This window comes from [Pseudopropionibacterium] massiliense (assembly GCF_900607225.1).
Classification (GTDB): Bacteria; Actinomycetota; Actinomycetes; order Propionibacteriales; family Propionibacteriaceae; genus Arachnia; species Arachnia massiliensis.
Genome location: NZ_LR027842.1, coordinates 1104998 through 1220340, shown reverse-complemented (window position 1 = coordinate 1220340; position 115343 = coordinate 1104998). Strand labels below are relative to the sequence as shown.

The window sequence follows — 115343 nt, the reverse complement described above, 5'->3', positions numbered from 1 at the left end:
CATGCCGTCAGTGGCACACCGATCTCGTTGTTCCGATTTCCCACCGGCGCCACGGTGGCGCCCTTCGCCTCGAGCACCTGTGCGAGCAGATCCTTGGTGGAGGTCTTCCCGGATGATCCCGTCACCCCGATGCTCGCCATTCCCCGAGCACGCTCTTCCCGCACCAGGCCCCGCGCAAGCCACGAGAGCCCCTGCACGGTGTCCTCGACCAGGATGTGGGGAACCTCGGCCTCGGTCACGGAACTGCCGAGCACCGCTGCGGCCCCAGCGGCCACGGCCTGCGGGGCGAAGGCATGACCGTCGACCCGGGCGCCAGGAATGGCGACGAAAAGACTGCCGGGAGTGGCTGCACGATTGTCCAGCACCACATCGGGACCGACCACGGTGTCATCACCCACCACCTCGACGGCCGCTGGCTGCATCAACTCCACCAGCTCGCTGAGCCGCCTCGCCCTCATCGACCACTTCCTTCCATCCGTCGCCAGGTCTCGAGAGCGACCACGGCATCGTCGAAGGCCACGATCCGATCGCCAATCTGCTGGCCCTGTTCGTGTCCCTTCCCGAGAATCGCCACAACACTACCGCGCCCTGCTGTCGTGAGCGCCAGCCCGATCGCCTCACCCCTTCCCCCGACCTCGATGACCCTGGCCCGCGATTCCCCGGTTCCTGCGAGCACAGCGGCCCGGATGTCGGCCGGCTCCTCGGTTCGTGGGTTGTCATCCGTGATGATCAGAACGTCGCTGCGTTCAGCCGCGGCACGTCCCATCAGGGGACGTTTGTCCGGATCCCGGTCCCCACCACAACCGACAACGGTTATCACCTCGCTGAATCCCTGGAGCGCATCCAGGGTTGCCGCCACGGCCTGCGGGGTGTGGGCAAAGTCCACGACCACGGTCGGGGCCGCCTCGGGCAGCGGGAGCACCTGCATCCGCCCGGGGACCTGCGCCCGCGCCAGGCCCGGAAGCGTGGCCTCGACCGGGATCCCCGCGCGTTCGAGCATCGCCGCGGCGATGGCCGCATCCACCATGTTGTGCCAGCCGGGTAGCGCCAGTTCCACCGTCATCCCCCCCGATGCGGTGCGCAATTGCGCACGCCCACCCAGCGGAGCGATCGGTTCGTATCCCGTCAGCCTGTAGTCGGCTTCCTCGCACGTGCCGACCGTGGCCAACGGAAGACCAGTTCCTCGGACCCTGTCGGCGATTCGGCGGCCGTGTTCGTCGTCGATCCAGACCACGGCAGCCCGGGTGTGCTCGGGGGTGAACAGCGAGGCCTTGGCCTCGAAGTACTCCTCCATGTCGCGGTGGAAGTCGAGGTGATCCCGCCCCAGATTGAGGAAGGCCGCCACCTCGAACCTCAGGGCATCCGCACGCGACATGGCCATGGCGTGGCTTGACACCTCGATCGCCACCGCTTCCGCACCCCGCTCCCTCATCAGCGCGAGCAAGGCCTGGAGATCCGGTGAGTCGGGTGTGGTCACTGTGGAGCGACCTGATGGCAGTGCCACACCGCCGAGACGGAAACCGAGCGTCCCGATTGTCCCGACACGCCGTCCCGTGGCGGCAAGCGTGGCCTCCAGCAGGGCGACCGTGGTGGTCTTGCCGTTGGTGCCCGTGACCCCGAAAAGTTCCAGCTCGCTCGCGGGTTTGCCGTAGACGCGGGCACTCACCTCGGCCATCGTGGGACGCAGTCGTTCGCTGACCAGCACCGGAACACCGGCTTCCTCCGCGATCCGGGCCCCATCCGGGTCTGTCAGTACGGCGACGGCTCCCTGTTCCACGGCCTGCATGCTGAACACTGCTCCGTGGGCATGGAACCCCGGCAGGGCAACGTAGATGTCGCCCGGGCGCACCAGGCGCGAGTCGAGACAGACCCCCGTCGTGAAAATGGACCCGGTCTCACCGGACACACCGAGCCCGGCCACCACTTCCCGGATGGCGACGGGGGAAACGAACTCCGGCCTGAGCGTTCTCACTCCCACTCCAGTGGCTCCTTCGGCGCAGGGGTACTCGAAGGAGCCACGTTGTACCTGGGCAGCGCCATCTGGAGAACGTTGTTGACCACGGGTAGGGCCAATTGGCTTCCGAGATTGCCGTTCGTTGGCTGATCGAGCACGACGTAGACCAGCAACTGAGGATTCTCCGCCGGAGCAATCCCGACGAACGACGAGGTGTAGCCGTTGTAACACTTGCAGCTGGAGTCGTAGCGCTGAGCGGTACCGGATTTGCCCGCGGTGCGATATCCGGGAATCGCCCGCTCTGAGCTGACGCTCGTGATGACAGATTCCATCATGTTGACCACCATGCCAGACGCATCCTCCGAGATCACGCGGCGCGATGCCGGGGTTGCCAGCGCGATCGGGGTTCCGTCAGGGTTCGTGGCGGAGTGGATGATCCTCGGCTGATGGTAGGTGCCACCGTTGACGACCGCGGAGAGCGCTGCCCCCATCTGCACGACCGAGACGGACAGTCCCTGCCCGAAGGAGATCTGGTCGCGCGTGTAGTCGGCCATGTCCGCTCCTGGAAGAGAGCCGGCGGTTTCCGCGGGCAATCCCGATCCCGGGGCCGAACCGAGCCCGAACGAAGTCAGGTACTCGTGCAGTTTCGCCTTGTCCATCTGACGGGCGAGCTTGATGGTGCCGATGTTCGAGGACTGCGCGACCACGCCACGGGCGGTCAGTTTGAGCCTCCCGTGTTCGAAGGAATCCGTGACGGTGCCGCTCCCGGATGCAATGCTGGCAGGAACGTCGACCTTCGTGTCAGGAGTCACCAACCCCGAGTCCGTCAGGGCTGCCATGGTCAGTACCTTCTCCGTGGAACCCGGCTCATAGGCCTCGGTCACCGTGCGGTTGCCGAGGTTCCCGGCATCAGTGGCACCGGGGTTGGCAGAGTCGAAGGAGGGCGCCGTCGCCAGAGCCAGAATTTCTCCGTTGTTCGGGTTCATCACGAGAACCGAACCGGTTTTCGCACCGGCCTTCGCAATGCCATCGGCCAGTGCCTGCTCCGCGAACCACTGCAGGTCGGCGTCCAGTGTCAACGAGTAGCTCGCGCCGTTCACCGGCGGGGTGAGAACGCTGGTTCCCAGCGGGATGCGACCGTAGGTCGAACGTTCGTAGACCTCCTGTCCAGGAATCCCGGTCAACTGCGGGTCGAGCAGCCCCTCGAGTCCCGCGGCTCCTTTCCCCTCCCCGTTGACGAAACCGACGACGTTGCTGGCGAGCGTCCGGTTCGGGTAGGTGCGCAGAGGGTCGCTCTCGGCGAAAAGGCCGTACCAGCGGCGCTTGCCGTCCCCGTCAATACCTTTGCGCATGTCATTCTCGATCTCGGTCCAGGTGGCCGCCGGGACGTGCCTGGCGATTTCCGCGTACCTGACTCCCGTGGCCGACAGGATCTCCAGGTACCCGGACTCGTTGCCACCCAGATGCGTGGCGAGGATTTTGGCCACGGCCTTCGGAGCGGCATCGGCCTCCTCCTGTTTCTTCGCGCTCATCGGATAGCGTTTGTCCGCCCCGTTGCTCTGAACCATGTCCGGGTCGGCCGTGATGTGCATGGCCGGCTGGGTGGTGGCGAGCACCACCCCGTTGCGGTCGGTGATGGCACCACGTTCGGGCAACAGTTCCCTGGTGTTCTGCATCTTCTCCGCGGCCTGGGCGGCAAAACTCTGGGCCTCGAGGGCCTGCAGTTGAACGGCGCGTCCGACGCAGACCATCACCAGCAGCAACAGGGCCATCATGAACGCGCGGATACGCATGCTGGAGCGTCCGAGGGGCAGCTTCCAGGAGCGGCGCCTCCTGTGACCGGCCGGGCGGCGGCTCACCGCTCACCTTCCCCTGTTCGCGAAGACGCCTCCCCGGTCGGCGCAGGTGGCGTCTGGGGAGCAGCCGGCTCCGACGCGGCAGGGGCTGGTGTCTGTAGAGGTCCTGGCCGCTCGGTCAGATAAGGCGCCTCATCTCCCTTCACCTGCTGAGGCTGCCCCACAATGGCTCCGTTTGAAAGATCGACAAAAGCAGGGAAGGGGTTCGGTACCATTCCGAGTTCCGCGGCCCGAAGAGCAAGCGATCCGCTGCTGGAGACGCCCTGAAGCTCCGTGCGGCGGGCCGCCACCTCGTAGGACAGCTGTGTTGCTTCTCGTCGAAGGTTTGAAAGATCGCGGGACTGGGCACCGACCTGCGTGGTCACGACCATGACGAAAACCATACCCACCACCACCAGGGCGGCCAGTATCAGGAGGAACCCGAACGTGGAGACACGGGCCTTGACCGGAGGAACGAGCCGCAGCCGGGGACGCGAGGTCTCCCGGGTCGTTTGCTCGATTTCGGCGGCAAGCGCACTCAACTATGCCTCCTTGACTCGGGCTGCGGCACGTAGCCTGGCGGATGCCGCACGCGGGTTCGACTGGACCTCCTGTTCCGAGGGCCGCTCGGCCCCCCGGGTCAGGAGTGTGAAACGGGGCTGCATGTGCTCGGGGACGATGGGCATGTCCCGCGGCGTCCCGTCGGCGGCCAATGCCGCGAGGTGCCGTTTGACGCGCCTGTCCTCCAGTGAGTGATAGGCCAGCACAGCGATCCGCCCCCCCAGCGCAAGAGAATCGGTCGCGGCAGGCAGGAACTTCTCCAGGGCTCCCAGCTCATCGTTGACCTCGATCCGGAGAGCCTGGAAGGTTCGTTTGGCAGGATGCCCCGGGGAGCGCCTGGCCGCGGCCGGGAGGGCACCCGAGATGACGTCCACCAGGCGACCTGACGAGCTGAAGGGTTGCTTCTCCCGTTCTTGAACGATCGCGGCGACGATTCGTTCCGCAAACCTCTCCTCGCCATGGCTTCGGAGAATCCGCACGAGTTCCACCGGGGTGGCGGAATTGAGCAGGTCCGCGGCGCTACGCCCCTCCCCCCTGCTCATGCGCATGTCGAGGGGAGCATCGACCCGATAAGCAAATCCCCGCTCCTCGCGCTCTATCTGCAGGGAGCTGAGCCCGAGATCGGCGAGCACCGCATGCACCTGGCCGACACCGAGATCGGTGAGGACCTCCGGCAGTTCGTCGTAGACGGCCTTGACGAGGGTGACCCGTTCCGCGAACGATGCGAGCCGTTCCCGGGCCACGTCCAGGGCGTCCGGGTCACGGTCGATACCGATGAGCCGCGCTGACGGGGCTGCCGTCAGAATCGCACGGGCGTGACCGCCGAGACCGACGGTGCAGTCGACGTAGACGGCGCCGGGCGGAACGAGGGGCGGAAGCAACAACTCGACCACACGGTCGAGCATGACCGGATCGTGGATGTCATCGCCGGTCGTCATGATTCGCCTCCCTCCTGTTTGTCTCGTCGATTCATCTGCTCACGTCCCCCGAACCAGAGGTTCCCTCACCGGAATCGCACCTGGCCTCGGGGAAGGAAGGCCAGGGTCAACCCCGGTGACGGACCACCACCTCGGGGATCTCACTGCCCCAGCTGGGACAGCAGCTCCGCGTCGAGTTCGGCGAAACCGGATTCCTGCTCCGCCTGGTACTCGGCCCAGTGCTCGGCGTCCCAGATCTCGGCCCTGTTCATGGCGCCGATCACCACGACGTCGCGTTCCAGACCCGCGTAGGCGCGAAGGATCGGGGGGATCGTGATCCGCCCCTGCCGGTCCGGAACCTCGAAGCTGGCTCCTGCGGTCAGCATGCGCTGGTAGTCGCGAACCTGCTTCAGCGTGGAGGGTGCGGCACTCACGGGAGCCATGAGCGCCTCGAACGTGTCCTTGGGATAGATGGCAAGTGCTCGTTCCTGTGCACGCGTCACGACGAGTCCCCCCCCGAGCGCCTCCCGAAACTTCGCGGGAAGGATCAAACGCCCCTTCTCGTCCAATTTCGGCGTGTGCGTGCCAAGGAACAACCGGAAACCCCCTCTCCTCCACAAAGCCCCCACTTCGCTCCATTTGCCCCCACACTACCCCACTTTCCTCCATCACAGCTCCACTCAACGCGTGTCCTCACCCGTTGGGCGTGTTTGGTCGATGCCCTAGGCTTCATCCACGTCAGAAAAGCGTCGCTAGCCCCGAGGAGCCCCATGACCCAGACCGCTGCAACCCCCCTGGCGCTGGCCGAGGTGAGTGCGCTGGCGAACCAGGTGAAACAGTCGATCGGCAGCGTCATAGAGGGCAAGCCACACCAGATACACATGGCGGTTCTGGTGCTGCTCGCACGGGGACATCTCCTGCTCGAGGATGTGCCCGGGGTCGGCAAGACCGTTCTCGCCAAGGCTCTCGGACGTTCCATCTCGGGGGCGGTCAGCCGCATCCAGTTCACCCCCGACCTGCTTCCGAGTGATGTCACCGGAGTGTCGGTCTTCAACCAGCAGAGTCGTGAGTTCGAGTTCAAACCCGGCGGCATCTTCGCCAACATCGTGCTGGGGGACGAGATCAACCGGGCATCACCGAAAACCCAGTCCGCGCTGCTGGAGGCAATGGCCGAGGGACAGGTTTCCGCAGACGGGCAGACCTACCAGCTCAAACAGCCCTTCATGGTGGTGGCGACCCAGAACCCGATCGAGATGGAGGGCACCTATCCACTACCAGAGGCCCAGCGTGACCGTTTCATGGCGAGAATCGAGATGGGCTATCCCGGACACCAGGCAGAAATGGCCATGCTCACGGCCCAGGCAGGAGGAGATCAACTCACCGCAGTCCGCCCCGTCACGGACGTCGCCCATGTGGAAAGGGCCATCGCCGCAATGCAGGGGATCTACGTCGCGCCCGTGATAAACGACTACATCGTGAGGCTCGTGAGCTCCACCCGCGCCGACCCGGAGCTCCGTCTCGGCGCAAGTCCCCGCGCCTGCGTCCACCTGATGCGCGCGGCCCGGGTCGAGGCCGCCCTCCAAGGACGCGACTACGTCATCCCGGAGGATGTCGCGACCCTGGCCGTTCCGCTGCTGGCCCACAGGGTCTTGTTGACCGTGGATGCGCAAATCGCCCGTCAGTCGAACGAGAGCGTCATCACACGCATCGTCAACACCACCCAGCCACCACACCGGAACTGACATGCAGGGGTTCCGATTCGGGCTCACGGGACGCGGCCTGACGATGTTGATGTTCGGTGGCCTCATCGCCGCGGGAGCAACCATGATCGGCGAACCCGATCTGGCGTGGGTGGGGGTGTTCATCCTGTCGCTACCCGTCCTGGGGCTCGTGATCGTGATGGCTCTGCCACCACGCCTCACCTGCGAACGGTCCGTCGTGCCCGATTCCCTGCCCGTCGGGGATGCGGCCCGGGTACGCCTGTTGGTCACGAGCAGCAGGACGGTTTCCTTCTCCGCGCTCGGTTTTCGTGATCGGCTTCCCGACGCGCTGGGGCGCGATGCAACCTTCGACCTCATTCGCGGCCTGGGACGCTGGACCCAGGCAGCCGGGTACGACATCGCCACCCAACAGCGCGGCCACTTCCGGATCGGCCCCCTGCTGGTACGCAATTCCGACGCCTTCGGGGTTGCCTGGCGCAGTTGGCAGGCAACCGAACACACCACGTCGCTGCGCGTGACGCCGAGGCTGTGGCCTCTGGCCCTCCCCAGGGGTGGCCGGGCGTCGGGGGCCAGCGGGGACGCCACCCCGCAGCGCATCGGGAACGCGGGTACCGATGACGTCCTGGTACGCGAACACCGTCACGGCGACGGAATGCGTCGCGTGCACTGGAGGATGAGTGCAAAACGTGGTGAGCTGATGGTCCGCCTGGAGGAGCAGCCCTGGGATCCGGCCATGACGATCATCGTTGACACACGGGCCACTGCGCACATCGGCAGCGGACCCAACTCCACGCTGGAATGGGTGCTGTCGCTGTGCACTTCCCTGGCGGTCGAGCTTCTTCGCGATCGTCTCAGGGTCGGTCTTCTCGGCTCCGACGGAGTGATCTTCCGCCCTGTCAACGGCGAATCAACGGGCGCCGCGTCCCGGCTGCTGGCCACCGTGACCGACGTCGAACCATCCGGACGTTCCTTCCTGGAAGACTGTCTCGCAGACCCGGATGCCCTCGGGACCGCACGAGCCGTGGTCGCCGGACTCGGCCTGCTCCACTCCCGTGACGCAGCAGCACTCGCTGCAGCGACGACCAGGGTCGCCGACATCGATGCCCTGGTCCCGGACGCGCGTGCTTTTCGTCTCCCGGTGGAGGTGGTGGTCGCCCACGAGGAGGCCTGCCGACTGCTCACCACATCCGGGTGGAACGTGGCGACCTTCGGCCCCGACACATCCGTCACACAGGCCTGGAGTCGACTCGTCGCCCAGCGGGAGGCCCGGTGAACAACAGATCCTCAGCTCTCCTGCCCCCGGTGATCTCGGTCGCGGTGACCCTGTCCATGCTCTCCCTCGGCCCCCTGTTCGCCGCCCCCGTGTTCTCGTGGTCCTTGCTCCTGACGATCGGGCTGCCCGGCCTGATCGGCGCCGCGGTCGCGCTGCTCCGCCTGAGACGTTCCTGGTCCGTGACACTGGCTGCCCTGTCCGGAACGGTCCTGCTGATCTGGCTGGGAACGACCGTTGCACCGACTGGTTCCCCAGTGACCGGAATTCCGAACCTGCTCACCAGCGGTTTCCAGTTCCTGCGAGAGTCGCGGCCGCCGATTCCCGATCATCCCGCGCTGGGTTGGCTACTGCTGCTCCTGGCATTCGTGTTGTGGCTGGTTTCCTACGTGCTGGCCGAATCCCTGGAACAACCGGCCTGGGTGATTGCCCCCTTGGCACTGCCGTATGCCCTCACCGCGCTCGTGCATCCCACCGATCTCGGCTTCACGGGTTTCCTGCTGGTTGCGGGCGGTTATGTCGCGATCCTGCTCACAGCCGGTGGACCGGGCATTGCCCGCGGCGGAACAGGATTCCAACTGGCACGTTGGTTCGTCGGTCTGATCGCCGCCACGGCGGCCGCGGCCCTGACCCTGGGTATCACATCCGTCCTGCCCATGGGCCACAAACAACCCTGGTTGAACAGCGGCACCGACAAACCCATCCAGCTCAGCGACCCGACCATCGAGCTGAGTCGCAATCTGCAACGCCCGAACCCCGTCGACGTTCTCACGTATCGCGCCAGCGATCAAAAACCCCACTACCTACGCACCACGGCCCTGACCCATCTGACCACCGACGGCGCACAGCTGGAATCCATGAGGCTGCGCAGCTCAGGCATCCGAGAGGCCTACGACGCCCCTGGGGAAAGGATTGACGTCAACGTCTCGATGCGCTTTCCCTCCCAGTACCTGCCGGCTCCTTTCGCGGTCGACGGTTTCGACGCGTCCGGAAACTGGGGTTTCGATCAGAACACCCTCTCCGTGGTGGCGACGGGTGATCGGGGAGCGGATCAGACAGCGAACCTGGAATATCGGGTCACCTCCGTGATCCCGACCGGAGGAGCATCCCTGGCAACTGCTCGTGCAGGATCGGACCCGGCGGGTGAGGAAACCCTCAGGATTCCCGACGGCATCTCCGACGAGGTTCGGGGCCTGGCCGCCAAGATCACCGGAAACGCGAGTACCGATGGCGCCAAGGCAAAGGCGATCGAGGAATATCTGACCTCCGACAGGTTCACCTACACCCTTCAGGCCCCCGCATCGACCGGAACGGAAACCATCAGCGCCTTCCTGTTGAAGGACCAGGCCGGTTACTGCATCCACTTCGCCACGGCCATGGCGATACTCGCTCGGCTCGAGGGCATTCCGTCGCGCGTCGCGATCGGTTTCACGGGTGGCACACGGGACGGGGAGGGCTACAAGGTGACCACCGACAACATGCACGCCTGGCCCGAGCTGTATTTCGAAGGTCTGGGTTGGTTGCCATTTGAACCGACCAAGTCCATCGGTTCCTCCACCACGGGGGAGAACTCCTCACCGTCTCCGCCGAGTTCCGAACCCATGACGCCTCCGAGCACGCAGGCCGCATCCCCCGAACCCCGGCCCACCGAACCGACGCCATCCTCAGAGCAGACAACCCCGGGAACATCCAGGAGCAGCTCTGCGAACTGGACCTGGCTGATCTGGACGCTTCCCGCGCTTCTGCTGCTGCTCTCCCCCGCCGTGGTACGACTGTCCCTACGCGCCTGGCGCCTGCGCAACGGGCAACCCCCGGCGCCCGCTGCCGCCGCCGCGTGGCGTGAACTGGCAGCTTCCCACCGGGATCTCGGCCGAGTTTTTCTGCCGGGCTCGCCCGTCGAAGCGGCCAAGGCCATGGGGCCCGATCTTCCCGAGGGCACGGCAGCACATCTGCTCGAGGTGGCCGAGGTCGTGCAGCGCACCCAGTTCGCCCGCGAATCCCCACCGACGAATCAGCTTCCTGAGCGCGTGAGGCTCCTGACCCGTGAGCTTCGCAGGGGCGTCCCCACCCTGAAACGTCTGCTGGCGTTCCTGTTTCCCGCATCCCTGTGGCCGTCGAGGAACGCCCGTGGCGGAGAACCGGACCGCGATTCGCGATAGCCTTTTCCCACCCATCCAGCAGGGCACCTACAATGGCAGGGACGGGGTGCCCGAAGAACCAGGACAGGAGACCACGATGGCTTTGTCTGAGCAGGAGCAAAAGCGCTTGGACCAGCTTGAGGCCTCGCTGCTCGCCGATGACCCGAAATTCGCAGACACCCTGAGGGGTGCTCCTCAGTTCCGCGTCCAGCGTCGCCGCGCCGCCTTCGCCGGGGTGGTCTTCGTGGCGGGACTGACCGCTCTGATCCTCGGGGTCCAGTTCCAGCCGGTGATCTCCATCATCGGCTTCGTCATGATGCTCATCGCAGCGATCACCGGGATCAGCGCATGGCCCAGAGTGGAGGGTCAGACGGATACGACACGCCTCTCCAGCAGGTCCACCCGCCCCTCCGTTTCCGGAACGGACTTCATGAACAAGTTGGAAGAACGCTGGCGCAAGCGTCAGCAGGGCGGCGATCTTTGAATCGTGGCCGATACCCGATTTCCCGTATCGTCCGGATTCACCGTTGTCAGATATCGGTTGGGAAATGGACTTGAGCTTGCTCTGCTGCCCGATCCGCACGCTCCCGCCGTGGCCGTCAATCTCAGTTTTCAGGTGGGATCCGTCGACGAAACCCCGGGACGCACGGGTTTCGCCCATCTTTTCGAGCACCTGATGTTCCAGGGCTCCTCCAGGGTGGCCCCGGGGGAGCACATGTCCGTGATCGAGGCCTCGGGCGGCAACGTCAACGCCTTCACATCCACCGATCGCACGGTCTATCACGAGTGCGTACCGGTAGGGGCCCTGGAACTGGTGCTGTGGCTGGAAGCGGATCGTCTTCGCAGCCTCGCGGTGACGCAGGAAAATCTCGACGCCCAACGTGACGTGGTGGCCCAGGAGAAGCGTCAACGCTACGACAACCGGCCCTACGGGGATCTGTTGGCGGGTTTGGTGGGGCAACACTTCGGTTCCGGACATCCTTACGGGCACCTGCCCATAGGTTCCATGGCGGACCTGGCAGCAGCGAGCCTGGCTGAGGTGACGGCCTTCCACTCGAGATGGTATCGCCCCTCACATGCAAAACTGGTAGTCTGTGGGGCACTCGACCCGGATGAGACCATCAACCTGGTCGAGCGATACTTCGGCGATCTCGAGGATCTTTCCCCGCCCCCACGGAAGGCCATCACGGAATCCACGCTGCCGGGTGGGAACATCACCGTCACCGGAGAGGTCCCCCATCCCCTGGTGTACTGCTCGTGGCAGGCTCCGGCGGCCGGCACGCCCGGCCTCATGGCCTTGGAACTGGGGTTGTCCGTGCTCTCGGATGGGCACGCGTCCCGTCTCCATCGTCGGCTCGTCAGAGAACGGGGTATCGCCCACGAAGTGCACGGCACGCTGCTGGGTCATCTCCGTTCCCCTTCCATCGCGTCCTTGAGCGCAAGGCCCGCGGATGGGGTGGATACCCGGGAGCTGGCCGAGGCGATCCTGGAAGAACTGGCTGACATGGAAGCCCCGTCCGAACAGGAGCTGGAGCGGGCCAAGGCCCAGTACGAACGCGGCTGGCTCCTCGAGCTTGCCGCCGTCGAGGACCGCGCGGAAGCCACGGCCGACACATGGACGACCATGGGTGATCCGGCGCTGATCAACAACCGACTGGCCGACCTCGCGGCTGTGACCTCCGACGATGTGTTCCGTGTGCTCACGAATCGCCCCTCGTCCAGCCAGCTTCACTACTTGCCGAAGGGTGCATCGTGATCCGTCCCGCCATAGTGGAACCACGCCCGTGGCATTTCCCGAAACTACTTCGCTCCTCACTCGGCTCAGGGCTGGATGTTGCTTTCATCGATCTGCCAGGCCAGGCCCTCGCCTCCGTGGAGCTGGTGCTTCCCGCCCCTCTCGAAGCCGAGCCTCGCGAATTGGAAGGGGTGGCCACCGTGGTCCTGCACTCCTGCGACGAGGCCACCATCACCCTGCCCGACGTCGTGGAGCGGCTTGAACTGCAAGGAGCCACACTGCTCGGAAAATCCACGTGGGGGTACACCCGTCTGGGTCTGAGCGCACCGGCCCGCCGCTTGCCGAAGGCACTGGAGCTGTTCGCTTCCGTGGTCAGGGAGCCGGCCTTCGATGAGCCCGACCTGGCTCATCACGTCGAGACCCAGATTGCCGCTTGGAGAACCAGGATGGCCTCCCCCACGGCTGTCACCCGGGAAACCCTGCACACCTCCTTGTTCGGCTCGGAACAACGCGAGGGACGTCCCCTCGCAGGCTCCCCCGAGACCTTGGGGGCGATCACCCGTGAAGCAGCCCGGGAGTGGCATGAACGCACATGGGTACCCGATGGCTCGACGTTGATCCTCGCCGGCGATCTGAAGGGCCTGGACCCGGAGGAGCTCGTGGCTCCCCTGGAGACCTGGCAGGGCACCCGCGCCCCTTCGCCGCCTCCTCAAGGAATCCCCGGCCGCCCCGGAATCGTGCTGGTCGATCTCCCGCATGCGGCCCAGACCGTGGTCCAGGCATTCGTCCCAACCCCTGGTCGCCGGGACCCTGCCTGGGCATCCCTCAAACTGGGCGGGCACATCTTGTGCGGGGCATTCGCCAGTCGCCTGAACCTGGAGCTCCGCGAACGTCTCGGGTACACCTACGGCGTTTCGGGTGGGGTGTCGGCACGCCGCACGGGGGGCTCTCTCATGCTGGAGACAGCCCTGAGCAACACCTCAGCAGCAGATGCCACCGCTCGTATCCTGGATGCGCTCCTGTCACCCGACCCCTTCACCGATGACGAGGTCAGGGATGCCGCCCGCTATCTGGTACAGGCCTCTCCTCTGCGGTACGAGACGGCAGCCGACATCACGGTCCAGGCCGCGGCCCTGATCGCTGCGGACCTCGACCCCGACTTCGTGGATCACCACCGCGCTGCCCTGGCCAATGCCACGACAGAACAGGTCAACACCGCTTGGCGAGCGAACATCCGCCCCGAGGACGTCACCATCGTGATCGGCGGCCCGGCCGAGGCGCTCAAGCCCGGCCTGCAGGCCGCCGGAATCCAGACCACGCTCACTGGTTGAGCAGGGCGAGCGCCTTTTCCGTCTTGGCCTTTGCCTCGTTGGTCTTCTGCTGATAGGTGGCGAGGTCACCAGCCTTCAGCGCCTGATCAGCCTCTGCGAACAGGGTCACGCCCTCTTTCAGCAGCGCCTTCGCCTGTTCCTTGGTGTCCTCCTCAGACGTCGGTGGGGGCTGCTGCTGTCCATTCGTGGAACTCTCCACGGGCTTTTCACCCGTCTCGGCTCCTGCGTCGCCCTGGAACACCTGGTCGAGTGCCGCCTTCAGGGTGTCGCCGATGCCCACGTGTTCACCGAAACGCGCCACGACGAACCGCAGTGCGGGATAACCGCCGCTGGTGGCGCTGGTCTGGGTGTAGATCGGCTGCACGTACATCAACCCGCCACCGACCGGGATGGTGAGCAGGTTCCCGTAGATGGCGCTCGTGTTGCCCTGACGGTTGAACGGAAGCAGCCGCTCCGCCACGGCCTCGTTGGTAGAGATCGCGTTGAACGTCTGCCCCGGCCCGGGAATCTGTTTGGCGTCAGAGAGTTTCAACGCTCGCAGCTGACCATAGTTCGGGCTGATCGCGTCCGCATTCACCGCCATGTAGACCGAGAGATTCTCACGTCCCCGCGGGACGAAGACCGTCGTGTTCGAATAGTGGGCCTGTTCCTCCCCGGGCCACTTGATGGTCAGGAAATAAGGGGGTTCCTTTGTCCCGTTCTCACCGCCCTTGACGGGATCGGATGGCACCTCCCAGATGTCCGACTGCTGGAAGAAGGTGTACGGGTTCGTCGTGTGGTAGAGCCCCAGCATCTGGCGCTGCACCTTGAAAAGGTCCTGCGGGTATCGCAGATGCGCCATCAGTTCGGGGCTGATCTCGGACTTGGGAGTGATGATCCCCGGATAGACCTTTGACCAGGTCTGGAGGATGGGATCCGACTCGTCCCAACCGTAGAGGGTGACGGTGCCGTCGTAGGCGTCCACTGTCGCCTTGACCGAGTTGCGGACGTAGTTGACCTGCGTGCCGGAGGCCGTGCGATCACCACTGGTACGGGTGTCCTTGGTGGCCTGGGTCCAGTCGACGCGGGTCGAGTTCGGGTAGTCAGCGGTGGTGGTGTAGGCGTCGATGATCCAGACGATACGCCCGTTGACCACCGTCGGGTAGGGATCGGAGTCGACCGTCAGGAACGGCGCCACCTCCTTGACCCGGTCCACGGGAACCCGGTTGAACAGTAGACGCGAGTTGGGATTGACCCTCTCGGAGAGCAGCAGGTTGATGTCCCCGAAACGCACGGCGAACGCGGTCTTGTTCAGGAGATCGCCGACGGGAACGCCACCGCTGCCCTGGTAGGTGTACTTGGTCTCGGTGTGTTCCTGCCCGCCTCCAGGGGTGTCGAGTTCCACTGGTTCCGCGCCATCGGGGGCACCGGCGATGACCCAGTGTTTGGACTCCTCACCGAAGTAGATGCGGGGCTGTTCCTGCTTGATCAGACCCTCGGTCGGGATACCTCCCGAGAAGTAGGTGGGTTCCCCGTTTGATTCGCGACGGTTGCCGTACGCCGCCACCAGGCCGTAACCATGGGTGTAGACCGTGTGCATGTTGTTCCACGTGTTGCCCGCCTCGACAGCGTTCAGGTCGAGCTCGCGAGCGGCGACGACGGAATCCGTTTCCCGGCCGTCCAGGTTGTAGCGGTCGACGTCGAGGGTCGAGGGGAACCGGTAGTAGCCGCGCACCTGCTGGAGCTGCTCGAAGGTCGGGGCGATGATGGCCGGGTCCATCAACCGGATCGCGGGCAACGCAGCCGCGTCGGCGCGCAGCTGCCCTGCACTGACACTGTCCACGGCCTCGTAATCCGTGATCTGAACCGAATCGATCCCGAAGGCTTTTCGTGTCGCCTCGATGTTGTTCGCTATCCAGGGACGTTCCAGGTCGGGTTCGTTGGGTTTGACCACGAAACTACGAACCGCCCACGGGTAGACGGCGGTGAGGATCATCGCAGAGATCACCAGCAGCCCCAGTGCGATACCGGGCACGCTCCACCGCACCCGCCATGCGTTGTAGAAGCACACCAGCGCACAGATCCCCGCGATCGCGGCAACGATCAGACTGGCCGGGATCCGGGAGGTCGCATCCGTGTAGTTGACGCCCGTGAACAAGTTGTTCTGGGACGTCAGATATCCGTATCGGTCGAGGAAGGACGCAAGTCCGTACAACAGCAACGCGACCCCGAGCAGAATGGACACCTGCCGTTGGGCCGCCTTGCCAGCTCCCTTGAGATTACCCGACCTCCGGAAGGCCGTGGAATTCATGGCTCCGGTGAGGAAATGGACCAGCAGCGACCCGACGAGACAGGCCACCACCATGAAACTCACGTAACTCAGCACGAACCGCCACCAGGGCAGCTGGAACACGTAGAAAGAGGCGTCCAGCCCGAACACGGCGTCGGGGGTGCCGAAGTCGGTGGCGCGAACCCATGCCAGAAAGACCGGAACCTGGCCGGCGGCCACCCCACCGCCCAACAGGCCAGCCACAGCAGCGGGCAGCAACATGAGCATGCGGGAACGCCGATCCAGGTTGTCACGCAACTGGAGCAGCAATTCGGAATCCAGATTCGCGCGCCGAACCGGGGGACGCAGCCGGTAGGCCAGCACCAGGGAACCGAACACCCCACCCCCCATCAACAATCCAAATCCCAGGAACAGCCCCACCCGGGCAGCCAGCTGAGTGGTGAAAACCGTCGATGCGGACACGCTGCTGAACCACAGGTAGTCGGTGTAGAACCGGGCGGCCACCACAGCCAGGAGGACCAGAACACCAACGATCAGAATTGAGATCAACAACGGGTTTCGGCGCTTCTCGGCACCGGCTTGGGCTTCTGCGCTCATGCGTTCTCCTCCTTGAACGTGGCCAGCAGGGCATCGGCCAGGCCGGGAACGAGGTCCTCGGCGCCGAGCAGGTCTTCCGGGTTGCTGAGGACACGGGCCAGACCGTGTCGCGCCCCGTCGCGCAGCGCACCGACCACCACCCGGACGTCGGTGCGGGCCTCGTGGTTGTTCACGAACTCGATGGCTTCATCGGGTTCCACGGGCACCTGGGACTCGAACCCGGGGGGCAGGAAGGCACGTTCCATCGCGATCGCGCATCCGGTAACGGTGGCAGGCCAGGTCAAGCACGCCAGTCGGGCGGCGATGTCACCGCCGAGTTGGAAGTCCTCCTGCTCGACAGCGGTCAACGCGTCCTTCGCGGTCTGGGTGACCCGCCCCCGCAACTGCGGTTCCAGCTCGAGCAGCGTGGCGGTCTCCACCAGCGCGAAGAGCCGCGCGGGTTGATCCCACCCGAGTTCCGAGACGTGACGTTCGATGTCGGCCAGGGCCGCGATCAGGCGGCTCGGATCCACCTCAGCCACAGCTGGGCACCTCCTGTGTGGATTGTCCTTCGTTGACCAGCTGCAGCGCGGCGATCGCGTCCTTGAGGGTACCCACGGGAACCAGCCTGAGGTCGGTGCGCAGATCCCCCAGGTCGGCGCAGTTGCTGGCGGGCATCAGGAACAGCTTCGCCCCGGCGGCCTCCGCTCCCTTGATCTTTTCTCGGATTCCACCGATGCCGTACACCTTTCCGGCGGCATCCACCTGACCGGTGCCGGCAACCACGCGTCCTTCGCGCAGCACCCCGTCGGTGATGCGGTCGTAGATCGCCAGGGCGAACACCAGGCCCGCGGAGGGGCCGACGATGCCGGGGTCGATCCGGTAGGCGACCGAGGGTGCGTAGCGGTAGCCGACCGAGAGCGAGATCCCGAGATACGGGGCCCCGTCCCGCTCCGTAGCGGTTGTCACGGTGATCTCTTCACTGGCACCGCCACGTAGCACCCTGAACACGATGGGATCTCCGACGGCCCTGGTCTGGATGGCGGTTTTCACCTCATCGTTGGTTGTCACCTCACTGCCGTCCACGGCCTCGATGAGGTCGCCGGGACGCAGTTGCCCGTTCGCGGGTCCGGACAGGCTGACCGAGGACACCATCGGCATCTCGGTGACGGGCTGTCCCGCCGCCCTGAGAGCGGCGACGGTCGCGTTGACACGGGAGGAATCCATCATGGCGACCGCTTCGTTCTGCACCTCGGCGTTCGTTTTGCCGGCCGGGTACACGACATCGCGCGGCAAGGCGTCCGAATCAACCGCGACATGGGCCATGAGCGCCGCGGGGAGGCTGATGATGGAGTCCACCTGTGTGGTGGAAACCGTTGTCATCAGCAACTTGCCACCGCTGTTGCTCGTGGGGATGCCGGAGATCTCGATGAGCGGCCCTTCCTCGGTGCTGCCCATCACGTCAACGGTCTTACCGGGCTGCCAGGTCACGAACGGCACCGGGATCAGGATGAGCCCCGCAGCGAGCAGCACGAACAGCGCCGAGGACACGATGGCCACCATGTTTCGCGACAACTCGCCCCTCCTTGCCTGCCGTGTCGGTGGCGACAAGCCTACCAAGTGGACCTCACCGGACCGTCCTTCTCGGTTTTCCTTGATCCCATAGGGTTGAATGGTTTCCGAATCGGTTTCCCGTGCGAAAGGCCTGATGTCCAATGTCAACTCCCGGAGGGTTCGACTTCGAGCAGCTCAAGCGCATGATGGAGCAGCTCGGTCTCAACGCCGATGACCTGGATCTCGACGAGTTGATGAAACAGATGCAACGTCTTCAGGAATCCGGTGGAATCAGGTTCGGCATCACCCCGGCCGATCAGGACCCGGAAGCCGCATGGCGAACCACGATCACCGCGGCACGTCATCTCGCATCGGAGCTGGGGCCCGACCCGTCCCTCACCCCCGGAGAACGACTCGCCATAGTCGACGCGGAACGGTTGGCCCAGTCCTGGCTGGACCCGGTGACACAGTTCACGTCCTCGGGAACACCGCTGGTGACGCAGCGCCGTGAGGAATGGATCGAGGCCACATCCGCAGGATGGCGACGTCTGGTCGAACCGATCATCGACGGACTCGCCGACGCGCTGCAGCGGGGAACAACGGGCCCCGGGGATTCGCAGTTCGCCGATTTCTCGTCGATGCTCGCACCCATGATGCGAACCTCGGCGTCGTTGATCTACCGCGATCGGCTGAGCAAGGTGCTGGCTTCGGTCGCCGGATCCACACTCACCGGCTCGGAGGTGGGAATCTCCCTCACCGAGGGGGCCGCGGTGACGGTACTGCCCGCGAACGTCGCCGAATTCACCCGTGATCTGGATCTGCCCGACAGCGACGTCATGCTCTATCTGCTGCTGCGAGAGGCCGCCCGGCAGAGACTGTTCCAAGGAATCAGTTGGTTGTCCCCCCAACTGGAGGCGCTCCTGGCCCACTACGCCCGCGAGATCCGGATCGACTTCGAGGCGCTGTCGTCACAACTGGACATCGGCGACGAAGAGGTCTCGCTGGAGGAGATCGTCGCGGTTGGGGAAAAAGTGCGTGGCTCTTTCTTCAAGCCCGCCAGCACCGACCTGCAGCTGGAGATCCTGGGGCGCCTCGAGGTGCTGCTGGCACTGATCGAGGGATGGGTGGATCACGTCACGAACCGCGCCGCCTCGAGCTGGATGACCAACTCCACGCAGCTCGACGAGGTGATACGTCGACGCCGCGCCTCCGCGGACCCCACCCGCGAGGTTTTCCGGGACCTGCTCGGGTTGGACCTGCGTCCCCGTCTGATCCGCGACGCGGAGAATCTGTGGGCGGCCATGGAGCATCGTCACGGTGCACTCGAGCGCGATGGCGTGTGGCGACATCCCGACATGCTGCCGACCGCCCGGCATCTGGAGGACCCCCTCTCCTACGTCCACCCGAACCACAGGGATCAGGATGACGGGGACTTCGACGCGGAGCTTCGGAAACTGCTGGGTGAGTGACACTTGACGAAAGTGCCCTCCGCACGGTTGACTTGTACCAAGATCTCCGTTGGATGCGGTTCGCAGGGGAAGGCGAGCCTCCCGACGGAGGTCTTTTTTTTCATTCCTCCACCGAGTTCGGGGGCTTCGCGCCGTGCTCCGCGACGATCCGCAGCACGTCCGCGCCGAACCGGTCCGCCTTCACCGTGCCGATGCCACTGATCCGCAGCAGCTCGGCGCGATCCGCCGGTTCGGCCTCGGCGACGGCCTGCAAAGTGGCGTCGGTGAAGATCACGAAGGCCGGTTGGGATGCAGCGTTGGCGGTCTCCAATCGCCAGGTCTTCAGGGCGGCCAGGAGCTTCTCGTCAAAAGGCGCCTCACAACCGAGGTGACGTCCCAGTTTGCGCTCAGCAGCGTCGGTCAGCTGCTCCCGGCAGACGAAACAGGTCCGGGAACGCACGCTGCCACGCCCGGTCCTGTCGGCCCGGGTGGCGGGAACCTGCCCCTCGGGCACGAGGCCCGTCAGGAACCGGGAGCGCGCACCACGACCACGGGAAGGTTTGCCGGGCCACGAGACCCGGAGCCACCGCCTAGCCCGCGTGACCGCGACGTGCAGGAGCCTCCGCTCCTCCGACAACGCGGGTTCCTCCTGGCTCAGCGCGAAGGGAACCATGCCCTCGCGCACCCCGACCACGGTCACCGCATCCCATTCGAGGCCCTTGGCAGCATGCATGGTTGCCAGCGTGACGGCGCTGGTGGCGGGTGGGGTTTCGAGGCCCGCGTGGTCGTCCAGCCAGGCGGTGAAATCGGGAGCCGTCCAGTCCGGGGTGGTCTCCTGGGCGTCACGGATCATCTGCGCCAGCGAATTGATGGACTCCCAGCGTTCACGCTGGGCGCCCATTCCCGACGGGGCCTCCGGGTTCCATCGCAGCTCGCCAAGCACCTCGTCGAGAAGTGTCCCCGGCCGGGTTCCGGGGCCCCGCTTCGCGGCGCGGTGAAGCCGGTTCACCGCGTCGCGCACCTCGGGACGTTCCCAGAACCGGTCGGTGCCCTTGACCTGGTAGGGAATGCGGGCGGCGTCCAGGGCGGACTCGAAAACGGGTGACTGCGCGTTGATGCGGTAGAGCACCGCGCACTCACCCCACGGGACGCCCTCGGCGTGCCGCTCCCCCAGCCAGGCGACCACGGCCCGGGCCTCGTCCTCCTCCGTGCCGTCGGCGTGGAACTCGGGGGGCGGCCCCTCGGGACGCGTGGGACGCAGGTCCCCCGCGCTGGGACGGCGGCGCACGATGCGGTTCGCGAGCTGGACGATACCCGGGCTGGAGCGGTAGTTGCGAACCAGTCTCACCTGACGGGTTCCGGGATGCTCGGATGCGAAACCCGTCAGGCAGTCGGCCCTGGCGCCGGCGAAACCGTGAATGGCCTGCTGGGGATCACCGACCACGCAGATGTCGGGGCGGCCATCCACCCACAGCGACACCAGGCGGTGCTGGATCGCGGAGACGTCCTGGTACTCGTCCACCACGAAGTGCCGGTAGGCGCCCCGGATCTGCTCGGCGACGGCGGGGTGTTCCACCAGCAGCGCGGCCGCGCACAGGAGGATGTCGTTGAAATCCACCACCCCGGCGCTGGTCTTGTGCTTCTCGTAGGCCTCCATCACCTGGGCCACGCGTTCGGGTTCCACCCCCGCGACCTCACGGCCGCGGGCGAGCCGGGCGTAGCGGCTGGGGGGAACGTTGCTGGACTTGGCCCAGCCGATCTCCCCGATCAGGTCCCGCACCAGGTTCGTGTCGGCGTTGCCGAGCACCCGGTTCGCGGCCCGTCCCACCAGCGGGAAGGGGTTGTCCAGCAGCGCCGGGAACTCGGAACCGTAGGCCGCGGGCCAGAAGTATCGGCACTGGCTGAGCGCGGCGGCGTGGATGGTCCGGGCCGAGACCCTGCGCACCCCGAGCCCGGCCAGCCGCGACTTCAGCTCGCCCGCCGCCCGCGTGGTGAAGGTGACCGCGAGGGTCGCGGTCGGGACGTAGCGCCCCTCCCGGACGGCGTGGGCGACCCGGTGCGTGATCGCCCGCGTCTTGCCCGTTCCCGCCCCCGCCAACACCACCAACGGCCGGTCCAGCAGCGTCGCCACCCGCCGCTGCTCGGGGTCAAGGGCGTCGAGGATCGGATCAGTCACGGGGACCATTCAAACAGGCCGCGCCGACAAAACCCCGGTCGGTGTACACCACCCCTGCGGTTTTGTCGGTGGCGCGCACTAATGTGATCGGTCGCAGGGAAGGAGACAACCATCGCAGTGGACAGGAGATCGGCCGAGCGCTGGGAGGAGTTGATCGAGGCCCTGGCAGCATGGCTGGACGAACTGCGCCCCGGGCCGCTGGAACGGGTGCGGATCATCACGTCCTCGGCCGCCACCGCGCGCCTGGCGGGGCAGGCCCTGGCCGCCCGGATCGGCATCCTCGCGGGGGTGGACCTGATACCGGCCGATCGCTGGGTGGCGCAGCTCCAGGCGGAACTGGGCGACGGGGAGCCCTCCCCGTGGCGAGGCACGGCGCTGGAGCTGGCGATCCGGGAGGTCCTCCAGGACCCGGGGTTCCGGGGTTCGCATCCCGTGGTGGCGGAGCATCTCAGGGCGGGCCCGAGCAGGCTGCGCGGCGCTTCGCAACGCTTGGCGATCCTGCTGCGACGCTACTCGGAGCACCACCCGGAGCTGCTGGCCCGCTGGCTCACCGATCCGGAGGGGGCCGCCGAGGAACTGCCCGGGCACCTGGGCTGGCAGCCGGAGCTCACGGCGCGCGTCACCGAGATCCTCGAATGGGATCCGGTCGAGGAGCTGGCGCGGGTGCGAGCCGCCCTGGCTGAGACACCCGGGCCGGCCACGGCCGTGCTGCACTGCCCCGACCTGCCCGCCGCGACGAAGCTGCTGCTGGAGGCCGTCGGCCAGTTCCGGGACGTCCCCGTCCTGGAACTGCGGAACACCGCGGTGCCGGAGAGGATCACATGGCTGGGTTCCCACGACCCCCTGCGGCAGGCCGAGGTGCTGCGCGACGAACTGTGCCGCATCCTGCAGGAGGATCCCACCCTGGAGCCACGCGACGTCCTGGTGGTCGTTCCCGACCCTGCAGCCTGGTGGCCCGCCCTCGGCCTGGCCTTCGCGCCGCTGGAGGGCAGCCCCCACCCGGGCCGGCGCCTGCGGCTCCAGGCGCCACCCGAGGTCCGCGCCCCCAATCCCGTGCTGCACGCCCTGGCCGAGGCCACCGGGCTGCGGGATTCCCGCGCCACCGCGAGTTCCCTGCTGGACCTGCTGGATCTCGCGCCGGTCTCGTACCGCTGGCGGTTGCCGGAACGCGACGAACTGGCCCGGTTGATCGACGCCGCCGGGATCCGTTGGGGCCTCGACGCCCGGCACCGTGCGGCCCAGGGGCTTCCCGGGATCGTGCAGAACACCTGGGCCCGGGGCCTGGACCGGCTGCTGGCCGGGCTCGCCCTTGCCCCCGGAAGCACCGCCCTGCCCATCTCCGGCGTGGATGCCGTCGGCACATCGGAGCTGGAGCTGATCGGTTCGCTCACGGAGATCTTCACCCGGCTGCGGCGTTACGCGGCCGCCGCCGAACCCGCCACCCTCCCGGAATGGGTCGCCCGGGCCCGGAGGTTGCTCGACGAGCTCGTCGACCTGCCGCCCGGGGACGACTCGTTGCTCCAGGAGGCCACCTCCCGCCTGGCGCGGCTGGCCGCGGAGGGGGCCGCCAGCCCGGTCGAGATGACGGCCTCCGACTTCGCCCGGCTGCTGGAGCAGCTCGCCGCCGAACCCGGCCCCCGCATGGTGGCCGGCAACGGCAATCTCACCGTCGTCGGCCCGGGGGAGCTCAAGGGCGTGGGTTTCCCCGTGGTCGCGTTGCTCGGTTTCGAGGACGGCGGGCTCGATCCCGTTCCCGACGCGATCCCCGGCCTCCTGCCGGATCCCGGGCAGGAGCGCCTGGAGGACCTGCTGGATCACGCCCGGGCCGCCCGGCACCTGGTGGTGGTGCACCAGCACCGTTCCGAGACCACCGGCGCCGTTCTGGAGCACCCGACCACCCTCACCTGGCTGTGGCGTCGGCTGGGGGTCACACCCGAGCTGCGGGAACAGCCCTTGACGGCGCATTCGGAGAGGAACTTCACGGGCCCCGACCCGAGTTTCGACGCCACCGCCCTGGAGATGGCCCGCCGCCTGCGAACCGGACCCGCCGGAACCACACCGGCCAGTGTGGAGCGTCGCCGGGCCGCCCTCCACCTGCCCGTCGGCGACGACACCGGCCCCATGTCCCTGGACGAGGCGGCCCGTTTCCTGCGCGACCCCGCAGCCGCCTTCCTGCGTGAGCGGGCGGGAATCCGGGGAGAATTCTCCCCGGAAATCAGCGACGACCTGCCGCTCGGGGCAACCGGGTTGGGCGCCTGGGGGATCCGTTCCCGGCTGCTGACGGCGGCCCGTGGCGGGTGCCCCCCCGACGAGGCGATCCGCGCCGAGGCCCACAGGGAACTGCTGCCCACCGGCCCCTTGGGGGGAGCGGTTCTCGACGCGGACGTGGAGCTGGTCCGACGACTCTGGCAGCAGGCCCGCCCGGACTGGGACCGCCCGGTCCGCGACGTCCCCGTCGACCTGGAGTGCTCCGGCCTGCGGTTGACGGGCACCGTGCGACTGCGCGGCGATGAACTGGTGGTCCTCTCCCCCAGCGACCTTCCCCGCCCCCTGTTCGAGCCGTGGGCGCAGTTGCTGGCCCTGGCGGCCTCCGGGTTCAGGACGCGGGCCCGCATCCATCACCTGCGACGCCACTACGGCGAGTTCTTCCCGGGATCGGTGACGCTCACCCCACCGAAGGAGGCCGCCGCGCACCTGGAGGTCCTGGTGCGCGGCGCCCGCCTGAGCCGTTCCCGGCTGGTCCCGGTCCCCGCGGAACCGGCCCGGGCGCTGGCGGAATCGGCGCGGGAGAGACGGTTCAACGCCGCAGACTGGGATCTGCCCACCAGCAGCTGGAACTCCCCCTGGGCCTGGCGCCCGGCTCACTGGGAACATTTCTACACCGGCCCCGCCTCGGAGCTGTTCACCGATCCTCCCCAGGACGGCGACCCGGCAGGTCCCGGGCGTTTCGGCGCCTTCGGGGGCTGGGCGCTGGCCCTGCACTCCCCTCTCCTGGAGGCCGCGCAATGATTCCGTTCGAGATCACCGGTCCCCTGCCCGACGGCCCGATGCTGCTGGAGGCCAGCGCCGGGACGGGCAAGACCTGGACCATAGCGGGACTCGCAGCCCGCCACATCGCCGAGGCGGGAGTGGCAATCGGGGAGCTGTTGCTCATCACCTTCAGCAACGCGGCCGCCGCGGAACTGCGGGGCCGGGTCCACTCCCGGCTCGCATCCGTCGCGAATGACCTGGACAACATGCTGGCGGGCGGTCCCGAACCCGTGGACCCGGTCTCGCGGCTGCTCGGGGCCGACCGCCACGCCTCACGCCATCGGCAACGGCTCCGGGCGGCCCTGGACGACTTCGGGACCGCGACGATCACCACCATCCATTCGTTCTGCCAGGGACAACTGGAGAGCCTGGGTGTGCTGGGGGACTGGGACGGCGCCGACGAGGTGACCGCCGACGTCTCCACCCTGGTGCGCGAGTGCGCCACCGACGAGTACCTGGCCAGCTATCTCCACCACCCCGACCCGCCGCTGGACGCGCGCCGCGCGCTTCTGGTCGCCGCCACCGCGGCCCCGTCGCGGCTTCCCCTCGCCTCGGCGGACCAGGAGCTGCTGGACTTCCAGAAACGGGTGCGGGCCCGTTTCGCGGCGCGCCGGCGCGCGCTGGGGCTGGTCAGTTTCGACGACCTGCCGGGCAGGCTGCGGTCCCTGGTCACCGACTCCCCGGTCGCCGAGCAGGTGCGCGCGGAACTCCGGCGCCGCTTTCCCGTGGTGCTGGTCGACGAGTTCCAGGACACCGACCCGGACCAGTGGGCCATCCTGCGGCGCACCTTCGTGGACGCGGGCGCGATGATCACGCTGATCGGCGACCCCAAGCAGTCGATCTACGGCTTCCGCAGCGCGGATCTCGGCTCCTACCTGGAGGCCACGCGAGTGGTCCGGCACCGCGCCACCCTGGAGACCAACCACCGGAGCGAACCCGGGGTGGTCGCGGGAGTGACGGACCTGTTCGGGGACCTCTGCCTGGGTGATTCGGACATCCGGGTCACCCCCGTGCGCTCCGCCCGCTCCCCGGATGAGGAGGTCCTGGTCCTCGACGCCGCCCCCGCGGCCCGCATCTGGCTGCGCGGGCACGGCCCCGGTGCCACCGGCAACCCGGAACGCGCCGTGACGGACGACGTGGTGGCGCACGTGCGGGCGTTGCTGGCCGGGGCACGGTTCCGCAGCGACGCAGGGGAACGGCCCGTCGGCCCCCGGGACATCGCGATCCTCACCCGGACCCGCGGCCGAGGCATGGCCCTGGTCTCCGAGCTGCGCGCGGCGGGGCTGCCCGCCACCTGGCACGGCCCCGGTTCAGCCCTCGACTCCCCGGCCGTGGCCGACTGGCTGGCGGTGCTCGCGGCCATCGCCCAGCCGACCCGCGCCCGCATCCTCCAGGCCGCCCTGGGCGAGCTGCTCGGCCTGCCCGCCACCGACCTGCTGGCAGGGCGCGACGAAACCCCCGCGTCGCAGCGGATCCACGAGCTGGCCCGGTGCTTCGCGGCCGGTGGGGTGACCTCGCTGGTCGGTGAGCTGCTGGCGGGCCTCGGCCCCCACCTGGCCCGGCTCGGGGATGGGGAACGTCTTCTGGCCGACCTGACCCGGGTCGGTGAGCTGCTGCTCGGGTCGGACGCCACCGACCTCGACGGACTCCACGCCTGGCTGGTCGCCCGGGCCGCCACCCCGGGCGACGAACCGGCCACCCGCCTGGCCTCCGACCGGGCCGCGGTGCGGGTGTGCACCATGCACTCGGCGAAGGGCCTGGAGTTCCCGATCGTGCTGCTGCCGCAGGTGAGCGTCACGGAGGTGAACCTGCGCGGCGCCTTCCCCTACCTGGATGCGGACGGCCGGCGGGTGCTGCACGTCGGCGCCCGCCCCGGCAGCCGCGACGAGTTGTCCGCCCTCGCCAGGCGACAGGCGCGCGACGAGGAACTCCGCCTGCTCTACGTGGGTCTCACCCGCGCCGAACACCTGGCGATCGCCTGGCACGTGATGGACCGCAGGGCGTCCTCAGGGCCGTTGACGGCGCTGCTGTGCCGCGACCGCTCGGTCCCGCGGCTTCGCCCCGAATACCCCAGGCTGCCCCCCGCGTTCGGTTTCGACCCGATCCTGGTGCACCTGTCCCCGGTCACCGCACCCCCTTGGGGTTCCGGGCTCCCGGACCCCACCCCCGGGCCGGGCTCCGGGAAGCTCCGGATCGCCCGTTTCACCCGCGACATCGACCAGGAGTGGCGCCGCACCTCCTACTCCGGACTGACCGCGAACCTCCACGAGAACGCGCCGGACGAACCGGAGGAACTCGACCTGCCCCCCGGGGGCGCTTTTATGAGGACGCCGGGCCCACCGGGATCTACTCTATCCTCTTCGTCGGCGGCGTCAGAGGTGTATACGAGACAGGTCCTGGAACAAGCTGACTGGACCGACCCGGGGCACGTGCAACAGGTGGTGGCCGCCCGGGCTCCCGCCTTCGGGCTGGACCGGGAGCAGGCGCAGCGGCTCGCCGAGGCCCTACGCCTGGTGGTCACGACCCCGCTGGGTCGGTTGTGGGACGGTGCCCTGGCGGACCTGCCCGTCGCCGAGCGGCTGGCAGAGCTGGACTTCGACCTGCCTTTGGGGGATCGCGGCCCGGCCCGTGTGGTCGCGGACCTGGCGGAGGCGATGTCCAGGCACCTGCCCGCATCCGATCCGCTCGCCCCCTACCCGGCCCGGCTGCTCGCCACCGACGCCGCCCACGCGTCGCTGAGGGGTTTCCTGACCGGTTCGATCGACGTGGTGTTGAAACTGCCCTCGGGAGGTTTCGTGGTGGTGGACTACAAGACGAACCGGCTCCCGGTGCCACCGGAGCAGGAGCTGTCCGTCGAGCACTACGCTCCGTCCACGATGGCGGAGGCGATGATGCAGGCCCACTATCCGCTGCAGGCGCTGCTGTACTGCGCAGCCCTGCACCGTTTCCTGGCCTGGCGGCTTCCCGGTTACTCGCCCGGGAGGCATCTGGGCGGGGTGGGTTATCTGTTCGTGCGGGGTATGGCCGGGCCCGGGACCCCGGTGGTCGCGGGCGGGCGTTGCGGGGTTTTCGAGTGGTTCCCACCGGCCGACCTGGTGGTGGAGGTCTCCGATCTGCTGGGAGGTGGGCGGTGAAAGAACCGGAGGTTCCCGTGGCGGCCACGGGACTGCTGAGGGCCTTCGCCGAGGCCGGGATGATCCACGTGGCCGACTTCCACCTGGCCCGCCGAATGGCCGCGTACTGCGGGGAGGACGACGACCGCGTGCTGCTGGCCCTCGCCCTGACGGTGCGGGAACTGCGCCTGGGCTCGGTGTGCCTGGACCTGGCCTGCGCCCCCGAGCTGATCGTTCCGGGCGAGGCCGACGACGGATCGGTGGCGGAACCCGTCGAGCTGCCCTGGCCGGAGCCGCATGCCTGGGCAGCGGCGGTGGCGGCCTCGCCCGCGGTGGCGGGCCCGGGGACCGGGCCGCGACCCTTCCGTCTGGCCGGTGGCCTGCTGTACCTGGACCGGTTCTTCACGGAGGAACAAGAACTGGCAGCTCGCCTCAGGCACCGCAGCGCGCTGCCGGACCTGCCCTCCCCCGAACCGCCCGACCCCGGGCCCGGCATGATGCCCGACCCCACCCAGGACGCCGCGGTCCGGGCGGCCACCCGGGCCCGCACCAGCGTCATAACGGGCGGTCCCGGATCCGGCAAGACGACGGTGGTCTCCCGGATCATCGACGCGCTGACCGCCCGGGGACCGGTCACCGTCGCCCTGACCGCCCCCACCGGGAAGGCCGCCACCCGTTTGGAGACCGCGGTGCGCGACAGGTTGCGGCACCCGGAACGGGCCGCCCTGACCGCGGGCACGCTGCACCGGATCATCGGTGTGGTCCCGGGCCGCGCGGAACGCACCCACGACGCGCTGAACCCGTTGCCCTTCGACGTGGTGATCGTGGACGAGACGTCGATGGTGTCGATCACGCTGATGGCGTGGCTGCTGGATGCGGTGGCCGACTCCACCCGGCTGGTCCTGATCGGCGACCCGAACCAGCTGGCCTCCGTGGAGGCGGGAGCGGTGCTCGCCGACATCTCCGCCGCCCCGGACCTGGTCACCTCCCCGGGAGGGCCCGCCGTGGTACGGCTCGGCGGCAGCCACCGCAACCTCGACGACGTGGCCCGGCTGGCCGAGACCATCCGCGACGGCGACGCGGACGGCTGCCTGGCGCTGCTGGAACGCTCGGCGACGGGCACGCCCACCGCGGACGGCGGCGCCGAGCCGCTCGCCGACCTGCCGGAGTTGGCAGCCGACCTCGGGGCCGCCGCCCGCGACGCCCTGGACGCCGCGCTGGCGGGCGACGGCGACCGGGCCGTGCGGGCCCTGGAACGACACCGCCTGCTGTGCGCACACCGGGAGGGTCCCTTCGGAACCGGGTACTGGCAGCAGGCGGTGCGCAGGCACCTGGCCGCGGCGCTGCCCGGTTACGCACCCGAGGTCGGCCAGTACCCGGGGCAGCCGTTGATCGTCACCCGCAACTCGGATCTGGTCAGCAACGGCGATGTGGCGGTGATCGTCGAGAGCGATGGACGGCTGCTGGCGGCCGTGGACCGGGGCGGGCACGCGGAGCTGCTGAACCCGCTGCTGCTGGAGGCTGCGCAGGAACTGCACGCCATGACCATCCACAAGTCACAGGGAAGCCAGTTCGAGCGGGTCAGCGTGATCCTGCCCCCTCCGGGTTCGCCGCTGCTGACCCGGGAGCTGCTGTACACGGCCGTCACCCGTGCCGAGTCGGGGGTCCGGCTGTACGGCTCCCCCGATGCGCTGCGGAAAGCAGTCGGGACCCGGGCCAGGCGGGCGAGCGGTTTGGTGCGGACCGCGACCCCGGAAGAGGCGAAACGCTAGTCTTGGAACGCTGAACAGAAAGAGGCCCACGCATGTCCGTTTTCGAGCACGTCCGACTGGCTCCCGCCGATCCGATCCTGGGATTGACCGAGGCGTTCAGGGCGGATGAGCGCACATCCAAGGTGAACCTCGGGATCGGCGTCTACCTCGACGAGAACGGGCAGCTGCCACTGATGGAATGCGTCCACGCCGCCGAGGACCGGCTGGCCGCGGCCGCGAAACCGCACGCCTATCTCCCCATCGATGGACTCCCCGGCTACGTCCGCCTGGCGCAGGAGCTGGTCTTCGGGGGCGATTCGCCCGCCGTCACCCAGAGCCGCATCGCGACGGTGCAGAGCCTCGGCGGCACCGGCGCGCTGAAGGTCGGCGCCGACTTCATCGCGACCCTGAGCCCGGGCGCACCCGTCCTGGTCTCGGATCCGTCGTGGGAGAACCACCGGGCGATCTTCACCCGCGCCGGTTTCACCGTCGGCACCTACCGCTACTACGACGCCGAAACCAGGGCCGTCGACTTCGAGGGCATGATCGCAGACCTCGATGCGGCACGGCCGGGCACCGTCGTGGTGCTGCATGCCTGCTGCCACAACCCGACCGGGTACGACCTGAACCCCGAGCAGTGGGGCCGGGTGATCCGGGTGCTCTCGGAGCGCGAACTGATCCCGTTCCTGGACATGGCCTACCAGGGTTTCGGGGCCGGGGTGGCAGAGGACGGGGCCGTGATCTCCCGTTTCGTGGAGGCAGGGTTGCCGGTGTTCGTCTCCACCTCGTTCTCGAAGTCGTTCGGGCTCTACGGCGAACGCGTCGGCGCCCTGCACATCGCCTGCCGGGACTCGGAGGAGGCCACCCGTGTGCTGTCCCAGGTGAAGATCTGCATCCGCACCAACTACTCGAACCCTTCCACCCACGGCGCGGCCATCGTGGCCGACGTGCTCGGTGACCCCACCCAGCGAGCCTCGTGGGAGCGGGAACTCGACCGGATGCGCGAGCGCATCAGGCGGATGCGTACCCGCCTGGTCGAGGCGCTGCGCGCCGAAGGGGTCGGGGACATGGATTTCATCGCCCAGCAGGCGGGCATGTTCAGCTACTCGGGTCTGACCCGGGACCAGATGCTGGCGCTGCGCCGGGACCACGGCGTCTACGGCACCGAGAAGGGGCGGATGTGTGTCGCGGCCCTCAACGACGGCAACCTGGGGGTCGTCGCGAAGGCCATTGCCACGGTCCGGGCCCGCGGCTGAACCGGTCCGTCACGCCGAGGCGATCAGGAACATCAGGACGAGGACATAGACGCTGTTGAGCAGCACCCAGAAGCGCCCGAGGTAGAAACGGAACACCGCTCGACGGTATGCGAAGACGCCGGGGGCTTCCACCCGGCCCTGCTGCTTGCGCGGGTCCGGACCGATGTAGTAGTCCTTCAGGCTCCAGCCCGGTCTGGTCCCGAATCGTGACGTGCCCTCCAGGTGAATTCTCCCGCCCTCGGCCAAGGTCCTGAGGCTGCGGTGGGCCAGCAGCACGCCCAGCCACATGAAGACGGCGTGGTCGAGGGATGCGTAGTCCAGGAAGGCCTGGATCTGCAGCCAGACGGGTCTGGCGAAGCCCAGCAGCGAGGCGAAGGTCTCCTTCCACGGATCGGCCTCGCTGACGTATCCGCAGGCGATGGCGAAGCCACCCACCAGCAGCAGCCGGAACAGGGCGCCGAACATGCACGGCCACTGGGGTTTCCGGCTCGTGACCTCCCCCGCCACCAGGGAGACCGCGACGAAACCCACCAGGGCCAGGTTCGCGACCATCACCCAGGTGAGGTATCCCTTCACGGGTGGGAACAGCAATCCCGGCAACACCACGACCGCGGTGATGTGGACCGCCATCCTGACCCGCGAGTACAGCCAGCGCACACAGGCCACGAACCTACGCTCCCAGACGGCCAAGCGGTACTCGTTCATCTCGCGCCGCAGACGTTCCTTCTCGGACTCGACCGGCGGCCCCGGGGTTCGTCCCTCGGAAACGGGAATGGCGACGGCGTCGACCTCGGTCGGGGTGCCCCACGACCCCACCCGCGGCTGCACCTGCGTCTGGGGTGGCGACGCCGGAACCTGCTGCCGGACGAGGGGCGGCCGTACCGGGGGCAGCGGTGTCGTGATGGCGGGCAGTTCCACGGTCGGGGTGTCGTCCTCGAAGGAACGTGGATTCTCTCGCAAGTTCTCTCCTTAACATGCCCCCACGTGCAGGCGGCCGCTGTTCAGTCGAGGTAGTCGCGGAGCACCTGGGAACGTGACGGGTGTCGCAGCTTGCTCATGGTCTTCGACTCGATCTGGCGGATCCGTTCCCGGGTGACTCCGTAGACCTTGCCGATTTCGTCGAGGGTCTTGGGCTGACCGTCGGTGAGCCCGAAGCGCATCGAGACCACGCCCGCCTCCCGCTCGGAGAGGGTGTCCAGGACATCGTTGAGCTGTTCCTGCAGCAGGGTGAAGTTCACCGCATCAGCGGGCACGACCGCCTCGGAGTCCTCGATGAGGTCGCCGAACTCGGAGTCGCCATCCTCACCGAGTGGGGTGTGCAGGGAGATGGGTTCGCGGCCGTACTTCTGGACCTCGACGACCTTCTCCGGGGTCATGTCGAGTTCCTTCGCCAGCTCCTCCGGGGTCGGTTCCCGGCCGAGGTCCTGCAGCATCTGCCGCTGCACGCGGGCCAGCTTGTTGATGACCTCCACCATGTGCACGGGGATGCGGATGGTGCGGGCCTGATCGGCCATGGCCCGGGTGATGGCCTGTTTGATCCACCAGGTGGCGTAGGTGGAGAACTTGTAGCCCTTGGTGTAGTCGAACTTCTCGACGGCGCGGATCAGCCCCAGGTTGCCCTCCTGGATGAGGTCGAGGAACAGCATCCCGCGGCCCGTGTAGCGCTTCGCCAGGGAGACGACGAGACGCAGGTTCGCCTCAAGAAGATGGTTCTTGGCGTTGCGCCCGTCGTTGGCGATCCATTCGAAGTCCTCGAGGTCGTCCGGGAGGATGGGGTTCTCGCCGTCCGCGATCCGCTCCTCCGCGAAGAGCCCAGCCTCGATCCGTTTGGCCAGCTCCACCTCCTGGACGGCGTTGAGGAGGGCCACCTTGCCGATCTGCTTCAGGTAGTCCTTGACGGGATCGGCTGTGGCGCCGGCCGATACGACCTGCTGCTCCGGTTCATCGGCGTCGTCCTGGTCAGAGAGGGAGAATCCCTCCTCCTCGACGAGTTCCTTCTCGAGGGTGGCTTCCTTCTCCTCGACGAACTGGGAATCGTCGACCTCGTCGAGGGAACGTTTCTTGCCCCCGACCTTCAGCACGACGTCGTCACCGTCGCGCTGTACCTCGACCTCAATCTCCCCCGACGTGAGCTGCGCAATGGTTGGTTCGGTCTCCTCGACGCCGGTCTTCGTCTTGGCGCGGGAACGTGCGGGTTTGGTCGCTTCGCTCTTCGTGGGCTTCGCGGTGGACCTGGTTGCCGTCCTGGTCTTCTTGGCGGTGGTTGTCCTGGTCCTGGTCGCAGTCTTCACGGTCCTGGTTCCAGCAGCCTTCTCCCCGCCCTCGGACTTCGCGACCTTCGTGGCCTGGGGGCGTTTCGTGGCGGACGTGGTCTTCTTCTCCACGGTTGCAGTGGCGGTCTTCCTCGTGCGACTACGGGTGCTCTTCGGAGCCTGTTCGGAGCTCGAACCAGAGGTCACAGCGGTTTCTCCTCGCATCTGGGCACAGGACACCCCGTTGCGGTCAAGGGGTGTCGAAATCCATCTTTCCACGAGCGGTCGGAACACTCAAACACGATTCCCTCCGGGGATTTCCCGACCTCGACCCGGCCACCCGTCCCGCATCGTCATACCACGGTCTGATGCACCCCTGAGATAACGATTGGGTCACGATTTCGGGAACCTTTGACCCACCAGGCGCGTTTGGATGGGTGTAGACGTCAGAAAGGCGGATCCAATGATCACGACTGCGCGAACCCGTAGCACCGACGGCATCGATGGCAAGGATGCCGTGGGTCTCTACCTGGACGCGATAGCCAAGACCCCTCTGCTGAGCGCCGAGGAAGAGGTGCAGCTGGCCCACGCCATCGAGGCCGGGTTGTTCGCTCGCGAAATCCTCGACGGCAACGAGACCACCTCGACGGACGCCACTCGCGAAGAACTGGAACAACTCGTCGAACTCGGCGATCAGGCCATGCAGCGATTCATCAAGGCGAACCTGCGTCTGGTGGTTTCCGTGGCCCGCAAGTACGGCCGCGCCCAGATGCCGCTGCTCGACCTGGTGCAGGAGGGCAACACCGGCCTGATCCGTGCTGTGGAGAAGTTCGACTACACCAAGGGTTTCAAGTTCTCCACCTATGCCACCTGGTGGGTACGGCAGGCCATCTCCCGTGGCATCGCCCAGCAGGGCCGCATCGTGCGGCTGCCCGTGCATGTCGCCGAGCAGGTCAACCAGGTCTCCGCGGTGCGCCGCAACCTGGAACGCACCTTGGGCCGCGAACCCGAGGTCAGCGAGATCGCGGATGAACTGAACCTCGCCGAGGACAAGGTCGTCGACCTGATCCGCTACGCCCGCGACCACGTGTCTCTCGACGCCCCCGTCGAAGCCGATGGCGACACGGCGCTCGGCGACCTGATCGCCCGCGAAACCGCCCCCGGCCCGGACGAGGTGGTGCTCGACGCGGAAGAGCGCGCCCGTCTCGACGGGATGCTCTCCGCCCTCGACGACCGCTCTGCCGATGTGGTGCGCCGCCGCTACGGTCTCCTCGACGGACGCCAGGCCAAGCTGGCCGACATCGGGCAGCACTGGGGGATCACCGCCGAGCGGGTCCGTCAGATCGAGCGCCTCGCGCTGGTCAAGATGCGCGAATACCAGGCCGCCGCCTGACCACCGTCCCTGATCCGGCTCATCCGACGAGCCGGATCAGCCCTTCCTGGGCGCAGGAGGCCACCAGCTTCCCGTCCTGGAACAATCTTCCCTGGCAGAATCCCCGGGCCCCGGAGGCCGATGGCGAGACCATGTCGTAGAGCAGCCACCGGTCGCAGCGGGCCGGGCGGTGGAACCACATCGCATGATCGATGGAGGCGGTCTGCAGGCTCGGGGACAGGAACTCCACCTCGTGCTGGACGGTGGAGACGCTGAGCAGCAGCAGGTCCGTCAGGTAGGCCAGCACGGCTGCGTGCAGGCGTGGATCCTCCGGCATCGCGTCCTGGGTGCGCACCCAGGCCCGCATCACTCCCCCGTTCTGGCTCGGCACCGGGGTGGAGGCCAACCGCACGTCGAGGGCATCCCACTCCGACAGCATCCGGATCGGGGCGCCGAACCGTTCCTCCAGCACCTGTCCCAGTGGCGAGGAGTCCTCGGGTGAGGCCACCGACTCCGGTTGGACCGCCGAGTGGCTGAGCCCTTCCTCCGGTTCCTGGAAGGAGACGTTCAGGTCGAAGATCACGTCGTCGTGCTGGCGGGTGATCACCCGGCGCGCCGAGAAGGTGCGACCGTCCCGGACGTGCTCCACCCCGAACCGCAGCGGCTCCTCGCGGCTGCCGGGCCGCAGGAAATACCCGTGCAGCGAGTGCACCACCCGGTTCCCGGGAACGGTGCGCATCGCTGCCACGAGGCTCTGCGCCATCACCTGTCCGCCGAACAACCGCTGCCACTGGGTCTCCGGTTGCGGGCCCCGGAACCTTCCCTTGCCGACCTCGACGAGGTCGAAGAGCTGCATCAGATCATCCGTGGTGGCTGGCACCCGACCATTATCGCCCGATTCTTCCCATGGCCTGCGAGATCCGTTTCGCCGAGACGGGCACCAGGGTGCGCGTCCCCTGGGCGAACAGGCTGACCCGGAACTCCTCCAGCAGAAACGCGATCTCCTCCACGTCCGCGGACAGCGGACCAGGTGGCTGGGCGTCGCACAGCTGTCCGTAGCGGGCCTCCAGTTCCATGATCTCGACGCGGTTGCGTTCGTCCCTGGCGGGATTCCTGCCGCGGGTGACGAGTCGGGTCCCGCAGGCCTCGATCCACACGGGGATGCGGTCGAACCACGGGTCCGGGGTGGCGGAGATGAACCGTTTGAAGGTGAGGTTGGCCAGCTGTTCGGTGATGTCGGCGCGCGCATCGTCGTCCCCCGGCAACGCGGCGAGCCGCCGTTCCACCGCCGCCTGGGCGGCCAGGGCCCTCGCCGCGGTGCCGACCACGGCGGCCGTGGTTGCGGGGCAGTCGGCGCGCACCGCTTCCGCGACACGTCGGAATTCCCTTGCGTCGCGGACCCGCACCGGGTCCGCAACCGTCCGCAGCAGCCTGTCGGACGCCTTCAGCCAGGCATCCTCCAACAGCTCCGGGACCGAGTCGTACCGACTCGCCCCGAGAGCCAGTTTCTCGGGGTTTCCGAGGTGGGAGACCACCCAGCGGATCGGCGACGGATTCACCAGCGTGAGCAGGCGCCGCACCCCCGCGGCGTGGAGGCGTTCCGCCTTCGCGGCCGAGTCCACCACCTGCACCCCGACGCTGCCTCCCTCGTCCACGAGGCAGGGATACCCCTCGACTCCCCCGCCGAGGCGCCGGGTCAGGGGCAGTTCCCCGAAGTCCCAGTCGGTGCGTCCCGTCGTCGCGATCCGTCCCGCGGAGCGGGTCAGCCGCGACGCCACCCGCGCGCTGAGCCGGGTCTTCAACGCCGCCAGGTCCTCGCCCCGACCCACCTCCTTGCGCCCCTCGACCACGACGAAGGTCGGCCGCAGGTGGGAATCCACGGCCCCGGGCCGCCAGTCACCGGGGGCCACCCGCTCCCCCGTGAGGGCGGTGAGCGCCCTTCCCAGCGCCTCGGGGAAGGCGGTGCCGTCGTCCGTTCCCCGTTCCCGGAGCCACGCCACTGCGCGGCGGGCGAAGTCGGGGGCGGGCACGAAGGAGGTACGGATCCTCTTGGGGAGGCTGCGGATCAGAGCGGTGGCGAGGTCCTCGCGCAGCCCCGGCACCTGCCAGGTGAAGGGTTCGGGTTCCAGGACCCCGAGTTGTTCCAGCCGCACCTCGATCGTCACACCGTCGTGTCCAGCCCCGGGGTCGTAGACGTAGCTGACGGGCAGTTCCAGGCCCGAGACCTGCCACCGGTCGGGGAAGTCGGTGACGCTGAGCGCCCCGGGGTCGGTCATGCAGTCCGCGGGCGTCAGCCGCAGCACGGAGTCGTCGCCCAAGGATTTCACGTACTTGTCGAAGGTGGCCCCGGAGACCACCTCGGCGGGCAGCCGGGCGGCGTAGAAGTCGTGGAGGGCCTGGTCGGGGATCAGCAGTTCGGGCCGGCGCATCCGGTCGGTGAGCCTCTCGGCCTCGTCGTAGGCGAACCGGTTCGCCACCACCACCGGGTTTCGGGTCTCCCATTCCCGTTCCACCAGCCCGGTGCGGATGAAGATCTCCCGGGCCTGCTCCGGATAGCTGGCCGCGTAGTTCGTGCGACGCCCGGAAATGATCGGCACCCCGAACAGGCTGACGGTTTCGCTGGCGGTGACCGTGGCGCTGCGGGGCGAGAAGGCCGGTTCGGAGAGGGTGCGGGTCACCAGGTCCCCGGCGGCGCGTTCGATCTGAGCCGCGGTCACCGGGCCGACGGTGCGCGCCCACAGCCGGGAGGTCTCGACCAGCTCGTAGGCCACCACCAGCGGGGGCGTGGACCGCGAGCACGCCGAGCCGGGCGCGATGGCGAACCTGGCGCCCCGTGCTCCCTGGTACTCGGTCAGGGGACGGCGCCTGCCCTGCACCTTCGGGGGTGGTGGCAGGGCCAGCCCGATGTTGGACAGCAACCCGGTGAGCAGGCAGTCGAGGACGACGTCCATCGCCGCGTCCCCCTCGCCGGGCAGCTCCAGTTCCCGGCACACCTCGCGAAGCTGGGAGACGAGGTCCTCCCATTCCCGGAACCGCACGAAATGCAGGAACTCGGCCCGGCACAGCCTGCGGAACGCGCTTCCGGAGAGTTCCCGGCGACGCCCCCTGAGGTATTCCCAGACGTTGAGCAGGGCCTCGAAGTCGCCGCCCGCCAAGGAACCCCTGCCCTGTTTGACGGGGCGGGTTCCGGTATGGACGGTGTGGCGTCTGGGCTCCCCGTCTCCGGGAGGACCGGTTTCGCCGGCGGGCGGTTGCGTGAAACGCCGGTGCAGTTCGTCGGCGGCCTGTTGATGTTCGCTGGGGCGTTCCCGCACGTCTGGCACCGTCAGTCCGGCGACGATCACCTGCACCTGGCGCAGCGCACCCCTCCGGGCTCCCTCGATGAGCATCCGGCCGAGCCGGGGATCGACGGGCATCCGCGCCAGCAGGCGTCCCGTGCGGGTGAGCCGCACCCGTTCGTGGCGGCGACGCGGTTTGATCGCGCCCAGTTCCTGCAGCACCCGCAGGCCGTCACTGATCTGGGAGGCGACCGGGGCCTCCACGAACGGGAAGCTCTCGATCTCGCCGAGCCCCGCCTGGGCCATCTGGAGGATGACGGTGGCCAGGTTGGTGCGCAGGATCTCCGGTTCGGTGAACTCGGGGCGGGAGTTGAAGTCCTCCTCGCTGTAGAGCCGGATCGCGACCCCCGGGCCAAGCCGGCCGCAGCGGCCCGCCCGCTGATTGGCGCTGGCCCGCGAGACAGGTTCGATCGGCAGCCGTTGCACCTTGGTGCGCGCCGAGTAGCGGGAGATGCGGGCCACACCGGCGTCGATCACGAACCGGATTCCGGGCACCGTGATCGAGGTTTCCGCGACGTTGGTGGCCAGCACCACCCGCCTGCCGGAATGGCCCTGGAACACCTTCTGCTGATCGGCCGCCGCCAGCCGCGCGTACAGGGGAACGGTTTCCCAGCCGGCGAGTTTCAACGAATCGACGGCATCCGTGGCGTCGCGAATCTCCCGTTCCCCGGACAGGAAGACCAGCACATCCCCCGAGGACGTGGTGGCCGCCAGTTCCTCCACGGCGGAGGCGACGGCGTCCACCTCGTCGACGCCCTCATCGATGGGCCGGTAGCGGATCTCCACGGGATGGGTGCGTCCGGAAACCTCCACGATCGGCGCATCGTCGAAGTGCACGGCGAACCGGGCGGTGTCGATGGTGGCGGAGGTGACGATCACCCTGAGTTCCGGTCGGCGCGTCAGGAGCTGTTTGAGGTAGCCGAGCAGGAAGTCGATGTTGAGGCTGCGTTCGTGGGCCTCGTCGATGATGATCGTGTCGTAGCGTTCCAGGTCGCGGTCGTGGGCCAGTTCACTGAGCAGCACGCCATCGGTCATCACCTTGATGCGGGTGGCGCGACTCACCCTGCGGGTGAAGCGCACCTGATAGCCGACGAACTCCCCCAGCTCGGTGCCGCACTCCTCGGCGATCCGGTGCGCGACGGTGCGGGCCGCGATCCGCCTCGGCTGGGTGTGGGCGATCCGTTCCCTGCCCGCCAGCAGGCAGATCTTCGGGAGCTGGGTGGTCTTTCCCGATCCGGTTTCACCGGCGACCACGACCACCTGGTGGTCGCGGATGAGGGACGCGATCCTCGGCGCCTCCGCGGAGATCGGCAGCGCCGGGTCGAAGGCGAGCCGCGGCTGCGGGTTCACTTACCGTGGGTGATGTACAGCGGACACAGCGAGTGGGCCATCAGGCCGCGCAACAGGCCACCCAGCCCGAAACCCGGGATGGCCTCCTCGCCGGCGCCGAGCACCAGCAGGTCGTAGTTCTCGGAGCGGGTGACGAACTCGTTGATCGGGGTGGCCGCCACCACGACCACCTCGTAGGGCACGCCGGGGAAGGTCTTGGTCTGTTCCGATGCCATCGCCTCGATGCCGCCCCGGGTGAAACGGATCAGCTCCTCCAGGTCGGCGGGTCCGAGTTTCGGGCCGAACAGCCCGATGGGTGGTTGCAGCGCATGGACGATCTCGAGCCGGGCACCGAGCAGCTGGGCCTGCTCGAAGGCCGCCGCCAGGGTGGAGTGGTTCACCCGGCTGGTGTTGAGCCCGACCCCGATCAGTTTCTTGTTCCCGACGTCCTGCGGGTGCGCGGCGGCGGAGATCACCAGCACCGGGCAGCGTGAGCTGGCGACCACGGAGACGCTCGTGGAACCCACGAACATTCGCTCCAACCCGGAGACGGAGCGCCGGCCCACGACGATCAGGTCCGCCACCTCGCTGAGCCTCCCCAGCACCCCGCCGGGTGAACCGAGGACAACCTCGGTGCGGATGCGTTCCTCCGGCAGACCGATCTCCCGGGCCCTGGCGGCCGCCGCCTCGTTGGCGCTGACCCCCGCGTTCTGCAGCACCTCGGGGTCGTAGACCACGCCCCACGCCCCGGCCAGCATGGCGTCGTCGACGGCGTGCACCAGCAGCAGCTCGCCGCCGATCTCGGCCGCGAAACTGGCACCGTACTTGACGGCACGCAGCCCGTCCTCACTGCCGTCGACGCCCACCACCACGAGCTTGCGGTCCTCCATGTCTTCCTCCTCAACTCCGGGGAACGGGATTGCCGGAAATCACCCGGCCCGTCACCTCTTCGATCCTCACCGCTACACCGACGGCCGGGTCCTGCGGCAGGAAACTGACGACATCGCCCGCATCCCGGGCCCCGCTCGTTCCCCGGACCAGCACCGACCAGCCGACGGCGGTGGCGTGGTCGACCTCGTCGACCTGGAACGCAACCCTCGTGGGTTCTGCCAGGCGCGCCAGTGTGGAGGCGGCATTGGTCTGGAACACCACCGAGTCGCCGATGACCCGGTAGTTCACGGGCAGCACACTCAGTCCGTCGTCGTCCTGCCAGACCACGCGCCCGACTCCCCCACCCCTGAGCAGCCGCAGGCACTCGGGGGCGTCCAGCCGCTCGAAGTATGTGACCTCGGTCATGGGAGAACTCTAGTGGCTGAATCCGCTCAGCCGGTGGTGGGGAAGGTGGTGCGTCCGCCCAGTTTGTGGGCCAGGTCGTCGTCTATGCCGTCGGCGACGTGGGAGATGGATTCGAGGGCCTGCCGGAGATGCCGGGGGACGAACGGCTGGGCGGGCACCGAGACCTGCACGAACACCCGGTCGCGGTGCAGGGCGAACCGGCAGTAACGGGACTCCACGTTCAGGTCGTTGAGCACCTCGCAGGCCCGGGAACGCCCGTTCACGTCGTGCACGAGAACCGCGAACAGGACCAGTTCCTCGAAGTCCGGGGTGGAGCGGCAGAAAACCATGGTGGAACCGACCCGGATGGCCACCTCGCCCGCCGCGTTTCGCAGCGCGGGATGCCCGAACATTTTCTCCAGTTCCGCATCGACGATGGCGTCGAGCTGCGCCTGGCTGGTGGGAAGCACCACGCCGTAGGGCCCGGGGGTGGGTTTGACCGGGTTGCTCTCCCTGGCGGTCAGCAGCTCCGCCAGCTGATCGGGTTCCAGGAATATCGGGTGCAGCACGCCCACCACTTCGGTCATGGTGGCGGTGGTGAGGTTCGCCAGTTCGGTGGCCTCCTCCTGGTCCCTGCGAGCGGTGAATCCCCGGGGGGAGGAGGTCCAACCCAGTTCCGTTAGCCGCGGCGAGTCGACGCCGACCAGGGTGGCTTCGACCACCCCCGGTTCCACGGCCGAGAAACGCACTGCGGGTGGGGTCTCGCGGGTCTCCTCGCCGTTGACCGCGGAAATGGTCAGGTCGGCGCTGGCGTCCATCACGGACAGCACGTCGGCGAGCCTCTCGGTGAACTCGTCCCATGCCTGCTTGGTGGTCTTGTCCAGATCAAAATCTTCAATGTCAGCCATGCAGCCCACCTCCCGGACTCAACCTAGCAAACCGAAAACAGGGGCCACCCCGGCGGAGCGCCCAAGATTTCCTTCCCCCCGCTCGGGGTCACCGCCGGGCCACGGCACCGGCCGTCGTCCCTGCACATTTGGAGTCAGGCAGAACCCACCACTGGTTCCCGAACGCAGGGTAACCTAAGCTGTTGCTTCCCAACCCGAGAGGACTCGATGCATCCACAGGACTGGAACCTGCCCTACGGGCTGACGATCCTGGCTCTCTTCTGCATCGTCATGATCCGTTTCAACGGCACCTACTGGATCGGGCGCGGCATCGTCGCGGGCACGAGCCACACCCGCTGGCGACGGGTGCTGGAAACCCGCCCCTACCGGGTGGGAAGCTCCTGGCTGAACCGCTGGGGCCCACCCGCGGTCACCCTGAGTTTCCTCGTCATCGGCCTGCAGACCATGGTCAATCTGGCCGCGGGGGTCGCTCGGATGCCGATGCGCCGTTATCTGCCGGCCGTGATCGTCGGCTGCACCGTCTGGGCGTTCATCTGGGGCACCGGCGGAATAATCAGCCTCGTGCTCCTGTCCATGGCGTGGGAACACAGCCCCGCGATGACAATCACGGGGCTCGCCGTGATGGCCGCGGCGGTGGCCAGCTTCTTCCTTTTCGGACGCGGCCGCGGCGGTCAACCGTCGAAACGCCGCGACGCCCCCTTGTCCGCCGACTGCGCCAACGAACCGTAGATCCTCAACGCGGTCGAGACCTGCCGTTGCCGGGCTGCGGGACGGTAACCGTTGCCAGCCTCCAGTTCGGCGCGACGGGCCGCCAGTTCCTCGTCGGGCACGTTCAGCACGATCGACCGGTTGGGAATGGAGACGGTGATCTCATCGCCGGTGCGCACCAGCGCGATCGGCCCCCCGGATGCCGCCTCCGGAGAGACGTGCCCGATCGACAGCCCGGAGGAGCCGCCGGAGAACCGGCCGTCGGTGATCAGCGCACACTTCGGGCCCAGCCCCAGCCCCTTCAGGTAGGAGGTCGGATAGAGCATCTCCTGCATCCCAGGACCGCCTTTGGGGCCCTCGTAGCGGACGATCACGACGTCACCCTCCTTGACCTTCCCGCCGAGGATGGATTCAACCGCCTCCTCCTGGGATTCGGTGACGAAAGCGGTGCCGGTGAACTCCCACTGGTGCTCGGGCACCCCCGCGGTCTTGACGATGGCACCGTCGGGTGCGAGGTTGCCCCTCAGCACCGCCAGGCCACCGTCGGCGGTGTAGGGATGCTCCACGGAACGGATGCAACCACTCGCGGAGTCCAGATCGAGGGACTCCCACCGGTTGGTGGAACTGAACGGCACGGTGGTGCGCACCCCGCCCGGGGCGGCGTGGAAAAGCTCGACGGCCTCCTCGGTCGCGCTGCCGCCGCGAATGTCCCAGTCCGCCAGCCAGCGCTCCAGCGACGGCGAGTGAATGGCGTGGACGTCCTCGTCGAGTTTCCCGCCGCGGCGCAGCTCCCCGAGGATGGCGGGGATGCCGCCCGCGCGGTGGACGTCCTCCATGAAATAGCGCTCCGAGTTGGGCGCTACCTTGGACAGGCAAGGGGTGACGCGGGAAATGGCGTCGATGTCGTCCTGGTCGAAGTCCACCCCGGCCTCCTGGGCGGCGGCCAGCAGGTGCAGAACGGTGTTGGTGGATCCGCCCATCGCGACGTCCAGGCGCATGGCGTTGCTGAACGCCGATTTCGTGGCGATCGACAGGGGCAGGACGGAGGCGTCGTCCTCGTCGTACCAGCGGCGGCACAGGTCGACGACGAGCCGGCCCGCGTTGATGAACAGGTCTCGGCGGGCCGCGGCGGTGGCGAGGGTGGAACCGTTGCCGGGCTGGGCCAGCCCGATCGCCTCCAGCAGGCAGTTCATGGAATTCGCGGTGAACATCCCCGAGCACGAACCGCAGGTCGGGCAGGCGCTGGCCTCGATACGCCACAGTTCCTCGTCACTGACGTTCGGGTCGACAGCCGCGGTCATCGCGTTGATGAGGTCGAGGGAGGTGACGGCCTGGCCGTCGCGGATGATGGCCTTGCCCGCCTCCATGGGACCGCCGGAGACGAACACCGTGGGGATGTTGAGCCGGAACGCGGCCAGCAGCATCCCCGGGGTGATCTTGTCGCAGTTGGAGATGCACACCAGGGCGTCGGCGCAGTGGGCGTTGACCATGTACTCCACCGCGTCGGCGATCAGTTCGCGGCTCGGCAGCGAGTACAGCATCCCGCCGTGCCCCATGGCGATGCCGTCATCGACTGCGATGGTGTTGAATTCGCGCCCCACGGCCCCGGCCTGCCTGATGGACTCCGAGACGAGTTTTCCCATGTCGCGCAGGTGGACGTGGCCGGGAACGAACTGGGTGAAGGAGTTCGCGACCGCGATGATGGGTTTGCCGAAATCGGAGTCGGTGATGCCCGTGGCACGCCAGAGCGCGCGGGCGCCGGCCATGTTTCGGCCGTGGGTGGACGTGCGGGAACGAAGCGCGGGCATGTCTCTCCTTCATGCGTCGAATCCGCCCAGTTTAGGAGGTTCCGGGGACGGGACCGGAGCGCCGTGTGTTTCATGGACAGTGACGAGAACCCGGCTCGGTGGAACACACCGGCAGAACCCGTGGCGCGCCGGCATCAAGGCACGGCGACGGTCCCGGGAGTACGTCACCGGAGGCCCGGAACTCCGACCGGGCAGGGCTTTCGCAACAGGTCTTAGGAGGACATCGCGTTTTGGATGGCCTGGGTCATCGCGTCGGGGCTCAGGACCCCGACGTGCCGTTGCCGCACCACACCCCCGGCGTCTATGAAGTAGTGCGTAGGCACCCCCATGATTCCGTAGGCCGCAGAGATCTGCTGGTCCTGGTCCACGACCTCCGGGAAGTCGTTTCCGACGCGTTTCGAGTAGTCGCTCACCGTGTTCCGGTTCTCGTCGACGTAGATCACGACGACCCGGACCGCATCTCCCCGGGATGCGACGATGCCCTGGATGTCCGGGATCTCCGTGCGGCAGCCCGTGCACCAGGTGGCCATGAACACCAGCCACACCGGTTTGCCACGCAGCCCCTCCAGCGAAATCGGTGTCCCATCGATGTCCGTAGCGGTGAAACCCGGGGCGCTGTCCCCCGCTGCGGGAGGTTGCTGCACCCCTGCGACCTCGACCTGGGACACGGCCTCGGTTTCGGCCCGGACCCGGTCCTGCTCCTCCGGTTTAACCACCCACCAGGCGGCCACCGCTATGGCGAAGGCCGTCACCAGCACCACCGCGGCCTGGCCGAAATTCGAGGAACGCAGCTTCGCCCGCCAGGCCGGTTCCTTCCCGGAGGACCGGTCCGGTTTCGGGGTAGGTTCGTCGGCCTCCAGGAACTCGGCCACCTCGTCATCATCAGGTGTAGGCATGCAATCCTCCGAAGAACAGGTTACCGAGGTAGGTGAACACCACGGCCGCGAAGGCCAGCACCAGCAGCCACGCCGATTTCGTGCCGCGCCAGCTCCTGGTCACCCTGGCGTGCAGATAGATAGGCCCCGTAGATCAGCCAGGTGACCAGGGCCGCCGTTTCCTTCGGATCCCAGCCCCAGTACCGGCCCCACGCGACATTGCCCCAGATGGAGCCGAGGATGAGCATGAGGGTGAGCATCGGGAAGGTGACGATGGTGGCCTTGTAGCCAAGTTCGTCGAGGGACTCCCGGCTCGGCCACCCCTTCCACTTCACGTGCGGCGCCAGCAGGTACATCACGGCCGCAGCGAAGGCCACCAGTGCGGCTCCGTACCCGAGCGACGCGGTCACCACGTGCAGCGTCAGCAACGGCGAGTTCTGCAGCGCGGGCATCAACGGGTTCGGCTTGTACGACATGGTGGAGGCGTAAATGAGCATGGCCAGGATCACCGGCAGGGTGATCACCGACATCGTCCGGATCCGGTAGCGCCACTCAAAATAGACCTGCGCCAGGAGCATGCCCCAGGAAAAGGCGATGGCGAACTCGTAGTGGTTCGAGAAGGGCGCGTGCCCCGTGGCGATCATCCGGGTGATCAACACACCCGTCATCAGCAGCAGGGCAAGCTGGGTGGATTTGGCGGCCCACCACGCCACCGTGAAACGACGCAACGGCGCACGCCGCAGGCCACCCGTGACCTTGACCTCCCCTTCTCCCTCACCGACGATCACCCCGTCCGGCGAGGCGGCAGCCGAGGTTCTCGCCATCCTCGCCGCGAGGACCGCGCCGAGATAGGCGATGGTGGAGACGACCACGAGCGTCGTCGCTATGAGCAACAGGGCCTGGGAATACTCGATCATCGTTGATCTCCCTTCTTCTTGGCGCCGGACAGTTGGGTGCTGACGCGTTCGACCATGTCCGTGACGAAACGCGTGAACCCGGAGTCACGCCGGTCCGGGGAGGCCATCTGCACCAGGGTTCCCTCCTCGGTCTCGCTCACCCGCACCCACAGGCGCTGATGGCGGAAGAACATCGTCATGCAGGTGCCAACGACCAGCAGGGCGAACCCGGCCCACACGATTCCCGTCCCGGGATCGTTTCTCAGGATCATCCCCGTGAACTGCTGCTCCCGCTGGAACGTGAACGAATAGTCCCCGGCGGAGGTCGCGACCCCCATGTCGATCACGGTCGAGGTCAGCGGGGCGGTCTTCTCTCCCCGGCGTAGTTCGACCCTCACCTGGCCGGGCGCAATACCTCTCCCCACCTTCCCGGAGGCGGGGCTGATCACGTACATCACGGTTTGATCCGGCAGGGTGACGTGCCCGTAGTTGAAGACCTTGTCCTGCGTGGTCCACTCCAGTGGCACCCCGCCCTCGAAGACCACAGCCCCGGATGCGTCCGTCACACGCATCACCGCTGCGACCCCGAAGTAGGCCTGGTGGAACATGAACCCGGCGTGGCTGAGTGGGCTGTTGACCCTGACCTCCTGCTGCGCCACCGTCTTGTCGCCGTCGCGCAGCACCAGGTCGGCGACGTAATCCTTCGGGGCCCCGTTTTCGTAATAGGTGTCGCGGAAGCCCGTGGCCTCGGCCACCAGACCGGTGCCGTGCCCGACCTCGCGGGGATACCCGATGGTCAGGGCGAACCGTTCATCGCGGAACCCGGTCAGCGACGAGACGACGAAACCCGCCATGATGACGACGAACGCCGTGTGCGCCAACACCGTGCCGAACGGCATCCAGGCGTTGCGGTCCAGGTAGGCACCCCGCCCCGGCCCCTTGTTGTCGCGGATGACCCGCAAACCGTGGCGGCGGGCGTCGGCGACGATGACATCCAGCGCGTCGTCCGGTTCCCGCGAGGTGAAGAACCGGGTGCGGAGCCCGGCGACGTCGAAGAACCTGGGCTTCACACGGACGTGGGGGTGGCGGGCCGCCTTCCAGATGACGGGGATCCGGTGCGTGGTGCAGGCGATGATCGAGACGGCCAGCAGCCCCATCACAACCAGGAAGGGTATGGAGGAGAACATCGAGAAGAAACCGAGGGCGTCGAGGATCGACGTCCACCCTCCGGTGCCGCCGCGCACCTTGTCGAGCCAGGCGGCCTGCCGCTCCGGATTGCCCGCGATGTTCGGCGGCTTCTGCGGCAGCAGCACCCCGATGAGCGACAACAACCCGGTAAGCAGGATCAGGACGAGCCCGAAAGCCTTGTTGTAGAACAGCGCATAGATCGCGTGCAGGAACCGGCCGGGCGAGAGGTCGAGGGCCTCATCCAGTCCGTCGGTGGTTCCCCTTCGACGGGGCGTGTCATCACTCATCGGTCACCTCTAGATTCCAAACACGGGGATCAACCCGGCCAGCGACGCGAACAGGTTGGTGATCATGAGGAAACCGACCACCACCAGGAGCCCCCCGGTCACCAGGGACACCGCCACGTGGTGCCTGGCGAACCAGTCGAAACGCCGCGTGACCTCGGCCGATCCGAGGGCGACCGCGACGATGGGCAGGCCGAGGCCCAGGCAGTACGCGGTCATCAGGAGCATCCCCGACCACACGGTGGAGCTGACTGTGGCCAGGGTGAGGATGCCGCTGAGCACCGGGCCGATGCAGGGCGTCCACCCGGCCCCGAAGACCACCCCCATGAGTCCCGCGCGCCACACGGACGTGGCCCCGCCCGCGACGGGCAGCCGGCCCCTCACCAGCCTGTCGAGAACGGGAAGCCGCAGGATCCCGGCGACGTGCAGCCCCATGAACACCAGCACCGCTCCCCCGAGGATCCGGGCGTGGACGGCGTGGGGACCCAGGGATCTGCCCAGCAACCCCAGCGACGCCCACAAGGCGATGAACACGATGGAGAACCCGGCGACGAAGGCCAGCGAGTTCCCGAGCGCGACGCGCCGGTCCACCCGCCCGGGCCCGGAGCCGACGAGTTGACCGACGAAGACCGGAACGATGGGCAGGAAACAGGGGGATGCGAAGGACACGATCCCCGCGAGGAGGGCCACCGGAACCGTCAGTTCCATCTCTCAGCCCCCGGAGCTCGTGGCCGCCGTGGGGGTGGCCAAGGAGTTGAGATGGGTGGTGACCTCCTTGGCCATGTTCGAGTCCGGATCGATCTCGATCACCTTTTTCCAGGCCTCCCGGGCCCGCGCCGGGTCGGCAGGGGTGCGTGCCATGTACAGGAAGCCGAGGCTGTACCAGGGCTCCACGTGTTGCGGGGCCAGTTCGGTGATGCGCAACCAGTGCTTCTCGGCGGCGTCGTACTGGTTGGTCTTGTACTCCGCCGCTCCGATGCCGAGGAGCGCGTCCAGGTTGTCGGGGTCCTGGTCGAGGACGGACTGCAGCTGTGGAATCACCTCTGGGTACAGGGCAGCGTTGTAGTAGAGGGTGCCCAACTTCAACCGGGCCTCGACATTGGTCGGGTCGGCCTCGATCTGGGCCTTGAGCTCGGCCTCGCGGTCCTTGTCGAGTTTCTGTGCCTGATCCATCGCGGCCAGGGAGGAGGCGTTGACGGACGGGTGGTTGCTCGGCATCGCTGTGGTCGGTTCCGGTTGGGGACGCCCGGCCATCTGGACGATGACGACGAGGGCAGCCGCCAGGAGGGTAACTAGCACCAGGTTGAGGCGCGAGACCCCCGCCCGGCGTTCCAGGGCCGAGACCTTGGGGGTGTCCGCCTCGGCGTCGTCCTCGTCCTCCTCACCCTCCGGCAGGAGGTCCGACGGGTCCACGCCGTCATCATCCCCGTCCTCCGGGGTCTCCTGGTGGGTCTCGTCGAACTGGGCGAGCTGTTGCTGCGCCCAGTCCTTGAGCTGGTCCGGGGCGGTGGACAGGAAGGACTCGAGGTCTTCCCTCGTGAAAGTCCTACCTTTGTTCTTCATCGCCCCGGATCAATCCCTTCTGTGTGTGGTCGGTCAGTTCTCTTTGTTGGGCATGTGCTTTTCCGGGATGGCCGGGGGCACACCGTTCTCCACCGAGACCCCGCGCAGGGCGAGCTGTCCGGAACGCGCCCAGTCGGTGGCCTGGTTGAGCATGGACACCGAGTACTGCGGAGCGTGGAAGCCGCGCCCGTTCTCGGAGAACGAGTAGTCGACGACGAACTGCGCCTTGCGCTGGTAATCGCGGGCGAGCGTCAGCTGCTCCTCAGTGGCCGTGCCGTTGGCCTCGGCCGCCTTGATGTCGTTGATGAGCCCCTCCAGAGCCGTGAAGCTCACGTTGAGCGAACTCTGCCACGTCGTCTGGATCTTCTCGACGCGCTGGCGCATCTCGGCCTCGGTGGAGTGATGGCAGGTCAGGCACGACGCGTTGATGGTCTCGTCGTTGGCCATCGGGCTCATGATCTGGTGGTTGCTCACCTTCGCGGCACCGTTGCGCTGGTAGGCCATGTGGCAGTCGGCGCAGGTGACGCCGTTGGCGGCGTGGATGCCCTGGGACCAGGTCTCGAAGTCGGGGTGCTGGGCCTTGAGGATGGGAGCACCGCTCTCCGCGTGCTTGTAGTCGGTCCAGCCGACCTCGTCGTAGTAGGCCATGGCGTCGTAGGCCGTCAAGCCCTTGTCCCACGGGAAGGTCAGGGTCTTGCCCTCACCCGCGAAGTAGTACTCGACGTGACACTGCGCGCAGACGTAGGTTCGCATCTCCTGGTTGGTGGCGTCGCGGTTGACGTCGTAATCGGTGATTCCTTCCAGCGCCTTGGCCTTCTTGATCCCCTCCATGAAGGCCGGGCGGGTGATCCTCAGCTCCATGGTCTTCGGGTCATGGCAGTCGATGCAGGCGATGGTCGACGAGGCGTGCTGGACGGCCTCCTCGTAGGACATGGAGTTCATGGCGTGGAAACCCGCCATCCGGTCGCCGTTGCCGAGCTTGTCGTAGACCTCGGGCATCGAGGCGTGACAATTGAGGCAGGTGCCGGGCTGCTTGAACTTCGGCTGGGTGCGCTGGGTGTGCTTCTGATCCTCCAGCGCCCACTCGTGGCCGCGCGGCTCGGTGTAGTCCACCGAGAACGCGTAGCCGCGCCACATGAGCTGGGCCCGGGGTTCCATCTCGATGCGGGACAGGGTGTGGTACTCGCGCGGATCGTCTGCCGTGGGGTCGACCTTGACGAAGTCACCGTCGGTGTCCTCGGCGGTCTTCTTGTACTGCTCGTACTGAATGGGGAAGTTCTTCCCCCACACCGCCGGGTCGTAGGTGGAATCATCCAGTTCGACGACCTTGGTGAAGGGGTTCCTGGCTTCCTCCTTGTGCTGGAAGATGTTGGTGAGCAGCCATGTGAGCCCGGCAGCGACCACCGCCACGAAGAGCAGCACCACGATGGGAACCCACCTCTTGCGGGGCCCCGTCCATGTGGTGGGTTTCTTTTTCTCCACCTCGTCAGGCGTGTGCTCGACTGCCTCGGTCGTGGTGGGCTTGTCGTTGTTGTCAGTCGTGGGGCTCATCTCTCCTCACCTCTTGTGACCGACGCCGTCGTGGCAGCGGAGACAGGACATCCGCTCGCCCTTGTGCTCGGAACTGTTCTTGGCTTGATCGACGTAGTCACCGTGGCAATCGATGCAGGCGGCCTCGACGATCTCGCGATTGTGGTCGCGGATCTTGATGTTCTCGGGGTAGTTCTGGAACGTGAACTTCAGCGCGTGCCAGAAACCGTTGTCAGCCTTGTTGATGTACTTGTAAACAATGTCATTGTGAGGGGCGTGGCAGGAATTGCAGGTTGCCACGTCGTGATGGGACCCCTTCAGCCAGCCCTCGTACTGCTCGTTCATGGCGTGGCAGTTCGCGCAACTGGCGGGGTCGTCACCGAGGTACTCGGTGGACCCGGAGTAGAAGACGGTGAAGACCCCGACACCCAGGACCGCGCCGAGCAGAGCAGCCAGGGCCACACCTGTCCAGCCCGTAAAGGCACGAGTGAAGTCTTGCCATCTCGCAAGGATGAAACGCTTCATGAGTGCCTCTTCTTCGAGTGTCCCCGGTGCCGCTTCCACCGCACCACTTGGTGGGACCGAGTGGTTTGGAGACACGTTAACACAAAAACTATGAGAAGCCTAGGAACTCCAAGGGAAGAAGAGTTCCATGAACACAGGTAAACCTCATGGAAATAGGATAGAAATCCATATCGTTAATACTGTCACCACGTGGCCGTTGCAATGATGCTTGTCAAAGAGGGATTTGCCGATGCGGCAGGGGTTGGTGGCGCGGGATCAAGTGACGCCGAGTCGCTCACCACCCCGCCGCGGCGCGGGTCCACGATTTCCCCGGGCACGGGACCGACGGGTCCTCTCGGTTACCCTGAGGCCATAGGAGGTCACCATGTCACCGGTTCAGCTGCGAGGCGTCACCCTCGGTGAGAGGAGAGCGAAGGTCATCGTGCCCGTTACCGGTACCACGGTAGAGGAGCTCGTCTCCCAGACCGCCACGCTCGTGGGGGTGAAGTTCGACATCATCGAGTGGCGCGTGGACTTCCTAGACGTCGCCCCCTCCCCCACTGCTGTCCTCGAGGCTGCCGCCCGGGTGCGCGCCGCCGCCCGGGGGCGGCCCGTTCTCTTCACCTTCCGCACCCACCACGAGAACGGGAACAAACCCATCACATCCGAGGAGTACCGCGACCTCAACATCGCCGTCATCGACTCCGGCCTGGTGGATGCGGTCGACATCGAGCACCACTTCGAGCGGGCGGTCGGCGACGCCATCATCGCAGCCGCGAAGAACGCCGGGGTGCCGGTGGTCGGCAGCCTCCACGACTTCACGGCCACCCCACCGGCCGAGGACCTGGTCCGGCGCCTGGTGGAGATGCAGGAGCGGGGCTGTGCCGTCGCCAAGGCCGCGGTCATGCCCAAGAACACAGGTGACGTGCTCCAGCTGATGGAGGCCACCTGGACCATGACCAGCCAGCACCCATCGACCCCGGTGCTGACCATGTCCATGGGCGGTCTGGGGTTGATCACCCGGCTGTCCCCCCGGGTGACGGGATCGTGCGCCACGTTCGCGATGGTGGGTCGCCCTTCCGCTCCCGGGCAGATCCCGGTGGAGGAGCTCCAGCCGATCCTGGAACTCATCGACGCAAACCTCCCTTGAGAGGCGCGCCGCTCAGGCCCGCAGCCAGTTCAGGATCATCGAACAGCAGTGCTCCAACCGCTCCGGGACCCCGCTGTCGGTGAAGACCCCTGGCCAAGCGGTGCGTGAGCGCACGGGCGTTCCTCATCTGCGTGCTCACCGGGGCCGGCGAGGGGTGATGCACTAGGTCCTGTTATGTAAGTCGTTTGAGCCAGTGGTTGATGCTGGCGATGTGGGTGGTTGCCTGGTAGCGCACGGCGAGCTTGTCGTAACGGGTGGCGAAACCTCGGTGCTGCTTGAGGTGGCTGAGTCGTTGAAGAAATACGTCACAAAAATGACGAGTTCCTCTACGGCGCTTTGTGGGTTTCCGACATGCCTCTGTTGCGCCAAGGTGTAGCAGTCCTGTATGTGATACCACCCGGACAGCGGCACATCAAACGGATCGGGTAGTTGCCTTCTTCGCGATGGATGTACGCGTATCGTGTTTTTATCGGGACTCCCGCGCGAAGAAGGCCGCCGCTTTATCTCTGAAATCGATCCCCTGTCCGGGCCTCACGCAGTTCGGCTTTGATTTTCTTGCACTCGGCAAGTTGGGACGCTGTCATTTCCTCACCCTCGGTTCCGGAATGGGTTTTCCTCCACTTGTTCACCCAGCATCTCCACGGTTTGCGGGACCAAGCCGTAGGACTGTGCCACCTCAGTGATCGTGCAGGAGCTTTTCAACGACCACCCGACACGACCTGCTGTTTGAACTCTTCGCTGTACTTCGATGCGGACATAATACAGACTTGTACCTCACGTGTTCGATTAAACCTGTTTTTCATCACTGTCCACGAAACGTGTAGCACTCCAGGTGCCGCTGGCTCTCCTCGGTCCGTAGCTAGTTTCCGTCTTCTGGGTTCGGGACGCGTAGAACCCGCCAGGCCTCTCCCTCCAGGACGTCGAGACCTACGGGGGTCCAGCTGGCGTGGCTCTCCAACCCGGGGACGCGGGGCCGCACCGATATGAAGGCGCGCTCCAAGGTGCCGTCGAGGTGGGAGATCCGGATCAGTCCCGAGGCGTCGGCGGTGGTGATGAGAGTGCCCGAGGGATGCCAGGCGACCCCGGTCACGGCGCGGGCGTGGTCGGTGATGGTGGTGATGGGTTCTGCGGTGTGGGGGTTCCAGATGATGCAGGTGCGGTCGTTGCTGGTGGTGGCGACGAGAGCGCCGTCAGGGCTCCAGGCGACCCCTGTAACGGCGGCGGTGTGTCCGGTGAGGGTGAGGATCCTCTCCCCGGTGTCGGGCTGCCAGATGATGCAGGTTCCGTCGCTGCTGGCGGTGGCGATGCGGGTGCCGTCCGGGTGCCAGGCGACCCCGGTCACCTCGTTGGTGTGGCCGGTGAGGGTGGTGATTCTCTCCGCGATGTCGGGCTGCCAGATGATGCAGGTGCCGTCGGTGCTGGTGGTGGCCAGGAGTTTCCCCGAGGGGTGCCAGGCGACAGCACTCGTGGTGTCGTCAAGCACGTGTGCGGTGCCGGGATCGGTGAGAGTGGCGACGTCCTGGCCTGTGTCGGGATTCCAGACGGTGCATCCCCCGCCATCGCTGGCGACGGCGATGAGGTCACCCGCGGGATGCCAGGCAACCCCCCGTGGAAAGCCGATGCGGCTCGTGAGGGTGATGAGCAACTGCCCGGTCGTGGCGTCCCGGATGGCGCAGGCCTTGTCGTTGTGGATGGTTGCGATGCGGGTGCCGTCGGGGCTCCACGCGGGTTTGCCCACCAAGTTGGTGTGAGCTGGGTGGCCGTGGAGCGGCCGCTGACCGGGTCCCAGACGGTGTATGCCTCGGCCCAGTAGGCGATAACGGCCAGACGGGTGCCGTCCGGGCTCCAGTCGATCCCGTCCACCCAGTCGGTGCGGCTGGCGAGCGTGGTGACTGTTTCCCCGGTGTCGGGGTTCCAGATGATGCAGGCCCCGTTGCTGTCAACGGTGGCGACGCGGGTGCCGTCGGGGTTCCAGGCGACACCCATCACGAATGTTGTCCGGGCCGCGGACCGGGGCACGAGGGTGGCGATCGCTTCTGCTGTGTCCGGATTCCAGACCGCGCAGGTTCCGTTGTCGCTGGCGGTCGCGACCCGGGCGCCGTCGGGACTCCACGCCACCCCGAGCGCCCATTCGGTGTGATCGACGAACGAGATGACGGGTTGCCCTGCGCCGGGATCCCAGACGGTGCAGGCGTCGTCCCAGCCGGCGGTGACCAGACGGGTGCCGTCGGGGTGCCAGGCGACACCTGTCACAGCGTCGGTGTGGCCGGTGAGGGTGAGGAGTCCTTCTGCGGTGTCGGGGTTCCAGATGATGCAGGTTCTGTCGTGGCTGACGGTCGCCAGACGCGTGTCGTCCGGACTCCAGGCGACCCTGTTCACGGCGTCGGTGTGACCGATGAGCGTGGCGACGGGGTCACCGGTGTGGGGATTCCAGATGACGCACGTGTGGTCGTCGCCGACGGTGGCCAGGAGACTGCCGTCAGAACTCCACGCCACTCCGTTCAGGGGGCCGGTGTGTCCGGTGCACAGGTCTCTGAGTGCGACATCACCCTCGCGGCCCGGGTCGGTGACGTACTCACCAGACTCACGGTCATTCGTGCGGCATGGAAGATTGCGCGTCTCGTGTGGGGGAGTGCCCATCGTCTCACCTCCTGGCAGCGATACTACTTTCCGTCGCCGAAAAGGGTGTCGCCCGTCGGTGGAGCCAGGAATCATCCGAGGCGCCAGGACCCGACCTCGAGCTGGCCGTGGCTGTTGCTGCCGGTCGCGACGACGGTGCCATCGGCGCGAAGCCCCACGGTGTGGGTCGCGCCGGCCGCGACGGCCACGATGTCGCGCCAACCGTGCACGTCGCACTGGCCGGCATCCGATCTGCCGGCTGCGACCACGGTGCCGTCGGTTCTCACACCGACGCTGTGGTAGCTGCCCGCCGCGACCGCGACGATTCCCGCCCACTGCTCGCAGCCGGCCCAGAACTCCGGACGTCCGGCCGCACGAACAGCACCATCCCTCGTCAACCCCAGGGTGTGGAGATACCCCGCGGCAACTGCGAGAATCCGGGTCCAGTGCTGTACGTCGCACTGGCCGGCGGCGTTGTTGCCGGTCGCGCGGACGGTACCGTCCGCGCGAACCGCAACCGTGTGCCAGTCACCGCAGCTGACATCCGTCACCTCGCGCCAGTCCTCGACCCGCAGCTGCTCCTCCACGGCGCGGCCCGCCGCCACCAATGATCCGTCGCCACGCAGGCCCACGCTGAATCTCCACCCCGCAGCCACCGCGATGATGTCCTGCCAGTCCTGGACATCGCACTGCCCCTGGGCGTTCCAGCCGCATGCCAGAACCGTTCCGTCGATGCGAAGCCCCAGCGTGTGGGATCTACCGGTGTTGCCGGCCACATGGACGCCGTCCGCCGCGACCGCGACAACGTCTCGCCACAGCGACGTCCGGCACTCCCCGCCGGAATCTGCTCCGGTCGCGACCACGGTGCCGTCGGGCAGACACCCCACCGTGTGTCGTCGCCCGGCTGCCAATGGACGACGAACTGGCACGGCGACCTCCTTCACGACCGGTTCCCTGGCCATTTTCCCAGCAAGTCGAATGGTTGCGCTTGTCTACCCGTCGTGTGCTTGCGCTGTAGCGCTGGCGTTCGACGGGAAGGCAGGCGTTCGGGGAGTTGCGGTCGGGTGTGCTTGTCGGCTGTCGGGTGGTTTCGACTCGGACTGCTCCTTCGTCGCGGTCCGGCTCAACCAGCTTCGGAAAGGGGGATGTCGCGGTCCGGCTCAACCGGCTTGGGGAAGGAATGAGGAACCCGGCAGGGGCTCTGCGGCTCTTCGATGGTTGAGAAGAGGTGGGTGGGCATCGCAGGAGCGGCCCTGCCGGGTTCGGTCTCACACGGGGAGGAGGCCCATCGACCTGACCTCCTCCGCCTCGGATTTCAGTTCGTCGACGGAGACATTGACGCGACTTCTCGCGAAGGCGTTGAGCGGCAGACCCTGAACGATCTCCCACTCTCCACTGTGACAGCGTACCGGGAACGACGAGACCAAGCCCGCCGGGACGCCGTAGGAGCCGTCACTGATCACCGCCATCGACGTCCAGTCATTCTCGGGGGTGCCGAGCAGCCAGTCGCGGACGTGGGCGATGGTGGCGTTGGCCGCCGATGCCGCGCTCGAACGCCCCCGGGCCGCGATCACCGCGGCCCCCCGCCTGGCGACGGTGGGGATGAAGTCGAAGGCGATCCAGGCGTCGTCGGCGATCCACTGGTCCGCCGGCCTCCCGCAGATGCGGGCGTTGAAGGCGTCCGCGTACTGCGTCGCCGAGTGGTTGCCCCAGATCGTCACGTTCGTCACGTCCGCCACCGGCCTGCGGGCCTTCCGCGCCAGCTGCGCGCGGGCCCGGTTGTGGTCGAGCCGGGTCAGGGCGGTGAACCGGGAGGCGGGAATCCCGTCGGCGTGCCGGGACGCGATCAGCGCGTTCGTGTTCGCCGGGTTCCCCGTCACCACCACCCGCACATCCGGGGCCGCCGACGCCGCCAGGGCCCGGCCCTGCCCGGCGAAGATGGCGGCGTTGGCCTCCAGCAGATCGGATCGTTCCATGCCCGCGCCGCGCGGCGACGCCCCCACCAGCATCGCGACGTTCGCGCCGTCGAAGGCCACCGCGGGATCGTCGGTGACCTCGATGCCCCTCAGCTGCGGGAAGGCGCAGTCGAGCAGCTCCATCGCCACCCCGTCGAGGGCCTTCACGGCCGCCGGTACCTCCAGCAGCCGCAACTCGACGGGCCCGTCGCCCAGCAGGTCACCGGAGGCCAGCCGGTAGACCAGCGCGTAACCGATCTGCCCGGCCGCCCCCGTTATCGCGATTCGTGTGGTCATGGCGGTTCAGCGGACGTTCAGGTCGCCGACGAGCACGCAGCGACGTTTCCGGGTGAAACTACGGGCCGACGTGAGGCCCTCGCCGGTGGGTCCGGCGATGGTGAACGTCGGGTAGCCCTCGCCGCCGATCCCGATGCCGTTGTACGACGGGCCGTTTTTCACGAAGATCGTGGTCTGGATCAGCTTGCCCATCCTCGTCAGCTTGCTGACGTTGAGGCTGTGCATCACCGCGGTGTGGCGGTTGCCGTGCTCCAGTTCGACGGCCAGGTCGATGGCGGCGTCCACGTCCGGCACCCGCACCAGCCCGAGGACCGGCATCATCAGCTCGTGCACCACGAACGGATGGTCGGCGGCTGCCTCGCACACGATCAGCCGCACCCCGGGCGGCGGGGTGACGCCGATGGCCTCCAGGATCTTCGCGGCCGGTTTGCCCACCCACTCGGTGCGCGGCTTGTCGCCGTTGACCAGCAGCTTCTCCAGCTCCGCGACCTCCGCGGCCGTCGCCTCGTAGGCGCCGTGCTTGATCATGCAGAACTTCAGCATGTCGGCGATCGAATCGACCGCGATGATCTCCTTCTCCGCGGTGCAGGGCAGGTTGTTGTCGAAGCTGGCGCCGTCGACGATGCACTTCGCGGCGTGCTCGATGTCGGCGGTCTCGTCGACGACGGCCGGCGGGTTGCCCGCACCCGCGCCGATCGCCTTCTTCCCGGAGCTCAGCACCGCCCTGACGATTCCCGGACCCCCGGTTGCCACCAGCATCCGGACCTTCGGGTGGGCCATCATCGCGTTGGTGTTCTCCAGCGACGGCGCGGTCACCGTGGTCACGAGGTTGTCGGGGGCGCCGGCGGCGCGCAGCGCCCGGTTGATGCGACGCACCTGCCAGCACGACAACTTGGCGACCCGCGGGTGCGGGCTGAACACGACGGCGTTGCCGGCGGCCAGCATCCCGATGGTGTTGCAGGTGATGGTCTCGGTGGGGTTGGTGGTGGGGGTGATGGCCCCGATCACACCGTAGGGCGAGTACTCGATGGTGGTCAGGCCGTCGTCGCCAGACCACGCCTCCGTGACGAGATCCTCCACCCCGGGGGTCTCGGAGGCCGCCACCTTGTTCTTCAGGTACTTGTGGCCGACGTCGCCCATCCCGGACTGCGCCACGGCCTGCTCCGACATGTAGTCGAGGGCCTCGGGGGCCAGCATCGCCTCACGGATGGCGGCGACGTAGCGTCGCCGGTCGGCCATCGAGCGTCCCAGGTACTCGCGCTGCGCCAGATGGGCGGCCTCCACCGCGGAGTCCATGTCGGCGAACACCCCGTCGCCCGGGGCCTCCTGCTGCGTCGCGGGCGCCTTGGCCTGGGTGTCGTTGCCGTTGCCGGGGAGCATCGCCGCGAGCACCTCGCGGATGGTCGCCTCCAGCTGGGCCGGATCTATCGTCATTACTGCTCTCCTATCGTGTTCCAGTCCTGCAGCGCGCAGGTCGCGATGTCCACGTCCTGTTCCGCGGTTCCGCCCGAGATTCCGATGGCACCCGCCAGTTCCCCGTCGACGTGGACGGGCACCCCTCCGCCGAACAGGACCACGCGGCCGGAGTTGGTGTCGGCCAGACCGGGGAAGGGACCGTCCTCGGTGGCCAGGGGGCCGAGCGTCGCGGTCGGTGCCTGGAAGGCCACGGCGCTCCACGCCTTGTTGATCGCCACCTCGATCGACGCGAGCAATGCGCCCTCGATGCGGTGCAGCAGCATCAGGTTCCCGCCCGCATCGGCGGCCGCGATCACGACGGGCACCCCCAGTTCGGCGCTGCGCGCCTCCGCCCGCTCGGCGATCCGCTTGGCGGCGGCGAGATCGAACCGACGGGCCGGCGTTCGGCCGCGGGATGGTTTCGACACGGACTGCTCGCCCAGGGGCTCGCGGTCCGGCTCAACCAGCTTTGAGGGGATGGTTTCCGCGGGCTCGGGGTCCGAGGGGGTTCCGAGGACCTTGGCCACGGCGTCGCGGACGATGCGTTCGATCTCCTCGTCGCGCCAGGTCTCGGCCAGTCTCGCGAGGGAGTAGACGGCGTCGGAGAGGCGGTTGAGGTATGTGATCAGCTCGGGGCGCACCGGTTCGGTCTCGGCCAGGGTCAGTACCCGCCGTTCCGCGCGGCGCACCACGGTGCGGGCCTGGTGGAACGCCCCCGACCGGTCGTCGCGGCCCGGAACCACGAACTCCCGCTGCGGCCCCGTGACGGCCAGGCAGTCGTCGATGAGGTGCTCCAGGTCGGTGATGTCGCCGGCGTTGATCTTGTTCGCGAGGATCGCCGCGCCCTCGGGGTCGCTGGCCAGTTCCGCGGCCAGCACGAACAGCCGCTGCTGCCCCTCGTGGACGCGGCGCCGCCACTGGCCGGCGGGCAGCGTCGCCTTCGCCGCCCCGAGCGCCGCGTTGGCCTCGTCGACGGTGCCGTAGGCCTCCACGCGCAGGCTCTGCTTGGGCACCCGGGAACCCCCGAACAGCCCGGTGTCGCCCTTGTCCCCGGTGCGCGTGTAGATGTTCGGCATCGCCCTCAGCCCTCCACCTCGACGACGTCGACGATGCCGACGATGGTCGCGTCCAGGGGGGCCTGCTGCCGGTTCGCCGCGAACCGGGCCGAGCTGCCCTTCGTGATGATGACCGTCTCACCGGTTCCGGCGCCGACGGTGTCCACCGCGACCTCCTGGTCTCCGACGGGAGCACCGTCGGAGTGGACGCGCTGGATCAGCAGCAGCTTGAAACCGACGAGGCGTTCGTCCTTGCTGGTGGAGACCACCGTGCCGACCACCTTGGCCAGGTACATCTCAGTTCCTTCTCGTGATCGTGATGCCCGACGACGCTGCCGCCTCGCGGGCCAGGTCGGTGATGATCGCCCTGCGGTGCACGCTCAGCCGCGACCCCGGGGCCAGGGAACGGATCACGGACTCGGTGACCACGCGCGCATCGCAGCGCACCGCGTCGCCCGCGCCCGCGACCTCCCCGACCACCCGGTCGAGGGTTTCCGCGGTCGCCAGGTGCACCCCGAACGACTTCAGGGCGGCGAGGTTCTCGCGCAGCATCGCCGCGTAGCCGGACGGCATCTGCGGGAACCAGCCGCGTTTGTCCGCCGAGTCGGGGCAGGCCGCGTTGGTGGCCACGATCACCGGTTTGTTGCTCATGATGAACTCGGCCACCACGTTGCTGGCCAGGCAGTCGCCGATGCCGTGGGCGACCTTCGCGGCCAGGTTCGCCGTCAGGGTGGGGACGACGAGCAGGTCGTGGGCCTGCACCAGCGAGTTCTCGGCCGGGGTCATGCCCAGGGCCGCGATGCGTTCCTGGTCCAGGATGCGCGAGGCGGCTTCGGTCTGCCGCCAGTCGAGGTTGACGTGCCGGCCCGCCCGTTTCAGCGACTCCAGGGCCGCGTCGAAACCGAGCAGCGCACCCGAGAACAGCACCAGCGCGTTGGGTTTCCCCGCGGCGGGGGTTTCCTGCCGGGGCTGTTCGGCGAGCAATTCGCGCACGATCCTGGTGATCAGCTCGCGCAGCTGTTTCTCGTTCATCGGCTACTCCTCATTGCCGCCCCCAGCGGGGTGGGGAAAAGGGGTTCCTCGGGCCGGTCAACCGTGACGCCGAGGACCTTCTCGAAAACTTTGGGTGCCTCGGGCAGGGAGGCGGAACCACCCACCAGATACACCTTGCCCGGGTCGGTGCCGCCGAGCGCCCGCTCGGCGATGGTGGCCATCTTCTCCAGGGTGGGGCGCACCACCGGGAAGACGGTCTCGACGTTGGCGGGGTCGCACTTGAACGCCTCGGCCTCGTCGTAGCCCATTCCCAGCGCCCCCGACAGCACCAGCGTCATGTGGTGGCCGCCGGTGGCTTCGTCGGTGGAGAAGTCCACCACCCCGTCGCGCAGCCGCGACACCCCGGTGGTGCCGTGGCCGATGTCGATGATGGTGCCGTCGGTCACGCCGAGGGCCCGGGCCGCGGCCACGGGTTCGTCGACCACCTCGCACGGGTCGAGTTCGCAGGCGTCGAGCACGTTGGTGAACACCTTCACGGTGCCCTCGCTGATCCCGGGCGGGATGGTGACTGCGGCCTCGGTGAAGATGTGGCCCAGCCTGTCGTGGAGCTCGGCGAGGATCTCCCGGACGTTGGTGACGGCCCCCAGCCAGTCGACGACGATGCCGTCGCGCACCACGTTCGCCTGCCGCCAACCGCCCGCCACCGGACGGTTCCCGCCGTCGACCACGGCCAGCACGATGTTGGCCGTGCCCAGGTCGACGGCGAGCCGCAGCCCGCTGCGTTTGGCGTTCCTGCGTGCGACCTTCCCGGTTCGCACGAGCTCCGCGAACTGGTTGATCCTGGTCTGGGGATTCGCCGCCATCGTCACCCGTCCAGGCAGATCGTCACGTAGTCGCCGGTCCTGGCCCCGACGGCGTTGCCCTCGTCGGTATCGAGGTGCAGCTCCGCCAGGTAGGAGTCCTTGACGCGGATCAGGAAATTGTCCAGGCGCGCCCCGCGCTCCCCGCCGAACCGGACGCTCACGCGGTCCTGGTCCTTCAGGTTCAGGGCGGCGGCGTCGTCGGGGCCCATGTGGATGTGACGGCCCGCGACGATCACGGCGTGCTCGCAGTCGATGCTGCCGAGGGGTCCCTCGATCCTCACGGGGGCCGCGGTCTCCAGATGCCCCGACTGGGCCATCGGCGCCTTGATGCCGAGGGCGAAACAGTCGGTGCGGCTCAGCTCCACCTGGGTGGCGGGACGATTGGGACCCATCACGCGCACCCGGGTCATGGTGCCGCGGGGGCCGTGCAGGGTCACGGTCTCCTCGGCCGCGAACTCGCCGCGCTGGCGCACCATCTTCTTCACCGTCGGTGCGTCGTAGCCGAACAGGGTTTTGAAGTCGGCGTCGCACAGGTGAACGTGCCGGTTGGAGATGCCGACGATCACCCTGCGCGGGTCCAGGGCGGCGATCCGCTCCAGGACCCGGCTGGTGATCTCGGCGACGAGTGCGTCGGTCATGACTGCGGCAGGATCTTCTCGACGTCATTGTGGGGGCGCGGGATGACGTGCTGGGAGATCAGCTCGCCGACCCGGGCGGCGGCCGACGACCCGGCGTCGACGGCGGCCTTCACGGCACCGACGTCGCCGCGCACCATCACGGTGACCAGGCCGGCGCCGATCTTCTCGCTGCCGATCAGGGTCACGTTCGCGGACTTGACCATGGCGTCGGCGGCCTCGACGGCCCCCACGTAGCCCTTGGTCTCGATCATTCCGAGAGCATTGCTCATGACTGCTTCCTCCTGGTGGTGGATGTCCGGGGAGCCTTGGTGGTCTCCGCGGGGTTCTTGGGTGCCGCGCCCGGTTTCGGTTCCGGTTCGGGTGCGGGCTTCTGGTCCGGGCCGGATTCGGGCCGCGTCTGTTCGAGCTGCGGTTTCGGCGCGGGTTTCGTGATGGCCTTCGGGTCGGGTGTGGGCCCGGGCTTCTCCGCCGCTTTGGGCGCGGCCTTCGGTGCGGGTTTGGTTTTCTCCGGGTCCTTGGCCCTGGCTGCGGGTTTCGTCGCCGTCCTCGCCCAGGGGGTGGGCGTGGCCAGGCCCACGGTCGCGGCGGAGAAGACGAGGGGCTCCAGGTCCTGGTGGGGCCGGGGAATGACGATCCTGCTGACCACCCGGGCCAGTTTCGACGCCGCCACCTCGGCGGCATCCATGGCCGCCTGAACGGCCGCGACCTGCCCCTCCACCTTGACGGTGACGTATCCGCCGCCCCGGGCCAGTTCGTAGCCGATCAGGGTGACGTCGGCGGTCTTGCAGGCGACGTCGGCGGCCTCGACGCCGGCGACGAGGCCCACCACTTCAATGCTCCCCAGTGCGTGCATCACTGGCTCCTTTCGGGTTCACGGAGGGGAAGTCGCTTCACGAGCCGGGCGGCGTTCGAACCGATGATCCGGTCCGCCTGCTCGCTGCGCCCCAGGAAATGCGCCAAGTAGGGGCGCTCTTCGGGAAGTTTCTCGGTGGTGATGACCACGTAGTCGAGGGCGATGCCCAGGCCGATTCCCAGCCGCGACGACGTCGCGGCGCGGTGCGCCAGGGTCAGGGGGTTGAGCTCCGGGAGGCGTTCCACGCGGCTCGGCACCCCCTCCTCCTCGATGCCGAGGAGGACCTGGGTGAGCTGCTCGTCGCCGATGTCGTCGTGGACGGCCAGGTTGATGGTGGGGCGTTCGTCGGTCACGACGCACCCCCCAGCACCAGGCCGGTTGCGACGGCGTTGCGGGGACCCTCCGTGCCGCGGATGTTGGCGCGCCCGGCCACCACCCGGTAGTCGGCCAGGGCCCGGGTGACCAGCTGCGGGATCTCGAAGTCCAGGGCGGAGCCGCCGACGAGCACCACGAAGTCGATGCCGCGCACCTCCGAGGTGGGGGAGACGCGCTGCAGGGCGCGGATCGCGTTGGTGACGAAGACCTGCTCCTTGGCGCGGATGCGGACCTGGCGGATGGTCTCGACGGGCAGGTCCACGTCGAGGGGCACCATGCCGTCGGGTTTGAGCACCACGGTGCGGGCGTAGACGTGCCCGGGCAGCGGATCCTCGAAGAACTGCACGGTGCCGTCCTCGTGGCGGATGTTGAACACCGACTCCACCTTCGCCAGTGGGTGGCGTTTGATGTCCTCGGCCAGGTCGAAGGAGTCGAGGCCGAGTTCGGACTGGATCATGAGGGTCACCATGTTCCCGGCACCGGCCAGGTGAATCGAGGTGCCGGTGCCGTCGGGGCGCATGACGGAGGCGTCGGTGGAGCCGGCGCCCATGTCGAGGATCGCGATGGGGGCGGCCGTCCCGGGGGTGGTGAGCGCGCCGCGGATGGCCATGTCGGCCTCCACACCGCCGACCTCCACGGGCACGCCGATCTCGGCGGCCAGCTCGGAGGCGATCCGTTCCATCTGGAGGCGGTCGGTCCTGACCATCACGGCGATACCGACGGCGGCCTCCATCGAGAACTCGTTGGCGATGCCGCCCGCCACCTGCTGCGGCACCCGGGTGTCGACGGCGAGCAGGTCGGTGATGCGGATGTCGCGGGGGTGCTGGTTCGTCAGCTGCCCCATGGTCACGCGCACCTTCTCCATCATGCCGCCGACGTTGGTGCCGGGCTCGCCCGTGATGTCGGCGAGGTTGCGGATCCGGGAGGCGACGTCCATGATCTCGGCGGCACCCAGGTCGACGTCGACGTCGAGGGTGTTGGTGCCGTGGAAGGTGAGGCGGCCCGCGGGGATGCGGCGTTCCTGCACGTCGCCCTCCGGGGTCTTGATGACCACGGCGGAACGGTTGCCCACCAGGGAACGGGCCAGCGGCACCACGGAGCGGGTGTCGTCGGACTCCAGGCCGAAGAGGGTCGCGATGCCGAACGGGTTGGACAGGGTCTCGACGATGCGCCCGACGTCGGCCACCTCGATGGCGGCCAGCATCCCGAGGGGAACCTTCTCGATCAGGCGCACCTCGTCGACGATGGGGATCTTGCGGGTCAGGCGGTTGTGGACCAGCACGCCGTCGTCGGCCTGCAGGATCGCGCCGGTGATCTCCAGGCGCTCGGCGACGGCATTCAGCCGGGCCGCGATCTGGTCGTAGGGGGTGGTGCGGGGTGCCACGACGATGTAGGGCCGCCCGGCGGGGGCCTCCGGCAGCGCGTCGAGGGCGATGGTGGTTCCCACCCCGATGCCGAGGCCGCCCGGGGTGGAGGGATTGTGTCCGATCATCGTGGACTCGGTGATGATCGTCTCGGTGATGGTCTCCATCGCGACGTCGCCGATCACGGGGGCGGCCTCGTTGATGCGGATGGAGTCGAGGTCCTCGATGCGGCGCCCCGCCCTGGTGAGGGCCTCGGTGAGGGAACGGAACAGGCCACGGATGTTGGCGCTGGTTCCCTTGATGCCGGTGGTGGGGACGATGGCGCTGGACAGGAAGTCCACCTGCCCGCCGGCATCACCGATCTCGGCGAGCGCCACCTCGGTGGTCGCGTTGCCGATGTCGATGCCGGCAATCAGTTTCGCCATCGTCCTCATCTCCTCGTCTCGTGTCTCTCAGTCCTCGCGCAGCCTTCCGCGGGCCTCGTAGACGTCAGCGGCCTCACGGACGAAACCGGCGCTCACCTTCGCGCCGTACTGGCCCTCCAGCTCGTCGGCGATCTCGTACAGCTCCGCCTTGGTGGAGCGGTACGGCCGCAGCGCGTTGTAGATCTCCAGCAGCCGGGCATCCGGCACGGCCACCAGCTCGGCGGCGCGGCGCAGGTTGCGGGCCAGGGTCTGGCGTCCGTCGGCGTCGGCCACCTGGGCCTGGAGCTCCAGGGTCTCCGAGGAGATGCGGAAGTCGAGGGGGCTCAGCTTCCCCGACTTGACGTCCTCGAAGGTGAGTTCGTCGAGGGCCTTGCCGGTGTTGGTTCTCACCAGCTCCGGGTGTTTCTCGGCCAGCGGGTACTCGTCGCGTCCGATCCGGCGGGTCCCCGCGGCGGGGACCTGGGCCGGGGCGGCGGGCACCGGGGCGTTCTTGGCGAAGGACACGGAGTCGTTCCCGAGGGACTTCATGACCTCCGACATGATCTGTCGGATGAGTTGTTCCTGATCCATGGTGACTCTCCTAGGCGGTGCTGACCCGCAGCGCCTGGGGCTTCTTGGCCAGGTCGCACTGGGCGGTTTCCTTGTTGTGCAGCAGGGCCGCGATGGCCTGGTACTTGGGGCGGGCCATCTGGTCGTTGCGGATCGGCACGGGCTGCGGCGACTCGCCCTTGGCGTACTTGGCCGCGTTCTTGCCGATGGCGCGGAAGGTCTCCAGGTCGATCAGCGGGGACTGGCTGAACAGCTCCACGTTGCTGAGCGGCGGCAGGTCCTTCTGGTGGATGACCGTGGTGCCGCGCGACTGGATGCCGATCCCGATGCCGGAACCCGACAGCTTCGCCGCCTGGTGGGCGATGAAACCGACGTCGGCGCTCTTGTAGACCTTCACGAACCGGCACTTGAGGCCCTCCTCCTCGATGCCCGCGGCGATCTCCTTGAGGACGGCGGCGTGGGGCAGGCCGATGATGGTCTCGTGGATCAGGGTGCTGAACGCCGGGGAAACCGCGACCACGACCTCCTTCGGGTCGGAGCCGCGCTCCGCGGGGCCGGTCTCGGCCAGGGTGAGTTTCCCGGCGGCCGTCGCGGTCATCGTCGCGGTACCACCCGAGGCGGCGGGTTCGGCGGCCGGCGGGGTGGCGGCCGAATCCTCGGCGGTCATCTCCTGGACCACCTGCGCGATGATCTGCTTGAGGGTGTTCACATCAATGCTCATGGCTCACCTCAGATGCTCTCGGGGCTGATGGCCTGACGAATGGTCTTGATCTGGTTCCACCGCTCGTCGTCGATCTGGTAGCCGGTCTGCGGGCCGTGGTAGTCGTTGGGCGAGTTCACGGCCGAGATCACGTTGAAGTCGGCGTCGAAGATCGCGGAGGTGTGCAGGTAGTCGCCCGCGACGCGACGCTTCAGCAGGTTGAACACCGCCTCGGCGACGTCCTCGAAACCGCCTCGCGACAACGCCTTGGCCACGTCCACGCCGGTGACCTCACGGTTCATCATGTCCTCGGCGGCCTTCAGGTCCTCGACGACGTTGCGTTTGGGCATGTCGTCGGAGCTGTGGGCGTAGGTGGCGGCCTCCACCTCGGCGTCGGTGATGGCCGGCAGCCCCAGCTCGTCGAAGACGGCCTGCAGGGCGCGGGCGGCCTTGCGGCGCACCGCGATGACGTCCTCCTCCAGCACGGGGGTGAGGCCGCCGTCGACGCGCAGGTCGCGCTGGATGATGTTCCAGTCGTCGAAGTCCTCGGCATCCCAGTTGGAGCCCGCGAACATGTTGTCCTTGTTCGGGGTGGAGGAGTAGCCGGAGCAGATGAAGTCGGTGCCGGGCACGAACTGCATCAGCGACCGCGACACCCGGCGCAGATCGGAGTGGGTGAAGGTCTGGTCGTTGCTGGAGGCGCATTCGAGATCCAGCATGGTGGCGATCAGGTTCTCGGCCAGCACGGCGCGGATCCCGCCGGGCACGCCCGCGGGCACACCGATGCAGCTGACGGAACCGTTCTGGGTGCCCTGCGACCCGGCTGCCTTCGTCACGAACAGGCAACGCGCCTCCAGGTACAGCATGGACTTGCCCTCGGCGTAGCCCATCTGCACCTCGGATCCGGTGCCGGAGGTGAAGCGCATCTTCAGGCCGCGGGAGGCGTAGCTGGAGGCCAGGAACGCCTTCGACCAGGGGGTGTCGTCGCCGTCCATGAACACCGCCTCGGTGCCGTAGACGGACACGGTCTCGGCGTAGGCGGTCAGCCCGCGCATGCCGAGCTGCAGCTCCGTGGCCTCCTCGACCGCGCACTGGGTGAGGATGCCGGGGCGTCCCGTCTGGGCGCCGACCAGCAGCGACAGCGCGTTGAAGGGGGCGTAGCGGACCACGCCGACGGTGGTTTCCTGCTCGGCGAAACCGCGCAGCGCGGCCTCGGCGGAGTCGGCGGCGATCTGCACGGGGTTGTCGGCGACGTTGGTGACGTGGCACTGGTTGGCGGGCTGTTTGCGGGCACGCAGCTTCGTGACCGCCATCATCATCTCCAGCACGCTCATGTTGCTGACGACCTCGGTGAGTTTCGCCGGGGTCATGGCGGTGGTGAGCGGGATGATCTCGGTGCGGGGCACGTTGATGTCGCACAGCATGCGGGCCACCTGGAGGGAGTCGATGGCCATGGCCTTCTCCGCCAGCTCCAGGTTGATGCCGTAGTCGGCGACGAAGGTGTCGATCATGTCGAACTGGTCGCGGGTCTTGCCGTCGAGTTCGGTCACGAGCCCGTTGGTCAGTGTGATCGACGGTTTCGGATCGTTGGGGGAGTCCATGGCGATCAGGCCAACCTCTGGCCATTCGCTGACGAACCCGTCCTGGTTCACGGGGCGCGCGTCGAGCGCCTCAAACCTCTTGGAACGCATCAGATCGGTCCTCAGATGTAGGGGGTCGTGGTGGATTCGGGTGTGGCGCCGAGCGAACCGAGGAGGGGGATGCCCACCTCGCGGGCGGCGATGATGGCCTGCCGGACGGCACCCGAGTCGCCGCTCAGGAAGGAGATGACCTCGTTGGAGTAGCTGGTTCCGCCGCCGGGGCTGGCGTAGCCGATGACGTCGACGGTGGCGGCCTTGACGGCGGTGTCGGCCAGGACGACACCGATCCCGGCGGGGGCGCCGACGGTGATGCCGAAGGCCTTGCCGATCGGGGCCCCGAACGCCTTGTTGAGGGCGTAGGAGGCGCGGGCGGTGTACTGGAACTCCAGGTGCCCCGCGTCGTTGCCGTAGACGTCGCCGAAGGTGCGGTCCAGTTCGCCGAGGGCCACCTCGACGGCGCGGCGGGCGTCGGAGACGTCCTCGGCGCCGAAGATGATCAGCGAACCGTGGCCGGCGCCGCCCTTGGTGTCGCGGGGCAGCTCGATGGTGAGGATCTCGGAGTTGGTGGCCTTGACGGCCTCGTCGGCGGCGAAGATGTGCGGGCCGGCGCCGGTGCGGGCACCGAGGATCCCGATGGAGCGGAAGTCCTTCTCCAGTTTCATCATCGCGCGCAGCTTCGGGTCGACGTTTGCGATGACCATGCCGATGGTGTCGCCCAGGACATTGGTGCCGACGAACTCGGTCACGCAGGGCAGGGCCCCGGCCGCGGGCGTGGGGGCGGGTGCGGGAGCAGCGGACGGCGCGGGGGCGTCGCCACCCATCTTCTTGACCACCTCGGCCAGGACCTTGTTGATCAGTTCCTCAGACATTGTTCACTCTCCTACTTGGCCTGGGCGGGGAGGATCTTCTCGACGTCGTTGTGGGGGCGCGGGATCACGTGGACGCTGATGAGCTCACCCACCCGCTCCGCCGCCGAGGCGCCCGCGTCGGTGGCGGCCTTGACCGCGCCGACGTCGCCGCGCACCAGCACGGTCACGTAGCCGGCACCGATCTTCTCGCTGCCCACCAGGGACACATTTGCGGACTTGACCATGGCGTCGGCGGCTTCAACCGCTCCGACATAGCCCTTCGTCTCGACCATTCCGAGCGCTTCCTGCATGCTGACTCCTTCGTCGTTACTCCTAGCGACAGGCAGTTTGGACCTGCCTTCGCCACCATAGGGCCGGTTCGGATACACAGTTTCTCCCGGTTGTTACACATTCTTGCTCCGGGGTCGTGCGCAACATTGAACCCTGCACGAAGTGGTCCTATCGTGAGGACATCCCAGAGGAGCGATTGATGACCGAGCTGACCGACAAGACACGTATCATCCAGGAGTTCGTGCCCGGCAAGCAGGTCACGCTCGCCCACGTGATAGCCAATCCCGATCCGCACCTGTACCCGAAGATCGGCCTGCCCGCGGGCAGCAGTGGGGCCATCGGGGTGCTGACCATCACGCCGGGCGAGGCCGCCGTGATCGCCGCCGACATCGCCACCAAGTCGGCGGGAGTCGAGTTGGCATTCGTCGATCGCTTCTCCGGGTCGTTGCTCATCACCGGCCGGCTGGCCGACGTCGAATCCTCCGTCACGGGGATCGTCACCACCCTCCAGGCCATTCTCGGGTTCACCCCCGCACCGTTGACTAGGACGTGACGTAGGACATGAGGTCGATCCTGCTGGTCGGCAGCATCGGAGCCGGCAAGACGACGTTCAGGCAGCGCCTCCAGGGGCTGCCCATCGAATATGCAAAAACCCAGGCCATCGAGACCTTCGCCTCCGCCATTGACACCCCCGGCGAGTACCTGGAGGTGGGGCGCTACAAACACGCCCTCATGCTGGCCTCCTACGACGTCGACGTGGTGGTGCTGGTGCAGTCCGCCACCAGCGACGAGACCCGTTTCCCGCCGGGGTTCGCCACCACCTTCAACCGCGAGGTGCTGGGGGTCGTCACCCACGCCGGGGTGGCCACCGAGGCGCAGGTCCACGACGCCGTCGACCACCTGGCGCGGGCCGGGGCCCACCAGATCGTGGCCGTCGACTCGGTGACGGGCAAGGGATTCAAACGCGTTCAGGAGGTGCTGTGCCGGACTTCATCGTGAACCCCGCCGCGGGTAACGCGGCCGCCGCCCTCGATCTGCGCAACCTCATCGATGTCGAGGAGTTGCAGCGCATCCAGGACGACTTCGCCACCTCCACCGGGTTGGCGATGATCACCGTCGACTCCATGGGCCGTCCCGTCACGGAGGCGTCGCGGTTCAGCACCCTGTGTCAGTACCTGCGTCGCGATCCCGCGATCCGCGCCAAGTGTTACAGCTGCGACGCTCACGGCGGGCTGCAGAGCGCCATCGAGGGACGTCCGGTCGTTTACCGTTGCCATGCGGGCCTGGTGGATTTCTCCGTTTCGATCATGTGGGGTGCGCAGTACCTGGGCGCGGTGATGGCCGGGCAGGTGCTGCTCACCGAGGGGCAGCAGCAGCTTCAGCAGATCGTGGGCGCCTCGGAGGTGCTGGAACACTCGGAGACCGCGAAGCTGCTGGACCAGGTGGCCGTGGTCGACCTCGGCAAGCTGCAGGCCGCCGCCAACGAGATCGTCGGGCTGGCGAACGCGAAACTCGGCTCCACGCTCGGCGAGGCGGATTTCGCCGTCGCGGTGGCGGGCACGGTGCTGGGCAGGCTCGGTAGGATCCCGGACCCCAGCGGCAACGCGGCGCTCGCCCCGCTGCTGGCGGGCATCCGGAAACCGCTGCCGCTGATCCCCGTCGAGTCGGTGAAGCGACGGATCTCGCTGGAGGCCCCGGTGGTGGCCCGCAACGTCGCGCAGGGCAACGCGGCCGCGAACCTGGAGCTGCTCGGCGACTACCTGGATCATCTGCTGCCGCGCTGGAGCCAGAAGGTGGATCCGAAGGAGCTGTCCGAGTACGAGGACATGATGATAGGCATCGCCACCAGCGAGGCCGTGCAGTTCGGGCGCGACATCTCCCAGATCGTCACCCGCCACCGGGGACGCAGACGCGGCCCGATGAACCGCTACGAGTGCCAGGTGTACTGCGAGAAACTGCTGATCCGCGTCCACGACCTCCTCGAACCCGCATCCCGGGGTGGGGAACGCAACCTGACGACGCTGCTGAACGAGATCGAGAAGAACCCGTCGTCGTTCCTGACGCTGCACAAGGCGGCCTCCTACCTGATGTGGTCGGAGTCGCATTTCGCGAGGAAGTTCAAGGAACGCACCGGCTCCAGCTTCATCCACTACGTGACCGCCAAACGACTGGAGCGCGCGAAGTTCGTGCTCATCCACACCGACAAACCGGTGCTCAGGATCGCCGCGGAGCTGGATTTCACGCCGCTGAACTATTTCTCGCGGCAGTTCAAGAAACACATCGGGGTGACCCCGTCCGAGTACCGCAGGGAACATTCCGGGAGGGCGGCATGACCAGGCCTCGCACGTCGGTGCACATTCTGCGTTGGATGATCCGCGCCGCCAGCGAGGCGGGAAAACCGGGATGGGAGGCGCCGGACGAACCGCGGGAAACGATTCCCGCGGTCAGGGGGAGCAAAACAGAGACACAGGAGAACAGGGGCAGGGCATGAGGGAGTTCCGGCTGGCCACCAGGGTGAGGCTGGGCGCGGAGGCATTGGAGGCGCTCGACGAGTTCCGCGGGAGGCCGGTTTTCCTGGTGACCGACGACTTCCTGGCCACCACCGGGGTGTACCGGAAGGTGGTCGACAGGCTCGGTGAGCGGGTGACGACCTTCACGGGTGTGAAACCGAACCCCAGCACCTCCGAGATCGGCGCCGGGGTGTCGGTCTACCTGCAGTCCGGGCCCGACGTGGTCGTAGCCTACGGTGGCGGGTCGGTGATGGATGCCGCGAAGGTGATGCACAAGGCCGCCCTCGACGCCGGGTTTGGGGCGCCGGAGGGGATCGTCGCGATCCCCACCACCAGCGGGTCGGGTTCGGAGGTGACGTCGTTTGCCGTGGTCACCGACGAGCAGACGCACACGAAGGTCCCGATCGCCTCCAGCGAGCTGGTGGCGGGGTTGGCCATTCTGGACCCGGAGGCCGTGGTCGGGGTGCCGCCGCACATCACCGCCGACTCCGGCATGGACGTGCTCACCCACGCCACCGAGGCCTATGTGGCCCTGGAGGCCTGCGACTTCTCCGACGCGCTGGCGGAGAAGGCCGTCGAGCTGGTGTTCGGGAACCTGGAGCGCTGCTACACCCACGGCGAGGACCTGGAGGCGCGTTCCCACATGCACAACGCGTCCTGCATGGCGGCGATGGCCTTCGACAACGTCGGGCTGGGTATCGTCCACTCGCTGGCGCACGCGCTGGGCGGCCGCCACCCGATCGCGCACGGACGGTTGAACGCGCTGCTGCTGCCGCACGTCATCGAGTTCAACGCCGCCCGCAGCGACCGCGCCGCCGAACGCTACGCCCGCCTGGGCAGGTTGCTGCAACCCTCGGCGAGGGGCCGGGCGGCGGTGACGTCGCTGATCGGGGCGGTGGAGCGGTTGAGGTCGCGGCTGGGCATCCCGTCGCGGCTGAGCGACCTGGGGGTCGACCCGTCCGACCTGCGTCGCGGCGAGGACGACCTGGTGGCCGCGGCCCTCGCTGACGGCTGCACCACGACCACCCCGGTTCCGCCCTCGCCCGACGACCTGAAAGGCATCCTGCGCAGGATCGCCTGAGGGACCGGTGCCGCCGGGACCGCACATCAACTGATGGCCAGCGATGTGACCTCATTACACTGGACCGACGGCCGAGGTGCTGACGGCTGAGGAGCGCTGGGAGGTTCATGGTGACCGATGCGGTTGCGGGACGTGTTCGGTTCCGGGACGTGAAGCCCTACCATGCGCCGACGACTCTTGACGCCCTGCGCGGCCCCTATCACGGGTTGATCGACCTTCCGCACGGGGTTCGCTGGCAGGAGGATCGCGTGGGGATCGACGTGGATGATGTGGGGGGGCGGCGCATGGCCTACCAGGCGTTGCTCACCGAAGGGCGGGTGGCCGAACAGGAGCATCTGCTCAACCGGGATCGTCTCATCGAGCTGTGGCCCGTGCTCAACCTGGACCAGAGGGTGCGAGATCTGTGGGAGATGCGTTTCCCCGAGCTTCGGGCACGCACGTGAGGAACGCTTCCGAGCAGAGAAGGATCACGAGGATCGCCCTGGAGACGGCGGGCCCGGAAGCAGGGTTCGCGCTGGCGGGTTCCGGCGCCATTCGCGAGCACGGATTCATCGATCGTCCCACCGAGGATGTGGATCTGTTCACCATCCAGTCCGCGCAGCACGAATTCACCCCGGCACTGGACCGGGTCGTCGCTGCCCTGCGCGAAGCGGGCTATGACGTGCAGGTCCGGGAGCAGCACCCCTGTTTTTCACGACTCGTCCTCGCCAGAGGCTCCGCGGAGCCGGTGGTTGCCGTCGATCTGGGTGTCGTTGCGTGGGATCGATGGCCTGGAGGCCCGTGTGCACATGCGCAATGCCTCCTGCACGGCGGCGGTGGCTTTGGCAACATCGGTCTGGGTGTCGTCGTTTCGCTGGCGCATGCGCTGGGTGGTCGTTACCCGGTCGCGCACGGACGGGTGAACGCGCTGCTGTTGCACGTATCGAGGTCAGCGCGCCCGTAGCGTTCGTGTTGCCGAACGCTACGGGCCGCTCTTGCAGGCTTATGCACAGCCGCTCCCAAGTGGAGGTTTCGCTGGTTGACACGTCGCTTGTGAATAAGCCTCTCGGAATGGGGTTCAGCGTGTTTGTGATTTCTCTGCTTGTGTGAGGGGTGAACTCCAGAAAGGGGTTCCTGGTTTGGCCAACACGGCGCGGATGAGGCCGAAAAGAAGACTGAAGCCGAACGACCAGATTGCTCCCAGGTAGACGTCAAGTCGTCCCAGCATCAGCAGGATCGCCTGTGCCACAAGGCATGCGGAGAAACCCAGCGCGAAGTGGCACACGAAACGTCCGAAAAAGGTGTCAGGATTCCTGAATTTTCTGAAACCGGTCATTTCTTCCTCCTAGTCGCAGGCACTGTTGAAATCTGGCATCAGGCCAAGGATTCCCATCGCTGCTGCGCATCCCCACGCGGCTGGACCGGAGAATGGTGCGCACAGCATCGTTGTTCCGGTCAGCCAAGCAGAAAAAGCGGCCCACGCCTTGCCGCATCGCGGCATATCCTGAGGGAGGTTCTTAGCCCCGGGCGGGTTGGTGGAGTCATCGGTGGCTTTCCCGTCGACCAGTTTGACGTCGGGGTTCTGCATGGTGCCCGAGACCACATAGTGTTTACCGGCGGTGTTCGCCACGAGATCGGTAGCCTGCTGATCGCTGGAGATGGCTGTGAAGTAATCCAGGCTTCTCTGGTGATCAGGAGTCGTTTTCCTGAGTACCTGCATGAAAGCGGCGCTGGATGCGATGAGATTGCGACGTGCCGAGAAACCGACATCACTGGACTTGGCCTTTGCGATGATCCCGTCCACGTCGGGAGATGTGGCAGGAAGGCTGGTGGATGGTGGTTGGCCTGGCGAAGTGGTTTCAGCCGAAGCGCTTGGCACGGTGAGAGCAGCTGTCGTGAGAATGATAAAAAATGTAGCTACCAGTTTCCGGATCTTCATGGCTTCTTCCCCTTCCTTGCGGATCCGGAGTGCGACGATGCAGTTAGGAGGGCCACGTCGCTCCACTTTCGGCAAAGGATAAGTCGCCTCGCATGTCCGTGTCAAGAACGTGGCCATGCCATCAAACAAAATTGGCTCAAAGTCAAGGATCGGCTGGGGATGTACCATAACTTTCGTTTCTCGTCGGGGTCGACTCCACTGCCTGTTTGGTAGCGGTGCGTCGGTTCCTGGTTCCGGTGGCCACGTGCGTCCGATCGCCTCCATGCGGTACGCAGCACTGGATCGTGTGCGGCCACCCGACCCCTGGGCTCGGCATGTGCCACACCGCCCGAAGGAGACGTGAGAACCGGAGGACGTCCGGGCTGAAACCAATCCGGCAGCGGGTCGGGTCGTATTTGCCCTGGAGTGGGCTCCAGTGTTTAGCGTGTGGGGTCATGCGAAGTGCACTGCTCGAAATCGACTGGCAGAACTGGATTCTCGCCCTCGCCCACGACCCGTGGTCGGCGCATCTGGGACGGGAGGTCCGGCGTTTGCTGGCTAACCTCGGTTGGCCGGTGATCAGCACCCGGTATTTGTCCCCGACCCCGGGGGACGACCGTGCCGATCCCGATCATCCAGACGCCGCTTTCGTGGACGGTTTCGAACCACGCGGGCAGCCCGTCATCACCAAACACGACCGCGACATCTTCGACGTCGCACAAACCGACGAGACCCTGCGGGGCCTCGGGGTCGAGCACGTCGTGTTGACCGGTTTGGTGACCAGTCACGGCATCCGGCTCGCCGCCCTGTCGGCCCTGGATCGCGGATATGCAGTGACCGTGGTGTCCAACGCCTGCGCCGACACCACCGGTGAGGCACACCTCGCGGCCCTCGACGAACTCCGCGCCGCGGGGGTCGTCGTCCGGTCCGCGGATGACCTGGCCGCCTCGGCATGGCGGCAGGCCGGGAGCATTGCCGTCGGGATAGCCGAGGTGGCCGACATCACCGGCCTCAGCCGCGACACCCTTCGCTGGTATGAACGCGAGGGACTGATCCCGGTGATCGACCGGACCTCCAACGGCTACCGCCGCTACGACGGACGGGCGATCCGGATGATTCAGATGCTGGTGAGGCTGCGACGCACCGGGATGCCGGTGGAGCAGATGCGCGAGTACATCACGCTGGTCGCCGAGGGGGAGTCATCGCACCGGCGTCGCCTGGCTCTGCTCAGACGGCATCGCGACGCCGTCCAGCAGCAGCTGAACCAGCTTGCCGACGACCTCGGCGCCCTCGACCACAAGATCACCAACTATGAACGAGCACTGGGAGAATGACATGCACCAGGTACCCATCATTGATCTGGGCCACGGCCTGAACGTCAGCCGGATCGGTTTCGGCGGGATGGCGTTGAGCCACGTCTACGGGCAGACCGATCCCGCCGATGCCCTCGCGACCCTGCACGCCGCCGTCGACGCGGGCATCACGTTCCTCGACACCGCGGACGTCTACGGCGAACCCCGGCCCGGTCAGCAGGGCCCGGCAGGCACGAACGAGGAGTTGTTCGCGCAGCTGCTGCGGGAGCGTCGGGGGGAGGTGCAGATCGCCACCAAGTTCGGCATCACCGGTCTCATCGGAACCCCCGACGCCCCGGCGACGCGCGGTGACCGCGCCTACGTCCGGTCGGCCTGTGAGGCATCGCTGCGGAGACTGGGCGTCGAGACCATCGACCTGTACTACATGCACCGCCGCCAGCTCGACCTGCCGATCGAGGAGACGGTGGGAGCCATGGCCGACCTCGTGGCGGAGGGCAAGGTCCGTCACCTGGGGCTGTCCGAGGTGACCGCTACCGAACTGCGGGCCGCCGCCACCGTCCACCCCATCACCGCGGTCCAGAGCGAATGGAGCCTGTGGTCGCGTGACGTCGAGGCCCAGGTGGTGCCCGCTGCCCGTGAGGTGGGGGCCGGGTTCGTGCCCTACAGCCCGCTGGGACGCGGGTTCCTCACCGGCGCGTTGACACCGGAACGGATCGCGGGATCGATGCTCAAATCGGAGGACCGGTTCGTCAGGAACTACGACGCCAACCAGCAGCTGCTCCAGGTGATCCGTGGGGTCGCCGGCGAGCTGGACGCCACCGCGGCGCAGGTCGCACTGGCCTGGCTGCTGGACCGGAGCAGACGGCTCGGTCTGCCGGTGGTGCCCATCCCCGGAACCCGCTCCGTCGAGCGCGTCCGGCAGAACGCGGCGGCGGTGCGGCTGCAACTGACCGACGACCAGGTGACGCGACTCGACGCGGTGGCCGACCTGGTGCGGGGATCCCGGCACCTGTCGTTCACCCCGCCGCAGTGGATCTCCAGCGGTCGCGAGTGATTCGTCGCATCCCACCCGGGTGGTTGAGCCAGCCTAGTCGTCGAACGCCAGCCCTGTAGCGCTGGCGTTTGACGATTGGACTGGCGTTTCCGGTCGGGGAGGGGCTGGGCCCGGCAGCGCGAGTCCTGCCGTCCGGTCACGCCCCCCGGGTGGCCTCCGCGGTGATCGTCCTGGTGTCCCACTCCTCCCGGATCCCGCCGTCGGCCATCACGAGCACCCGGTCGCTGAACTGGTGCAGCTCCCGTTCGTCGCTGGTGAACAGCAGCACCCCGACGCCGCGGCCGGTGATCTCCTCCAGGAGGCGTACGAAACGTTCCCTGGTGGCGATGTCGAGGCCGTCGGTGGGTTGGATGAGGATCATGATGCGGGCGTTCTGGCTGGCGATCTCCTGCATCTGCTGCCAGCGGCGTTGACCGGTGGACTGCACGGGGCGGTGCAGGAGTTCGCTCATCCGGTCCTCCGATTCCTTGAGCAGGAGCAGGATCCGGGTGGTGTCCTCGATGGCCTCGTCGTCGACCTGGTCCTCGCCGTCGAGCATGACGATGTTGCGGGCCGCGTGGGCCTCGCTCTCCGGGTCGAGCATGTTCGTCAGCACGGCGATGCCGAGCGACGGCAGGTCGCGGGGGGCGGTGATGCGGGCGGGGCGTCCGTCGACGGTCAGCGACGCGACGGGGGCGGGACGTTTCCCGGTCAGGGCGTCCCGCACCTCCTCCACACCCGAGCTGCGGGGACCGGTGAATCCGAGGACCTCGCCGCGGTTCAGCTGGAAGGAAACCGGTTCGGTGGTGCATTCCAGGCCGACGACGTCCATCACGATGTCGGCGGTGGCGTTGGCGCGTCGCGGTGTGATCTCGATGACGGAGCCGAACATCGCCTCGGTGAGCTGGTCGACGGTGGTGGTGGCGGAGTCGAAGATCTCCTCGACCTGGCCGTCGCGCAGCACCGCGACCCGGTTGCACAGCCGGAGCGCCTCCTCCAGCTGGTGGGTGATGTAGAGGACACCCCGGCCCTCCTCGACCGTCCGGTTGAGGGCGTATCGGAGGTCCTCGAGCTCTTCGGCGTTGAGGGCGTTGCTGAGCTCGTCGATGACGATGACCTCGCGTGGATCGGCGAGCATGCGGACCACCTCGGCCATGCGGCGTTCGGTGTGGCTGAGGCCGCCGAGCCGGTGGGTGGGGGACAGGTGGATGCCGGTCTCGGAGAGAATGCGTTTGGCCCGGGTCATCAGCTCCGCGAGGCTGTGGTGTCCCTCGACGTGCCGGAACATGGCCTCGACGACGGTCAGTTTCGGGTCCAGCTCGTTCTGGGGGTCGATGAGCATGATCCGTCGCGGATCCCACGGTCCACCCGACAGGCTGGCGACCCCCTCGTCGGCCGACGTGTAGCCGGCGATGATAGAGGCCATGGTGGACTTCCCCACGCCGTTGGGGCCGACTATGCCAAGTACCTCGCCGTGTCGGAGGTCGATGTCGACGCCGGTCAGCACCTCGAGCCGACCGAAGGACTTGCGCATCCCCCGGACCGCCAGTAGCGGCTCACTATCCCACATGAATACCTCGTAGTTGTCATTCGTTCGCAACGCGAAGCGTCCTCCCTGCCACCAAGGGCAGGTTCCAGGTGAATTCCCGTCCTCGTGAGGATGCCTTGGTGATCCGACTCTAAGCGATGGTCGGGTCTCCGTGACGGTGAACCTGTCCTTGGTTAACTGAGATTCCGCAGAACAGGACCTTACCGCTGCTTCGCCCGCCTTGCGAGCCGAACCGGGTGCGCCGGGACAATTTTTTCTTCAACAATGTTCAAGTTCATTTGTCGGTCGACCGGCCGACGCAGCCAATCGTTTTCTCGCTGTTCGTTGTCAGGGCGGGAATACCGACCAGAACCCGGACCGCGGGGCGGCGCCGGGTCCTGCGATCCCCCGGGGCCGCGGGGCTGGTGCTGTCGCCGTGTCGGCCCTCACCCTCGTCGCTTCCGTGGGATCGGCAAAGACCGATCGCACCCGGCAGGGCGATGCGGCAAGCGGGCGGTCAAGGACCTTCGATGCCGGGCCTCACCCGGTTCCGGGAGATGACCGCCAGGACGAGCCCCACGATCGGCAGGAGCAGGGACAAGCCCGAGAACACGTGGGCCGCGATCCGCGGCTCGATTCCGGCCATCACCAGCGAGTAGGTCAGCAGCAGGGGCAGCCCCGCACCCACACCGTTCGCGATGACCTGGGTCGTCTGGAACAGACCGCTGAACAGGCCCGGCCGATTCCTGATGGTGGGTCGCAGCAGGGTGAGCAGCTGACCCAGGAGCCCGAAACCGGTCCCTACGGCGGCCAGCGCCACGCCGAGTGTGGTGAAACCGGGGGAGGACGACTGGGACAGCGCGATTGCCGCGCCGGCCACGGCGATCAGCCAGGCGAGCCGGGTCACCTCGCGCGTGCCGGAGATCACTCCGCCGAGGATGAAACCGGCCGCCAGGCCGATCAGGCTCGGGGCTTCGGTGAGTCCGTGGAAGTCGTTGTTGTACATGCCCTCGCGGAGCGTGGTGAGCAGTCTCAAATGGAATTTGACCGCGTACAGAAAAGCTCCGAAAAGCAGTACCTGCGCCAGGGCGAGCAGTTTTCCCGAGGAACGGTGCGGCCGTGCCGGTGGGGTGGTCGCGACATCCGAGGGGGAGACGTCCGAAGGGGAACGGGGAAACGCCAGCCAGCCGAGGAGCGCCGGGAGAAGAGCGACGACGGGCGCCAGCAGCAGCGTCATTCTCCACCCCGACTCCATGTCGATGGGAAGCAGCCCGACGGTCACCGTGGAGATGCCGTGGAAGGCGCAGATCAGGCCGGCGAGCGTTCCGTGGTTTCCAGGAGACAGCCTCGTCACGGCCGAGAGCGCCGCAGGAAGCAACGCGGCGAACCCCGCGATGTGGACGGACGCGGCGACGAGCAGGAAAACGGTGGAACCCGACCAGGCTGTCGCGAAGGTGCCCAGCGCCCACAGGAGGATCCCGGGGATGCAGGCCGAGCGCGGCCCGAAACGGTCGCTGATGATGCCCCAGGGAATGAAGCAGAGGGCTGAGACCACCGGGTGCAGGAGAACCAGGTCCGGTGAAGTTGTCCGGGATTGGATCATGAGGGCCCAGAGGGCCTTCTTGCTCGCCCACAGAAACATCGTTTCCGCGAAGTTGGCGACGGCGATCCCCGACAGGATCAGGGCGATGTACAGGATCGGCCGATCATTCGGCAGCGTCATCTGCTGGTTTCGTGGATGAATGGTCATGTCCGTTTTCCCGGGTCTCGTGGTCGTGGTGATGGGGTTTCGTTCACTCGTCGGCGCCTCGTTGCGCCGCCACCCGTTTCCCCGGTTTCCTCAGCGCCAGGACGAGTCCCGTGACCAGCAGGACCAGGGAGCAGCCCAGGAACAGGTGGACCCTTGCCTCCGGGGAGACCGCCTCGCCCAGCGCGAGGATCAGCGCCAGGGGCACCCCGATCCCCGCTCCGTAACCGAGGTTCTGGATCCCCTGGAACAGGGCGGAGGCGCGGAAGATCCGGTTCTCGGGTGTGAGGCGCAGCAGCGTGACCAGCTGCCTGGACAGTCCGAGGGCGAGCCCGACCGAACTCATGACGGCACCGATCAGGACGGTGATGTCGGAGGGCAGCAGCGGAATCGAGGCCATCACCGGGCCCGGCGCGGCGATCACCCACGCCAGCACGGGTTTCCGGGGGCTCCCGGGGAGTACGGCCCCCGCGATGAAGCCGACGGCCAGTCCCGCGGCGAAAGGGAACGTGACCAGGCCACTGTGGGTTCGTGCGTACTCGGCGGAGTCGTTCAGGAGGAGCGCGTTGTGGTGCGCGGCGAAGGACAGTTCCAGGTGGATCCGGAGCCCGGCCAGCGCGGCGCCGAACAGCAGGGTCTGGACCACGGGGTGACCTCTTCCCGCCGGGGGGTCCGGTGGGAGACCGTCGTCGCGGTTGATCGCTGCGGGACCGGAGGGGATCGTGAACCATCCGAGGAGCAGCGGCGGGACGGCGGCGACGGAGACCAGGAGCAGCGTCGTCCTCCAGTCCGTCGTCTGGGCCAGCAGGTCGGCGATCAACGATCCCGGCAGGTGGAGGAGGGCGGGGAAGGCCATGACCAGGCCCGTGAGGAAACCGCCGGGCCGTGACTGAGCGGCCGTGATGACGGTCAGTGCGGCGGGAAGCAGCGCCGCAACCCCGGCCGCCTGGAGCGCGTAGCAGACGAGCAGGAACCCCGCCGACCCCGACCAGCTTCCGGCGAAGATCCCCAGCGCCCACACGAGCAGGCCGCCGGTGTAGGGCAGGCGCGGCCCGTGGCGGTCGCCGAGGAGGGCCCACGGGACCAGGAGGAGGGTGCAGACCGCCGCCTGCAGGGCCGGGAGCATCAGGATGGACGCGGCCAGGGCCTGGGTGTTCGCCCCGGGCGGGAGGAGACCCTGCTGGGCCCGCCGCACCACCGGCTCGAGAATCCCCTGCGCCAGGAACACGACCCCGATCCCGAACAGGACCGCCGGGACGCACATGCCCTGCCGAGCCTCCGGGGATGTGGCTTCCCGGGCTGGTGGGGTGGTGCTCATCTGGGCGTCTCCTCCGGGGCGCGATGATTCCGGCCGGGCTGCGCACCGGTGCCGGGACGCGTCTCACCCGGGTGCGGAGAACCGGCTGGTGGTCACCGCATTCTTGCACCCGGCCGGTTCACGACCCCGTCTCGCAGCGGTCTCGGGTCGGCCGTCTGTCGTCAATCCGGGATGCTCTGAGGGGTGCTGCGATGTTGTGTCGGTGGACGCGGTTACGGTTGAGCCATGTCGATGCTGGAAGTGGCCGAGGGGTCTCGGACGATGCTCTTGGAACACATGAAGGTCCAGTACGGGCAGTTCTTCACCCCCGCTTCCCTGGCGGAGCGCGTGGTCTCCGGTCTCCGGTTCCCCGGGACGGGTGCCTTGAGAATGCTGGATCTCGGAGCTGGGGCCGGGGCCTTGACGGCTGCGGTCGCGAGACTGCTCCCGGATGGGGTGAACCTGCACGTCACATGTGTGGAGGTGGACACCGATCTGTTGCCGCATCTTCGTCGCACGCTCGCGGGCCTTGACCACGAAATCATCCACGGTGACGCTCTCAGCCTCGCGGCCCAGGGGATGCTCCGGGATGACTACGACGTGGTCGTGATGAACCCTCCGTACGGGAAACTCGCGGCCGCCTCGGAGGAACGCAGGGCCATGGCCCAGCTCGGCGTTGATGTTCCCAACATGTACGCGGCCTTCATGGCGATCGGATACCTGCATCTTCGACAAGGGGGGCAGATGGCCGCCATCGTGCCGCGTTCCTGGACGAACGGCCCCTATTTCAAACGATTCCGGGAACACATGCTCGCCCACGTCAGCCTGGACCGGATTCAGGCCTTCGCCTCCCGGTCCGCCCTGTTCTCGGAGGCCAAGGTGTTGCAGGAGAACGTGATCGTGACCTGCACCAGGAGCCGGGAACAAGGTGAGGTGGAGCTGATCTTCGACGCGGCCGAGCCGCGCCGCGTGCCTTTCGGGAGCATCGTGCACCCAAGGGATGCGGAGCATTTCGTTCGCATCCCGACGGGACGCGAGCGGGAACTTCCCGGGGCGCCGCTCGGGGCTGTTGGGCTCAGGGTCTCAACCGGCAAGGTTGTCGACTTCCGCGCCCGTGAACATCTCGCCGAACCCGGCAACGACACCTACCCGATGATCTACCAGGGAAACATCCACGCGGGGCGGGTCGTCTGGCCCAGGAACATCGGCAAGACCCAGGGATTCCGGTGTGCACCCGACGAGTTCCGCAAGTTCTTGGTGCCGCCCGGGGCGTACGTCGTCGTGAAACGGTTCTCGGCGAAGGAGGAGAAACGCAGGGTGGTCGCGGCCGTGCACGAGGCAACCACCCATGTCGCCTACGACAACAAGACGAACGTCCTTTCGTGTCCGGATCGTGACGTGGCGGTCGGGCTCGCCTACTGGCTCAACTCGACGGCGGTGGACGATCACTTCCGGGCGTTCTCCGGACACACGCAGGTCAACGCCACCGACCTGCGGACCATGCCCTATCCGAGCGTGGAACAGCGGACCATGCCCTATCCGAGCGTGGAACAACTGCGGATGCTCGGATCCGGGCGTGATGCGGCCATGCCGGATCAGGCAGTGATCGATGCAGTCGTGGAGCACCTGCTGTGAACCGCCTCGACGAGGCCCGGAAAATCTTGGGTGAGCTCGGTTTCGACCAGGAACGCTGCAACGCCCGCAGCGCACATGTCCTGCTCGCACTGCTCCGGATCGACCCGGTCACGCCTTGGAAACTGGCGGACAACCCCATGATGGGGACAAGAGCGATCATGGACTGGATCCGAGACGAATTCGGCGTCGACCACAAACCGAACATCCGTGAAACCATTCGCCGGCAAACCCTGCACCAGTTCGTGGAAGCGGGACTGGTTGAGGAAAACCGGGACAAGCCGGACAGGCCGATCAACTCTCCCACATGGAACTACCGAATCACCGATGCCGCATTGACCGTCATCCGGAGATACGGGGAACGAGACTGGGAAGTGGCGAGGGATGTGTATTTTCTGGAGCGTCCCGGGCTTCTGGAGCTACACGCCAGGCGCCGCGAACTGGGGATGATCCCCGTCGAGTTGCCGGATGGGGCGATTGTCCGGTTGTCGCAGGGCGGGCAGAACCACCTGATCCGCAGCTTGGCGCATGAGTTCTGTCCCCGGTTCACGCCGGTACGCCTGAACCGCCGCCCCCGTCACCACCAGGGATCGGCGCCCGAGGCCAGGTGGTCGAGCATGCCAGGCCCCCTGCAAAGTCGCCGTGCTGGGGTAGTGGGGTGAACGAGTGGTAGTCCAGCGCGATGCCGCGTTCCGCGAACACCGATTCGTCCAGGTAGTTGCGACCCGAGGGGCCCGACAGGTAGACGTCCCCGCCGAGTTCCGCGGTGATGGCGGCCAGCAGTTCCGACGCCGACCCCGACGCCTTCAGGTCCGAGGCGCGTACCAGCCTCGTGGGGATCGCGTAGTGGTCGCGCAGCCGGGTGATGAGGTCGGTGCACAGGTCGGCCAGGTTCGTCGTCTCGCGGGCGTAGACGGCCTCCAGCATCGCCTTGGCCGTTTCGAAATCGGGGCAGCGCCCGTACAGGGTCTGGAGGGTCTTGACGTGGTCGCCGCGCCACGGTTTCAGTTCGTTGGTCTCCACGTCGCGGGTGAGCTGCCCGAGCCTGCCCTTGGTGTGCACGGGGACGGTCAGCCACTGCGGCCCGCCCGGACCCTTGATCTTCACCCGGTTCTGGAACCCGCCCTTGGTGAAGGGCACCGTGTCCAGCAGGACGAAGACGTCCGCCTTCGTCATCTTGTCGAAGTAGCCCGTCCAGGGCGCGAAGTTCGGTTGGTGAATGGTGACGATCATGGCCGGCTCACAAAACGATACGGATCAGTTCGAATGCCTCGGCCCAGTCGTGTTTCACCTGGAGGCCGCGCACCTTCGCCAGGGATTCGTGGAACTCCTTGGTGAAGTACGCCCTGCCCATTTCGAGCTGCGAGGTGTATTTCGTCAGGGCGTCCCATTTCTTGTCGAGATGGTGTTTGTCGAGGGTGACGAACGCCGAGGCGGAGAACGTGATGTGGTTCCACGGCAGTTCGTAGCCCAGCAGGGTCTTGTGTTTGAAGGCGCGCATCGCCTCGTCGTGGATGGTGGCGTGGTCCTGGTGCAGGTCGGCGCCGGAGGGAATCAGGATCCAGTCCGGATCGAGCCGACGCCCCATTTCCACCATGTTCTCCAGCACCTCCTGGCGGTGGTAGCCGAGCTTGCGCACCGGGTAGTGCATGATCTGCCGGTTCTCCGGCTTCACCCCGAGCGCGTCGAGGGAGGCGTGACATTCGTCGGCCAGGCGGGTCGGGGCGGAGCCGGCGGGCAGCGACTCCTCGGCCGTCGAGAACACGGCGACGTGCAGGTCGACCCCCGCTTCCAGCCACTTGGCCATCGAGCCGCCGGCGCCGAGTTCGGCGTCGTCGGTGTGCGGGGCTAGTACGAGGATCCGATCGGGGATGAGCATTCTCACAGCCTTTCATAGCAGGACAGGAGTTTCCCCAACTCCACGTCCCAGTTGTATGTGCGGAGGATCGCCCGCCGTCCGTTCTCTCCGATCCGGGCTGCCTCCTCCGGGTTCTCCAGGAGGTGGTTCAGGGCCTTCGCGACGGCGTCGGTGTCGAACGGATCGACGGTGATGCCGCAGTCGTGTTCGGCGACGATCCGTTGCCACAGGGGAAAATCGGAGGCGATGAAGGGCAGGCCGCAGGCCATGTACTCGAACATCTTCGTCGAATAGCCCTCGACGTAGTTGCTGATCGGGTGGTCCAGCACGAGTCCGACCCGCGCGTCCCGCAACCCGGCGACGACCTCGTCGCGGGGCAGGGGGCCCGGGTGGTGGACGTGCCGCCAGCCGGGATGTGCCTCGGCCTGCTCCCGGAGCTGCTTGAACCTGCCCGCCAACAGGCCCGTGACGTCGTCGGGCAGGTGCTCGAAGGCCGCCAGCATCTCGAACAGTCCCTGCTGTTCGGAGAGCCCGCCGACGTAGATGAACGCGTGGGTGCGGTCCGGGAAGGGGGTGGTGTTGCGCTGGTTCGCCAGGCCCTTCTCGGGGAAGTTCTGTACCACGATCGTCTTGTGCGCCGGGAACTTCGCCGCTATCGACGGGGTGGCTGCGACGATCGCGCTCAACGCCCTGCCCGAGACGCCCTCCAGCGCCCGGGTGATCCCTGAGAGTGGTTTCTTCAACCAGCCCGGGATCCAGGTCTTGTTCATGATTTGGAGGGGAACGTCCTCGTGGACGTCGTAGACGACCTTCTTGCCGCACAGCCGCAGCGCCAGCCCGACCCCCATCAGCTCGGGGTCGTGGAAGTGGTAGATGTCGGCCCTCTCGCGAAGCGCCCGGAAGAAGATGGCCCACGTCTTGCGGAGGATCCGGTCGATGCGGCCGCGCGGCGCGCCCAGCCCGATCACCCGAACACCCGCCACCTCGGTGTCGCCGTCGTGGCAGTCGATCAGGGCGACGTCGTGCCCCGCGGCCGCCAGGGAGGCGCACTCCTTGTAGGTGACGCGGGTGTCGTGGACGTCGTGGACGGAGGAGAGGTGGCGGACCCTGCTCATCGGGCGGTGCCGTCACCGATCGAACGGTAGGCGACACCCTCCCAGCGGGCCGGGTCGAGGACGCCGCGTCCGTCGATGATCACGGTGGCGCCGGGTAGGTCGGTCGGGGTGAGGTCGAGGTACTCGGGATGATCGGCCTGGAGGATCACGGCATCAACCGGCTCACCCCGATGATAGGGGACGAACCCCAACCCGGAGAGTTCCTCATCGCTGTACATCGGATCATGCACCACAACCTCGGCACCCTTGGATTTCAGGATCTCGACGGTGGGAAACACGCCCGAGAACGCGGTCTCCTTCACCCTGCCCCGGTAGGAGGCGCCCAGCACCACGACGCGGCGGCCCTTCAGGTCGCCCAGTGCGCCCTCGGCCAGGGCGATCGCGTAGCCGGGCATGGTCATGTTCGCCTCCCGCGCAACCCGCACGATCGACGCATCCGGATCGGTGTACAGATACAACCGCGGGTAGACGGGGATGCAGTGCCCGCCCACCGCGATGCCGGGCCGGTGGATGTGGCTGTAGGGCTGCGAGTTGGATGCGTCGATGACCTTGTGGACGTCGATGCCGTTGGCGGCGGCGAACTTGGCGAACTGGTTGGCCAGCCCGATGTTGACGTCCCGGTAGGTGGTCTCGGCCAACTTCGCCATCTCCGCGGCCTCGGCCGAACCCATGTCCCACACGCCGTTGCCCTTCGGCAGGTCGGGGCGCTCGTCGAAGGTCAACACCTGCTCGTAGAAGTCGATGCCCTTGGCGGTACCCTCCGGGGAGAGCCCGCCGACCAGCTTCGGGTATTTCCGCAGATCCTCGAACACCCGCCCGGTGAGCACGCGTTCCGGGGAGAAGACCAGGTGGAAGTCCTGGCCCTCTTTCAGGCCGGAGATCTCCTCGATCATCGGCCTCCAACGATTCCGGGTGGTGCCAACCGGCAGCGTGGTCTCGTACGAGATCAGGGTTCCGGGGGTCAGGTGCTCGGCGAAGGACCGGGTGGCGGCCTCCATCCAGCCGAAGTCGGGCTGCCAGGTCTCGTCGTTGACGAACAGCGGCACGACGATCACGATCGCATCAACCCCCGGGATGGCCTCCGAGTAGTCACAGGTGGCGCGCAACTTTCCTGCGGGGACGAGCTCCGACAGTTTCTCCTGGAGGTGGGCCTCGCCCGGGAAAGGCTCGACACCAGCATTGACCGCATCCACCACGGCCTGCTGCACATCAACACCAACAACCTCATGACCCATGCCAGCGAACTGGACTGCCAACGGCAACCCGATCTTCCCGAGCGCAACAACGGCGATCCTCACGAACACTTCCTTCCCAACTGGTGACTGCGGCACGCTGCCGCTGGTGATTCTACTCACGGGATAACCTGTGCCGCATGAGTCCTGTTCTGGCCATTGGGCCGTCGAACTACGCCGGGCAGGCGACCGCATGGGCGCGGGCCGTCGCATCCAATCTTCCAGCGGGGGCGTGGTCGTTCTCCGGGGTGCCGTTGCGCGGGGGTGGTTTCCGCTTCGAGGTGGACAGGCTGTTGGGCCGGTTCGGGTTCCGTGTGCCCGTCGCGTGGGGGTGGCGTGCGGGGCGCCTGTTCGACGGTGTCACGCATGTGGCGCTCGACGGTTTCATGTCCTTCGCACGGTGGGATCGTGCCGCCCATTTCCAGTCGGATGCCCGGAGGCTGGCGGAGATGGGGTACTCGATGGCGTTGATCGCGCACGGCACCGATGTGCGCGACCCCTTGGCGCACATGGCCCGCGATGAGTGGTCGTATTTCACCGTCGGCGACGAGAAGTGGCGGTCCTCCCTGATCCGGCGCACCGAGATCAACCGGGGTTTCGCGGCCTCCTGCGGCTGGCCGGTGTTCCACTCCACGCCCGACATGGGCTTCGACCTGCCCTTCAGCACGTGGCTGCCGGTGGTGGTCGACGTCGACGCGTGGGCCTCGGACGCGCCGCTGCTGGAACGCGAGAAACCCCTCGTGGTGCACGTTCCCTCGCAGCGGAAACCACCCATCAAGGGCACCCAGTTCATCGATCCGGTGCTGCGGCGTCTCCACGACGAGGGTGCCATCGAGTACGTCGCGCCGTCGGGGCTGCCGCACGCGCAGCTGCGGGAGCTGGTGCGGTCCTGTGACGTGGTGGTGGATCAGGTGATGTTCGGGTCCTACGGGGTGGCGGCGGTGGAGGCGATGGTCGCGGGCCGGGTGTGCGTCGGGCGCATGAACGATGCGGTCCGTGACCGGATGCCGGAGGCGCCGCAGCTGCTGGAGGCCACCCCCGATGACCTGTACGAGGTGGTCGCGTCCATCCGCGACCGCCGCGACGAACTGCGCGCCCGGGCGGTCGAGAACCGGGCGTTCGCCGAGAAGTGGCACGACGGCCGGGTCTCGGCCGAGCGCCTGGCCCCCTTCCTCGGGGTTGGCTGAGCCGATCGGGCGCGGGGTGGAAGCTGGTTGAGCCGGGGCGGAAGAGGTTTTTCTCAGTCCGTTCCGAAGTCCATGGCCGACCGCAGGGCCGCGTCCTCGACCTCCTCGGTGGTCCGGCCGGATCCGAGGGCGGCGATCTTCGCCGCGCCGCCCTGTTCCAGGGTGCCGATGAGGTTGACGTGACCCGCGAGCAGCGTGCCCTGGGAGGCGTACAGTTCGAGGCGTTCGCGGGAGTCCGCGATGTCCAGGTTGCGCATCGTGAGCTGTCCGATGCGGTCGGTGGGTCCGAACGCCGCGTCCTCGACGCGTTCCATCGAGAGTTTCTCCGGCTGGTAGGACAGGTTCGGGCCGCGGGTGTCGAGGATGGTGTAGTCGTCGCCGCGGCGCAGCCTCAGATCCACCTCGCCGGTGACGGCGGAGGCCACCCAGCGCTGGATCGACTCGCGCAGCATCAGCGACTGCGGGTCCAGCCAGCGGCCCTCGTACAGCAGCCGGCCGAGCCGCAGCCCCTCGGAGCGGTAGTTCGCGAGGGTGTCCTCGTTGTGGATGGCCGCCAGGAGGCGTTCGTAGGCGATCCACAGCAGCGCCATGCCCGGGGCCTCGTAGATGCCGCGCGACTTGGCCTCGATGATGCGGTTCTCGATCTGGTCGCTCATGCCCAGGCCGTGGCGGCCGCCGATGGCGTTGGCCTCCAGCACCAGGGCGACGGGACTGTCGAAGCGGCGGCCGTTGATCGCCACCGGCTGGCCCTGCTCGAAACGGATCGAGACGTCCTCCGTCGGGATCTCGACCGCCGGGTCCCAGAACTTGACGCCCATGATCGGTTCCACCGTCTCCAGGGAAACGTCGAGATCCTCGAGGGTTTTCGCCTCGTGGGTGGCGCCCCAGATGTTGGCGTCGGTGGAGTAGGCCTTCTCCTTGGAGTCGCGGTAGGGCAGGCCGCGTTCGGTCAGCCAGGTGCTCATCTCGGCGCGACCGCCCAGCAGCGAGACGAACGCCTCGTCGAGCCACGGCTTGTAGATCCGCAGCTCCGGGTTGGCCATCAGTCCGTAGCGGTAGAAGCGTTCGATGTCGTTGCCTTTGTAGGTGGAGCCGTCGCCCCACACCGACACGTCGTCGGCGGCCATGGCCCGCACCAGCAGGGTGCCGGTGACTGCCCGGCCGATGGGGGTGGTGTTGAAGTAGGCGCGACCCCCCGAGCGGATGTGGAAGGCCCCGCAGGCCAGCGCCGAGAGCCCCTCGGCGACGAGCGCGTCCTTGCAGTCCACGAGCCGGGAGATCTCCGCCCCGTAGACCTCGGCGCGACCGGGCACCGATGCGATGTCGGTTTCGTCGTACTGCCCGATGTCGGCGGTGTAGGTGCACGGGATGGCGCCCGACTCGCGCATCCAGGCGACGGCGACGGAGGTGTCGAGGCCACCGGAGAAAGCGATGCCGACTCGTTCGCCGACGGGAAGAGAAGTGAGAACCTTGGTCACGGCGTCAGCCTAGTCGAACGTGCCCGGTGGCGTCGGTGGGGCTCAGCGATGTGAGCCGATCGTTCGTTCTGCGGGCGCCACCCGGGCCTCAGCCACGGAGGGTGGCCGCCACCTGCCGGGCCCGGTTCTCCCACGAGTGTTCCGCCCGGCGGGTGAGGACCGCCTGCCTCACCCGCTCCACCTCCCCGGGGTCGTGTTCGAGTCGCTTGAGCAGCTCGGCCAGGGCGTCGGAGGTGTTGTCGATGACCCAGCCGAGGGATTCCTCCTCGACCTTCTTGCCGGTGAGGGTGCCCTTCGTCGCGAGGATCGGTTTGCCCGCCCCGATGTACTCGAACAGTTTGACGGGAACCGCGAGCTGCCAGTAGTCCGTCGGTTCGACCAGTAGGGAGGCGATGTTGGCTTCCAGGAAGTGTTCCTGCAGGCCGGGTCCCTGGGCGTGGACCACTTTGATCGCCGGGCAGGTCTGTTCCGCGTACTCGTGTTTCACGGCCTCCCAGTCGTCGGGACGCACACACAGGGTGAGCCGGGCATCGATGCCCTCCGAGCTGGCCTTCTTCACGCCCGCGACGAGCTGGTGCATGCCGTAGTGCGCGCCGATTCCGCCGACGTAGAAGATGGAAATCCCCGATGTCGGACCGTCCAGTGGTGCGGGGTGGTCGTGTCCCGGCGGTAGCGCAGAGAACGGGGTTCGACCCAGGTTGATGTGCTCCTTCATCTCGGGGCTCGGCAGGAAGACGTGATCGACCTGGTGCCGCAACACCCACATGTCCCAGTTGTAGGCGAGCAGAGCGGCTTCGCGTTTGGGGAATTTGACGGATTTCCCGTACTCGGGGAATCGCCAGTAGATGTCCCGCAGGAAATGCCCGACGGGGATGCCGTGGCGCCTCAGCGTGCGGAAGAACGAAAAGTCCAGGAACGGCCGGGTTGGCAGATGGTTCGGGTTCGTCATGGACATGGGCATGGTGGAGGATTCCGAGTAGCAGAAATCGAACCGGGTCCCATGTTGCAGCGCGTGACGGACATTGGCGGCGCGCTGGGCGCGTTCCTTGGTGAACCCCGTCACGTCCCAGACCTCGTAGCCCAGTTTCTCGAAGGCGCGTTTCATCTGCACGGGGCGGATACCCGAGGCCGATGTGGCGTTTTCCATGAGTGGTAGCGGGTGGTGGTAGATCATTCGCTTCGTCATGATTGGCTCCAAATCAGCAGACGGCTCGAATCTGGTGGGGGCCGTCCAAGAACTCGTGCGGCGCGATTCCCCGACCGTGGGCAAACCTGGCGCTGATGCCCCGGGAAACCGCGCCTCGACTCATCGTTCACATGCCGGAGGGCGTCTCCTCGGTCGGTGCCTCGGGTCACCCTCTGATCGTGGTCGTTCTGCCATGGCGGGACGCGGCGATGTCGGTCGGTGGCTTTTCCCAGGCGCCGCTCCCGATTTTCGGGTGCACGCCCGGAGCGGAAATCCCCGACTCCACCAAGAAAGGCTCCGGCATGTTCACGCCGTGGTGCTGACCGGTGCGGACGGGCCCATCGTTCTCGGACACTCCCACGACGGAAGCTGGCTTCACGAAGTGCACGTGGGCACCACCCATGCTGACAACACGCACAATGACCTCATTCTGCCGGGAGTGCGATGCGGTCAGCTTAGCGTAGGAAAGCGGTGCGGCCGACTCGTCGACCGCACCGCGAAGCCTCCGGTGGGGTTTCTCAGAACACCAGCACCAGTTTCCCGACGTTGTCCCCGGACTCGAGGATCTGGTGTGCCCGGCGCACCTCGTCGAACGGGACGCGGGTCTCGGGGGCGGGACGGATCTCGCCGTCGCCGATCCTCGGCCACACCGTCTCCGCCACCCGGGCGCAGATCTCGGCCTTCTCGGCGACCGGCCGGAACCGCAGCGACGTGGCCGTGACGGTGCCCATCTTCTGCAGCAGCAACCCCAGGTTGAGGGTTCCCTTGGTGCCGCCCTGGAGGCCGATCACCACCATGCGGCCGCGCCTGGCGAGGGCCTTGACGTTCGCCTCCAGGTATTTGGCGCCCATGATGTCCAGGATCACGTCGGCGCCGCGGCCGCCGGTGGCCTCACGCACCCCGTCGACCCAGTCGTCGTGGTAGTCGAGCGCCACCTCGGCGCCGTGGGCCAGGCAGTGCAGCAGCTTCGGTTCGCTGCCTGCGGTGGCGACGACGTGCGCGCCGAGGGATGCGGCGTACTGGGTGGCGAAGGTGCCGATCCCGCCAGCCCCGCCGTGGACCAGCAGCGTCTCCCCGGCCTTCAATCCGGCGACGTCCATGTTCGAGACGACGGTGGCGGCCACCTCCAGCAGGCCCGCGGCGGTCACGAGATCCACCCCGGGGGGTGGGGGAACCAGCTGCCCCTCGGGGACGACGAAGTACTCCGCGTAGCCGCCGCCCGCGAGCAGCGCCACCACCTCGTCGCCGATCCTCCAGCGGGTCACGCCGGGGCCGATCGCCTCGACGACACCGGAGGCCTCCAACCCGATGATGTCGGTGATGCCCTTCGGCGGCGGGTAGTAGCCGCGGCGTTGCAGCAGGTCGGCGCGGTTCACGCCCGCGGCGACGGTGCGCACCAGCACCTCGCCCGGCTGGGGGGTGGGGGTGGGGGTTTCCTTGATGGTCAGGGCCTCGACGTCCCCGGGCTCCTCGACGATGACAGCTCGCATGGGACGAAGTCTATGCGGGACCTGCGCACCTGCCGTGAGAAAACCGCCCGGGACCCCGTTCAACCTCCGGGACTTCGCCCAACCTTCGGCCACCCGTCGAATCCGGTTTGCTGGCCTTAATCCGGTTTTGCTGGGCTTATTCACGTTTGCCTGCGCTGTGACGCCAGCAAACATCAACAAGGCCAGCAAATGGGTTGTAAGGCCAGCAAAACCGGTGGGAGGGGACGGGGTGGTGGGGCCTGGTGTGGCCGGTCAAGGGGTGGGGAGGTGTCGTGTCCGTTTCGTTCAAGACGATGACTCCGGGCGGTCAATAGCGTGGTCACATGGCTCTCACACTTGGTTTCATCGGGATCGTCACCTCCGACATGGCCGCGTCGCTGGCCTTCTACCGTGTTCTGGGCATCACCGTCCCGGCAGGTTCCGACGACGCCCCGCACGTCGAGGCGAAACTCGGCGACGGCACCGTCATCGCATGGGACAGCGTCGATGTCATCCGCGGGTTCGACGCCGGCTACACGGTCCCGACGGGTGGGCATCGCATCGCCCTGGCCTTCGACATGGGCAGCCCGGGGCAGGTGGACCGCGTCTATCGCGACCTCGTGGCGGCTGGGCATCACGGACACGTCGAACCGTGGGACGCGCACTGGGGGCAGCGCTACGCCACGCTTCACGACCCCGACGGCAACTCGATTGACCTCTACGCCTGGCTGCCCGCCACCTGAGCCGGGGTCCGGCCCACCAGGAGCCGGAAATCGCGGGTCATGTGCGCCTGGTCCGCGTATCCAGCGGCGTGCGCCACAGCAGCCAAGGAGGGTTTCGACTCGGGCTGCTCCTTCGTCGCGGCCCGGCTCAACCAGCGCGTGGCGGCCGGGCCCGCGGGAGATCCGCGTCCCGGCCCCATCAGGGACAGGGCCCGTCGCATCCGCGCGACCCGCACCAGGGCGCCGTAGCCGTACCCGAAGGTCGCGAGCATCCGGCGTCGCAGGTGTCGGGCGGACCAGCCGATCTCCCCGGCCGCCTGCGCGGCACCGGCCCCGGCAGCGGCGGCGCGACGAACCAACCCGACCCAGCCGTCGGCGGGGGAGGTCAGAAGGTCGACCTTGGGAGCGGTTCCGAAGGAGCGGAGCGTGCGCAGGATTCGCGCGACCTCCGCGGCGCGGATCGCCCCGACGACATCCCGCAGCGGGGCGGCCAGGTCGCGAACCTCGGCGGGATTGAACCGCAGCACCCTGGCCGCCAGTCCGGGGTCGAACCGGACACCGATGGTCTCGCCGACGTCGGGGCTGGTGGGGATGCACACGGTGGAGGGGCCGGCCAGGTGGACGTCGTCGCCGCGCAGGATGACGTCGATGCAGCCGTCGGCGGGAACGACCGCGGCCGCCGCGCCCCGCGACCGCCACACCGTGCGCCCGCACCCCAGGGAACCTTCCGTGTACACGACCCCCATCCTCCCGCAATCCGGCTCGACGGGCTGTGTGCAGAGCGGTTTCGCTGGCCTTGTTGCTGGTTTGCTGGCCCTGATGTCGGTTTGCTGGGCTTGTTCACGTTTGCCTGCGCTGTGACGCCAGCAAACATCAACAAGGCCAGCAAATAGGTGATAAGGCCAGCAAACCGGGGGGGGGCGGTAAACTGAGGAGGGACGGGAAGGTCATGACCCGTCCGGGAGGTGAGCCGCCGACGCGACGTGAAACGCCGCTCGTTTCCGTCGACGGGGTCGGTGAAGGACAGCTCCCGGGCCAGCAGTCGCAGCGGGGTGGTGAAGTCGTCGATGTCCACTTCCGAGATCACCGGGTAGAGCGGGTCGCCGAGCAGTGGCAGCCCGAGCTGATTGAAGTGGGCGCGGATCTGGTGGGTCCGGCCGGTTCGGGGACGGACCTCGTAGCGGGCCCACGCGCCGCGCACCTCGATCACGTCGATCCGCGTCTCCGAGTTCGGCGGCAGGTCCAGGGTCTCGGCCTGCAGCACCCCCACGCGTTTGACCAGGTGCGACCTCACCACCTGCGGGAACCCGATGTCCGGGTCGAAGGGGGCGATGGCCTCGTAGACCTTGCTCGCCTCGCGGCGCGCGAACACGTCCTGATAGGCCGAGCGCCACCGCTTCCCCGTGGTCATCAGCAGCACCCCGGCGGTGCCGCGATCCAGCCGGTGCGCCGCCGACAACTCCGGCAGCCCCGTGGTCGCCCTGCCTTTCACGACGGCGCTCTGCAGCACGTGCCTGCCGCGCGGAATGGTCGACAGGAAGTGCGGTTTGTCGAACACGACGACCCGTTCGTCGCGGTGCAGCACCTCCAACGCGCCCGGCACCTCGGCCTCCGGCCGTAACTCCCGGTGGAACCAGACGAAGGCGTTGGGCCGGTACGGTTCGTCGCCCCGCCACGGCGCGCCGTGCTCGTCGACGAAGCCACCGCGAGCCAGCATCGGGTCGACGCAGTCGCGGCCGGGTCCCAGCTTGTCCAGCAGGAACTCCCGCATCGTCGCCCACGGTGCCGGCGCCCCGCGGTCTGGGGTGCGGACCCAGGCGGCTTGCAGCCCGTGGCGCGGCGGAAGCGGAGACTTGGGTGGCACCGAACCATTCTCCACCGCGTGACGTTGGTTGGGTCGACCGGTTGGCGAGGCCGTGTCCCGTTCGACCTCGTCAGCCCCTAAGATGGGCTCCGCGGGATGAATCCCGCACGGCGAGATCGCATAGTGGACTAGTGCAGCCGCCTTGAAAGCGGCCGAGGGGCAACTCTCCGTGGGTTCGAATCCCACTCTCGCCGCTTTCGCGCCGGACACGTCGCCCGGGTGGATCACTCCTGCGGGTGATAGGCGCAGGAGTCGGTGACCTGCTCGGCTGTCGACGGGGCCGTGTCGGAGGACGTCGCAGAGGGCTGCGGCTGCTCCGAGGATGGCTGTTTCGTCGGCGCCGGTGAGGACGTCGCCGTGCTGGGCGCCTCGGTGGGGGCGCTGCTGCTCGCCGGTTCGCTCGCCTGGGAGGGCGGGGCGATGGCGTCCTGCACTCGTTTGCGCGTCAGAGCGAAGTCCGGATTGGCTGACACGAACCCGTTCTGGCCATCCACGAAGGCCAACCGCGAGACCGAGGCGTCCTTGACCTTGAGGGCCAGCTGGGCGATGAGGGCCAGCACGTCCTGGGGAATGTCGGTCATGACCATGTCCGAGGAGGCCTGCGCGATGCCCTCGTAGCGGGTGAGCATCGTCAGCGGGTCCGCTTGTTTGATGACCGCGTTCACCAGACAGGACTGGCGAGCCATGCGGTCGTAGTCGTCGGAGTCGAAACGGCTCCGCGCGTACCACATGGCGTTGTAGCCGTCGAGGAGCTGGTTCTCGCCGGGCTGGACCCATCCGTGCGGCCGCCTTCCGGTCTGGTGATCGCCACCGATGGGCAGCTTCCGGTTGACGTTCAACCGCACTCCGCCCATGGCGTTGATCAGCTGCTCCAGGCCGTCGATGTTGACCAGGGCGAAGTAGTGCATGTGCAGTCCGGTGATGCCCTCGATTCCTTGTTTCAGGACCTCTGCTCCGGGGTAGGTGGGGGTGGGGGTTCCGAGGGCCTCCACCATGTCGGGGTGGTCGCCGGCGACGGTTTTCTCCCAGAGCGCGTTGACGTACCATTCCGACTCGTCGCCGGCGCCGCGGAAACCGCGGGGGAACAGTTGCGCCAGTTTGCTTCCCTCCGGGAAGGGTGTGTGCTCCAGGTTTCTGGGGATCTGGATCAGGGTGGTGTCGCCGGTGGCGGTGTCGATGGAGGCGACCATGATGGTGTCGGTGCGAGGGGTGTAGACGCTGTTGCCGGCGTCCTTGATGCGGGTGCCCGTGCTGTCGGCGCCGAGCAGCAGGATGTTGAGTCGTGGGGTGTCCTTCCAGGGGTTTTCGGCGTTCGCGTCGATATCGGGGCGGCTGCCTGCTGTCACGTCGTCCCCGGTGATCGATCCCAGGAGTTGCAGCTGGGACAGGGTGTAGCGGGCGCCGACCGCCAGGGGTGCGGAGACGACGAAGGTCAAGGCGACCACCAGGCTTGCGCCGATGGCTCGTTTCGCGGTGGTCAGGCCCTTGGGTCTGGTGATGAGGTGGGTCAGGGCGATCAGGCAGGCCCAACCCAGAGCGGTGATGATCAGAACCACCAGGGCGCCGCGCAGGAGTCCGGGCCTCAGGACCCAGCCGATGGCTCTTTCCGGGTTCATGACGGCGCGCACGGCCAGCCAGATCAGGCCTCCCAGGAAGCCGATCGGGAGGAGTACTCCCAGGATTTTTGCCCAGCGTTGCCGGGCTCCCGCGAGTCCGAGGCCCGGCAGGAGGGTGCTGGCGATGGTCAGGGTGGCGCAGCGCCTGAAGGACCTGTCCAACGCCCTCTTGGAACCTGCGGCATGCTTCGGACCGGAGGTATCCCGGGATTTGCGAGACCTGGCCCTCTTCGCGCTGTCGCGTGAACCACCCGATCTGCCGGCCGACGAATCCCGGCGCTTCTTCGAGGAATCCCTGTCGCTGCGGGACGCTTTCTTCCCCGGGCCCTTCGATTCCTGGGCCGGGGCCTTGTGGGGGCGGATGGACGTCTGCTCAAGTTCGGACTCTTCCCTCGACCCGCCGGTGACGTCGTCGCGTCGACGTGCCGGGTCTCCACCGCGGTAGAGTCGCGGGTAGTTGTTGTCGGGCAAGACGTCTCCTTTTCTCGCGTCGCGGCTCAGTGTACTTGGCGGTCGGGCAAACGGACGACGTTCGCGGTATCCCCCATGCGGGTGCGAGGCGTCGGTTGCCGGTGTCGTCATGCCTCGGCTAGTCTGTAGCGCGCTGGAGGTGTCGCCTAGTCTGGTCTATGGCGCCCGCCTGCTAAGCGGGTTTGGGGCTCAACCCCATCGCGGGTTCAAATCCCGCCACCTCCGCCAGCGCATCGAGGCTCCGGTTTCCCCGGGGCCTCGAGGTTTCACGGCGTATCATCGTCGCCCGGGGCTGCGCCCAAGCTGTTTTGCCAAGCCGGAGGATGGGCCGTATAGTTACTCCTCGCCCGCGCTCGTAGCTTAATGGATAGAGCATCTGACTACGGATCAGAAGGTTGGGGGTTCGAGTCCCTCCGAGCGCGCCACGCCGCAGGCCTCGTCTCCGGGATGTACCGGTCGCGAGGCCTTTCTGCTGCCCCGGGGATGTGTTGTCATTGGGACCATGAGTCACCCCAACGACCCGAACCCCACCCCGGAGAAACTACTGGCCGGTGTGATCGCGAACCACTTCGTCGGCGCACACGTGGCCGAGGAGGACGGCGTCCAGATCGTGCGGCTGGGTGAGGGCCTGCCCGTGATCGCGTGTCACATCAATTCGATGCAGGAGGAGCCACCCCACGGCGTTTTCCTCACCCTCGACATCCGGGGCGGCGCCCTGGGGACCCCGGGGGCCCTCGTCACGGCCAGCGGCTACGGCGACGACATGTACCGGGCGCTGGTCACGGCCGGGTGCAACTGGGCCTGCGCGTTCGGGCCGGTGCTGCTGACCGCGATCGGACGGGCGGATCTCATCGACACCGAGAACCCCGACGTGGAACAGTTCGAGACCACGCTCCAGGGCCGGAGGTACCTCGTCACCATGGGTGGCATCGACCGCAGCATCAACGTGCCGCTCGAGGTGGCGCAGGCCTACCGTGAGCGGCTGGGCGGTTCCCGGGCGCTCACGACGAAGGTGCTGGCCAGCGGCGTCATTCCCGCAACCCGCGGCGACGACATCATCCCGCTCGGCTGTTTCCTCGGCGTCGGACCGGACCGGATCGCGGAGGTCAAGCTCGGCGCCGACGACTGGGAACCCGGCCGCGCGGTCCTGGTCGAGGGCCCGACGGAGGCCGAGGGCATCCGGATGCTGCGCGAGTGGGCGCTCCTGAAACCACTCGAACCCGCACCCCGGCTCACCCGCCACGACCTGCAACTCACCCTCGACCTGCTGCGGAACGCATCCGGGGATTCCCGGAACGAGGCCGGCTGGCTCGGCGGCCGCAACCACGGGATGCGACTCGGCGCTCCCGGGTTCACCGAGGCCATTTCGTTGCCCGCGGACGCCCGCTGGTTCGTCGACGAGATCGCCGCGTCCGGGGCCGGACCGGGCTACGGCCTCGATCTGCGCCCGATCACCGAAGGCTGGCTGCACCTGGCGCAGGCCGGTTGCGGAGCCCAGTGGGCGCTCGACCTGATCGACGGCTCGGTGGCGCTCGACTCCCGGTTCTGCGACGGGGAGTTCCGGCGGGTGGCTGCGGGATTCGTCGCCTGGTACGAGGCGTGGCTGGACAACGCGATCCGCGGCGGCGGCCCCTACGCGAAGTGGGACTACTCGCTGGATGCGGCCTTCAAGGTACTGGCCCAGGCAGCGCAGGAGAACGGCGTCGACGCGCTCCCCGGACTCGGCATGGAGGTGGTGATCCACTCCCCGGAGGACCAGCTCGTGGGTCCCTGCCACGGCTGCGAATCAACCTACGCCCGCTACGGGGTGCCGAGCACCGCTTTCGTCATGAAGGAGTGAAGGCCGAACAAGCTGGTTGAGTCGGGTCGTGAGCACCCCTTCCTGAAGCTGGTTGAGCCGGGTCACGAGGGACGAGCGACCCGTGTCGAAACCATCCGGCGGATAGGAGGCAGACCTGTCCACGGGTTCCCGGGTAAGGTCGTCTTGGTATCGACTCGACCTGCTCGCTGGCGCCCGCGGGTCGGCTCAACCAACGTCAAAGGAGAAGACTCGCGGGTCGGCTCAACCAACTTCGAAGAAGAGGAGCCGCGGGTCGGATCAACCAACCTTGAGGGGAAGACGCGACCCGTGATTCTCCCGAAGACCCTTGTCAGAGGGCATATCATGGGCCGGGGAGGATAATCATGACAGCGATCTGGGCTCATCGTGGAGCATCGGCATACGCCCCCGAGAACACCATTCCCGCCATCCAGCAGGCGATCGAGATGGGTGCGGACGGCGTCGAGCTCGACGTGCAACGCACCATCGACGGGCAGCTCGTCGTCATCCACGACGAAACCATCAACCGCACCTCGAACGGGTTCGGCAGGGTGGCCGACCTGACCCTGGAGCAGCTGCGGCTGTGCAACTACAGCAACGGTTTCGTCGGGCACCGGAAGGTGCAGATCCCCACCCTCCGAGAGGTCCTCGAACTGCTCGAACCCACCCGGCTGCGCATCAACCTCGAGCTGAAGAACGGCATCGAGCTGTACCCCGGGATGGAGAACGACGCCCTGACGATCGTGCAGGAGGCGGGGCTGCTCCACCGGGTGCTGTTCTCGTCGTTCAACCACTTCGCCCTGGCGAACCTGCGCGGGGCGGTGCCTCCGGAATGCCTCGGCCTGCTGTACTCCGACGGCCTCTACGACCCGTGGTGTTACGCCAACGTCTTCGGGGCCGGGTTCCTCCATCCGCACTTCTACGCCCTCCAGCAACCCAACTACATGTGGCTGTGCCACGAGGCCGGGGTCGGGGTGAACGTGTGGACCGTCGACAAGAACGAGGACATCCGCTCCCTCGCGGCGCTGGGGGTCGACGCGGTCATCACGAACTTCCCCGACCGCGCCCGCCGCGCCCTGGAACGCCCCTACCTCTGAGGGGCCTAGGGTGTGGGCATGACCAACCCGTTCCGGCCGGAGCGATGGGACGAGATCCCCGGCTTCGAGTTCACCGACATCACCTACCACCGCGCCCGCGACGTCGCGGCCGTCAGGATCGCTTTCAACCGGCCCGAGGTGCGCAACGCCTTCCGGCCCCACACCGTCGACGAGCTGATCGCGGCCCTGGAACACGCCCGCACCAGCGCCGACATCGGCTGCGTGCTTCTGACCGGCAACGGGCCGAGCCCGAAGGACGGCGGCTGGGCGTTCTGCTCCGGCGGCGACCAGCGCATCCGGGGCCGCGCCGGATACCAGTACGCCGACGGCGAGACCGCGAACACCGTCGACAGGGCGAAACTCGCCCGGCTGCACATCCTGGAGGCGCAGCGGCTCATCCGGTTCATGCCCAAGGTCGTGATCGCGCTCGTCAACGGCTGGGCCGCGGGCGGCGGGCACTCCCTGCACGTCGTCTCCGACCTGACCATCGCCTCCCGGGAGCACGCCCGCTTCAAGCAGACCGACGCCGACGTCGGTTCCTTCGACGGCGGCTTCGGTTCCGCCTACCTGGCCCGCCAGGTGGGGCAGAAGTTCGCGCGCCAGATCTTCTTCCTCGGCGACGTCCACGACGCTCAGGAGGCCCACGAGATGGGCATGGTCAACAAGGTGGTGCCGCACGAGGAACTGGAGGAGACCGGGCTCGACTGGGCGGCGAGGATCTGCGCGAAGTCCCCGACCGCGCAGCGGATGCTGAAGTACTCCTTCAACCTGGTCGACGACGGTCTCGTAGGCCAACAGGTACTGCTCGGCGAGGCCACCCGCCTGGCCTACATGACCGACGAGGCCGTGGAGGGCCGCGACTCCTTCCTGGAGCACCGTACCCCCGACTGGTCGGGGTTCCCGTACTACTACTGATTTCCTGAGAACCCGGCCCCGTGGCTCCCGGCGGCCACTACCCTGCACGGTGTCGGCGCTGAGCCGCGCCGGGAAAGGGAAACGGACAGACATGATTTTACGGGTGCTCAAGGGATCGGTGGCAGTCCTGGCCTCGGTCGCCATCGCTTTTGGCGCGGTCGGGTGCAGCGGGAAACCGAGCAAGGACGCCGTCAAGGAGGGGATAGTCAAGATGATGAAGGCCCACGGCGAGAGCTCATACGACGACGAGACGCTCAACGACTACGTCGGATGCATAGTCGATGGCAGCTACGACAAGCTGAGCGCCGATTCTCTCCAGAAACTCGCGGACGGCAAGACGGGCGTCACAACCGCCACCGACGAGGACAGCAGTACAGATGCCGGCTCCAAAATTTCCGACGATGACGGCAAGGCCATGGGCGAGGCCGCCATAGAGTGCGGGGCGAAATTGGCAGGCAAGGAAAGCTGAACCAAACGCCGCGGGCTGGCGGCTCGGGGCAGCCCTGTGCGGCCCCTCAGTCGGCCAGCCCGTACAGCCGGTCGCCGGCGTCACCCAGACCGGGAACGATGAAGCCCCGGTCGTTGAGACATTCGTCGACGGCGGAAACCACCAGGGTGCAGGGGACGTCGAGGTCCGCCAGCAGATCCTGGATCCTCCTGATCCCCTCGGGAGCGGCCAGCAGACAGATGCAGGTGATGTCGTCGGCACCGCGGTCGACGAGGAATTTCACGGCCTCCCCCAGCGACCCGCCCGTGGCGAGCATGGGGTCGAGCACGTAGCACTGGCGACCGGAGAGGTCCTGCGGCAGACGTTCGGCGTAGGTGGTGGGCTCCAGGGTTTTCTCGTCGCGGATCATGCCCAGGAACCCGACCTCGGCGGTCGGTACCAGTCGCAGCATGCCGTCGAGCATCCCCAGGCCGGCCCGCAGGATCGGCACCACCAGCGGGGCCGGGGAGTCCAGTTTCGTGCCGACGGTGGGGGCGACGGGGGTTTCGACGGCGATCTCGTGGACGCGCACCCCACGGGTGGCCTCGTAGGCCAGCAGCGTCACCAGCTCCTCGACGAGGCGGCGGAAGGTGGGTTGCTCGGTGTTGCGGTCTCGCAGGACCGTCAGTTTGTGATCGACGAGCGGATGGGAGATGACGCGAAGTTCCACGAGCCCACTTTGACACACCTGGAGGGTTTGGGGGAACGGATATCGCCCCGAACCCTCGAAGAGGCCGGATATCTGGAAGGATGGGGTTTCCGTAGGACCGGGAGGAGAGCAGCCGTGGACGCCTTTGATGAAGACGCCGAGCCTTTTGACCTGAGGGATGACCGCGGTCTGGAAGCCGCCGACGACTCGGAGGAGGAATTCTTCGACGACGACCTCGAGGACGCGGGGGAGGACGACATCGACCTCGTCGTCGCCGTGTACCGGGAGGACGGCAAGGCGACGGCGGTTCCCATGGACTTCGACCTGGCCAACGACCTCGACGAGCTGATCCGCCAGCTCGGCCGCCTGCCCGGCGATTCCGGGGCGGACGGATACGTGTCGGTGGCGGGCGAGTTCTTCGTGATCTGCCGGGTGAGGGGCCGGGTGGTGGAGGTGCTGCTCAGCGACGCCACCGCCGCCAACGACTGGCCCATCGCCCGCGACGTCGTGGACTACCTGGGCGAGGAGATCCCCGACGAGGAGGACGATCCGACGCCCGTCGGGGACCTGGAGATGTTCGCCGCCGCCGGGTTGCGGGGTTTCGAACTGGAGGCCATCGCCACCGACTACGAGGAGGACTCCGACGAGCTGCTGATGCAGGTGGCGCGACGCCTGAAGATCGACGAGGTCTTCGAACGGGCCGTCGAGGCCTTCGACGACTGAGGAACCGGCCGTCGTGGCGCGCCGCTACGAGCCGACGATGCGGCAGGCCCTCGCCGCGGCCCGGGAGGCGGGGCTGCGCGGCGACGTGCCGGTCGGGGCCGTCGTCCTCGGGCCCGACGGGTCGCCGATCGGGGTGGGCGGCAACGAACGCGAACTCACGAGCGACCCGACGGCGCACGCCGAGGTGGTCGCGATCCGGCGCGCCGCCGACGTCCTCGGCCGGTGGCGGCTGACGGGCTGCACCCTGGTGGTGACCCTGGAGCCGTGCACCATGTGCGCGGGCGCGATCGTCGCGGCCCGGATCGACCACCTCGTGTTCGGGGCCCTCGACGACAAGGCGGGGGCGGTGGCGTCGCTGTTCGACGTGCTGCGCGACCCGCGTCTCAACCACCGCCCGAGGGTGACCACGGGGGTGCTCGCCGCCGACTGCGCGGCCCTGCTGGGGGAGTTCTTCGAGGGGCGACGGTAGGGGCCCGACGGGGGAACGCCTGCCTTCCCGTCGTCCGCCAACCCTCCCGACGGAAACGCCAGCCTTGTGGACGAACGCCTGCGCCACAGCGCAGGCGAATGACCGTAAGACAAGCGAATCGCGGGAGCGTGGGCGGGATCTCGGGGCTGGGCTGGGTTTTCCGCCCTCCGATAGCGTGGATGCGAAGCCCGTAGCGAGACCCCACCGGAAGAGGCCAGGAGATGACCGCACCGACCACCAGCTATCACCTGCGGCCGCACAGAGGCTGGCTCAACGACCCGAACGGCATGACCCTCCGCGACGGGGCCTGGCACGTGTTCTTCCAGCACAACCCGGCCGCCCCGGAACACCGGCGGATCGCGTGGGGGCACGCCGTCAGCGACGACCTGGCGAACTGGCGGTTGCTGCCCGTCGCCTTCGGACCCACCCCCGGCGGCCCCGACGCCTTCGGCTGCTGGTCGGGGGTGTTCCTGCCCGGCCATGAAAGACCCGGGGTGGTCTACTCCGGGGTCACGGACGAATCGGGGGCCTCGACGGTGTGCCTGCGCTGGGGCAGCCCCGACCTGGTGACCTGGGACGCGCCCGTCGTCGTCGCGCCCACCCCTGATCTGGACGACATCGCCGTGATGCGCGACCCGTTCGTCTTTGAACTCGACGGCAGGCCCCTGGCGATCCTCGGGGCGGGCCGCCGCGACGGCACCCCCGTCGTGCTGCTGTTCGACCGGCAGAACGAACTGGCGTGGCGCTACCTGGGGTTGTTCGTCGCCGACGACCCGGTGCTGGCGGCCGCCGCCACCGCCGACGTGTGGGAGTGTCCGCAGCTGTTCCGGCTGGGGGAGAGCTGGGTGCTGCTGGTCTCCGTCCTCGACGGGGACCGGCTCGTCGGGGAACTGGCAGTGGTGGGAAGGCTTGAGGCCGACGGGGCGCGGCCGCGGTTCGTCGCCGAACACGCGAACCTCCTCGACGTCGGCCCCGACCTCTACGCCGTGCAGGCCACCGTCGCCGACGGGGAGCCGCTGCTGATCGGCTGGGTGCGGCAGCAGGCCCAGGACCCGGCCGTCCGCGACCACGCGGGCTGCCTCAGCCTGCCGCGTCGCGTGAAACTGGTGGGCGAGCGGGTGGTGAGTTTCGTCGACCCGGGGGCGGCCGAGGCACTGGTCGGCTGCTGGCGTCCCCTCGACACGGGTGGGACGTCACTGGTGGAGCGGCGCTGGGCGCTGCGGGTAGCGGGCGACGGGGTGCGGCTGACGCATCCCAGCCACGGGGTCGTCGAGGTGCCGGACGGGTCGCAGGTGTGGGTGGACGGCGCGGTCCTGGAGCACTACCCGAAAGACGGCATCCCGGGCACGTGGCGCTCCGACGAACCCTGGACCCTGATCACACCGGAAGGAGCCCGGGTGCAAGTCGCCGAGGTGGTCCCGACCATCCCCAAAACCGGTTGATCAGGTGCGTGAGCGTCCTTTTCTGAAGCTGGTTGAGCCGGGCCGTGAGGGACGAGCGGTCCGTGTCGAAACCCCCGGCACCTGGTGGCCAGAACCCGACTACCGGTCCCCGATCACCCTCGCCTTGGTTTCGACACGCTCCACTCGCTGACGTTCGCAGGTCGGCTCAACCAACTTCTGCCCTCCAAGCTGGTTGAGCCGGGCCGTGAGAAACGAGCGGCCCGTGTCGAAACCATCCCACGCCCGAACAGCAGACCTGGCCACAGGGCAGCGCCCCGGGCCAGTGTTTGCTGTAGGGTCGGCGCATGCTGACCATTGCTTCGCGGACGGAGCTCCCCCCGACCGTCGATGACGTTGCCTGCGCGGAATCACCCTGCTGCCACGTCGCGGGGGTTTCCCGGTGACGGCGGAAGCCTTGGAGCCCGGTAGGAAAGCGACCCTGCAGCGACGGATCAGGATCGTCGTCGCGCTCACGATCACCTGGAACGTCATCGAGGCCTTCGTCGCCCTCGCGGCGGGGGGTGAGGCGTCGTCCGCCGCCCTGATCGGATTCGGCCTGGATTCGGTCGTGGAGGTGCTCTCCGCGGTGGCGGTTGCCTGGCAGTTCGCCTCGTCCGATCCCGAACGCCGGGAGAAAACGGCACTGCGGGTGATCGCGATCTCCTTCTTCGCCCTGGCGGTCTACGTCACCACGGAGGCCGCCCTCTCGCTGACCGGTGTGCGCGAACCGGAGCACTCGACCGTCGGAATTGTGCTCGCCGCACTGAGCCTGGTGGTGATGCCGTTCCTGAGCTGGTTCGAACGACGCTGCGGCCGCGAGCTCGGCTCGGCCTCCGCGGTCGCCGACTCGAAACAGACCCTCGTGTGTTCCTACCTCTCCGCAGCACTGCTGGTCGGTCTCGTGCTGAACAGCCTGCTCGACTGGACCTGGGCCGATCCCGTGGCGGCCCTGGTCATCGCCGGATTCGCTGTCCGCGAGGGCGTCGAGGCCTGGCGCGGAGACGCCTGCTGCGCCACATCCGCGGCCGCCCTGGGCAGGGGAGGCGATGGCCCCTGCGGGGATGACTGCGGGATGCGTGAGACGTAGTCGCCATAACCCGCGGGTCCCCTAGGGTGAGGTCATGGCGATCAGCGACACATGGCGTGACCGACTTCTGGGCAGTCTCCTGGGGCTGGCGGTGGGTGATGCCCTGGGTGCCGCCGTCGAGTTCCAGGCCCGCGACTCCTTCCCGCCCGTCACCGACATGGTGGGCGGAGGGGTGTTCGATCTCGCGCCCGGGCAGTGGACCGACGACACGTCGATGGCGCTGTGCATCGCAGCGAGCCTGACCGAGACCGGGGCCTACGATCCCCGCGACCAGCTGGCCCGGTTCGTCCGCTGGTACCGAGACGGGTACCTCAGCAGCACGGGCCGGTGCTTCGACATCGGCAACCAGACCCGCGTCGCCTTGGAGGAGTTCGAGATCACCGGCGAGCCCTACCGCGAGGCGGTCGGCGGGATGAGCGCGGGCAACGGCTCGTTGATGCGCCTGGCGCCGGTCGCGATGGCCTTCTGCGACGACCCCGAGGCCGCGGGACGGTTCTCCGCCGACAGCTCCCGCACCACCCATCCCGCCGTCGAGTGCGTCGAGGCGTGCGGGGCCTACGGCAGATTGATCGCGGCCGCCATCGAGGGGGCGTCGCGCACGGAGATGTACGTACTGGCCGCCGACCTGGCCGAGCAGGTGACCAACCCCGACCTGGCGACGATCCTGCGCGGCTCCTACCGGGTCAAGGAACGCGACGAGATCTCGTCGTCGGGATATGTGCTGCACAGCCTGGAAGCGGCGCTGTGGGCCCTCGCCAGGACCGACGACTTCCTCGAAGGGGCGCTGCTGGCCGTGAACCTGGGCGACGACGCCGACACCGTCGGGGCCATCTACGGGCAGCTGACGGGGGCGCTGTACGGGCGCAGCGGAATCCCGGAGAGCTGGCGGAACCGTCTCCACGACGTCGGGATGATCGAGGACCTGGCGGCGGGGATCGCGGACCGGGTCGGAACCTTCGAGGTCGTGGTCGGCTGAGGGAAGAGCGGATTTGTCCGCGGGGCCGGGCTGGGATACGCTCATCGGCGGTGACGTGTCTGAGCGGCCGAAAGAGCTCGCCTCGAAAGCGAGTGTGGTGCAAGCCACCGTGGGTTCAAATCCCACCGTCACCGCCAGTCGTATTGGTCGAGCCCCCGGTGTCCGCGCCGGGGGTTTCGGTGCTCTTAAGGGGTATCGCACCTGGCTCTTGGGAAAATCCCAAGAACATTCTAGGATGGTGACCATGAACCCCAGCATTGGTCAACGGGTGCTTGGGGCGATCCCTGAAGGCACCCCTCAGAAGGAAATAGCGCGTCGGGTCGGGATGACCGAGGACGCCTTCTCACGTGCGCTTCGTGGTCAGCGTGGCTTTTCCGCGCTCGAACTGGCGCGCCTGGCCGAGGTGCTCGACCAGGACATTCACCTGCTCATCACTGGTGTGCCTGACCCGAACCGGCTCGTGGTGTCGGGACGCCATAACTTCGACAGAGAGACGTGGACTCGCAGCATCGACGGCGAGCAAGGTGACAAACCCATCCTGTCGGATGTGTTACTCGCGTACCGCCAAGCTGAGGCTGTGTACTCGTTGGAGCCCAGCCGTGTCCCCGGAGACCTTGCCTCCGCACGGGAGGCCCTGGGAGAGGGCTTCGTACGTCCGTTCATTGAGCGTCTCGCTGCCCTGGGAATCGACACAGTTCGGCTGCCTGGCCTTAGTACGGCTTACTCGCTTCAGATTGGGCCGCGTGACGTGATCGTCATCCCGGAGACGGGCAACTGGTTCAAGGAGAACTTCGACTTGGCACACGAGTTGGCTCATCTGGTCCTCGGGCACGAGGGCGTCATGGCCGTTGAGGGCCGTGAAGTCAGTCGTGAGGAGGCTGCCGCCAACCAGTTCGCCGCAGAGTTGCTGCTCCCGGAGCCGGAGTTGCGCGACATTGACTGGTCTGGGCTGTCTTCGCATGAATTGGCCGCATTGATCTGGCAGTGGGGCGTCTCGACCTACACCGTGAAAGTGCGGCTGGAGAACCTTCGTCTTCCAGTGCCACCCGAGACGCGCTCTCTGCTGGACCTGTCCACCCAACGCCTCCTACGTCGCTACTGGAAGCAGAGTGAGCCAGGTGATCCGATCACGGAGCGCATGACGCGTGCCAGTGCCCGCACCTTCCCCTCGTGGTTGAAGGATGCGCATCTGGAGGGCGTGGCTCTCGGGAAACTCCAGAAGGGAACGCTGGCATGGATGCTGGGAGTCGACCCTGAGACCTTGGAAGTTGACGAGCCATCTGTCCCCACCATGAGTGACTCCGACTTGATGTCCCTGCTCGGATAGCCTGCCAAAGTGCACGACGACCCCAAGCCGCGACTGGTGTTCCCGGACACCACCGTGCTGATCAACTTCGCTCTCGTTGACGAAATGCCACTGCTTGGACGCCTCGTGGCGAACAATGGCTCTTGGTGCGGCACGGTCGCCAGCGAATGCAACGATCAGGCATCAAAGCAGGGCCTACCGCACATGCGTGATGCGCACGATATCTTCGGGGAGCCACTGCTCCTGGAGACGCGAGAGGAGTTCATGAACTTTCGGCTGAATCAGGACTTCTTTCGACAGGCATCCACCAACCCTGATGCCACTCATGCTGGAGAAGCGGAGACCTTGGCCATCCTCACCTCACGAAGCATCAAGTCCGTGGTGGTTTCGGATGATAAGGGCGTTCCCCGTCGGCTCGCCAATTTGGATGTGAGCCCGACCATCCAAGTAACCACCTCGTGGCACTTCTTCCGCGTGGCCTACTGGAAGGGACACATCACGGAGACGCGCCTCTGGGAGATTCGCCACATCCTGCTGGACAAGAAGCGGGGTTGCCCCGACGAGGTTCGTGATCGTGCGCGATTCGCCGACTGGATCAAACCACCCCCGTGATCCAGCTGGGTGCCGGAATGCCAGTGCTATAGCGGAGGCTTCAGCACTCGCACCCGAGCGCGCCCTGCACGGAGCGATCAGTTGATCGAGGCTTATTCACAGCAGGCGTGTCGACCAGCAAGACCCCTAATCAGAGTGCGGTTGAGAACGACTGTGAATAAGCCTCAATGAGCGAGACTTCCCATGCCTTGGCCAAGATGGTCCACGTCCTGAAAGCCCTGTAGAAGCGACCTGCGTTCAGGTTCAGCAGCGTCTGACGATCATTCGTCGTGGTATCTCGGCTGGTCTTCCACTGCCCTAAAGCGATGGTTGCCGCAACCCAAGCGGTAACAAGGAGCAGGTTGGTAAGGATCGTGTGGATCGCTGTCCACGCGGTGGCCGACAGCTCATGAAGGTATCCACAGCCTGGCTCTTAGTCGGGGAAGTTGGGCTCGTCACCCCAGATGACTGAGGCTACCGTGTTGGCGGCAGCCGACCCGACACGATTAGCCGAGATGCTAGGGCTGCTGATGGTTGCGCTGTCACTGCTGCGGTAGACCACGCGGTCGCCGCAGATGGTGCCCGCGTACTGACCTGAAGGGTCGTACACTCTGCCGTTGGAGATTCTGCCGAGGTATATGCCCGAGCGTGAGAACAGCGAGTCGCCGCTGACCTGTAGGGGACGACCATTCTTGGTGTAGAGATTCATGGCTCCATTATGGGCCGGGGCACTGACAGAAACTGTGGGCTGGTGCCAGCAGCAGCTGGCTCACTCACATCCGACTCCTCATCTCACTCAACACCTTCAGTCACCCACTCCTCGATCTCGGGCAGAGGCGCTTCCAGTTCCCCCAGAATGCCCGACCAGTCCTTTCATCTCCAGGTGTTGGGCGTCGGGTGCCAACTCGACGCTCACATCAGCCGGTGGGAAAGAGTAGTCGACGGTGGCGAGATACTCGCGGAACCCAAGCAGGGCGAGCAGGTTCGCGAAGGTCTCCATGTTCTGCTCTTTCAGCAGCGCGTTGATGATCTCTTCGCTTCGCTCACGTCGGTCGATGAACTTGGAGAGCACCTCGGTGACGACGGTGTTATCGGCATTGAAGTCGCTGTCGGTATTCGCCTTGGCCTTGGCGACCAAGACAGGGTCCTTCTTCGCATCGCGGAGGACCCCTTCGATCTCTGGCACCACGTCGTCGGCGCTCAGCCCGCTGTCTGCGAACAGGCTGTTGATGGCGTCGATGATCTCGGACCAGTGGGCCATGTCCCGTTCACGGGCCGCTGCTGTGCCCATCTCCGCCAACGGGGTCAGTGGAGTTGCTTCCCCAGTGGAGAGGTTGAGCGCCTTCGTGGCTTTCTGCTCCACTTTGTACTTGGCGAGCGTGATGTGGTCGATCTCTACTACCACACCCACCCTTTCGTCCTTCAGGCGCTTGGCTAGGAGACGGTAATAGATGGAGCGGTTCTCCATCTCCAGGTCGTAGGGGATGATCTGGGAGAGGAAGTCGTACGCCTTGACGTAGTTGTTGAGGTTGGAGCGGAAGCCGTCCAGGCGCTGCGTCTCCTCGTCGTCCTTGGTCTCGCGAGCCTTGCGCAGCAGGTCGAGGAAGCGCTTGGCGCCTGGGTCGATGGCGCTCACCAAGGCGCTGTGGGTGGCCTGAGGATCGGTCGCTGCGATGGCCGCCGCTTCGATCTCGTCATGAGTGTAGATGCGGTCAAGACCCACGGCGTCCAACTGGACTGCGAGGCGGTTGGGCAGGTCGGGATCAGTGCGCTTCTCGATGACAGCACCCCCGTAGTAGGGCTTGAATGCTGCCAGGATGTCGTCGGTGTCGTTCACGAAGTCTAGGACGTACACCCGGTCCTTCCCGGACCACGTGCGGTTGAGACGGGAGAGGGTCTGAACGGCCATCACACCATCCAGGCGCTTGTCGACGTACATTGCGCACAGCAGCGGCTGGTCGAACCCCACCTGGTATTTGTTGGCCACGATCATGACTTGGTAAGCGGGGCCGTTCAACACCTCGTCCAAGGGTTTGCCCTTGGCGCCGATGTTGACGCCCGCCTCAGTGTACTCACCCACGCCGAGTAGTTCATCGGGCGCGATGTCGGTGTCATCGCCTGAGACGATCACCTTCCCCGAGAACGCCACGAGCGCGTGCACGTCGTCATAGCCGTGCTTGGCCACGTAGCGTTCCACGGCCTTGTAGTAGCGCAGCGCATGCTTGCGGGAGGAGGTCACGATCATGGCTTTTGCCGTGCCGCCCAGCAGGCCCGCGATGTTCTCCCGAAAGTGCCGGACGATGATGTCGACCTTCTGGGTGATGTTGTGCTCGTGCAACTGCACCCAACGGTGCGCTGCCTTGCGGGCAGCCTCCTTGTCGACCGACTCGACGTCGTCGTCGGCAGCCTTCAACCCGAGCTCGTAGGCCACCTTGTACTCGGTGTAGTTCTGGAGGACGTCGAGGATGAAGCCTTCCTCGATGGCTTGGCGCATCGTGTAGCGGTGGAACGGTTTGGGCAGCGGTTCACCATTGTCATCCAGATCGTCGTAGTCCGGCGTCCCGAACAGTTCGAGGGTCTTCTCCTTCGGGGTTGCCGTGAACGCCAGGTACGTCAGATTGGGGGTCTCGGCCCGCTGCGGCAGTTCTGCGGCAAGCATGGCCTGCGCATCGATCTCACCGCCGTCCTCCACGTCGGCCTGCTCGTTCGGGCTCAGCACCGTCTTCAACTTCGCCGCTGCCGTGCCCGTCTGTGACGAGTGCGCCTCGTCCGCGATCACCGCATACTGACCGCCCGAGGAATCGGCCTGCTCACGTAGGTACTTCAGTGCGAACGGCGCGGTCTGGATCGTGACCACGATGATCGGCGTCTTCAAGCGGAGGGCATCGGCCAGTTCCCCCGACTTCGACCCACCGGCCCCGTCAATCCGCACCATCTGGGCATGATGGGGATCCAACTGCCGCATGGCCGTCGACATCTGCTTGTCGAGCACGTTACGGTCGGTGACCACGATCACCGAGTCGAAAACCTTTTTGTTGTCCCGGTGCAGAGCCGCGAGGCGGAAGGCCGTCCAGACGATGGTGTCGGTCTTCCCCGAACCAGCCGAGTGCTCGATCAGGTAGCGCTCACCGACGCCCACCTCGCTCACTCGTGCCACGATCTTCTCCACCGCATCCCACTGGTGGAAACGCGGGAAACGCAATGACGTGGACTTCTCCGTCTTACCTGTGACCGGGTTCGGTTTCTCGTCGGTGCGCACGACGATGAACTTGGTCAGGATGGTCAGGAAGGCATCCTTGTCCAGCACATCACGCCAGAAGTATTCGGTGCGAGCACCGTCCGGGTTCAGCGGATTGCCCTTGCCGGTGCCGTCGCCCTGGTTGAACGGCAAGAAGGTGGTCTTGGCGCCCTTCAGGTCCGTCGTCATCGAGACCTCGTTGTCGGTGACGACGAAATGCACCAAGGCGCGCTTGCCCCAAGCCAGCAGGACGTCCTTGCCGTCAGCGCCCGGGTCGCGATCGTTCTTGTACTGCACCTGTCCGCGCACCACCGACTGGGTGAACTCGGTCTTCAACTCAATGGTCGCCACTGGGATGCCGTTGCAGAACAGCACGAGGTCGATGGACTTGTTTGGGTTCGTGATCGAGTATTGCACCTGCCGGACCACCCGCAGGACGTTGCGCTGATAGTCCTGTACCGTCTTGGGGTTCATCGTCTCGGTCGGTTTGGCCTGCACCATCTGGAACCGGGCCGAGACACGCCTGAAGCCCTTCCGGAGCACCGTCAAGGTGCCCCCGCCCCCTGTGACATTGCTGAGCGTCTCAGCCAAGGCATTGAGGATGCCGTCCTTCGCCTTCGTCTGGGCTGCAGGGCCCACGCCTGGTTTGACAATCTTGGCGAGTTCGTCCGGCTGAGTGGCCTCCAGCCACGCGAAGACATCCTCTGGGAACAAAGCGCGCTGCTTGTCGTAGCGCGCAGCCGATCCCTCCTCGTACACCCAGCCCCGGCTCTGGAGGCGAGCGACAATCTCGTCTTCCATCGCAAGCTCCTTGTACGCCTGCGTCATGACGCCTCCTCGATACGCTCAATGCCGGTGGCGGGGTCAATCCTGCCGCTGACGGCGGCAGTAATGAGGGCCTCGCGTCGCTCCCGTAGCAGACTCAACATCTCATGGACACCGATGATGAGAGTGTCCATGGTCCGTAAGGTGGTTTGCAAACGAGCCACTCGTTCGTTCTGCTCATCTAGGGTGGGCACGTTCATGGGCAAGTCAAGAATGCTATGAAGACTAATATTTTGCATCGAATCGCTTGTTCCAGTTGCTTCGATCTCAATAAGGTCGCGATAGAGGTGAGTCCCGAGTATCAAAGCAATGAAGTGAGGGTTGTTGTGGCCAACATTGAATGAGTACAATTTGTCGCTTAACATCAGTCGAGGCATGGCTTTTGTTACAACCGCAGCGCTTCCCAGCAATGTCCGAGTGTTTGCGCGAGAAATGACAATATCTCCGACGTCGGGTACGCAAGATGGATCAGGTGAGATCTCGTCAGGGAGTTTCTTGTTCTCCAGGGCATTGAAAATGCCGCTGTTCACGCATCCAACTTTGAGAACACCCCACTCGCTCACCCCATCTACTGGGTAAGGAAGACACTGTGGACTGACGCCTTGGCGCACTCCTGCTACGACGTGTTTCATTCGTGGACCAAGAAGGCAACATCTTTCCGCATCAAGGTGATAAGCTATGGCTGCTCGCCTGCGCTCATGCGTCAGAGTCAGCAGATGCTCCTGCGCTTCGATCATGGCGTCGATCTGCGCAGTCTCGCGGTCGAGGAAATCAGCAATTTGGACCTGCTTCGACACGGTCAGATAAGGGATTCTTGTGCTCTTCAATTCCTCTGTCGACAGTTCAAGGAATGTTGTGCCGTTGGATCGCACCTGAAGGTTGGCGGTCGACGCCTGGAGTGCATAGGCCAGGTAGCGGGAGTTTAGCCTTTTATCGGGTACGAGTGCCTTGCAGCCTTGGTTGAAAGCCATTCTCTGGGTGGCGATAGCGACATACCCCACAGGAGCGCGTGTTGAAAGGAGGACGCTCCTCGCTGGCACGGCAGATGAGCCTGTTTCCAGTCCCTCATCTGTCAGGGTTCGGAGGGTATCTGACAGTTCGCCGCCGTGGGCCGTCCCCAAATCGACGGGTGTTGCCCAAGGTACGTCGCCGTCCCAGTTTGATGCGTTCCCCTTGGGGGTGCCGCCGTTCACGATATGGGCCAAACGGCGAAGGGGAACGGTTCTCATGCCTTTACCTCCGCAAAGAGTGCTTGCACGCGGGCGATGGCTGCTTGGACATCGGCATCGATCTCTGCCAGTGGGCGCGGAGGCACGTACTTGTAGAAGACGCGGGTGAAAGGAATCTCATAGCCGACTTTGGTTCGAGTGCGGTTCACCCAGGCTTCCGGGGCCCACGGCAGAACCTCCCGCGCAACGTAGGTGTCGATGTCTTCGGTGAGGGGCACGTTCTCGGTGTCCCGCAGCGAGGGGTCCGGCTCGGGCTCGCCCTTGAGGTTGGTGACCAACTCTCCTTCGGGGGAGGATTTCGCGAACGCTCTCATGACTGCGGCGCGTTGAGCTGGTTTGAGGCCCATCTCCTGGGCGACCAGGGCGGCTCCCAGCTCCTTGTCGAAGTCACGTCGAGACGTCCAAACGGCCTCGTGGTCCATGCTCTCCAAAGCGGCCCTGAGCCGTTCTCGCAGTACCTTGTCCATCTTCTTGATCGGCGTCAGCGACAAAGCCTTCTCAATCCGGTCCTGGTCCACCGAGAAGATCTGGCGCAGCGGCTGTTCGACGGTGATCGTCCGGTAGCCGAACTCCTCGGTACGCAGCACCTTGGACAGGTCGGGGTCAGCGTCTTCGAACTGTCCGTACAGGTGAGTGATGGTTTGGATGTTGGCCTCGGACAGGTAGCGGCGCTTGGAGCCGATGGACTTGCGCATCTTCTCCCACTGGGCCGTTGCGTCGATCAACTGGACCTTGCCTTTGCGTTCGGCGGATTTGGCGTTGTCGAGCACCCAGATGTAGGTCGCGATGCCCGTGTTGTAGAAGAGGTCGTTGGGCAGGCCGATGATGGCGTCCACGAGATCGTTTTCCAGAAGATGACGACGCACCTCCGACGGCCCTTCTCCGGCTCCGCCCGTGAACAGGGGCGATCCGTTGAGGACGATGGCCCCACGCCCACCGCCCTGTGCAGCGGGCCGCAGCTTCGAGACCAGATGCTGAAGGAACAGCAACGCCCCGTCGTTGACGCTCGGCAGGCCAGCAGCGAAACGTCCATCCTCGCCGTCGCGCTCTCGCTCGTCCTTGACTGCCTGCTGTTGGACCTTCCATTCCTGCCCGAACGGCGGGTTCGCGAGGCAGTAAGAGAACGTCTTACCCTCGTGGCCGTCCTTCAAGAGCGTGTCCCCGAAGTAGATGTTCGAGGAGTCCTGGTTCTTGATGATGAGGTCTGCCTTGGCCATGGCGAAGGACAGGGGGTTGAACTCCTGGCCGAACAGGTTCAGGGTGGCTTGTCCGTTGTGCTGGCGTAGCCACGAGTGGGCTTCTGAGAGCATGCCGCCTGTCCCACAAGTGGGGTCGTAGACCTGGCGGATCAGGTGGGGATCAGAAAGGTCCTCGGTGTCAGGCGCGAACAGCAGAGAGACCATGAGCCGGATGACCTCGCGCGGGGTGAAGTAGTCACCCGCGAGGTCCTTGCTCGACTCCATGAACCGTCGGATCAGTTCCTCGAAGACATCGCCCATCTCGGCGTTGCTCACCCTGTCAGGGTGGACGTCTAGGGCAGCAAACTTCTGGACTATCCCCGTCAGCCGTTCGCGCTCGTCCAGGGTGTCGATGACCGAAGCCATGTTGAACCGCTCGAAGACGACCTGCACCTCGTCGTTGAAGCCCTCCACGTAGTTCTGGAGGTTCGCGGCCAGGTTTGCCGGATCGCCCAGCGTCTTCAAGGTGAAGGACGAGGTG

99 protein-coding genes, 4 tRNA genes and 2 pseudogenes (2 of these 105 running past the window's edge) are annotated in these 115343 nt (G+C 67.0%); 41 read left to right on the top strand and 64 right to left on the bottom strand.

All coding sequences use genetic code 11. The features are described from left to right. The 6 genes from E0E39_RS05365 to mraZ form a co-directional block, all read right to left on the bottom strand. Window positions 1–458, bottom strand: the beginning of a protein-coding gene (locus tag E0E39_RS05365; protein WP_130873804.1) for a UDP-N-acetylmuramoyl-tripeptide--D-alanyl-D-alanine ligase. It extends 976 nt beyond the left edge of the window; only the first 458 of its 1434 coding nucleotides appear in the window; its start codon is at window positions 456–458; its stop codon lies off the left edge, out of view. Beyond that, window positions 455–1978 carry a UDP-N-acetylmuramoyl-L-alanyl-D-glutamate--2,6-diaminopimelate ligase gene (locus E0E39_RS05360; RefSeq protein WP_130873803.1) on the bottom strand — a complete coding sequence of 508 codons (1524 nt, stop codon included), beginning with the start codon at window positions 1976–1978 and terminating at the stop codon, window positions 455–457. The genes E0E39_RS05365 and E0E39_RS05360 overlap by 4 nt, the downstream gene beginning before the upstream one ends. Next, window positions 1969–3747 carry a peptidoglycan D,D-transpeptidase FtsI family protein gene (locus E0E39_RS05355; protein ID WP_130875633.1) on the bottom strand — a complete coding sequence of 593 codons (1779 nt, stop codon included), beginning with the start codon at window positions 3745–3747 and terminating at the stop codon, window positions 1969–1971. The genes E0E39_RS05360 and E0E39_RS05355 overlap by 10 nt, the downstream gene beginning before the upstream one ends. A gap of 62 nt (window positions 3748–3809) precedes the next feature. Then, window positions 3810–4331 carry a cell division protein FtsL gene (ftsL, locus tag E0E39_RS05350; RefSeq protein ID WP_130873802.1) on the bottom strand — a complete coding sequence of 174 codons (522 nt, stop codon included), beginning with the start codon at window positions 4329–4331 and terminating at the stop codon, window positions 3810–3812. Then, window positions 4332–5288 (bottom strand): 16S rRNA (cytosine(1402)-N(4))-methyltransferase RsmH, encoded by a 957-nt coding sequence (gene rsmH, locus E0E39_RS05345; protein WP_130873801.1) that lies wholly within the window; start codon window positions 5286–5288, stop codon window positions 4332–4334. It abuts the gene before it with no gap. 140 nt (window positions 5289–5428) lie between these two features. After that, complete coding sequence (gene mraZ, locus E0E39_RS05340; protein WP_130873800.1) at window positions 5429–5863, bottom strand: division/cell wall cluster transcriptional repressor MraZ; 435 nt, start codon at window positions 5861–5863, stop codon at window positions 5429–5431. 174 nt (window positions 5864–6037) lie between these two features. Between mraZ and E0E39_RS05335 the strand changes: the two genes are divergently transcribed. The 6 genes from E0E39_RS05335 (at window position 6038) to E0E39_RS05310 (ending at window position 13462) form a co-directional block, all read left to right on the top strand. Next, the gene (locus E0E39_RS05335) at window positions 6038–7009 is read left to right on the top strand and encodes an AAA family ATPase (RefSeq protein ID WP_130873799.1); all 972 of its coding nucleotides are present in this window, start codon (window positions 6038–6040) and stop codon (window positions 7007–7009) included. A 1-nt stretch (window position 7010) separates the two neighbouring features. Further along, complete coding sequence (locus E0E39_RS05330; RefSeq protein WP_165444650.1) at window positions 7011–8261, top strand: DUF58 domain-containing protein; 1251 nt, start codon at window positions 7011–7013, stop codon at window positions 8259–8261. Further along, window positions 8258–10417, top strand: coding sequence for a transglutaminase TgpA family protein (locus E0E39_RS05325; protein WP_130873797.1), 2160 nt, complete (start codon window positions 8258–8260; stop codon window positions 10415–10417). Before E0E39_RS05330 ends, E0E39_RS05325 begins: the two co-directional genes overlap by 4 nt. Before the next feature lie 76 nt (window positions 10418–10493). After that, complete coding sequence (locus E0E39_RS05320; protein WP_130873796.1) at window positions 10494–10880, top strand: DUF3040 domain-containing protein; 387 nt, start codon at window positions 10494–10496, stop codon at window positions 10878–10880. Window positions 10881–10883: 3 nt separating this feature from the next. Beyond that, the gene (locus tag E0E39_RS05315) at window positions 10884–12152 is read left to right on the top strand and encodes a M16 family metallopeptidase (protein ID WP_281275570.1); all 1269 of its coding nucleotides are present in this window, start codon (window positions 10884–10886) and stop codon (window positions 12150–12152) included. Further along, a complete protein-coding gene (locus E0E39_RS05310) occupies window positions 12149–13462 on the top strand; it encodes a M16 family metallopeptidase (RefSeq protein WP_130873794.1) in 1314 nt (437 codons plus the stop codon). Before E0E39_RS05315 ends, E0E39_RS05310 begins: the two co-directional genes overlap by 4 nt. Here the strand turns inward: E0E39_RS05310 and E0E39_RS05305 are convergent. The 3 genes from E0E39_RS05305 to E0E39_RS05295 are packed head-to-tail and all read right to left on the bottom strand — an operon-like array spanning window position 13452 to window position 17882. Then, on the bottom strand, window positions 13452–16328 hold the full coding sequence (locus E0E39_RS05305; protein ID WP_130873793.1) for a UPF0182 family membrane protein: 2877 nt from the start codon (window positions 16326–16328) through the stop codon (window positions 13452–13454). The two genes, E0E39_RS05310 and E0E39_RS05305, sit on opposite strands and share 11 nt — an antisense overlap. After that, window positions 16325–16849 (bottom strand): PPA1309 family protein, encoded by a 525-nt coding sequence (locus tag E0E39_RS05300; RefSeq protein WP_130873792.1) that lies wholly within the window; start codon window positions 16847–16849, stop codon window positions 16325–16327. Before E0E39_RS05300 ends, E0E39_RS05305 begins: the two co-directional genes overlap by 4 nt. Continuing rightward, window positions 16842–17882, bottom strand: coding sequence for a YlbL family protein (locus E0E39_RS05295; protein ID WP_245988207.1), 1041 nt, complete (start codon window positions 17880–17882; stop codon window positions 16842–16844). The genes E0E39_RS05300 and E0E39_RS05295 overlap by 8 nt, the downstream gene beginning before the upstream one ends. A gap of 140 nt (window positions 17883–18022) precedes the next feature. On the opposite strand from E0E39_RS05295, the gene E0E39_RS05290 reads away from it, so the two are divergent. After that, window positions 18023–19330: a zinc-dependent metalloprotease gene (locus tag E0E39_RS05290; protein WP_130873791.1), complete on the top strand. Its 1308-nt coding sequence runs from the start codon at window positions 18023–18025 to the stop codon at window positions 19328–19330. A 100-nt stretch (window positions 19331–19430) separates the two neighbouring features. Here E0E39_RS05290 and E0E39_RS05285 read toward each other — a convergent pair whose 3' ends face one another. After that, window positions 19431–21485 (bottom strand): ATP-dependent DNA helicase UvrD2, encoded by a 2055-nt coding sequence (locus E0E39_RS05285; protein WP_425470609.1) that lies wholly within the window; start codon window positions 21483–21485, stop codon window positions 19431–19433. Between the two features lie 117 nt (window positions 21486–21602). Between E0E39_RS05285 and E0E39_RS05280 the strand changes: the two genes are divergently transcribed. From E0E39_RS05280 to E0E39_RS05265, 4 genes are read left to right on the top strand one after another with little or no spacing between them, the layout of a single operon-like run. Next, window positions 21603–24494: an exodeoxyribonuclease V subunit gamma gene (locus E0E39_RS05280; protein ID WP_130873789.1), complete on the top strand. Its 2892-nt coding sequence runs from the start codon at window positions 21603–21605 to the stop codon at window positions 24492–24494. Beyond that, window positions 24491–27649 carry a UvrD-helicase domain-containing protein gene (locus tag E0E39_RS05275; protein ID WP_130873788.1) on the top strand — a complete coding sequence of 1053 codons (3159 nt, stop codon included), beginning with the start codon at window positions 24491–24493 and terminating at the stop codon, window positions 27647–27649. Before E0E39_RS05280 ends, E0E39_RS05275 begins: the two co-directional genes overlap by 4 nt. Next, a complete protein-coding gene (gene recD, locus E0E39_RS05270; protein WP_207302428.1) occupies window positions 27646–29400 on the top strand; it encodes an exodeoxyribonuclease V subunit alpha in 1755 nt (584 codons plus the stop codon). The genes E0E39_RS05275 and recD overlap by 4 nt, the downstream gene beginning before the upstream one ends. A gap of 32 nt (window positions 29401–29432) precedes the next feature. Then, window positions 29433–30635, top strand: a complete 1203-nt coding sequence (locus tag E0E39_RS05265; protein WP_130873787.1) for an amino acid aminotransferase — start codon at window positions 29433–29435, stop codon at window positions 30633–30635. Between the two features lie 9 nt (window positions 30636–30644). Here the strand turns inward: E0E39_RS05265 and E0E39_RS05260 are convergent, their stop codons facing one another. Next, window positions 30645–31595 (bottom strand): hypothetical protein, encoded by a 951-nt coding sequence (locus E0E39_RS05260; RefSeq protein ID WP_130873786.1) that lies wholly within the window; start codon window positions 31593–31595, stop codon window positions 30645–30647. A gap of 41 nt (window positions 31596–31636) precedes the next feature. After that, a complete protein-coding gene (locus tag E0E39_RS05255) occupies window positions 31637–33112 on the bottom strand; it encodes an RNA polymerase sigma factor (RefSeq protein ID WP_130873785.1) in 1476 nt (491 codons plus the stop codon). A gap of 238 nt (window positions 33113–33350) precedes the next feature. Between E0E39_RS05255 and E0E39_RS05250 the strand changes: the two genes are divergently transcribed. Further along, complete coding sequence (locus tag E0E39_RS05250; protein WP_130873784.1) at window positions 33351–34280, top strand: sigma-70 family RNA polymerase sigma factor; 930 nt, start codon at window positions 33351–33353, stop codon at window positions 34278–34280. Window positions 34281–34299: 19 nt separating this feature from the next. Here the strand turns inward: E0E39_RS05250 and E0E39_RS05245 are convergent, their stop codons facing one another. Genes E0E39_RS05245 through E0E39_RS05225 form a run of 5 tightly spaced genes read right to left on the bottom strand, consistent with a single transcriptional unit; the run spans window position 34300 to window position 41109 of the window. Beyond that, window positions 34300–35139 carry an acyl-CoA thioesterase gene (locus E0E39_RS05245; RefSeq protein ID WP_130873783.1) on the bottom strand — a complete coding sequence of 280 codons (840 nt, stop codon included), beginning with the start codon at window positions 35137–35139 and terminating at the stop codon, window positions 34300–34302. A gap of 7 nt (window positions 35140–35146) precedes the next feature. Beyond that, window positions 35147–38947 (bottom strand): ATP-dependent RNA helicase HrpA, encoded by a 3801-nt coding sequence (gene hrpA / locus E0E39_RS05240; RefSeq protein ID WP_130873782.1) that lies wholly within the window; start codon window positions 38945–38947, stop codon window positions 35147–35149. Next, window positions 38944–39816 (bottom strand): universal stress protein, encoded by an 873-nt coding sequence (locus E0E39_RS05235; RefSeq protein ID WP_130873781.1) that lies wholly within the window; start codon window positions 39814–39816, stop codon window positions 38944–38946. The genes hrpA and E0E39_RS05235 overlap by 4 nt, the downstream gene beginning before the upstream one ends. Window positions 39817–39826: 10 nt before the next feature. Beyond that, complete coding sequence (locus tag E0E39_RS05230; protein WP_126378446.1) at window positions 39827–40222, bottom strand: pyridoxamine 5'-phosphate oxidase family protein; 396 nt, start codon at window positions 40220–40222, stop codon at window positions 39827–39829. A 26-nt stretch (window positions 40223–40248) separates the two neighbouring features. Then, window positions 40249–41109 (bottom strand): T3SS (YopN, CesT) and YbjN peptide-binding chaperone 1, encoded by an 861-nt coding sequence (locus E0E39_RS05225; protein ID WP_014846952.1) that lies wholly within the window; start codon window positions 41107–41109, stop codon window positions 40249–40251. A gap of 207 nt (window positions 41110–41316) precedes the next feature. Here E0E39_RS05225 and E0E39_RS05220 point away from each other — a divergent pair, with 207 nt between their 5' ends. After that, window positions 41317–41838, top strand: coding sequence for a DedA family protein (locus tag E0E39_RS05220; RefSeq protein WP_130873780.1), 522 nt, complete (start codon window positions 41317–41319; stop codon window positions 41836–41838). Here E0E39_RS05220 and ilvD read toward each other — a convergent pair. From ilvD to nrfH, 8 genes are all read right to left on the bottom strand, one after another. Continuing rightward, window positions 41781–43625, bottom strand: a complete 1845-nt coding sequence (ilvD, locus tag E0E39_RS05215) for a dihydroxy-acid dehydratase (RefSeq protein WP_130873779.1) — start codon at window positions 43623–43625, stop codon at window positions 41781–41783. The genes E0E39_RS05220 and ilvD overlap by 58 nt on opposite strands. Window positions 43626–43837: 212 nt before the next feature. Beyond that, complete coding sequence (locus E0E39_RS05210) at window positions 43838–44521, bottom strand: TlpA family protein disulfide reductase (protein WP_245988206.1); 684 nt, start codon at window positions 44519–44521, stop codon at window positions 43838–43840. Between the two features lie 20 nt (window positions 44522–44541). After that, a complete protein-coding gene (gene ccsA / locus E0E39_RS05205) occupies window positions 44542–45417 on the bottom strand; it encodes a cytochrome c biogenesis protein CcsA (RefSeq protein WP_245988205.1) in 876 nt (291 codons plus the stop codon). Next, window positions 45414–46871, bottom strand: a complete 1458-nt coding sequence (locus tag E0E39_RS05200; RefSeq protein ID WP_130873778.1) for a cytochrome c biogenesis ResB family protein — start codon at window positions 46869–46871, stop codon at window positions 45414–45416. Before E0E39_RS05200 ends, ccsA begins: the two co-directional genes overlap by 4 nt. A gap of 9 nt (window positions 46872–46880) precedes the next feature. Further along, entirely contained in the window at window positions 46881–47576 is a 696-nt protein-coding gene (locus E0E39_RS05195) for a cytochrome c biogenesis CcdA family protein (protein ID WP_130873777.1), read from the bottom strand. 3 nt (window positions 47577–47579) lie between these two features. Beyond that, window positions 47580–48431 carry a tetratricopeptide repeat protein gene (locus E0E39_RS05190; protein ID WP_130873776.1) on the bottom strand — a complete coding sequence of 284 codons (852 nt, stop codon included), beginning with the start codon at window positions 48429–48431 and terminating at the stop codon, window positions 47580–47582. Between the two features lie 33 nt (window positions 48432–48464). Continuing rightward, a complete protein-coding gene (locus E0E39_RS05185; RefSeq protein ID WP_126378460.1) occupies window positions 48465–49982 on the bottom strand; it encodes an ammonia-forming cytochrome c nitrite reductase subunit c552 in 1518 nt (505 codons plus the stop codon). A gap of 6 nt (window positions 49983–49988) precedes the next feature. Beyond that, entirely contained in the window at window positions 49989–50486 is a 498-nt protein-coding gene (gene nrfH, locus E0E39_RS05180; RefSeq protein ID WP_041696525.1) for a cytochrome c nitrite reductase small subunit, read from the bottom strand. Window positions 50487–50850: 364 nt separating this feature from the next. Here nrfH and aroD point away from each other — a divergent pair, with 364 nt between their 5' ends. Next, a complete protein-coding gene (gene aroD / locus E0E39_RS05175) occupies window positions 50851–51615 on the top strand; it encodes a type I 3-dehydroquinate dehydratase (protein WP_130873775.1) in 765 nt (254 codons plus the stop codon). Window positions 51616–52474: 859 nt separating this feature from the next. Here aroD and E0E39_RS15705 read toward each other — a convergent pair. The 19 genes and pseudogenes from E0E39_RS15705 to pduA all read right to left on the bottom strand — a co-directional run bounded on the left by E0E39_RS15705 (window position 52475) and on the right by pduA (window position 68555). Continuing rightward, window positions 52475–53353, bottom strand: a complete 879-nt coding sequence (locus E0E39_RS15705) for a WD40 repeat domain-containing protein (RefSeq protein ID WP_245988204.1) — start codon at window positions 53351–53353, stop codon at window positions 52475–52477. Window positions 53354–53580: 227 nt separating this feature from the next. Further along, window positions 53581–54255, bottom strand: a pseudogene (locus E0E39_RS16755) (WD40 repeat domain-containing protein); the annotation flags it as partial. A 71-nt stretch (window positions 54256–54326) separates the two neighbouring features. Further along, complete coding sequence (locus E0E39_RS05155) at window positions 54327–55163, bottom strand: RCC1 domain-containing protein (protein ID WP_245988203.1); 837 nt, start codon at window positions 55161–55163, stop codon at window positions 54327–54329. A gap of 339 nt (window positions 55164–55502) precedes the next feature. Then, on the bottom strand, window positions 55503–56486 hold the full coding sequence (locus tag E0E39_RS05150) for a malate dehydrogenase (protein ID WP_130873771.1): 984 nt from the start codon (window positions 56484–56486) through the stop codon (window positions 55503–55505). 6 nt (window positions 56487–56492) lie between these two features. Further along, complete coding sequence (locus E0E39_RS05145) at window positions 56493–57920, bottom strand: aldehyde dehydrogenase family protein (protein WP_130873770.1); 1428 nt, start codon at window positions 57918–57920, stop codon at window positions 56493–56495. After that, a complete protein-coding gene (locus E0E39_RS05140) occupies window positions 57920–59017 on the bottom strand; it encodes a cob(I)yrinic acid a,c-diamide adenosyltransferase (RefSeq protein WP_130873769.1) in 1098 nt (365 codons plus the stop codon). The genes E0E39_RS05145 and E0E39_RS05140 overlap by 1 nt, the downstream gene beginning before the upstream one ends. Window positions 59018–59022: 5 nt before the next feature. After that, entirely contained in the window at window positions 59023–59292 is a 270-nt protein-coding gene (locus E0E39_RS05135) for a EutN/CcmL family microcompartment protein (protein ID WP_130873768.1), read from the bottom strand. Window position 59293: 1 nt separating this feature from the next. Then, window positions 59294–60028 carry a flavoprotein gene (locus E0E39_RS05130; protein ID WP_130873767.1) on the bottom strand — a complete coding sequence of 245 codons (735 nt, stop codon included), beginning with the start codon at window positions 60026–60028 and terminating at the stop codon, window positions 59294–59296. After that, entirely contained in the window at window positions 60025–60852 is an 828-nt protein-coding gene (eutJ, locus tag E0E39_RS05125) for an ethanolamine utilization protein EutJ (protein WP_130873766.1), read from the bottom strand. Before eutJ ends, E0E39_RS05130 begins: the two co-directional genes overlap by 4 nt. A gap of 2 nt (window positions 60853–60854) precedes the next feature. Then, entirely contained in the window at window positions 60855–61490 is a 636-nt protein-coding gene (gene pduL, locus E0E39_RS05120) for a phosphate propanoyltransferase (protein ID WP_130873765.1), read from the bottom strand. Further along, complete coding sequence (locus E0E39_RS05115; RefSeq protein WP_130873764.1) at window positions 61487–61759, bottom strand: BMC domain-containing protein; 273 nt, start codon at window positions 61757–61759, stop codon at window positions 61487–61489. The genes pduL and E0E39_RS05115 overlap by 4 nt, the downstream gene beginning before the upstream one ends. After that, window positions 61756–62343: a BMC domain-containing protein gene (locus tag E0E39_RS16750; RefSeq protein WP_211198849.1), complete on the bottom strand. Its 588-nt coding sequence runs from the start codon at window positions 62341–62343 to the stop codon at window positions 61756–61758. The genes E0E39_RS05115 and E0E39_RS16750 overlap by 4 nt, the downstream gene beginning before the upstream one ends. Beyond that, window positions 62343–62696, bottom strand: coding sequence for a glycerol dehydratase reactivase beta/small subunit family protein (locus tag E0E39_RS05105; protein WP_130873763.1), 354 nt, complete (start codon window positions 62694–62696; stop codon window positions 62343–62345). The genes E0E39_RS16750 and E0E39_RS05105 overlap by 1 nt, the downstream gene beginning before the upstream one ends. Continuing rightward, window positions 62693–64507 (bottom strand): diol dehydratase reactivase subunit alpha, encoded by a 1815-nt coding sequence (locus tag E0E39_RS05100; protein ID WP_130873762.1) that lies wholly within the window; start codon window positions 64505–64507, stop codon window positions 62693–62695. Before E0E39_RS05100 ends, E0E39_RS05105 begins: the two co-directional genes overlap by 4 nt. Window positions 64508–64534: 27 nt before the next feature. Further along, window positions 64535–65077 (bottom strand): diol dehydratase small subunit, encoded by a 543-nt coding sequence (locus E0E39_RS05095; RefSeq protein ID WP_130873761.1) that lies wholly within the window; start codon window positions 65075–65077, stop codon window positions 64535–64537. Window positions 65078–65087: 10 nt separating this feature from the next. Beyond that, on the bottom strand, window positions 65088–65777 hold the full coding sequence (locus tag E0E39_RS05090; protein ID WP_130873760.1) for a propanediol/glycerol family dehydratase medium subunit: 690 nt from the start codon (window positions 65775–65777) through the stop codon (window positions 65088–65090). An 8-nt stretch (window positions 65778–65785) separates the two neighbouring features. Continuing rightward, window positions 65786–67447, bottom strand: coding sequence for a propanediol/glycerol family dehydratase large subunit (locus E0E39_RS05085; protein ID WP_130873759.1), 1662 nt, complete (start codon window positions 67445–67447; stop codon window positions 65786–65788). 11 nt (window positions 67448–67458) lie between these two features. Further along, window positions 67459–68265 (bottom strand): propanediol utilization microcompartment protein PduB, encoded by an 807-nt coding sequence (pduB, locus tag E0E39_RS05080; protein WP_130873758.1) that lies wholly within the window; start codon window positions 68263–68265, stop codon window positions 67459–67461. Between the two features lie 11 nt (window positions 68266–68276). Then, window positions 68277–68555 (bottom strand): propanediol utilization microcompartment protein PduA, encoded by a 279-nt coding sequence (gene pduA / locus E0E39_RS05075; protein WP_014847888.1) that lies wholly within the window; start codon window positions 68553–68555, stop codon window positions 68277–68279. A gap of 179 nt (window positions 68556–68734) precedes the next feature. Here pduA and E0E39_RS05070 point away from each other — a divergent pair, with 179 nt between their 5' ends. The 6 genes from E0E39_RS05070 (at window position 68735) to E0E39_RS16060 (ending at window position 73069) form a co-directional block, all read left to right on the top strand. Continuing rightward, complete coding sequence (locus E0E39_RS05070) at window positions 68735–69088, top strand: BMC domain-containing protein (RefSeq protein WP_014847887.1); 354 nt, start codon at window positions 68735–68737, stop codon at window positions 69086–69088. 8 nt (window positions 69089–69096) lie between these two features. Further along, window positions 69097–69534, top strand: coding sequence for a EutP/PduV family microcompartment system protein (locus E0E39_RS05065; RefSeq protein ID WP_130873757.1), 438 nt, complete (start codon window positions 69097–69099; stop codon window positions 69532–69534). Beyond that, the gene (locus tag E0E39_RS05060) at window positions 69516–70868 is read left to right on the top strand and encodes a PocR ligand-binding domain-containing protein (RefSeq protein ID WP_014847885.1); all 1353 of its coding nucleotides are present in this window, start codon (window positions 69516–69518) and stop codon (window positions 70866–70868) included. The genes E0E39_RS05065 and E0E39_RS05060 overlap by 19 nt, the downstream gene beginning before the upstream one ends. Window positions 70869–71022: 154 nt before the next feature. Next, a complete protein-coding gene (locus tag E0E39_RS05055) occupies window positions 71023–72126 on the top strand; it encodes a 1-propanol dehydrogenase PduQ (protein ID WP_245988202.1) in 1104 nt (367 codons plus the stop codon). A 107-nt stretch (window positions 72127–72233) separates the two neighbouring features. Next, on the top strand, window positions 72234–72569 hold the full coding sequence (locus E0E39_RS05050) for a transcriptional regulator (RefSeq protein WP_130873755.1): 336 nt from the start codon (window positions 72234–72236) through the stop codon (window positions 72567–72569). Further along, the gene (locus tag E0E39_RS16060; protein ID WP_207302426.1) at window positions 72566–73069 is read left to right on the top strand and encodes a nucleotidyl transferase AbiEii/AbiGii toxin family protein; all 504 of its coding nucleotides are present in this window, start codon (window positions 72566–72568) and stop codon (window positions 73067–73069) included. The genes E0E39_RS05050 and E0E39_RS16060 overlap by 4 nt, the downstream gene beginning before the upstream one ends. 114 nt (window positions 73070–73183) lie before the next feature. Here E0E39_RS16060 and E0E39_RS05035 read toward each other — a convergent pair whose 3' ends face one another. Together E0E39_RS05035 and E0E39_RS05030 are read right to left on the bottom strand one after the other, a co-directional pair. Continuing rightward, on the bottom strand, window positions 73184–73441 hold the full coding sequence (locus E0E39_RS05035; RefSeq protein WP_130873754.1) for a hypothetical protein: 258 nt from the start codon (window positions 73439–73441) through the stop codon (window positions 73184–73186). A 9-nt stretch (window positions 73442–73450) separates the two neighbouring features. Further along, window positions 73451–74044, bottom strand: a complete 594-nt coding sequence (locus tag E0E39_RS05030; RefSeq protein ID WP_130873753.1) for a hypothetical protein — start codon at window positions 74042–74044, stop codon at window positions 73451–73453. 434 nt (window positions 74045–74478) lie between these two features. On the opposite strand from E0E39_RS05030, the gene E0E39_RS05025 reads away from it, so the two are divergent. Together E0E39_RS05025 and E0E39_RS05020 are read left to right on the top strand one after the other, a co-directional pair. Next, window positions 74479–75357: an isochorismatase family protein gene (locus E0E39_RS05025; protein WP_165444646.1), complete on the top strand. Its 879-nt coding sequence runs from the start codon at window positions 74479–74481 to the stop codon at window positions 75355–75357. Further along, window positions 75335–76390, top strand: coding sequence for an aldo/keto reductase (locus E0E39_RS05020; protein ID WP_245988201.1), 1056 nt, complete (start codon window positions 75335–75337; stop codon window positions 76388–76390). The genes E0E39_RS05025 and E0E39_RS05020 overlap by 23 nt, the downstream gene beginning before the upstream one ends. 136 nt (window positions 76391–76526) lie before the next feature. Here E0E39_RS05020 and E0E39_RS05015 read toward each other — a convergent pair whose 3' ends face one another. From E0E39_RS05015 to E0E39_RS05005, 3 genes are all read right to left on the bottom strand, one after another. After that, window positions 76527–77939 carry an ATP-binding cassette domain-containing protein gene (locus E0E39_RS05015; protein WP_130873751.1) on the bottom strand — a complete coding sequence of 471 codons (1413 nt, stop codon included), beginning with the start codon at window positions 77937–77939 and terminating at the stop codon, window positions 76527–76529. A 475-nt stretch (window positions 77940–78414) separates the two neighbouring features. After that, window positions 78415–79647: an MFS transporter gene (locus E0E39_RS05010; protein WP_130873750.1), complete on the bottom strand. Its 1233-nt coding sequence runs from the start codon at window positions 79645–79647 to the stop codon at window positions 78415–78417. 43 nt (window positions 79648–79690) lie between these two features. Next, window positions 79691–80962, bottom strand: coding sequence for an MFS transporter (locus E0E39_RS05005; RefSeq protein WP_130873749.1), 1272 nt, complete (start codon window positions 80960–80962; stop codon window positions 79691–79693). A gap of 225 nt (window positions 80963–81187) precedes the next feature. On the opposite strand from E0E39_RS05005, the gene E0E39_RS05000 reads away from it, so the two are divergent. Continuing rightward, on the top strand, window positions 81188–82576 hold the full coding sequence (locus tag E0E39_RS05000; RefSeq protein ID WP_130873748.1) for an Eco57I restriction-modification methylase domain-containing protein: 1389 nt from the start codon (window positions 81188–81190) through the stop codon (window positions 82574–82576). After that, window positions 82573–83235, top strand: coding sequence for a BsuBI/PstI family type II restriction endonuclease (locus E0E39_RS04995; RefSeq protein ID WP_130873747.1), 663 nt, complete (start codon window positions 82573–82575; stop codon window positions 83233–83235). The genes E0E39_RS05000 and E0E39_RS04995 overlap by 4 nt, the downstream gene beginning before the upstream one ends. Here E0E39_RS04995 and E0E39_RS04990 read toward each other — a convergent pair. Genes E0E39_RS04990 through E0E39_RS04975 form a run of 4 tightly spaced genes read right to left on the bottom strand, consistent with a single transcriptional unit; the run spans window position 83120 to window position 86844 of the window. Continuing rightward, on the bottom strand, window positions 83120–83806 hold the full coding sequence (locus E0E39_RS04990) for a WbqC family protein (RefSeq protein WP_130873746.1): 687 nt from the start codon (window positions 83804–83806) through the stop codon (window positions 83120–83122). The two genes, E0E39_RS04995 and E0E39_RS04990, sit on opposite strands and share 116 nt — an antisense overlap. A gap of 7 nt (window positions 83807–83813) precedes the next feature. Further along, window positions 83814–84452, bottom strand: coding sequence for a PIG-L deacetylase family protein (locus E0E39_RS04985; RefSeq protein WP_130873745.1), 639 nt, complete (start codon window positions 84450–84452; stop codon window positions 83814–83816). A gap of 2 nt (window positions 84453–84454) precedes the next feature. Then, window positions 84455–85546, bottom strand: coding sequence for a glycosyltransferase family 4 protein (locus tag E0E39_RS04980; RefSeq protein ID WP_130873744.1), 1092 nt, complete (start codon window positions 85544–85546; stop codon window positions 84455–84457). After that, a complete protein-coding gene (locus tag E0E39_RS04975; RefSeq protein ID WP_130873743.1) occupies window positions 85543–86844 on the bottom strand; it encodes a nucleotide sugar dehydrogenase in 1302 nt (433 codons plus the stop codon). Before E0E39_RS04975 ends, E0E39_RS04980 begins: the two co-directional genes overlap by 4 nt. A gap of 74 nt (window positions 86845–86918) precedes the next feature. On the opposite strand from E0E39_RS04975, the gene E0E39_RS04970 reads away from it, so the two are divergent. Further along, window positions 86919–87965, top strand: coding sequence for a glycosyltransferase (locus E0E39_RS04970; protein WP_130873742.1), 1047 nt, complete (start codon window positions 86919–86921; stop codon window positions 87963–87965). Window positions 87966–88018: 53 nt separating this feature from the next. Here E0E39_RS04970 and argG read toward each other — a convergent pair whose 3' ends face one another. From argG to E0E39_RS04955, 3 genes are all read right to left on the bottom strand, one after another. Then, window positions 88019–89443: an argininosuccinate synthase gene (gene argG / locus E0E39_RS04965; RefSeq protein ID WP_130873741.1), complete on the bottom strand. Its 1425-nt coding sequence runs from the start codon at window positions 89441–89443 to the stop codon at window positions 88019–88021. An 88-nt stretch (window positions 89444–89531) separates the two neighbouring features. Continuing rightward, window positions 89532–90629 (bottom strand): glycosyltransferase family protein, encoded by a 1098-nt coding sequence (locus E0E39_RS04960; RefSeq protein WP_130873740.1) that lies wholly within the window; start codon window positions 90627–90629, stop codon window positions 89532–89534. Between the two features lie 518 nt (window positions 90630–91147). Continuing rightward, window positions 91148–92119, bottom strand: a complete 972-nt coding sequence (locus tag E0E39_RS04955; protein ID WP_130873739.1) for an NAD(P)H-quinone oxidoreductase — start codon at window positions 92117–92119, stop codon at window positions 91148–91150. Between the two features lie 323 nt (window positions 92120–92442). Between E0E39_RS04955 and E0E39_RS04950 the strand changes: the two genes are divergently transcribed. Beyond that, entirely contained in the window at window positions 92443–92841 is a 399-nt protein-coding gene (locus E0E39_RS04950) for a VOC family protein (RefSeq protein ID WP_130873738.1), read from the top strand. Here the strand turns inward: E0E39_RS04950 and E0E39_RS15700 are convergent. After that, on the bottom strand, window positions 92817–93557 hold the full coding sequence (locus tag E0E39_RS15700) for a helix-turn-helix transcriptional regulator (protein WP_165444558.1): 741 nt from the start codon (window positions 93555–93557) through the stop codon (window positions 92817–92819). The genes E0E39_RS04950 and E0E39_RS15700 overlap by 25 nt on opposite strands. 224 nt (window positions 93558–93781) lie before the next feature. Beyond that, window positions 93782–94591: pseudogene (locus tag E0E39_RS04940) on the bottom strand (pseudouridine synthase); the annotation flags it as partial. A gap of 202 nt (window positions 94592–94793) precedes the next feature. Between E0E39_RS04940 and E0E39_RS04935 the strand changes: the two are divergent. Next, window positions 94794–94878, top strand: a tRNA-Ser gene (locus tag E0E39_RS04935). 30 nt (window positions 94879–94908) lie between these two features. Here the strand turns inward: E0E39_RS04935 and E0E39_RS04930 are convergent. Beyond that, window positions 94909–96771 carry an LCP family glycopolymer transferase gene (locus E0E39_RS04930; protein ID WP_165444644.1) on the bottom strand — a complete coding sequence of 621 codons (1863 nt, stop codon included), beginning with the start codon at window positions 96769–96771 and terminating at the stop codon, window positions 94909–94911. A gap of 135 nt (window positions 96772–96906) precedes the next feature. Between E0E39_RS04930 and E0E39_RS04925 the strand changes: the two genes are divergently transcribed. The 6 genes from E0E39_RS04925 (at window position 96907) to E0E39_RS04900 (ending at window position 101071) form a co-directional block, all read left to right on the top strand. Further along, a tRNA-Ser gene (locus E0E39_RS04925) sits at window positions 96907–96999 on the top strand. Between the two features lie 121 nt (window positions 97000–97120). Then, window positions 97121–97196: transfer RNA gene (locus E0E39_RS04920), tRNA-Arg, on the top strand. 77 nt (window positions 97197–97273) lie between these two features. Then, entirely contained in the window at window positions 97274–98611 is a 1338-nt protein-coding gene (locus tag E0E39_RS04915) for an SMI1/KNR4 family protein (RefSeq protein WP_130873735.1), read from the top strand. A gap of 344 nt (window positions 98612–98955) precedes the next feature. Further along, complete coding sequence (locus tag E0E39_RS04910; protein ID WP_130873734.1) at window positions 98956–99687, top strand: glycerophosphodiester phosphodiesterase; 732 nt, start codon at window positions 98956–98958, stop codon at window positions 99685–99687. Window positions 99688–99705: 18 nt separating this feature from the next. Continuing rightward, window positions 99706–100602 carry a 1,4-dihydroxy-2-naphthoyl-CoA synthase gene (locus E0E39_RS04905; protein WP_130873733.1) on the top strand — a complete coding sequence of 299 codons (897 nt, stop codon included), beginning with the start codon at window positions 99706–99708 and terminating at the stop codon, window positions 100600–100602. Between the two features lie 91 nt (window positions 100603–100693). After that, window positions 100694–101071: a hypothetical protein gene (locus E0E39_RS04900; protein ID WP_130873732.1), complete on the top strand. Its 378-nt coding sequence runs from the start codon at window positions 100694–100696 to the stop codon at window positions 101069–101071. 46 nt (window positions 101072–101117) lie between these two features. Here the strand turns inward: E0E39_RS04900 and upp are convergent, their stop codons facing one another. Continuing rightward, the gene (gene upp, locus E0E39_RS04895) at window positions 101118–101759 is read right to left on the bottom strand and encodes a uracil phosphoribosyltransferase (RefSeq protein WP_130873731.1); all 642 of its coding nucleotides are present in this window, start codon (window positions 101757–101759) and stop codon (window positions 101118–101120) included. A 114-nt stretch (window positions 101760–101873) separates the two neighbouring features. Here upp and E0E39_RS04890 point away from each other — a divergent pair, with 114 nt between their 5' ends. From E0E39_RS04890 to E0E39_RS04855, 8 genes are all read left to right on the top strand, one after another. Continuing rightward, entirely contained in the window at window positions 101874–102461 is a 588-nt protein-coding gene (locus tag E0E39_RS04890; RefSeq protein WP_130873730.1) for a tRNA adenosine deaminase-associated protein, read from the top strand. A 37-nt stretch (window positions 102462–102498) separates the two neighbouring features. Beyond that, complete coding sequence (tadA, locus tag E0E39_RS04885) at window positions 102499–102930, top strand: tRNA adenosine(34) deaminase TadA (RefSeq protein WP_130875628.1); 432 nt, start codon at window positions 102499–102501, stop codon at window positions 102928–102930. Between the two features lie 221 nt (window positions 102931–103151). Beyond that, window positions 103152–104372, top strand: coding sequence for a glycoside hydrolase family 32 protein (locus E0E39_RS04880; protein WP_130873729.1), 1221 nt, complete (start codon window positions 103152–103154; stop codon window positions 104370–104372). 400 nt (window positions 104373–104772) lie between these two features. Further along, on the top strand, window positions 104773–105459 hold the full coding sequence (locus E0E39_RS04875) for a cation efflux transmembrane domain-containing protein (RefSeq protein WP_130873728.1): 687 nt from the start codon (window positions 104773–104775) through the stop codon (window positions 105457–105459). A gap of 34 nt (window positions 105460–105493) precedes the next feature. Further along, the gene (locus E0E39_RS04870; RefSeq protein ID WP_130873727.1) at window positions 105494–106435 is read left to right on the top strand and encodes an ADP-ribosylglycohydrolase family protein; all 942 of its coding nucleotides are present in this window, start codon (window positions 105494–105496) and stop codon (window positions 106433–106435) included. 49 nt (window positions 106436–106484) lie between these two features. Beyond that, window positions 106485–106572, top strand: a tRNA-Ser gene (locus E0E39_RS04865). 107 nt (window positions 106573–106679) lie between these two features. Then, the gene (locus E0E39_RS04860) at window positions 106680–107762 is read left to right on the top strand and encodes an XRE family transcriptional regulator (protein ID WP_130873726.1); all 1083 of its coding nucleotides are present in this window, start codon (window positions 106680–106682) and stop codon (window positions 107760–107762) included. Between the two features lie 9 nt (window positions 107763–107771). Further along, complete coding sequence (locus tag E0E39_RS04855; protein ID WP_130873725.1) at window positions 107772–108353, top strand: hypothetical protein; 582 nt, start codon at window positions 107772–107774, stop codon at window positions 108351–108353. A gap of 412 nt (window positions 108354–108765) precedes the next feature. On the opposite strand, the gene E0E39_RS04850 is transcribed toward E0E39_RS04855, so the two are convergent. From E0E39_RS04850 to E0E39_RS04835, 4 genes are all read right to left on the bottom strand, one after another. Continuing rightward, entirely contained in the window at window positions 108766–109041 is a 276-nt protein-coding gene (locus tag E0E39_RS04850) for a hypothetical protein (RefSeq protein ID WP_130873724.1), read from the bottom strand. Between the two features lie 96 nt (window positions 109042–109137). Continuing rightward, window positions 109138–112371, bottom strand: a complete 3234-nt coding sequence (locus E0E39_RS04845; protein WP_165444643.1) for a type I restriction endonuclease subunit R — start codon at window positions 112369–112371, stop codon at window positions 109138–109140. Window positions 112372–112394: 23 nt separating this feature from the next. Then, window positions 112395–113624 carry a restriction endonuclease subunit S gene (locus E0E39_RS04840; protein ID WP_130873722.1) on the bottom strand — a complete coding sequence of 410 codons (1230 nt, stop codon included), beginning with the start codon at window positions 113622–113624 and terminating at the stop codon, window positions 112395–112397. After that, a protein-coding gene (locus E0E39_RS04835) for a type I restriction-modification system subunit M (RefSeq protein ID WP_207302425.1) crosses the window boundary here: on the bottom strand, window positions 113621–115343 show its 3' portion. 233 nt of this gene lie beyond the right edge of the window; 1723 of the gene's 1956 nt are visible here — the last part of the coding sequence; its start codon lies off the right edge, out of view; its stop codon occupies window positions 113621–113623. Before E0E39_RS04835 ends, E0E39_RS04840 begins: the two co-directional genes overlap by 4 nt.

Bases quoted from the DNA above. Each gene is read 5' to 3' on its own strand.
- E0E39_RS05025 (WP_165444646.1), top strand. From the start codon at position 74,479: ATGCGAAGTGCACTGCTCGAAATCGACTGGCAGAACTGGATTCTCGCC.
- E0E39_RS05210 (WP_245988206.1), bottom strand. From the start codon at position 44,521: ATGCCTACACCTGATGATGACGAGGTGGCCGAGTTCCTGGAGGCCGAC.
- pduB (WP_130873758.1), bottom strand. From the start codon at position 68,265: ATGTCTGAGGAACTGATCAACAAGGTCCTGGCCGAGGTGGTCAAGAAG.
- E0E39_RS04845 (WP_165444643.1), bottom strand. From the start codon at position 112,371: ATGGAAGACGAGATTGTCGCTCGCCTCCAGAGCCGGGGCTGGGTGTAC.
- E0E39_RS05355 (WP_130875633.1), bottom strand. From the start codon at position 3,747: ATGCGTATCCGCGCGTTCATGATGGCCCTGTTGCTGCTGGTGATGGTC.
- E0E39_RS05000 (WP_130873748.1), top strand. From the start codon at position 81,188: ATGTCGATGCTGGAAGTGGCCGAGGGGTCTCGGACGATGCTCTTGGAA.
- E0E39_RS05320 (WP_130873796.1), top strand. From the start codon at position 10,494: ATGGCTTTGTCTGAGCAGGAGCAAAAGCGCTTGGACCAGCTTGAGGCC.
- E0E39_RS05145 (WP_130873770.1), bottom strand. From the start codon at position 57,920: ATGACGATAGATCCGGCCCAGCTGGAGGCGACCATCCGCGAGGTGCTC.
- E0E39_RS05140 (WP_130873769.1), bottom strand. From the start codon at position 59,017: ATGCCGAACATCTACACGCGCACCGGGGACAAGGGCGACACCGGGCTG.
- E0E39_RS05070 (WP_014847887.1), top strand. From the start codon at position 68,735: ATGACCGAGCTGACCGACAAGACACGTATCATCCAGGAGTTCGTGCCC.
- pduL (WP_130873765.1), bottom strand. From the start codon at position 61,490: ATGACCGACGCACTCGTCGCCGAGATCACCAGCCGGGTCCTGGAGCGG.
- rsmH (WP_130873801.1), bottom strand. From the start codon at position 5,288: ATGACGACCGGCGATGACATCCACGATCCGGTCATGCTCGACCGTGTG.
- E0E39_RS05190 (WP_130873776.1), bottom strand. From the start codon at position 48,431: ATGAAGAACAAAGGTAGGACTTTCACGAGGGAAGACCTCGAGTCCTTC.
- E0E39_RS05030 (WP_130873753.1), bottom strand. From the start codon at position 74,044: ATGAAGATCCGGAAACTGGTAGCTACATTTTTTATCATTCTCACGACA.
- E0E39_RS04960 (WP_130873740.1), bottom strand. From the start codon at position 90,629: ATGACGAAGCGAATGATCTACCACCACCCGCTACCACTCATGGAAAAC.
- E0E39_RS05335 (WP_130873799.1), top strand. From the start codon at position 6,038: ATGACCCAGACCGCTGCAACCCCCCTGGCGCTGGCCGAGGTGAGTGCG.
- E0E39_RS05130 (WP_130873767.1), bottom strand. From the start codon at position 60,028: ATGAACGAGAAACAGCTGCGCGAGCTGATCACCAGGATCGTGCGCGAA.
- E0E39_RS04950 (WP_130873738.1), top strand. From the start codon at position 92,443: ATGGCTCTCACACTTGGTTTCATCGGGATCGTCACCTCCGACATGGCC.
- tadA (WP_130875628.1), top strand. From the start codon at position 102,499: ATGCGGCAGGCCCTCGCCGCGGCCCGGGAGGCGGGGCTGCGCGGCGAC.
- E0E39_RS05200 (WP_130873778.1), bottom strand. From the start codon at position 46,871: ATGAGTGATGACACGCCCCGTCGAAGGGGAACCACCGACGGACTGGAT.
- aroD (WP_130873775.1), top strand. From the start codon at position 50,851: ATGTCACCGGTTCAGCTGCGAGGCGTCACCCTCGGTGAGAGGAGAGCG.
- E0E39_RS04910 (WP_130873734.1), top strand. From the start codon at position 98,956: ATGACAGCGATCTGGGCTCATCGTGGAGCATCGGCATACGCCCCCGAG.
- E0E39_RS04850 (WP_130873724.1), bottom strand. From the start codon at position 109,041: ATGAATCTCTACACCAAGAATGGTCGTCCCCTACAGGTCAGCGGCGAC.
- E0E39_RS04860 (WP_130873726.1), top strand. From the start codon at position 106,680: ATGAACCCCAGCATTGGTCAACGGGTGCTTGGGGCGATCCCTGAAGGC.
- E0E39_RS05100 (WP_130873762.1), bottom strand. From the start codon at position 64,507: ATGGCGAAACTGATTGCCGGCATCGACATCGGCAACGCGACCACCGAG.
- E0E39_RS05225 (WP_014846952.1), bottom strand. From the start codon at position 41,109: ATGGCTGACATTGAAGATTTTGATCTGGACAAGACCACCAAGCAGGCA.
- E0E39_RS04870 (WP_130873727.1), top strand. From the start codon at position 105,494: ATGGCGATCAGCGACACATGGCGTGACCGACTTCTGGGCAGTCTCCTG.
- eutJ (WP_130873766.1), bottom strand. From the start codon at position 60,852: ATGGCGGCGAATCCCCAGACCAGGATCAACCAGTTCGCGGAGCTCGTG.
- E0E39_RS05235 (WP_130873781.1), bottom strand. From the start codon at position 39,816: ATGGAGGACCGCAAGCTCGTGGTGGTGGGCGTCGACGGCAGTGAGGAC.
- E0E39_RS05305 (WP_130873793.1), bottom strand. From the start codon at position 16,328: ATGAGCGCAGAAGCCCAAGCCGGTGCCGAGAAGCGCCGAAACCCGTTG.
- E0E39_RS04915 (WP_130873735.1), top strand. From the start codon at position 97,274: ATGAGTCACCCCAACGACCCGAACCCCACCCCGGAGAAACTACTGGCC.
- ccsA (WP_245988205.1), bottom strand. From the start codon at position 45,417: ATGATCGAGTATTCCCAGGCCCTGTTGCTCATAGCGACGACGCTCGTG.
- E0E39_RS05065 (WP_130873757.1), top strand. From the start codon at position 69,097: ATGAGGTCGATCCTGCTGGTCGGCAGCATCGGAGCCGGCAAGACGACG.
- E0E39_RS05085 (WP_130873759.1), bottom strand. From the start codon at position 67,447: ATGCGTTCCAAGAGGTTTGAGGCGCTCGACGCGCGCCCCGTGAACCAG.
- ilvD (WP_130873779.1), bottom strand. From the start codon at position 43,625: ATGCCCGCGCTTCGTTCCCGCACGTCCACCCACGGCCGAAACATGGCC.
- E0E39_RS05135 (WP_130873768.1), bottom strand. From the start codon at position 59,292: ATGTACCTGGCCAAGGTGGTCGGCACGGTGGTCTCCACCAGCAAGGAC.
- E0E39_RS05330 (WP_165444650.1), top strand. From the start codon at position 7,011: ATGCAGGGGTTCCGATTCGGGCTCACGGGACGCGGCCTGACGATGTTG.
- E0E39_RS05115 (WP_130873764.1), bottom strand. From the start codon at position 61,759: ATGAGCAATGCTCTCGGAATGATCGAGACCAAGGGCTACGTGGGGGCC.
- E0E39_RS05265 (WP_130873787.1), top strand. From the start codon at position 29,433: ATGTCCGTTTTCGAGCACGTCCGACTGGCTCCCGCCGATCCGATCCTG.
- E0E39_RS05010 (WP_130873750.1), bottom strand. From the start codon at position 79,647: ATGACCATTCATCCACGAAACCAGCAGATGACGCTGCCGAATGATCGG.
- E0E39_RS05055 (WP_245988202.1), top strand. From the start codon at position 71,023: ATGAGGGAGTTCCGGCTGGCCACCAGGGTGAGGCTGGGCGCGGAGGCA.
- E0E39_RS04880 (WP_130873729.1), top strand. From the start codon at position 103,152: ATGACCGCACCGACCACCAGCTATCACCTGCGGCCGCACAGAGGCTGG.
- E0E39_RS05095 (WP_130873761.1), bottom strand. From the start codon at position 65,077: ATGGATCAGGAACAACTCATCCGACAGATCATGTCGGAGGTCATGAAG.
- E0E39_RS05195 (WP_130873777.1), bottom strand. From the start codon at position 47,576: ATGGAACTGACGGTTCCGGTGGCCCTCCTCGCGGGGATCGTGTCCTTC.
- E0E39_RS04990 (WP_130873746.1), bottom strand. From the start codon at position 83,806: ATGATCGTCACCATTCACCAACCGAACTTCGCGCCCTGGACGGGCTAC.
- E0E39_RS05185 (WP_126378460.1), bottom strand. From the start codon at position 49,982: ATGAGCCCCACGACTGACAACAACGACAAGCCCACCACGACCGAGGCA.
- E0E39_RS05005 (WP_130873749.1), bottom strand. From the start codon at position 80,962: ATGAGCACCACCCCACCAGCCCGGGAAGCCACATCCCCGGAGGCTCGG.
- E0E39_RS05150 (WP_130873771.1), bottom strand. From the start codon at position 56,486: ATGACCACACGAATCGCGATAACGGGGGCGGCCGGGCAGATCGGTTAC.
- E0E39_RS05220 (WP_130873780.1), top strand. From the start codon at position 41,317: ATGCATCCACAGGACTGGAACCTGCCCTACGGGCTGACGATCCTGGCT.
- E0E39_RS04840 (WP_130873722.1), bottom strand. From the start codon at position 113,624: ATGAGAACCGTTCCCCTTCGCCGTTTGGCCCATATCGTGAACGGCGGC.
- E0E39_RS05290 (WP_130873791.1), top strand. From the start codon at position 18,023: ATGTCAACTCCCGGAGGGTTCGACTTCGAGCAGCTCAAGCGCATGATG.
- E0E39_RS05275 (WP_130873788.1), top strand. From the start codon at position 24,491: ATGATTCCGTTCGAGATCACCGGTCCCCTGCCCGACGGCCCGATGCTG.
- E0E39_RS05230 (WP_126378446.1), bottom strand. From the start codon at position 40,222: ATGACCGAGGTCACATACTTCGAGCGGCTGGACGCCCCCGAGTGCCTG.
- E0E39_RS05250 (WP_130873784.1), top strand. From the start codon at position 33,351: ATGATCACGACTGCGCGAACCCGTAGCACCGACGGCATCGATGGCAAG.
- E0E39_RS05020 (WP_245988201.1), top strand. From the start codon at position 75,335: ATGAACGAGCACTGGGAGAATGACATGCACCAGGTACCCATCATTGAT.
- E0E39_RS05050 (WP_130873755.1), top strand. From the start codon at position 72,234: ATGGTGACCGATGCGGTTGCGGGACGTGTTCGGTTCCGGGACGTGAAG.
- E0E39_RS04955 (WP_130873739.1), bottom strand. From the start codon at position 92,119: ATGCGAGCTGTCATCGTCGAGGAGCCCGGGGACGTCGAGGCCCTGACC.
- nrfH (WP_041696525.1), bottom strand. From the start codon at position 50,486: ATGAAGCGTTTCATCCTTGCGAGATGGCAAGACTTCACTCGTGCCTTT.
- E0E39_RS04985 (WP_130873745.1), bottom strand. From the start codon at position 84,452: ATGCTCATCCCCGATCGGATCCTCGTACTAGCCCCGCACACCGACGAC.
- E0E39_RS04980 (WP_130873744.1), bottom strand. From the start codon at position 85,546: ATGAGCAGGGTCCGCCACCTCTCCTCCGTCCACGACGTCCACGACACC.
- E0E39_RS04970 (WP_130873742.1), top strand. From the start codon at position 86,919: ATGAGTCCTGTTCTGGCCATTGGGCCGTCGAACTACGCCGGGCAGGCG.
- E0E39_RS04905 (WP_130873733.1), top strand. From the start codon at position 99,706: ATGACCAACCCGTTCCGGCCGGAGCGATGGGACGAGATCCCCGGCTTC.
- E0E39_RS05090 (WP_130873760.1), bottom strand. From the start codon at position 65,777: ATGAGCATTGATGTGAACACCCTCAAGCAGATCATCGCGCAGGTGGTC.
- E0E39_RS05015 (WP_130873751.1), bottom strand. From the start codon at position 77,939: ATGTGGGATAGTGAGCCGCTACTGGCGGTCCGGGGGATGCGCAAGTCC.
- E0E39_RS05035 (WP_130873754.1), bottom strand. From the start codon at position 73,441: ATGACCGGTTTCAGAAAATTCAGGAATCCTGACACCTTTTTCGGACGT.
- E0E39_RS05255 (WP_130873785.1), bottom strand. From the start codon at position 33,112: ATGCGAGGAGAAACCGCTGTGACCTCTGGTTCGAGCTCCGAACAGGCT.
- E0E39_RS04900 (WP_130873732.1), top strand. From the start codon at position 100,694: ATGATTTTACGGGTGCTCAAGGGATCGGTGGCAGTCCTGGCCTCGGTC.
- pduA (WP_014847888.1), bottom strand. From the start codon at position 68,555: ATGCAGGAAGCGCTCGGAATGGTCGAGACGAAGGGCTATGTCGGAGCG.
- E0E39_RS16750 (WP_211198849.1), bottom strand. From the start codon at position 62,343: ATGCACGCACTGGGGAGCATTGAAGTGGTGGGCCTCGTCGCCGGCGTC.